Annotated in this window: 101 protein-coding genes, 4 tRNA genes, 1 other RNA gene and 1 pseudogene (2 of these 107 cut by a window edge); 55 read left to right on the forward strand and 52 right to left on the reverse strand. The window is 74.5% G+C overall.

Annotated elements, in window-relative coordinates:
* The 6 genes from O2W18_RS01030 to O2W18_RS01055 form a co-directional block, all read left to right on the forward strand.
* Positions 1-779, forward strand: the 3' portion of a protein-coding gene (locus O2W18_RS01030) for a glycosyltransferase (RefSeq protein ID WP_269185729.1). 136 nt of this gene lie to the left of the window's left edge; 779 of the gene's 915 nt are visible here — the last part of the coding sequence; the start codon falls outside the window, past its left edge; the stop codon is at positions 777-779.
* A gap of 5 nt (positions 780-784) precedes the next feature.
* Entirely contained in the window at positions 785-2,089 is a 1,305-nt protein-coding gene (locus O2W18_RS01035; protein WP_269186726.1) for a wax ester/triacylglycerol synthase domain-containing protein, read from the forward strand.
* 50 nt (positions 2,090-2,139) lie between these two features.
* Entirely contained in the window at positions 2,140-2,634 is a 495-nt protein-coding gene (locus tag O2W18_RS01040; RefSeq protein ID WP_269185730.1) for an acyltransferase, read from the forward strand.
* A complete protein-coding gene (locus O2W18_RS01045; protein ID WP_269185731.1) occupies positions 2,631-3,626 on the forward strand; it encodes a glycosyltransferase family 2 protein in 996 nt (331 codons plus the stop codon). Before O2W18_RS01040 ends, O2W18_RS01045 begins: the two co-directional genes overlap by 4 nt.
* Positions 3,623-4,810 carry a glycosyltransferase gene (locus O2W18_RS01050; RefSeq protein WP_269185732.1) on the forward strand — a complete coding sequence of 396 codons (1,188 nt, stop codon included), beginning with the start codon at positions 3,623-3,625 and terminating at the stop codon, positions 4,808-4,810. Before O2W18_RS01045 ends, O2W18_RS01050 begins: the two co-directional genes overlap by 4 nt.
* A 255-nt stretch (positions 4,811-5,065) precedes the next feature.
* A complete protein-coding gene (locus O2W18_RS01055) occupies positions 5,066-6,520 on the forward strand; it encodes a lipopolysaccharide biosynthesis protein (RefSeq protein WP_269185733.1) in 1,455 nt (484 codons plus the stop codon).
* Between the two features lie 75 nt (positions 6,521-6,595).
* Here the strand turns inward: O2W18_RS01055 and O2W18_RS01060 are convergent, their stop codons facing one another.
* Together O2W18_RS01060 and O2W18_RS01065 are read right to left on the reverse strand one after the other, a co-directional pair.
* Positions 6,596-7,873: a hypothetical protein gene (locus O2W18_RS01060; protein ID WP_269185734.1), complete on the reverse strand. Its 1,278-nt coding sequence runs from the start codon at positions 7,871-7,873 to the stop codon at positions 6,596-6,598.
* A 313-nt stretch (positions 7,874-8,186) separates the two neighbouring features.
* The gene (locus O2W18_RS01065; protein WP_269185735.1) at positions 8,187-9,893 is read right to left on the reverse strand and encodes a right-handed parallel beta-helix repeat-containing protein; all 1,707 of its coding nucleotides are present in this window, start codon (positions 9,891-9,893) and stop codon (positions 8,187-8,189) included.
* Between the two features lie 235 nt (positions 9,894-10,128).
* Here O2W18_RS01065 and O2W18_RS01070 point away from each other — a divergent pair, with 235 nt between their 5' ends.
* Positions 10,129-10,983 (forward strand): glycosyltransferase family 2 protein, encoded by an 855-nt coding sequence (locus O2W18_RS01070; protein ID WP_269185736.1) that lies wholly within the window; start codon positions 10,129-10,131, stop codon positions 10,981-10,983.
* 58 nt (positions 10,984-11,041) lie between these two features.
* Here the strand turns inward: O2W18_RS01070 and O2W18_RS01075 are convergent, their stop codons facing one another.
* Positions 11,042-11,971, reverse strand: coding sequence for an SGNH/GDSL hydrolase family protein (locus tag O2W18_RS01075; protein WP_269185737.1), 930 nt, complete (start codon positions 11,969-11,971; stop codon positions 11,042-11,044).
* A 375-nt stretch (positions 11,972-12,346) separates the two neighbouring features.
* On the opposite strand from O2W18_RS01075, the gene O2W18_RS01080 reads away from it, so the two are divergent.
* Positions 12,347-13,867 carry a sugar transferase gene (locus tag O2W18_RS01080; RefSeq protein ID WP_269185738.1) on the forward strand — a complete coding sequence of 507 codons (1,521 nt, stop codon included), beginning with the start codon at positions 12,347-12,349 and terminating at the stop codon, positions 13,865-13,867.
* 10 nt (positions 13,868-13,877) lie between these two features.
* Here the strand turns inward: O2W18_RS01080 and O2W18_RS01085 are convergent, their stop codons facing one another.
* Positions 13,878-14,975, reverse strand: coding sequence for an LCP family protein (locus O2W18_RS01085; RefSeq protein ID WP_269185739.1), 1,098 nt, complete (start codon positions 14,973-14,975; stop codon positions 13,878-13,880).
* Between the two features lie 241 nt (positions 14,976-15,216).
* On the opposite strand from O2W18_RS01085, the gene O2W18_RS01090 reads away from it, so the two are divergent.
* The gene (locus O2W18_RS01090; protein ID WP_269185740.1) at positions 15,217-16,536 is read left to right on the forward strand and encodes a UDP-glucose dehydrogenase family protein; all 1,320 of its coding nucleotides are present in this window, start codon (positions 15,217-15,219) and stop codon (positions 16,534-16,536) included.
* A gap of 8 nt (positions 16,537-16,544) precedes the next feature.
* Here the strand turns inward: O2W18_RS01090 and O2W18_RS01095 are convergent, their stop codons facing one another.
* Positions 16,545-17,687, reverse strand: coding sequence for an acyltransferase family protein (locus tag O2W18_RS01095; protein ID WP_269185741.1), 1,143 nt, complete (start codon positions 17,685-17,687; stop codon positions 16,545-16,547).
* A 198-nt stretch (positions 17,688-17,885) separates the two neighbouring features.
* Between O2W18_RS01095 and O2W18_RS01100 the strand changes: the two genes are divergently transcribed.
* The 5 genes from O2W18_RS01100 to O2W18_RS01120 are packed head-to-tail and all read left to right on the forward strand — an operon-like array spanning position 17,886 to position 23,604.
* Positions 17,886-19,364 carry a hypothetical protein gene (locus tag O2W18_RS01100; protein WP_269185742.1) on the forward strand — a complete coding sequence of 493 codons (1,479 nt, stop codon included), beginning with the start codon at positions 17,886-17,888 and terminating at the stop codon, positions 19,362-19,364.
* A gap of 2 nt (positions 19,365-19,366) precedes the next feature.
* Complete coding sequence (locus tag O2W18_RS01105; protein ID WP_269185743.1) at positions 19,367-20,704, forward strand: lipopolysaccharide biosynthesis protein; 1,338 nt, start codon at positions 19,367-19,369, stop codon at positions 20,702-20,704.
* Positions 20,701-22,023 (forward strand): oligosaccharide repeat unit polymerase, encoded by a 1,323-nt coding sequence (locus O2W18_RS01110; protein WP_269185744.1) that lies wholly within the window; start codon positions 20,701-20,703, stop codon positions 22,021-22,023. The genes O2W18_RS01105 and O2W18_RS01110 overlap by 4 nt, the downstream gene beginning before the upstream one ends.
* A complete protein-coding gene (locus O2W18_RS01115; protein ID WP_269185745.1) occupies positions 22,023-23,108 on the forward strand; it encodes a glycosyltransferase family 4 protein in 1,086 nt (361 codons plus the stop codon). The genes O2W18_RS01110 and O2W18_RS01115 overlap by 1 nt, the downstream gene beginning before the upstream one ends.
* The gene (locus tag O2W18_RS01120; RefSeq protein ID WP_269185746.1) at positions 23,098-23,604 is read left to right on the forward strand and encodes a hypothetical protein; all 507 of its coding nucleotides are present in this window, start codon (positions 23,098-23,100) and stop codon (positions 23,602-23,604) included. Before O2W18_RS01115 ends, O2W18_RS01120 begins: the two co-directional genes overlap by 11 nt.
* Positions 23,605-23,613: 9 nt before the next feature.
* On the opposite strand, the gene O2W18_RS01125 is transcribed toward O2W18_RS01120, so the two are convergent.
* Together O2W18_RS01125 and O2W18_RS01130 are read right to left on the reverse strand one after the other, a co-directional pair.
* The gene (locus O2W18_RS01125; protein ID WP_269185747.1) at positions 23,614-25,035 is read right to left on the reverse strand and encodes a glycosyl hydrolase family 28-related protein; all 1,422 of its coding nucleotides are present in this window, start codon (positions 25,033-25,035) and stop codon (positions 23,614-23,616) included.
* Positions 25,032-26,141 carry a glycosyltransferase family 4 protein gene (locus O2W18_RS01130; RefSeq protein WP_269185748.1) on the reverse strand — a complete coding sequence of 370 codons (1,110 nt, stop codon included), beginning with the start codon at positions 26,139-26,141 and terminating at the stop codon, positions 25,032-25,034. Before O2W18_RS01130 ends, O2W18_RS01125 begins: the two co-directional genes overlap by 4 nt.
* 351 nt (positions 26,142-26,492) lie before the next feature.
* On the opposite strand from O2W18_RS01130, the gene O2W18_RS01135 reads away from it, so the two are divergent.
* The 3 genes from O2W18_RS01135 to O2W18_RS01145 all read left to right on the forward strand — a co-directional run bounded on the left by O2W18_RS01135 (position 26,493) and on the right by O2W18_RS01145 (position 29,756).
* Positions 26,493-27,995, forward strand: a complete 1,503-nt coding sequence (locus O2W18_RS01135; protein WP_269185749.1) for a sugar transferase — start codon at positions 26,493-26,495, stop codon at positions 27,993-27,995.
* Between the two features lie 74 nt (positions 27,996-28,069).
* Positions 28,070-28,819, forward strand: coding sequence for a 3'(2'),5'-bisphosphate nucleotidase CysQ (locus O2W18_RS01140; RefSeq protein ID WP_269185750.1), 750 nt, complete (start codon positions 28,070-28,072; stop codon positions 28,817-28,819).
* A gap of 64 nt (positions 28,820-28,883) precedes the next feature.
* Positions 28,884-29,756, forward strand: coding sequence for a hypothetical protein (locus tag O2W18_RS01145; RefSeq protein WP_269185751.1), 873 nt, complete (start codon positions 28,884-28,886; stop codon positions 29,754-29,756).
* Positions 29,757-29,786: 30 nt separating this feature from the next.
* On the opposite strand, the gene O2W18_RS01150 is transcribed toward O2W18_RS01145, so the two are convergent.
* Positions 29,787-30,737, reverse strand: a complete 951-nt coding sequence (locus O2W18_RS01150; RefSeq protein WP_269185752.1) for a hypothetical protein — start codon at positions 30,735-30,737, stop codon at positions 29,787-29,789.
* A gap of 1,585 nt (positions 30,738-32,322) precedes the next feature.
* Between O2W18_RS01150 and O2W18_RS01155 the strand changes: the two genes are divergently transcribed.
* Both O2W18_RS01155 and O2W18_RS01160 read left to right on the forward strand, forming a co-directional pair.
* Positions 32,323-32,508: a hypothetical protein gene (locus O2W18_RS01155; RefSeq protein ID WP_269185753.1), complete on the forward strand. Its 186-nt coding sequence runs from the start codon at positions 32,323-32,325 to the stop codon at positions 32,506-32,508.
* 425 nt (positions 32,509-32,933) lie between these two features.
* Positions 32,934-33,821: a glycosyltransferase family 2 protein gene (locus O2W18_RS01160; RefSeq protein WP_269185754.1), complete on the forward strand. Its 888-nt coding sequence runs from the start codon at positions 32,934-32,936 to the stop codon at positions 33,819-33,821.
* A gap of 9 nt (positions 33,822-33,830) precedes the next feature.
* Here O2W18_RS01160 and O2W18_RS01165 read toward each other — a convergent pair whose 3' ends face one another.
* A complete protein-coding gene (locus tag O2W18_RS01165) occupies positions 33,831-34,634 on the reverse strand; it encodes a glycoside hydrolase family 16 protein (protein ID WP_269185755.1) in 804 nt (267 codons plus the stop codon).
* 743 nt (positions 34,635-35,377) lie between these two features.
* Here O2W18_RS01165 and O2W18_RS01170 point away from each other — a divergent pair.
* Entirely contained in the window at positions 35,378-35,572 is a 195-nt protein-coding gene (locus O2W18_RS01170) for a hypothetical protein (protein ID WP_269185756.1), read from the forward strand.
* A 52-nt stretch (positions 35,573-35,624) separates the two neighbouring features.
* Here the strand turns inward: O2W18_RS01170 and O2W18_RS01175 are convergent, their stop codons facing one another.
* The gene (locus O2W18_RS01175; RefSeq protein WP_269185757.1) at positions 35,625-38,582 is read right to left on the reverse strand and encodes an acetoacetate--CoA ligase; all 2,958 of its coding nucleotides are present in this window, start codon (positions 38,580-38,582) and stop codon (positions 35,625-35,627) included.
* Positions 38,579-39,262 (reverse strand): 4'-phosphopantetheinyl transferase family protein, encoded by a 684-nt coding sequence (locus O2W18_RS01180; protein WP_269185758.1) that lies wholly within the window; start codon positions 39,260-39,262, stop codon positions 38,579-38,581. The genes O2W18_RS01175 and O2W18_RS01180 overlap by 4 nt, the downstream gene beginning before the upstream one ends.
* Positions 39,263-39,645: 383 nt before the next feature.
* Between O2W18_RS01180 and O2W18_RS01185 the strand changes: the two genes are divergently transcribed.
* The 3 genes from O2W18_RS01185 to O2W18_RS01195 all read left to right on the forward strand — a co-directional run bounded on the left by O2W18_RS01185 (position 39,646) and on the right by O2W18_RS01195 (position 44,185).
* Positions 39,646-42,186, forward strand: a complete 2,541-nt coding sequence (locus tag O2W18_RS01185) for an AMP-binding protein (RefSeq protein WP_269185759.1) — start codon at positions 39,646-39,648, stop codon at positions 42,184-42,186.
* A gap of 248 nt (positions 42,187-42,434) precedes the next feature.
* The gene (locus O2W18_RS01190; protein WP_269185760.1) at positions 42,435-43,118 is read left to right on the forward strand and encodes a glycoside hydrolase family 16 protein; all 684 of its coding nucleotides are present in this window, start codon (positions 42,435-42,437) and stop codon (positions 43,116-43,118) included.
* Between the two features lie 125 nt (positions 43,119-43,243).
* Entirely contained in the window at positions 43,244-44,185 is a 942-nt protein-coding gene (locus tag O2W18_RS01195; RefSeq protein ID WP_269185761.1) for an endonuclease/exonuclease/phosphatase family protein, read from the forward strand.
* A gap of 102 nt (positions 44,186-44,287) precedes the next feature.
* Here O2W18_RS01195 and O2W18_RS01200 read toward each other — a convergent pair whose 3' ends face one another.
* From O2W18_RS01200 to O2W18_RS01255, 12 genes are all read right to left on the reverse strand, one after another.
* On the reverse strand, positions 44,288-46,129 hold the full coding sequence (locus O2W18_RS01200) for a hypothetical protein (protein ID WP_269185762.1): 1,842 nt from the start codon (positions 46,127-46,129) through the stop codon (positions 44,288-44,290).
* Entirely contained in the window at positions 46,126-46,521 is a 396-nt protein-coding gene (locus O2W18_RS01205) for a hypothetical protein (RefSeq protein WP_269185763.1), read from the reverse strand. The genes O2W18_RS01200 and O2W18_RS01205 overlap by 4 nt, the downstream gene beginning before the upstream one ends.
* Positions 46,518-47,108: an acyltransferase gene (locus O2W18_RS01210; protein ID WP_269185764.1), complete on the reverse strand. Its 591-nt coding sequence runs from the start codon at positions 47,106-47,108 to the stop codon at positions 46,518-46,520. Before O2W18_RS01210 ends, O2W18_RS01205 begins: the two co-directional genes overlap by 4 nt.
* Entirely contained in the window at positions 47,105-48,532 is a 1,428-nt protein-coding gene (locus O2W18_RS01215; protein WP_269185765.1) for a lipopolysaccharide biosynthesis protein, read from the reverse strand. Before O2W18_RS01215 ends, O2W18_RS01210 begins: the two co-directional genes overlap by 4 nt.
* A complete protein-coding gene (locus tag O2W18_RS01220) occupies positions 48,529-51,102 on the reverse strand; it encodes a glycosyltransferase (RefSeq protein WP_269185766.1) in 2,574 nt (857 codons plus the stop codon). Before O2W18_RS01220 ends, O2W18_RS01215 begins: the two co-directional genes overlap by 4 nt.
* Complete coding sequence (locus tag O2W18_RS01225) at positions 51,099-51,920, reverse strand: polysaccharide deacetylase family protein (protein ID WP_269185767.1); 822 nt, start codon at positions 51,918-51,920, stop codon at positions 51,099-51,101. Before O2W18_RS01225 ends, O2W18_RS01220 begins: the two co-directional genes overlap by 4 nt.
* Positions 51,917-52,960, reverse strand: coding sequence for a glycosyltransferase family 2 protein (locus O2W18_RS01230; RefSeq protein ID WP_269185768.1), 1,044 nt, complete (start codon positions 52,958-52,960; stop codon positions 51,917-51,919). The genes O2W18_RS01225 and O2W18_RS01230 overlap by 4 nt, the downstream gene beginning before the upstream one ends.
* Positions 52,957-53,826, reverse strand: a complete 870-nt coding sequence (locus O2W18_RS01235) for a glycosyltransferase family 2 protein (protein WP_269185769.1) — start codon at positions 53,824-53,826, stop codon at positions 52,957-52,959. Before O2W18_RS01235 ends, O2W18_RS01230 begins: the two co-directional genes overlap by 4 nt.
* A 533-nt stretch (positions 53,827-54,359) precedes the next feature.
* On the reverse strand, positions 54,360-55,412 hold the full coding sequence (gene cysC, locus O2W18_RS01240; RefSeq protein WP_269185770.1) for an adenylyl-sulfate kinase: 1,053 nt from the start codon (positions 55,410-55,412) through the stop codon (positions 54,360-54,362).
* A gap of 55 nt (positions 55,413-55,467) precedes the next feature.
* A complete protein-coding gene (locus tag O2W18_RS01245; RefSeq protein WP_269185771.1) occupies positions 55,468-55,647 on the reverse strand; it encodes a hypothetical protein in 180 nt (59 codons plus the stop codon).
* A gap of 185 nt (positions 55,648-55,832) precedes the next feature.
* Positions 55,833-55,976, reverse strand: coding sequence for a hypothetical protein (locus tag O2W18_RS01250; protein ID WP_269185772.1), 144 nt, complete (start codon positions 55,974-55,976; stop codon positions 55,833-55,835).
* A 65-nt stretch (positions 55,977-56,041) separates the two neighbouring features.
* On the reverse strand, positions 56,042-57,127 hold the full coding sequence (locus O2W18_RS01255) for a glycosyltransferase (protein WP_269185773.1): 1,086 nt from the start codon (positions 57,125-57,127) through the stop codon (positions 56,042-56,044).
* Positions 57,128-57,288: 161 nt separating this feature from the next.
* On the opposite strand from O2W18_RS01255, the gene O2W18_RS01260 reads away from it, so the two are divergent.
* Positions 57,289-58,173 (forward strand): ATP-grasp fold amidoligase family protein, encoded by an 885-nt coding sequence (locus O2W18_RS01260; protein WP_269185774.1) that lies wholly within the window; start codon positions 57,289-57,291, stop codon positions 58,171-58,173.
* Here O2W18_RS01260 and O2W18_RS01265 read toward each other — a convergent pair.
* The 3 genes from O2W18_RS01265 to O2W18_RS01275 all read right to left on the reverse strand — a co-directional run bounded on the left by O2W18_RS01265 (position 58,138) and on the right by O2W18_RS01275 (position 60,060).
* Complete coding sequence (locus tag O2W18_RS01265) at positions 58,138-59,187, reverse strand: PHP domain-containing protein (protein ID WP_269185775.1); 1,050 nt, start codon at positions 59,185-59,187, stop codon at positions 58,138-58,140. The two genes, O2W18_RS01260 and O2W18_RS01265, sit on opposite strands and share 36 nt — an antisense overlap.
* Positions 59,188-59,196: 9 nt before the next feature.
* Positions 59,197-59,745, reverse strand: a complete 549-nt coding sequence (locus O2W18_RS01270; RefSeq protein ID WP_269185776.1) for a DoxX family protein — start codon at positions 59,743-59,745, stop codon at positions 59,197-59,199.
* Positions 59,746-59,877: 132 nt separating this feature from the next.
* Positions 59,878-60,060, reverse strand: a complete 183-nt coding sequence (locus O2W18_RS01275) for a hypothetical protein (RefSeq protein WP_269185777.1) — start codon at positions 60,058-60,060, stop codon at positions 59,878-59,880.
* A gap of 214 nt (positions 60,061-60,274) precedes the next feature.
* Here O2W18_RS01275 and O2W18_RS01280 point away from each other — a divergent pair, with 214 nt between their 5' ends.
* Positions 60,275-60,883: a hypothetical protein gene (locus tag O2W18_RS01280; RefSeq protein WP_269185778.1), complete on the forward strand. Its 609-nt coding sequence runs from the start codon at positions 60,275-60,277 to the stop codon at positions 60,881-60,883.
* On the opposite strand, the gene O2W18_RS01285 is transcribed toward O2W18_RS01280, so the two are convergent.
* The 4 genes from O2W18_RS01285 to O2W18_RS01300 all read right to left on the reverse strand — a co-directional run bounded on the left by O2W18_RS01285 (position 60,874) and on the right by O2W18_RS01300 (position 63,635).
* A complete protein-coding gene (locus tag O2W18_RS01285) occupies positions 60,874-61,410 on the reverse strand; it encodes a hypothetical protein (protein ID WP_269185779.1) in 537 nt (178 codons plus the stop codon). The two genes, O2W18_RS01280 and O2W18_RS01285, sit on opposite strands and share 10 nt — an antisense overlap.
* Before the next feature lie 356 nt (positions 61,411-61,766).
* Positions 61,767-62,306, reverse strand: a complete 540-nt coding sequence (locus O2W18_RS01290; protein WP_269185780.1) for a DUF6318 family protein — start codon at positions 62,304-62,306, stop codon at positions 61,767-61,769.
* 239 nt (positions 62,307-62,545) lie between these two features.
* Positions 62,546-63,091 (reverse strand): phosphatase PAP2 family protein, encoded by a 546-nt coding sequence (locus O2W18_RS01295; RefSeq protein WP_269185781.1) that lies wholly within the window; start codon positions 63,089-63,091, stop codon positions 62,546-62,548.
* A gap of 13 nt (positions 63,092-63,104) precedes the next feature.
* Positions 63,105-63,635, reverse strand: coding sequence for a CGNR zinc finger domain-containing protein (locus O2W18_RS01300; protein WP_269185782.1), 531 nt, complete (start codon positions 63,633-63,635; stop codon positions 63,105-63,107).
* A gap of 105 nt (positions 63,636-63,740) precedes the next feature.
* Between O2W18_RS01300 and O2W18_RS01305 the strand changes: the two genes are divergently transcribed.
* The 3 genes from O2W18_RS01305 (at position 63,741) to O2W18_RS01315 (ending at position 65,222) form a co-directional block, all read left to right on the forward strand.
* Entirely contained in the window at positions 63,741-64,949 is a 1,209-nt protein-coding gene (locus O2W18_RS01305; protein ID WP_269185783.1) for an MFS transporter, read from the forward strand.
* An 88-nt stretch (positions 64,950-65,037) separates the two neighbouring features.
* Positions 65,038-65,126 (forward strand) — tRNA-Ser (locus tag O2W18_RS01310).
* 23 nt (positions 65,127-65,149) lie between these two features.
* Positions 65,150-65,222, forward strand: a tRNA-Arg gene (locus tag O2W18_RS01315).
* A 71-nt stretch (positions 65,223-65,293) separates the two neighbouring features.
* Here the strand turns inward: O2W18_RS01315 and O2W18_RS01320 are convergent.
* On the reverse strand, positions 65,294-65,962 hold the full coding sequence (locus O2W18_RS01320; RefSeq protein ID WP_269185784.1) for a biliverdin-producing heme oxygenase: 669 nt from the start codon (positions 65,960-65,962) through the stop codon (positions 65,294-65,296).
* A gap of 160 nt (positions 65,963-66,122) precedes the next feature.
* Positions 66,123-66,542, reverse strand: coding sequence for a PaaI family thioesterase (locus O2W18_RS01325; RefSeq protein ID WP_269185785.1), 420 nt, complete (start codon positions 66,540-66,542; stop codon positions 66,123-66,125).
* A 294-nt stretch (positions 66,543-66,836) separates the two neighbouring features.
* Between O2W18_RS01325 and O2W18_RS01330 the strand changes: the two genes are divergently transcribed.
* Complete coding sequence (locus tag O2W18_RS01330) at positions 66,837-69,512, forward strand: penicillin-binding protein (RefSeq protein WP_269185786.1); 2,676 nt, start codon at positions 66,837-66,839, stop codon at positions 69,510-69,512.
* Between the two features lie 332 nt (positions 69,513-69,844).
* On the opposite strand, the gene O2W18_RS01335 is transcribed toward O2W18_RS01330, so the two are convergent.
* Together O2W18_RS01335 and O2W18_RS01340 are read right to left on the reverse strand one after the other, a co-directional pair.
* Positions 69,845-70,756, reverse strand: coding sequence for a universal stress protein (locus O2W18_RS01335; protein ID WP_269185787.1), 912 nt, complete (start codon positions 70,754-70,756; stop codon positions 69,845-69,847).
* A gap of 96 nt (positions 70,757-70,852) precedes the next feature.
* Positions 70,853-72,178 (reverse strand): alpha-hydroxy-acid oxidizing protein, encoded by a 1,326-nt coding sequence (locus O2W18_RS01340; protein ID WP_269185788.1) that lies wholly within the window; start codon positions 72,176-72,178, stop codon positions 70,853-70,855.
* Between the two features lie 233 nt (positions 72,179-72,411).
* Between O2W18_RS01340 and O2W18_RS01345 the strand changes: the two genes are divergently transcribed.
* The 9 genes from O2W18_RS01345 (at position 72,412) to O2W18_RS01385 (ending at position 82,030) form a co-directional block, all read left to right on the forward strand.
* On the forward strand, positions 72,412-73,614 hold the full coding sequence (locus O2W18_RS01345) for a hypothetical protein (RefSeq protein ID WP_269185789.1): 1,203 nt from the start codon (positions 72,412-72,414) through the stop codon (positions 73,612-73,614).
* A gap of 59 nt (positions 73,615-73,673) precedes the next feature.
* Positions 73,674-74,189 (forward strand): MarR family winged helix-turn-helix transcriptional regulator, encoded by a 516-nt coding sequence (locus tag O2W18_RS01350; RefSeq protein WP_269159590.1) that lies wholly within the window; start codon positions 73,674-73,676, stop codon positions 74,187-74,189.
* Between the two features lie 110 nt (positions 74,190-74,299).
* The gene (locus O2W18_RS01355; protein WP_269185790.1) at positions 74,300-75,799 is read left to right on the forward strand and encodes an HAD-IIIA family hydrolase; all 1,500 of its coding nucleotides are present in this window, start codon (positions 74,300-74,302) and stop codon (positions 75,797-75,799) included.
* On the forward strand, positions 75,796-76,797 hold the full coding sequence (locus O2W18_RS01360; protein ID WP_269185792.1) for a glycosyltransferase family 9 protein: 1,002 nt from the start codon (positions 75,796-75,798) through the stop codon (positions 76,795-76,797). Before O2W18_RS01355 ends, O2W18_RS01360 begins: the two co-directional genes overlap by 4 nt.
* Complete coding sequence (locus O2W18_RS01365) at positions 76,794-77,759, forward strand: glycosyltransferase (RefSeq protein WP_269185793.1); 966 nt, start codon at positions 76,794-76,796, stop codon at positions 77,757-77,759. Before O2W18_RS01360 ends, O2W18_RS01365 begins: the two co-directional genes overlap by 4 nt.
* Positions 77,756-78,964, forward strand: a complete 1,209-nt coding sequence (locus O2W18_RS01370) for a glycosyltransferase (RefSeq protein ID WP_269185794.1) — start codon at positions 77,756-77,758, stop codon at positions 78,962-78,964. The genes O2W18_RS01365 and O2W18_RS01370 overlap by 4 nt, the downstream gene beginning before the upstream one ends.
* A gap of 23 nt (positions 78,965-78,987) precedes the next feature.
* Positions 78,988-79,656 carry a D-sedoheptulose-7-phosphate isomerase gene (locus O2W18_RS01375; RefSeq protein WP_269185795.1) on the forward strand — a complete coding sequence of 223 codons (669 nt, stop codon included), beginning with the start codon at positions 78,988-78,990 and terminating at the stop codon, positions 79,654-79,656.
* Positions 79,653-81,056 carry a D-glycero-beta-D-manno-heptose 1-phosphate adenylyltransferase gene (gene rfaE2, locus O2W18_RS01380; RefSeq protein WP_269185796.1) on the forward strand — a complete coding sequence of 468 codons (1,404 nt, stop codon included), beginning with the start codon at positions 79,653-79,655 and terminating at the stop codon, positions 81,054-81,056. Before O2W18_RS01375 ends, rfaE2 begins: the two co-directional genes overlap by 4 nt.
* Positions 81,053-82,030, forward strand: a complete 978-nt coding sequence (locus tag O2W18_RS01385) for a glycosyltransferase family 9 protein (RefSeq protein ID WP_269185797.1) — start codon at positions 81,053-81,055, stop codon at positions 82,028-82,030. Before rfaE2 ends, O2W18_RS01385 begins: the two co-directional genes overlap by 4 nt.
* Positions 82,031-82,065: 35 nt before the next feature.
* Here O2W18_RS01385 and O2W18_RS01390 read toward each other — a convergent pair whose 3' ends face one another.
* The 7 genes from O2W18_RS01390 to O2W18_RS01420 form a co-directional block, all read right to left on the reverse strand.
* Positions 82,066-83,727 carry a VWA domain-containing protein gene (locus tag O2W18_RS01390; RefSeq protein WP_269185798.1) on the reverse strand — a complete coding sequence of 554 codons (1,662 nt, stop codon included), beginning with the start codon at positions 83,725-83,727 and terminating at the stop codon, positions 82,066-82,068.
* A gap of 169 nt (positions 83,728-83,896) precedes the next feature.
* Positions 83,897-84,886, reverse strand: coding sequence for a UDP-glucuronic acid decarboxylase family protein (locus tag O2W18_RS01395; protein ID WP_269185799.1), 990 nt, complete (start codon positions 84,884-84,886; stop codon positions 83,897-83,899).
* Between the two features lie 187 nt (positions 84,887-85,073).
* Positions 85,074-86,414 carry an ABC transporter substrate-binding protein gene (locus O2W18_RS01400; protein ID WP_269185800.1) on the reverse strand — a complete coding sequence of 447 codons (1,341 nt, stop codon included), beginning with the start codon at positions 86,412-86,414 and terminating at the stop codon, positions 85,074-85,076.
* A gap of 113 nt (positions 86,415-86,527) precedes the next feature.
* Positions 86,528-87,703 carry a branched-chain amino acid ABC transporter permease gene (locus O2W18_RS01405; RefSeq protein WP_269185801.1) on the reverse strand — a complete coding sequence of 392 codons (1,176 nt, stop codon included), beginning with the start codon at positions 87,701-87,703 and terminating at the stop codon, positions 86,528-86,530.
* Positions 87,704-87,705: 2 nt separating this feature from the next.
* Entirely contained in the window at positions 87,706-88,590 is an 885-nt protein-coding gene (locus tag O2W18_RS01410) for a branched-chain amino acid ABC transporter permease (protein WP_269159602.1), read from the reverse strand.
* Between the two features lie 48 nt (positions 88,591-88,638).
* Complete coding sequence (locus O2W18_RS01415) at positions 88,639-89,409, reverse strand: ABC transporter ATP-binding protein (RefSeq protein WP_269185802.1); 771 nt, start codon at positions 89,407-89,409, stop codon at positions 88,639-88,641.
* Positions 89,402-90,301 carry an ABC transporter ATP-binding protein gene (locus O2W18_RS01420; RefSeq protein ID WP_269185803.1) on the reverse strand — a complete coding sequence of 300 codons (900 nt, stop codon included), beginning with the start codon at positions 90,299-90,301 and terminating at the stop codon, positions 89,402-89,404. The genes O2W18_RS01415 and O2W18_RS01420 overlap by 8 nt, the downstream gene beginning before the upstream one ends.
* Positions 90,302-90,472: 171 nt before the next feature.
* Here O2W18_RS01420 and O2W18_RS01425 point away from each other — a divergent pair, with 171 nt between their 5' ends.
* Entirely contained in the window at positions 90,473-91,678 is a 1,206-nt protein-coding gene (locus O2W18_RS01425) for a PucR family transcriptional regulator (protein ID WP_269185804.1), read from the forward strand.
* Between the two features lie 17 nt (positions 91,679-91,695).
* On the opposite strand, the gene O2W18_RS01430 is transcribed toward O2W18_RS01425, so the two are convergent.
* The 3 genes from O2W18_RS01430 to O2W18_RS01440 are packed head-to-tail and all read right to left on the reverse strand — an operon-like array spanning position 91,696 to position 93,357.
* Positions 91,696-91,929 carry a DUF2630 family protein gene (locus O2W18_RS01430; RefSeq protein WP_269172354.1) on the reverse strand — a complete coding sequence of 78 codons (234 nt, stop codon included), beginning with the start codon at positions 91,927-91,929 and terminating at the stop codon, positions 91,696-91,698.
* A 43-nt stretch (positions 91,930-91,972) separates the two neighbouring features.
* Complete coding sequence (locus O2W18_RS01435) at positions 91,973-92,893, reverse strand: prephenate dehydrogenase (RefSeq protein WP_269185805.1); 921 nt, start codon at positions 92,891-92,893, stop codon at positions 91,973-91,975.
* Positions 92,890-93,357: a PaaI family thioesterase gene (locus O2W18_RS01440; protein WP_269185806.1), complete on the reverse strand. Its 468-nt coding sequence runs from the start codon at positions 93,355-93,357 to the stop codon at positions 92,890-92,892. Before O2W18_RS01440 ends, O2W18_RS01435 begins: the two co-directional genes overlap by 4 nt.
* Positions 93,358-93,369: 12 nt before the next feature.
* Between O2W18_RS01440 and O2W18_RS01445 the strand changes: the two genes are divergently transcribed.
* The 4 genes from O2W18_RS01445 (at position 93,370) to O2W18_RS01460 (ending at position 95,198) form a co-directional block, all read left to right on the forward strand.
* Complete coding sequence (locus O2W18_RS01445) at positions 93,370-93,894, forward strand: tRNA adenosine deaminase-associated protein (RefSeq protein ID WP_269185807.1); 525 nt, start codon at positions 93,370-93,372, stop codon at positions 93,892-93,894.
* Positions 93,891-94,547, forward strand: coding sequence for an HAD-IA family hydrolase (locus tag O2W18_RS01450; protein ID WP_269185808.1), 657 nt, complete (start codon positions 93,891-93,893; stop codon positions 94,545-94,547). The genes O2W18_RS01445 and O2W18_RS01450 overlap by 4 nt, the downstream gene beginning before the upstream one ends.
* 94 nt (positions 94,548-94,641) lie before the next feature.
* On the forward strand, positions 94,642-95,100 hold the full coding sequence (locus O2W18_RS01455) for a nucleoside deaminase (RefSeq protein ID WP_269185809.1): 459 nt from the start codon (positions 94,642-94,644) through the stop codon (positions 95,098-95,100).
* Positions 95,101-95,110: 10 nt separating this feature from the next.
* Positions 95,111-95,198: transfer RNA gene (locus O2W18_RS01460), tRNA-Ser, on the forward strand.
* Between the two features lie 60 nt (positions 95,199-95,258).
* Here O2W18_RS01460 and O2W18_RS01465 read toward each other — a convergent pair.
* Together O2W18_RS01465 and O2W18_RS01470 are read right to left on the reverse strand one after the other, a co-directional pair.
* Positions 95,259-97,094, reverse strand: coding sequence for a serine/threonine-protein kinase (locus O2W18_RS01465; RefSeq protein WP_269185810.1), 1,836 nt, complete (start codon positions 97,092-97,094; stop codon positions 95,259-95,261).
* 34 nt (positions 97,095-97,128) lie between these two features.
* Positions 97,129-97,476, reverse strand: a complete 348-nt coding sequence (locus tag O2W18_RS01470; protein WP_269185811.1) for a hypothetical protein — start codon at positions 97,474-97,476, stop codon at positions 97,129-97,131.
* A 139-nt stretch (positions 97,477-97,615) separates the two neighbouring features.
* Here O2W18_RS01470 and O2W18_RS01475 point away from each other — a divergent pair.
* A tRNA-Ser gene (locus O2W18_RS01475) sits at positions 97,616-97,700 on the forward strand.
* 66 nt (positions 97,701-97,766) lie between these two features.
* Here the strand turns inward: O2W18_RS01475 and O2W18_RS01480 are convergent.
* A pseudogene (locus O2W18_RS01480) lies at positions 97,767-98,612 on the reverse strand (DMT family transporter); the annotation flags it as partial.
* Between the two features lie 58 nt (positions 98,613-98,670).
* On the opposite strand from O2W18_RS01480, the gene ffs reads away from it, so the two are divergent.
* Positions 98,671-98,766, forward strand: an RNA gene (gene ffs, locus O2W18_RS01485) — signal recognition particle sRNA small type.
* 75 nt (positions 98,767-98,841) lie between these two features.
* Positions 98,842-99,510, forward strand: coding sequence for a YceI family protein (locus O2W18_RS01490; protein ID WP_269185812.1), 669 nt, complete (start codon positions 98,842-98,844; stop codon positions 99,508-99,510).
* Positions 99,511-99,521: 11 nt separating this feature from the next.
* On the opposite strand, the gene O2W18_RS01495 is transcribed toward O2W18_RS01490, so the two are convergent.
* The gene (locus O2W18_RS01495) at positions 99,522-100,100 is read right to left on the reverse strand and encodes a dihydrofolate reductase family protein (protein WP_269185813.1); all 579 of its coding nucleotides are present in this window, start codon (positions 100,098-100,100) and stop codon (positions 99,522-99,524) included.
* A gap of 174 nt (positions 100,101-100,274) precedes the next feature.
* Between O2W18_RS01495 and O2W18_RS01500 the strand changes: the two genes are divergently transcribed.
* The gene (locus O2W18_RS01500) at positions 100,275-102,581 is read left to right on the forward strand and encodes a DNA polymerase III subunit gamma and tau (protein WP_269185814.1); all 2,307 of its coding nucleotides are present in this window, start codon (positions 100,275-100,277) and stop codon (positions 102,579-102,581) included.
* 14 nt (positions 102,582-102,595) lie between these two features.
* On the opposite strand, the gene O2W18_RS01505 is transcribed toward O2W18_RS01500, so the two are convergent.
* From O2W18_RS01505 to O2W18_RS01515, 3 genes are all read right to left on the reverse strand, one after another.
* A complete protein-coding gene (locus O2W18_RS01505; RefSeq protein ID WP_269185815.1) occupies positions 102,596-103,780 on the reverse strand; it encodes a cation:proton antiporter in 1,185 nt (394 codons plus the stop codon).
* Positions 103,780-104,262 carry a cation:proton antiporter regulatory subunit gene (locus O2W18_RS01510; RefSeq protein ID WP_269185816.1) on the reverse strand — a complete coding sequence of 161 codons (483 nt, stop codon included), beginning with the start codon at positions 104,260-104,262 and terminating at the stop codon, positions 103,780-103,782. The genes O2W18_RS01505 and O2W18_RS01510 overlap by 1 nt, the downstream gene beginning before the upstream one ends.
* Before the next feature lie 74 nt (positions 104,263-104,336).
* On the reverse strand, positions 104,337-105,587 hold the full coding sequence (locus O2W18_RS01515) for an MFS transporter (protein WP_269185817.1): 1,251 nt from the start codon (positions 105,585-105,587) through the stop codon (positions 104,337-104,339).
* A 97-nt stretch (positions 105,588-105,684) separates the two neighbouring features.
* Between O2W18_RS01515 and O2W18_RS01520 the strand changes: the two genes are divergently transcribed.
* The 5 genes from O2W18_RS01520 to O2W18_RS01540 all read left to right on the forward strand — a co-directional run bounded on the left by O2W18_RS01520 (position 105,685) and on the right by O2W18_RS01540 (position 109,597).
* Positions 105,685-106,020: a YbaB/EbfC family nucleoid-associated protein gene (locus O2W18_RS01520; RefSeq protein WP_269185818.1), complete on the forward strand. Its 336-nt coding sequence runs from the start codon at positions 105,685-105,687 to the stop codon at positions 106,018-106,020.
* A gap of 43 nt (positions 106,021-106,063) precedes the next feature.
* Positions 106,064-106,663, forward strand: coding sequence for a recombination mediator RecR (gene recR / locus O2W18_RS01525; protein WP_269159620.1), 600 nt, complete (start codon positions 106,064-106,066; stop codon positions 106,661-106,663).
* 327 nt (positions 106,664-106,990) lie between these two features.
* Entirely contained in the window at positions 106,991-108,082 is a 1,092-nt protein-coding gene (locus O2W18_RS01530) for a methionine ABC transporter ATP-binding protein (RefSeq protein ID WP_269185819.1), read from the forward strand.
* Complete coding sequence (locus tag O2W18_RS01535; protein WP_269172337.1) at positions 108,079-108,738, forward strand: methionine ABC transporter permease; 660 nt, start codon at positions 108,079-108,081, stop codon at positions 108,736-108,738. Before O2W18_RS01530 ends, O2W18_RS01535 begins: the two co-directional genes overlap by 4 nt.
* A gap of 37 nt (positions 108,739-108,775) precedes the next feature.
* Positions 108,776-109,597 (forward strand): MetQ/NlpA family ABC transporter substrate-binding protein, encoded by an 822-nt coding sequence (locus O2W18_RS01540; protein ID WP_269185820.1) that lies wholly within the window; start codon positions 108,776-108,778, stop codon positions 109,595-109,597.
* A gap of 15 nt (positions 109,598-109,612) precedes the next feature.
* Here the strand turns inward: O2W18_RS01540 and O2W18_RS01545 are convergent, their stop codons facing one another.
* Positions 109,613-109,966 (reverse strand): Rieske (2Fe-2S) protein, encoded by a 354-nt coding sequence (locus O2W18_RS01545; protein ID WP_269185821.1) that lies wholly within the window; start codon positions 109,964-109,966, stop codon positions 109,613-109,615.
* 128 nt (positions 109,967-110,094) lie between these two features.
* Here O2W18_RS01545 and O2W18_RS01550 point away from each other — a divergent pair, with 128 nt between their 5' ends.
* The 3 genes from O2W18_RS01550 to O2W18_RS01560 all read left to right on the forward strand — a co-directional run.
* Entirely contained in the window at positions 110,095-110,853 is a 759-nt protein-coding gene (locus O2W18_RS01550) for a VOC family protein (protein WP_269185822.1), read from the forward strand.
* 107 nt (positions 110,854-110,960) lie between these two features.
* Entirely contained in the window at positions 110,961-113,075 is a 2,115-nt protein-coding gene (locus O2W18_RS01555; RefSeq protein ID WP_269185823.1) for a TPM domain-containing protein, read from the forward strand.
* Between the two features lie 181 nt (positions 113,076-113,256).
* On the forward strand, positions 113,257-114,462 hold the 5' portion of the coding sequence (locus O2W18_RS01560) for an ABC transporter substrate-binding protein (protein WP_269185824.1). The gene runs 435 nt beyond the window's last position; 1,206 of the gene's 1,641 nt are visible here — the first part of the coding sequence; the start codon lies at positions 113,257-113,259; the stop codon falls past the right edge of the window.

The following is a 114,462-nucleotide window of genomic DNA, read 5'->3' on the forward strand; positions in this document are numbered from 1 at the left end:
CGGCCTCCGAGACGCCGCGGACGATGGAGGTCGCCGCCGAGGCGGGCTTCCGTGCGGTGCGGGTCGACCGGCCGGGACTGTCCGTTGCCCGCAACGCCGGGATCGCCGCGGCGACCAGCGAGCTCATCGCCTTCACCGACGACGACTGCATCGTCCGCGACAGGTGGGTGGACGCGTTGGCCGAACGGTTCCGGGACCCGCGGGTCGGTGTCGTGACCGGACGGATGCTCGACGCCGACGCACCCGCGGGGAGCGCTCCCGTGGTCTCCCCGCGCCAGGCCCGCCGCACCGTCGACGGCCTGGACCTGGGCCACGGGGCCAACATGGCGTTCCGCCGTTCCGCCGTGCTGGAGCTGGGTGGGTTCGACGACTTCCTCGGTGCCGGGACCGAGCTGGCCGGTGCGGAGGACCTGGACATGTTCTGCCGGTTGCTGCGCGCGGGCTGGCACGGCGCGTTCGAGCCGCGCAGCGAGATCCACCACGCCCACACCCGCGACGACGCCGACTATGTCCGGCTGATGCACGGCTACGCCAGGGGCGCTGGCGCCTCCCTGGCCAAGATGATCCGGGTCGACCGGTCGGCGGGGGCGGACATGGCGATCGTGCAGGGCCGCAGGGTGGCCCGTCGGCTGCTGCTGGGGTCCTCGCGGCGTGGTGGTCGCCGCGTCGCGCTGGCGCACGCCACCGGCCTGGCCGCCGGCTTCCGGACCGGGATGGCGCTCCCGCTCGCCGACGAGACGTTCGCCGAGCCCGGCGCCGCACGGTCGGGCGCGGCGTGACCACGATGCAGCAGGAGAACGTCGTCCAGCCGTTGGGCCCGGTCGAGGAGCGGTTCCTCCGCACGCTGCCGGGCCGACCCCAGCACATGACCAGCTGCGTCTACGTCCTCGACGGGGCCGGGCTGCGTGACGCGCAGGGGCGGCTGGACTTCCCCGCCCTCCGCCGGCACCTGGTGTGGTGGGGCGGCGGCGCCCCCTACCGGTCCACCCGCCTGGCTCCCTCCCTGCTGGGGCTGACGCCGCCGGCGTGGGTGTCCTCGGCCGGGCGGGGCCTCGAGTCGGCGGTTCGGCTGTGGCCGAGGCCGTGCGCGGTCGCCGACCTGGCGGACGTGGTGGCCGAGTGTCACCTGACACCGGTGGACCTGCGCGTCGCGCCCTGGCTCTGGACCGTCGTGGACGACCCCGCCGGCCCCGTCGGGATCGTCTTCCAGGCGCACCATGCCTGGGCCGACGGCATGCTGTCGCTCCAAATGCTGTCCGGCTCCATGACGGCCGTCCCCGGGTCGCTACAGGCCCCGCCGGTGTCGCTCCCGTCCGGCCGGCCCCTCGGCGCCGTCGGCGTCGCGGTCGAGCTGCTCCGCCGCTGGTGGGCCGACCAGCCGACCTGGCGGGCCGCCGCCCGTTCGTGGTCGGCGCGACCCCTGGGTGCCCGGGTCCGCCGCGTCCTCGGCCGTCAGCGCTGGGCCCTGGCCCAGCTGCTCGACCGACGTCGTCCGCCCACCGGGCCGGTGTCCGCCGCGCTGGCCTTCCGCTGGCGGGAGCTGCCGCTCAGCACGGTCTCGCGCCTGGCCCGGGAGAACGGCGGGAACGTCAACGAGCTGATCGCCGCGGCGACGGCGCACGCGCTGGTCACCGTCGGGCAGGCCGATGCCTCCGGTGGCGCGCCCTGGGTGCTGGTCCCCATGTCGGCGCGCGCGGGCGGGGAGGACCTGGCGGCCAACCGGGTCCGCGTGGTCCCCGTACGGGTCGACGTCGCACGGGGCCTGTCCGAAGCCGTCAGCGGTGTCCGGGCACAACTGCGCGACGAAGCGCCCGCGGGTGCGGGCGACAGCGCCGTCCGGGTGCACGCGACGACCATGCTGGGCCCGCGGGACGAGCAGCACCTCGGCTCGGCCCGGGTCGAGCAGTGGGCCCTGATGCCCTCGCCCGGTGAGGACGAGGACTTCGCCGTCATCGGCTTCGTGCGGCGCCGCACCGTCGTGGTCTCCGTCGCCGTCCGCGACCCCGGGGTGGCCGAGGCCTTCGCCGATGCGGTCGCCGACGTCCTGTCCGGCCGCGTCCCCACCACGACCGGAGGTCCGCCCCGGTGAACCCCAGATGGTCGCGATTGCTGTCCTCGGCGCGCGATGTCGGCATCGTCGTGCATGTCGCGCGGCTGCTGCACTACTACGGCTACAGCCACGTCTCGCAGCGCCGGGCGGTGACCTTCGGTCCCGACGTCGCGCTCGCGCCCAACGTCTCCTTCCGCAACGGCGCCAACATCACCGTCGGCGCCGGATCGCACATCGGGGAGCGCTGCCTGCTGTGGGCCGGGGAGCGCGCGACGATCTCGCTGGGTGAGAAGGCGCTGCTGGGGCCGGAGGTCTTCATCACGGTGGCGAACTACCAGATGCGGCCCGGGGTGCCGGTGATGGACCAGCCGCGGGACGAGGCGGACGTCGAGGTGGGCGCCGGGGCCTGGTTGGGCGCCCGGGTCATGGTTCTGCCGGGCGTGCGCATCGGCGAGGGCGCGGTCGTCGGGGCTGGTTCGGTGGTCACCCGGGACGTCCCGGCCAACAGCATCGCCGTGGGGTCCCCGGCCCGGGTGGTCGGCACCCGCGACGCCTCGGTCTCCCGCACCCCGGACGCGGCGTGACCGCCGCTGCCCGGGCGCCCGGCCGCGTCGTCACCGTTTCGGTGGTCGTGGTGTCGTACGAGAGCGCGGCGGACCTCCCGGCCTGCCTCGACAGCATCGACGCCTCCGCGAGCGCCATGGTCCGCCCGCAGGTGGTCGTCGTGGACAACGCGTCCAGCGACGGGTCGGCGGAGCTGGTCGAGAGCCGCTACCCCGAGGTGCGGCTCGTCCGCGCCCCGGGGAACCTGGGCTTCGCCCGGGCGGTGAACCTCGGTGCGGCGGCCGCCGACGGCGAGTTCGTCCTCCTGCTGAACCCCGATGCCACCCTGCGTCCCGGCGCGCTCGAGGCGCTGGTCTCCTTCGCCCTGGACCGTCCGGAGCACGGCCTGTACGGCGGGCGGGTGGTCCTACCGGACGGAACGAACGACCCCAGCTCCTGCTGGGGTGAGATGTCGTTGTGGAGCCTCGCGTGTTTCGCCACGGGGCTGTCCACGCTGCTGGCGCGCAACCGGTGGTTCGACCCGGAGTCGCTCGGTCGCTGGGAGCGGGACAGCGTGCGGGAGGTCCCGGTGATCACCGGTTGCCTGTTGCTCGTCCAGCGTGCCGAGTGGGAGGCGCTCGGCGGCATGGACGAGACGTTCTGGCTCTACGGGGAGGACGCCGACCTGTCTCGCTCGGCACGACGGAAGGGGTTGCGCCCGGTGGTGGTCCCGGAGGCCGAGATCTGGCACACCAAGGGCGCCTCCTCGGCGGGGAGCAGCAAGATGCCGCTGGTGATGGCCGGGCGGGCGACGCTCATCCGCCGGCGTTGGAGGCGGCCGGCTCAGGCCCTGGGGCTGGCCCTCCTCACCGCTGGAGCGGCACTGCGGGCCGCCATCGGCCGGCTGACCGGGCGCGGTGCAGGGGACTGGCTGCGCGTCTGGGAGACACGGGCGCTGTGGCGGCGGGGGTACCCCGACGCACGCCGGCTCGTGGCAGCCGGCCCGGCCGCCGACCAGGGGAGCGGGCAGTGACGGTCGACCGGGACGCGGACGACGGAACGGCTGTCGCCGGGGAGGCCGAGGACTTCGTCTTCACTTTCGCCTTCGACACCTGGGGCGACGCGGTGGCCCGCGGCATGAGCCGACCACCGGAGCGACTGGTCACCACCATGATGGGGCACCCGCGGGTGCGCCGGCTGCTGGTCACCAACCCGTTGCGCAGTGCGCCGGTCCGGGCACTCCGGACGGTGCTCCGGTTCGGCGAGCCGCCTTTTCCGGCCAGCGACCGGCACACGCTGCTGACCCCGCTGCGGCTGCGCCGTGAGGACCCGACGGACGTCCCGCGGCTGGTGGCGACCTACCGGCACTACGACCGGGTCCTGGGGAGCGCGGCCGCGGCGCGGGGGCTCGTCGACCCGGTGCTGATCACCACCAACCCGTTCGTGGCCGCCTTCGCCCCGGCGGAGTGGGCACGGCGAGTGGTCTTCTACGCGCGCGACGACTGGTCCCAGCTGCCGGCCCGGCGCCGCTGGTGGCCCGGCTACCGCGCGGCCTACCGCGAGATCGCCGTGAACGGTCGGTCGATCATGGCTGTGTCGCCGCAGATCATCGAGAGGATCAGCCCCTCCGGGCCGTCCCTCGTGGTGCCGAACGGGATCGACGCGGGGGAGTGGCAGGGGCCGACGCCGGCTGCCCCCGACTGGTTCACCGCCGTCCCGGGGCCCCGCGCCGTGTACGCCGGCACCCTGGACTCGCGGATCGACGTGGCGGGGCTCCAGCGGATGATGGAGGCGCACCCGGAGCTGCAGCTCTTCCTGATCGGGCACGTTCCCGACCCGGCGCTGCTCGAGCCGCTGGTGCGGTCGCCGCGGGTGCACGTGACCGGTCTGGTGGACCGGGCGGGCATCGTCTCCGTGCTCCGCAACGCCGATGTCTGCCTGATCGCCCACCGCCGGACGCGGCTCACCGAGGCGATGTCCCCGCTGAAGCTCTACGAGTACCTCGCGGCGGGGTGCCCGGTGCTCACGCCGGCGCTGGGTCCGGTCCAGGACATCAGCCCGCACGTCCTGCTCACCGAGGACGTGGCCGGCTTCGCCGACCGACTCCCCGAGGCGCTCGCGCGCGGCCGGATGGACGAGGAGCAGCGGCAGTCCTTCGTGGCAGCCAACGCATGGACGGCGCGGCACGAGCAGATGCTCGACTTCTGCCTGGACTGAGCGTGCCGTCCGACATCGACCGGGCCCTGCGACGACGGGCCGACGACGACCTGCGAGCTGCGGATGGGCCGCGACCAGATCCGGCATGGCGGAGGAGGAGGTGGAGTCGTGCGACCAGGGTGGCGTAGGGCCTCCACCCGTGTGGCCACCGACCAACCGGGCCACGCGGTGTCTGTGGAGGACGTGCCCGAACCGGACGGGGCGGGCACCGGTGGCCCGGCATCCTCCGATCGACCTCCATCGGTGGGTCGGGCCATGCGCAGCGGCGCGGTCTGGACGGCGCTGAGCCGGGTCTCGATGCAGGTGCTGCAGCTGGCGGCCTCCGTCGTCCTGGCCCGACTGCTGCTGCCGGAGGACTTCGGCCTGGCTGCGGTGGTGACCACCCTCGCCGGGTTCGTCACGGTGTTCGCCGACTTCGGCCTCTCGACGGCGATCGTCCAACGAGAGACGATCAACGAGCGGATCCTCGCCACCGCCTTCTGGCTCAACGTCGGGCTGAACGTCGTCCTGGCGGTCATCGCCTGCCTGGTGGCCGCTCCGGTGGCCGGCTTCTTCGACATGCCGGAGCTGGAGAACCTGATCTACCTGGCCAGCCCCTCACTGCTGCTGGCCTTGACGACCGTCCAGATGGGCCTGCTGCGCCGTCGGTTCGACTTCCGCCGGCTGGGATTGAACGCGCTCCTCAAGACCGTGGTCACCGTCGCGGTCTCCGTCGGGGGCGCCTTCGCCGGCCTCGGGCCCGCGGCGCTCATCCTGGGACCGGTCGTGGCCACGGGGGTGGCGACCGCCCAGCTCTGGTGGTTCGTCCGGTGGCGGCCTGCGCACGGACCGGACCGGGAGAGCCTGCGCCAGCTCTGGTCGTACTCCCGCGGCCTGCTCGGATTCATGTTCGTCAACTACTGGACCCGCAACGCGGACAACCTCCTCGTCGGCAAGGTCCTGGGAGCCGCTCCGCTGGGGTTCTACGGCCGGGCCTTCAACCTGATGATGATCCCGATCATCCAGATGAACGCGATCCTGTCGACGGTCCTGACCTCCGGACTGAGCCGGGTGCAGAAGGACCAGGCCCAGCTGGGCCGGGTGTGGCTGACCAGCCTGAAGCTGTCCTGGCTGGTCGGTGCCCCCATGTCGGTCGGGCTGGCGGCGTGCGCCCCGGCGTTGGTGGAGACCCTGTTCGGCTCTCGGTGGATGCCGATGGTCCCCGTCCTCGTCCTGCTCTCCCTCGGCGGACCCGCTCAGCTGATCGGCTCGAACACCGGCCCCCTCTTCGAGTCGGTCGGCCGCACGGGCCTGCACTTCAAGCTCGGCCTGGTCAGCAGCGTGCTGGCGATCGTGGCGATCGCATGCGGGTTGCCGTTCGGCATCGTCGGTGTCGCGGCCGCCATCCTCATCAAGGACTGGATCGTCATCTGGGTGATCCTGTTCCCCGCACTCCGGATGGCGGGTCTGCGCATCGGGCAGCTGTTCCGCGCCCTGGCGGTCCCGGCCGGCGCGACGGCCACGATGGCGGGGCTGGTCCTGCTCACCGCGGTGCTCGTCGATCCGCTGGGCGCCCTGCCGACGCTGGCCCTGCAGGTCACCGTGGGCGCGGTGACGTACGCCGTCATCATCCTGCTGGCCGACCGGCGTTTCCTCGCCGAGGTCCGGGGAGGGGCGCCTGCACGGTCCTCGGAGCCCACCCCGGCGGCGCCCGTGTCCGAGCCGTTGTGACCGGCGCGTCGGCGAGCACGGGGGGATCGAGCACACGGGGGCCGGTCGACCGCCGACCGGTCCCGCAGGGGCCGCTCAGGTCCAGATGGTCCTGAGGTACTCGTCGGTCGGAGGGGGGCACAGTGCGTCCCACTCCTGCGCGGTGTACCGCCCGAGTGCCGGATCGACGTTCCAGCTCCCGCCGCCCGACATGATCGTGGACCGCGTCGACGGGTGGATGCGGGTGGTCGGGTCCACGCTCCCCCAGATCGCCGAGCTGTAGATGCCGCCCACGATCAGGTTGTCCTCGCGGGCGTGCAGCCGTCGCGCCGCCCCGCCACCGTTGATGGCTGCCGTCGAGGTGAACGGGCTGGTACCCGGCGGTCGGGGATAGCGGACGGCGGCGGTGGTCTCCGCGTCGAGGAGCAAGGTGTGCGTGAGGCTCAGGAAGTGCGTGATGGGACCGGTCGTCCCGTAGTAGTCGTTGATGAGCTCCTCGGTGGCCCGGATCTCGCTCTCCTCGTCGCTCCCGGCGAAGCCCCCGATCTGCAGTGCCGCGTTGTTCGAGCCCCAGAAGGCGCAGTCCTCGAAGGTCATGGCCCAGTAGAGGGAGGCGCCGTAGAGCTGCCACGAGTCGTTGTGCCCGTAGCCGGCAGTCTGTTCGCCGTCCGCGTCGTACTCGTCGACGGGCAGGTACTGCGGTGCGGTGTAGCAGCCGACGACCAGGCAGTCGTGGATCCAGCCGTTGCCGTCCGCCGGGCCGGCCGGCCCCGGGTAGCCCGAGCCCGTACCGGCCGGGTCGAGGTCGCCGACGCTGGGCTCCGGGACGACGACCTCGTAGGAGTCGCAGCGCGTCGTGGGCTGCCCGGTGGGGGCATCGGTGTCGGGGTCGGTGCCGCCGAGCCCGACCACCCGGTACGAGGCGAGCCTGGTCCACGCCAGCGCACTGTTGGTGCAGCCGGTCATCATAAAGTCCCCACCGGTCAGGCCGGCCAGGCACACTCCCTGGACCTCCTGGATCCGGACGTTCCCGGCCATGTCGACCGTCCCGAACCCGTCGCGCGGCCGGACGAGCACCCGACGGGCCCACCGGTCGCTCCCGGCGCGCGTCATGACCGGTGCGCGATCGTCGCTGGACTCCCGGCCCCGGAGCGTCCCGGGACGGATCTGCACCGCGGCGCCCTGCTCTACCTGCTCGGGGCTGAAGGAGTCGATGGCGGACGCGATCGCCGCCCAGGTGCAGTCCACCTCGACGACGTTCGGGATGTCCTTGGCGTGGTACCACGGGGTGTCGTCGGGCCAGTGGGTGCCGTTGGGCCCGTAGGAGGCCACCCGCGCCGGCTGCGGAGAGCCGTCCGCCGGGCGTGCGGGCACCGGCGGGGTCGTCTCCGGCGGGGGAGGGGTGGGGCGGGGGGAGCGGCTCGCCTCGCTCGGACTGCCGGCTTCGCAGGCGGCCAGCACCAGCCCGGCAGCTCCCCACAGGAAGTGCCTGCGCGGGAAACGCCCCGTGCGTTCCCGTGGCAGCGCTGTTTCGTCGGACACCCGAGGCCTCCCCGGAGGCGTTGTGCTGGCTGGTGCGGAGGAGACCCGCGATCCGCCCCACCCTACGTGCAGGGGGCCGGTCGCCAGTCGTGCGTCATCGGGACGCAGGCCTGGCGCCGGCCTCCCTGGTCGGCCTGGCGTGCGCTCAGCCGCCCACGCTGACGAGGGTCGGCGTGCTCCGCACCGGCTCGCCGACGGCCGGAGCAGCCTCGGCCAGCACGGGGTAGCTGCCGTCGGGGATCCGGCGGGTGTTGACCTCGAGCGTCCAGGTCCGCCCGCCGTCGAGGGTCGCACCCGGGGAGCTGATCCGGTACGAGGCCCCCGGGACGCTGAACGTCACCGCCGTCGCGGTGCCGCCGCCGATGGTCGCCGTCAGCACGACGGTGTCGGTGCGCGGCCTCGTCTCGGCGTCGACCTCGATGGTCAGCGGGGCGTCGGTCGACGGGGCGTCGGTTGACGGGGCGTCGGTTGACGGGGCGTCGGTTGACGGGGCGTCGGTTGACGGGGCGTCGGTCGGCGGGAGCAGAGGGGTGTCCGAGGGGGTATCCGGGGAGGCCGGCGGGGGCGCGATCGGCGACGGCTGCCCGGTGGCGGGGGCGGTGCCCGGCTCGTCGGCTCCCACGGTGCTCGCGGAGAACGGCTGCCCGTCGAAGTCGAGGGCGGTGCCCAGGCCTGCCGGGTAGGTGACCGGGACCGGCGTCACGCTCGTCGTCGGGCGCTGCGTCTCGGGCACGTGCAGGTCGACGGTGGGCTGGTCGACGAAGGCGGGGACGCCCTGCCGGTTGCCGTCCCGGCCCAACGCGTCAGGTGCGGCGCAGAGGCCCAAGTTCCACGTGCCGACGATCGAGTTCGTCATCGGGGTGTCACAGGCGGACAGGAACCCGAAGTAGTTCCGGTCGTTGACCAGACCGGGGATCGCGCCGATGCGGACGCTGCCGGTGGCGAAGGTGTTGTTGCGAACGGTCACGTTCCGGGCGATCTCCAGGCGGAGGTCGATGGCCGTGCCGTAGCGGCAGGCCTCACTCTGCACACGGCAGCCCATGACGAAGTTCGACTCGATCAGCACGTTGTCGATCCCCTGGCCGCGGCCGCCGGAGAAGATGAAGCTGGCGTTGTCGCAGTCGTGGATCGTGTTCTGCCGGATCACGACGTCCCGTGCGTCGAACAGCTGGATGCAGTCGGCGTGCAGCGGGCCGCCGAGCTGGTCGAAGGACCGGATGGTGTTGCCCTGGACGAGGATGTCGCTGCCGTCCTTGATCTGGACGCCGTCGATGCTGCTGCCGTTCTCGATGACGGAGTCCAGCAGGCGGGAGCCGTTCGCGCGCAGGAACACGCCCGCGCCGTCGACGTGCAGGTCACGCAGGGTCGCCCCGGTGGCCGTGGGGTGGACGTACAGGGTGTCCGTCACGCGCAGCCCCTCGATCCGCACGCCCGGGGCCTTGACCTGGAGCCCGGCGACGTCGACGGTCTGGCCGGCGGCGGGTCGCACGATCACCGGGTCCTCCTGGGAGGCGGCCGTGGCGGTGGCCTCGATCGTCAGCTCGGGGTAGCTGCCCGCGGCGAGCGTCACGACGTCGCCCGGATCGGCCTGGAGCAGACCGGATGCCGCCGAGCACGGCGCGGCGGCGGAGCACTCGGCGCCGGAGCCGATCGGGCTCACGGTCCGTTCCTGACCGGTCGGCTCCTGGAGGCCGACGGCCTCGGACACGGTGGTGATCTCGGCGCCGTCGGGAGAGGGGGCCGCCGAGGGTGCCGGCGTGGCTGAGGGCAGCAACGAGTACACCGCGCCCAGGACGAGGACCGCCATGGCGACCACCATCACCGTGGTGCGTGCGGCGCGGTGCAGTGTCATTCGGATCCTCCTGGGACCACCGGGTCGGCGGGTGCGGTGACGCGAGCCCGGACGGGCGACCGTGTCATGATCAGTACGTGTTCGCGTCCAGGCGCCGACGATGGCGGACGACGGTGACGGGGACGTGTCGAACAGGGAATTCGTGGATGACGCCCCGTGAGCGGACTGTAGTTCGACGGTCCCTTTCCGTCACGTGCGGTGCGACGGGCGTGACGGCTGTGACGGGAGTGGTCGGATGATCAGCGTGGTGGTCCCCGCGCACGACGAGGCGGCTCTGATCGGCCGCGGACTCCGCAGGTTGCTCGCGGATGCGCGAGACGGCGAGTTCGATGTGGTCGTGGTGGCCAACGGCTGTTCCGACGACACCGCAGCCGTCGCTCGTGCCGTCGGTGGTCCGGTGCGGGTGGTGGAGACGCCTCGCGGTGGCAAGATCCACGCGCTCAACCTGGGCGATCAGCATGCGCGGGGCTTCCCGCGCCTGTACATCGATGCCGACGTCGAGGTCAGCACCGCCACCGCTCGTGCCGTGGCCGAGGCCCTCCGCCGCGGTCCTGCACTGGCTGCCGGCGCCCGGCCACGGCCGCGAGGGGACCGGTCACCCCGACTCGTCCGCTGGAACTACGAGGCCTGGACCCGTCTGCCGGTGCTGAACCGGGCGTACGTGGGCTCGGGCCTGTACGCCGTCTCCGCCGAGGGGCACCGGCGGATCAGCCCGTTCCCGGACATCGTCGCCGACGACGAGTACGTCCGCCGCAGCTTCCGGGAGTCCGAGCGCATCGGTGTGCCCGAGGAGTTCGACATCCACCTGCCGCTCAGCGTCTCGGCCTACGTACGTCGCGCGGTGCGGGTGCGTCGCGGCAACGTCGACCTCATGACGACGGCCGGGAACGTGTCGCCGGACGAGGCGCCCCGGGGGCTGCGGCCGGCACTCGGGCTGCTCGCGGATCCGCGGTCCTGGCACCGGGTGGCCTCGTTCATCGTCCTGAACTCGCTGGTCCGCGTCGCCGGGCGGTTCTTCACCGGCGCGCGGGACACCTGGTACCGCGACGAGAGCGTGCGCCGGGCCGCCGGGCCGGAGTCGGCCGGCTGAGGTCGGTCACCTCCGTCCGCACCCCGCCGGTGCGGCCCCGGTGACCGGGCACTCCCTCTCAGGGGGCGAGCGCGTCCATCTGCTGGGTTCCCGCGGCGGCGTCCCAGACGGCCTCGGCCAGCTCTGCCTGGCCGGTGGTGGACGGGTGGAAGGCGTCGACGTCCGAGAGGTCGTCCGGCTCCGGCAGCCAGTCGTGCACCGCACCGGCGTCGTAGACGCAGTTGTCGACGGCGGCGCAGGCCGCCGCCAGCTGTTCGTTGAGCTGGTCGACGCGCTCCTGGACCGCGGCCACCCGCTCGCCGTCCGCCTCTGGTGACCCGGACGCGCTGCCGGTCAGACTCCGGCACACGCGCGTGGCGGCCCACGCGTCCCGGGCCTGGGAATCGCCCCGGAAGCTGGCGTAGATGGACGCGACACCGGGCACCGACGCCAGCACCGTCACGGCGCCGGGAGCGCGTTCGCCGACCGTCTGCAGGACCTGGTCGATGGCGGCCCGGAACTCCTCCGGAGACGTCATGGCGGCCACGCTCCCCGTGCAGACGTCGTTGGAGCCGACGAGGACGGTGACCAGGCCCTCCCCGTCGGTCGGCACGATGCGCTGGGCCTGGCCGGCGAGGTCGGCTGCCATGGCCCCGGGGCGGGCGAAGTTCGAGGTCGGCACGTCGGTGACGCCCCATGCCTCGGCGAGACGGGCCCGGATGCTGTCAACCGCAGGATCCTCGCCGGTCACCCAGGAGGCCTCGGGGCAGGCTGTCGCCTCACCGCAGGCGCCGAACCCGACGGAGATGGAGTCCCCGAGGGCCAGGAGGACCGGCGCGGAGCCGTCGGAGGGGGTGGTGCCCTCGTCCGCGGGGCCGCCGCTCTGCCCGGGTGCGGCCGTGCTGCCGGCGGTGTCGTCCTGGTTCCCGTCGTCCCCGCTGGAGGTACAGCCGCTGATCAGCAGGAGGACGGCCAGACCGCTGGTGGAGACTGCTGTCCGGAGGCGCACCCGGCCATGCTGACACATCATCGTGGGGCATCACGGGGACCGAGTCCCAGATCACGCCGTCCGGGCCGCTCGCCGCTGACCTGGCCCAGGTCGGGCAGCTGACCGGGACCGAGCCGGAGCCCATGCCCCGCCGACCTGGGTGGATCGCGATCCTGCGCGGCATTCGGAACGCTTTGTGGTGTGCCCCTCGCGGACAGCAATGCCCACTCCGAGTTCGTTGCGTGGAGCGTGCTAAGTCCCGCTCAACTCTCCCGGGAGGAGGAGGACCCCCTTAGGTTCTCCCTACCCGTTGCACGACGCCGTCTCCGGGCCACTCGACCCCACGTCGAGAACCGACCTGCTGCACGCGTTGTCCCAACGGGGGGGAATCGGAGCATGACCCTGCTCGAAAGCGGCCAGCGCGCCGCCACCGACGGCCGTCCGAACGCCGATCGTCGCAGGGCATGGTCGATCGCCCGACTCCGCGGTGAGGGCACGGCAGCCCGTCGTGCCTGGAAGCCCGCGTACGTCCGGCGGGTGGTGATCGGGGACGTCGTCTGTGCGTTGGCGGCCGCTCTGGTCGGCTACCTCGTCCGGTTCGGCCCCGGCGTCAGCGGCTTCCCGGCCCAGCAGGCCTCGCGCTGGATGGTCGCCCTCCTCCCGCTGGTCTGGATCGGGGCGATGCTGGTCGGGCGGGCTTACGAGCAGCGTTTCCTCTGGGTCGGTCCCGAGGAGTTCCGGCGGGTCTTCTTCGCCGCCGTCCTGCTGCTGGCCGGGGTGGGGACGTTCAGCTGGGCCTTCCGACTCGAGATCGCGCGTGGCTTCGTGGTCGTCGCCCTGCCGCTCGCCGCTCTGCTGACGCTCCTGCAGCGCTACGCCCAGCGGACCTGGCTGCACCGGCGCCGCGCACAGGGCGACCTCCTCCAGACGGCTCTCATCGTCGGGCATCGCAGTGGTGTGGTGGCGCTGCACGAGCAGATCGACCGGGAGGCTTATCACGGCTACCGGGTCATCGGTTGCTGTCTCCCGCCAGCCCCCGCCGGTGCCGAGCAAGTGGTCTTCGATGGAATCCCGGTGCTCGGCACCCTCGACGAGGTCGTGGACGTGGTGCGCGAGTACGAGGTCGACACCGTCGCCTTGCTGCCGTCTCCCGAACTCGACGGGCCAGCGCTGCGTCGGCTCGGGTGGGACCTGGAGAAGACCAGTGCCGAGCTCCTGCTCGCGCCCGCGGTGACCGAGATCGCCGGCCCGAGGGTGCGCATCCGGCCGGTCTGCGGTCTGCCGCTGCTGCACCTGGAGCGACCGGAGCTGCGCGGCGTGCGCAGGCTCACCAAGGAGAGCTTCGACCGCTCCGCTGCAGTGGTCGGACTCCTGCTCATGGCACCGCTGCTGGCCATGATCGCCGTGGTGGTCGCTGCGACGAGTCGCGGTGGCGTCTTCTACCGGCAGGAGCGGGTCGGCCGGGATGGCCAGACCTTCGGGATGTTGAAGTTCCGGAGCATGGTGGCCGGTGCCGATCGGATGGTCGAGACGCTCGAGGGCAGCAGCGACGGCAACGGCGTGCTGTTCAAGATGAGGGGCGATCCGCGCGTCACCCGGATCGGCGCGGTGCTGCGCCGCTACTCCCTCGACGAGCTGCCTCAGCTGATCAACGTGGTGCGGGGCGACATGTCGTTGGTCGGTCCCCGGCCGCCGCTCCCCACCGAGGTCGAGCGGTACGGCTTCGACATGCACCGGCGGTTCCTCGTCAAGCCGGGCATCACCGGTCTCTGGCAGGTCAGCGGCCGCTCCGACCTGTCCTGGGACGACTCGGTGCGCATCGACGTCCGCTACGTGGAGAACTGGTCACTGGCCTTCGACTTCATGATCCTCTGGAAGACCGTGGGTGCCGTCTTCCGGGGCTCCGGCGCGTACTGATCCCTGTCCGTCAGCGGGGGACGTCCTGCAGCGCTTCGTCGGTGAACTCTTCGGCGTTCTGCCCCAGCGAGTCGGTCCGCAGGTAGCCCCACATGCGCTCCCCGGTGGTCTGGTCCAGGTAGACGACGCTGGCCGCGCCCTCGGTTCCGGTGCCGAGCACCGGCGCGGTGAAGAACGCGACGTCGGCCGGGGTGAGGTCGCGCAGCGAGTAGGCCAGGGACAGCAGGTCGCCGTTGCCGAGGGCGTCGTCGACGGCGACCGCGTCCGTGACCGCCAGCAGCGTCGCATCGAGCTTGCCCGGCGAGGTGAAGACCTCCTGGCTGAACAGCTTGGTGAACATCGCCCGCAGGTAGTTCTGCTGCCGCTTCACCCGGTCGAAGTCGCCGCCGGGGAGGTCGTACCGCTGGCCGACGTACCAGCGGGCCTGGTCGCCGTTCAGGTGGTTGAGCCCCGCGGTGAAGGTGTACGGCCCGTTGCTCGTCGTCTCCGAGACCTCGACGTCGACGCCACCGAGGTCGTCGGTCACCTGGATCAGCCCGGCGAAGTCGATCGCCGCGTAGTGGTCGATCCGGACGCCGGTCAGTTGCTCGATCGTCTGGACGAGCAGCGTGGGGCCGCCGAGGGCGTAGGCGGCATTGACCTTGTTCCTGCCGTGCCCGGGGACGTCCACCCAGGAGTCACGGGGGATGGAGACGACCTGGACACGTTCCCGGTCGCCGGTGAAACGGGCCAGCATGATCGCGTCGGAGCGGGCATCGGGCAGCTCACCGGGGGCGATCTCGGCGCGGGTGTCGGAGCCCACCAGCAGGAAGGTGACCGGGTCGGCGGCGGTCTCGGGCTGGTCGACCGGTGAGGCGGCAGCGGGGCGTGCGTCGTCCTCGAGCGCGGCGAAGACGTCGCCGACCCGGTCGACGTTGCTGCCGTACCGGTTGCTGATCAACCACAGGCCGCCGCCGATGACGAGGGCGGCCACCAGTCCGAGCACGCCGAGGCTGATCAGCGTGCGCCGCACCCGCCGGGGGGCGGGCTCGACCCCCTCGGTGGTCGTGCAGTCCGACTGGTCTGGTCCGCCAGCGGGAGGCTCGTCGCCCGGTGCCCGGTCGCTCATGTGCAGCCTCCTCTGTGTTCCCGGCCCGGACCGTAACCGCAGAGTGATCACGGGAACCCGGCTCGATGGGCCGCATCACCCGGGCGAGGGGCTGTGGGGCGGCGGATCCGTGACCTTCCTCCCATCGGGCGACTGGTCCGCCGCTCTGGGTCACGACGGCTGGCGTCCGGTCGCGTCCGTTGTCTACGGTTCGCGGGGGCTGGGCGCGTCGGGTGTCCGCCGGTAGGGGAGTGACACGCGCATGAAGATCTCGGTCATCGGTTGTGGGTACCTGGGTGCGGTGCACGCGGCCTCGATGGCCGAGCTCGGGCACGACGTCGTCGGCATCGACGTCGACCAGCCCAAGATCGACGCGCTGCAGCGGGCCAAGGCGCCGTTCTACGAGCCCGGCTTCGAGGAGCTGCTCGGCACCTCCCTGGCATCCGGGCGTCTCCGGTTCAGCACCGACATGGCTGACGCCGCCGACGCCGTCGTCCACTTCGTCTGCGTGGGCACCCCGCAGAAGCGCGGGGAGTACGCCGCCGATCTGCGCTTCGTCGAGTCGGCCGTCGAGGGGCTGCTGGCCGCGCTCAAGCCCGGTGACCTGGTCGCCGGCAAGTCGACGGTGCCGGTCGGTACGGCGGCCCGGCTGGCGGAGCTGGTGTCCGACAAGGTCCCGGGGGCGATGCTCGCCTGGAACCCGGAGTTCCTGCGGGAGGGGTTCGCCGTGCAGGACACGCTGCACCCGGACCGGCTGGTCTACGGCCTGCCCGCCGGGCCCGAGGGTGAGACGGCGCGGGCGATGCTGGACGAGGTCTATGCCTCGATCGTGGCGGCGGGGACTCCGCAGGTGGTGACCGACTACGCGACGGCGGAGATGGTGAAGACGGCGGCGAACTCGTTCCTGGCCACGAAGATCTCCTTCATCAACGCGATGGCCGAGCTGTGCGAGGCCACCGGCGCCGACGTCAAGCAGTTGGCCGACGCCATCGGCCATGACGACCGGATCGGCCGCAAGTTCCTCAACGCCGGTCTGGGGTTCGGTGGTGGGTGTCTGCCCAAGGACATCCGGGCGTTCATGGCCCGGGCCGGGGAGCTGGGTGCGGATCAGGCGCTGACGTTCCTGCGCGAGGTGGACAACATCAACATGCGTCGGCGGATCCGGATGGTGGAGCTGGCCCGCGAGGTCTGTGACGGGTCGCTGGTGGGCAAGCGGGTGGCGGTGCTGGGTGCGGCGTTCAAGCCCAACAGCGATGACATCCGGGACTCCCCGGCGCTCAACGTCGCCGCGCAGCTGCAGTTGCAGGGTGCGGCGGTGCGGGTGACCGACCCGGCGGCCGGGGACAACATCCGGCGCAGCTGGCCGCAGTTGGACGCCGTGGACACCCCCGAGGAGGCCGCCGACCGTGCCGATGCGGTCCTGGTGCTGACCGAGTGGCAGCAGTACCGGGACCTGGACCCGGTCTCCTTCGGGAAGATCGTGGGGCAGAAGCGGATGCTCGACGGCCGCAACGCCCTGGACCGTGACCGCTGGGTCGCGGCGGGCTGGACCTACCGGGCACTGGGCCGCCGCGCCGGCTGACCCGGCGTCTACCGGCGGGCGTCGGCCCGGTCGCGCGGCGGGGTCGCCGCCCGTCGGCGGTGCGCGCCCACGCGGCGGGCGGGAGCCGGAGCACTGGGTCCGGTGGGCCGCGGGCCGAGAGCCGGCGGCAGGTCGAACAGCCAGTTCGCCCACGGGCGGTCGGCCGTGAACGTCGCGACGGCGAACGGGATGCCGACGCCGGCCAGGATCGCCAGCGTGGCGATGACGTACGGCTGGTCGACCCCGACCCGCACGAGCACGACCCGCACCCCGGCGACGACCAGCACGTGGGCCAGGTAGATCGGCAGGGTGCGGCGGCCGATCGCGGCCAGCAGGTCGCGCAGCGGCGGCACCCGGGTCACGAGCACCGAGACGGCGAGCAGCGCGATCGTCCCGGCGACCGCAGCGCCCAGGCTCAGCGCCCGCTCGGCCAGGCCGACCTCGGCCGGCAGCGTCGACGGGACGACGTCGGCCTGCAGCAGCACCCCGAGCGAGGCGGCGCCCAGCAGCCCGGCCGCCGTCCAGGCCCAGAGCGGGGCCTGCATCCAGGTGCCCAGCCGGGCCAGTCCGACGACGGACCCGGCCGCCGCGAACGCCAGCAGCGAGAGCCCGGTCAGCCCGAACAGGGTCGGGTTCCAGCCCCAGGTGAGCAGGCACACCAGCAGCAGCGCACCGCCGCCCAGCAGCCGGCGGGCCGGGCCCTGCCACGGCCGCAGCACCGCCAGCAGGACCGCCGTCACGATCAGGAACGGCAGGAACCACAGGTGGGCGAACGGCTCCCACACCCGCCAGACCGCCCCGGGCTCCCGCGGCACGTTCTTGACGTCGTTGGTCGCCAGCTCGGCGACGCTCTGCACCAGGTACCAGAGCAGGTAGAGCCAGAGCATCAGCGTGGCCCGCTCGCGGACGTAGCCGGCCGCCCCGCGCGTGACCACCGCCCGGGGCACGAACAGCCCGAGCAGGAACGCCAGGGCCGGCATCCGGAACAGGTAGAGCGCGGAGTTGACCACCTCGAGCGGGTGGTCGGTGGGGATCAGGCCGGCGTTCAGCATGCCGTCGATCGAGTGGTTGGCCGCCACCCCGATGATCGCCACGGCCCGCGCGACGTCGATCGCCGCCACCCGCTGCGGGCGGGCGGGGGCCTCGGTCACGCGGCAGAGCCTAGGTGTGGATCTTCCTCTGTCCACCCGGGGTGTGTGGATGTATCCGCAGGTCAGCGGCTCGTTCCCTGCTGTCCACCCGGCGTTCACCCGGAGGGATGACGCGATCCGGCGCCATCAGCCGAGCCCTATCATCTGGACGCTGTTGCGGGCGGACTCCGCCGATGGCACGAGGGAGGACGCACGCACATGAGCAGCTCGACGGGCCGGCCGGCCGGCACTGACCCAGGCGACGCAGACACCCGGGCCGACACCTGGCCCGGGCCGGCTGCACCGCTGGCCTGGCTGGCCCGGCTGGCGCTCGTCGGCGCCCTCCTCGGTGGGCTGCTCGGCCTCCTGGTCGGGGTCTCCGCCGAGGAGGAGGTCACCGCCTCCGCCACCTTCGAGGTCGTGCCCGACGCCCAGGTGCTCAGCGGCCCGCTGCCGACCACGACGCAGACCGGTGCCGACGACTCCCTGGTCGCCGGCCAGCTCGAGGCGCTCGACGCGCTCCGGCTGAGCCAGGAGCCGCAGCCGGACGGCGCGGTCACCGTCTCGGTCGCCCAGGTCGGCACCTCCGACGTCCTGCGGATCAGCGCCACCGCCCCCACCGCCGAGGAAGCGGAGCAGGCCGTGACGGCGCTGCTCGACGGCTACGTCGTCGCCCGCCAGGAGGCTGCCGGGACGGCGGTCACCGCGGCGCTGGCCGCGGTGCAGCAGCGGCTGGACGCCCTCGGCGAGCCGGGCGCGGTGAACAGCCCCGTGGCCCAGGAGGTCGAGCGGCTGCTCGCCCAGCAGAGCCAGCTCCAGGGCGCCGCCACCCGGATCCCCGACCTGGTGCCGGTGCTCCGCGCCCCCACCCTGGACGAGGAGACCGGCGCACCGGCCGCGCTGCTGTCCACCGTGCTGGGCACCGTGCTCGGTGCCGTGCTGCTGCTGGCCGCCGGGGCCGTGTGGCGGGCGACCTCCGACCGGCTGTTCGACGCCCGGCTGCTCGTGGCGGCCGGGGTGCCCGTGCTGCTGCCGCGGCTGCCCGCCGGGCGGGTGCGCCACCGCAGCGCACAGGTGCCGGCCCAGCTGCCCCGGGCCGGCGCGCTCTCCGCGGCCCGGCTGCTCGCCCCGCAGGTGCTCGACGCCGGCGGCCGCAGCCTCGTCGTGGTCGGCGCGGACGAGCGGGCCGGGGCCGCCGAGGTCGCCTGGGAGCTGGCCTGGGCGATCTCCTCCACCGGCGCCCCCGTGGTGCTGGTGACCACCGCGGCGCACGCGCACAGCAGCCGCCCGACCGGGTCGGCGGAGTTCCCCGGCGAGCGGGTGCTCACGCCGCTGCTGACCGTCGTCGCCCTCCCGCCGCACGACGGCGACGCGGTGCTCGCCGCGACCGTCGCCCGGCACACCGCGACCGGCCGGCAGGTGCTGCTGCACGCCCCGGCGCTCACCTCCGTCGCCCGGTTCGACGAGACCGCCCGGCACGCCGAGCGGGCCGTCGTCGTCGTGGGGGAGGGGGTCTCCTCGCTGGAGGACGCGCTGGCCGCGGTCCGGGACGTTGCGTCGTCGGGCCCGGCGCTGCAGGGCGTCGTCGTCACCACCACCGGGCGGCACCTGGCGCGCGAGCGGCCCCAGCCGTCCTCCCCGCGGGCTGCGGAGGAGACGACGTCCCCTCGGCAGGAGCCCGTCGCCAGCGAGGCCTGACCGTGGCGGTCCAGGCGGGGGAGCAGACCCAGGAGGTCCGCCGGAGCTTCGGCCTGCGCATGGTCGTGGCCGTGCTCGGGCTGGTCGCCACCTTCCTGACATCGGTGCTCGCGGTCCGCACCCTCGACGCCCGGGCGGCCACCGGGTTCCTGGCCGTGCTCGGCGCCCTGATGCTCGGGCCGATGGTCGGCCGGCTGGGCCTCGGGCAGCACGCCATCCGGGCGATCGCCGCGGCCGCGACACCGGCCGAGGTGGCCGCCCAGGTGCTCGCCCACCTGCGCGCGGTCGCGCTGCTGAGCGTGGTCACCGCACCGGTGGTCGCCTGGGTCGCCACCGCCGTCGTCCGGGACGACCGGGCGCTGGTCGTCGCGCTGGTCGCTGCGCTGATCGTGCTGGAGACCCTGCGGCTCACCATCAGCGACGTGTACGCCGCGGTCGGCCGGATCCGCTGGTCGGTCGCGGCCACCCACCACAGTCGCTCGGTGCTCGCCCTGCTCGCCATGGTCGCCGTCGTCCTGGTCCAGGGCGGCCGGACGACGCTGGTGGAGCTGTTGACCGTCTACGCCGCGACGTCGGTGGTGCTGCTGGCGGTGATGCTGCTCCGGCTGCCGCTGCGGGCCCGGGTGCGCGGCGCCCGCTGGTGGTCGCCGATGGCCGCCGCCGTCGCGGGCGGGGCCTGGCTGTTCACCGTCGAGCTCGGCGCCTTCCTGGTCGGCCGCGGCGACGTCTGGCTGGCCGGCTGGGCCTTCCCCGGCGAGCAGGCGCTGCTCTACTCGACCGCCAGCGTGCTCGCCATGCAGGTGACGGTGCTCGAGGGGCTGGCCAACATCGCGATCACCCCGGTGGCCGCCCGGCTGGAGGCCCAGGGGCGGCGGGACCGGGTGCTGGCGCTGCTGTCGGCGGCGGCCACCGTGTCGAGCGCGGTGACCGTGGTGCTGGTCGCCGCGGCCTGGCTGCTCGCTCCGCAGGTGCTCACGCTCTACGGCCCGGGCCTGGACGACGCCGCCCCGTACCTCTCCGTGCTCGCCACCGGCGGCCTGGGCATGGCCGTCTTCGGCTCCTGCGCGGTGCTGCTCGTGGTCACCGGCCACGGCCGCACCGCCGCCCGCGCCGTCGGGGTGGCGCTGCTGGTGGTCGTGCCCGCCGCCGTGCTCGCTGCGCAGCTGGGCGGCCCGCTGGCGCTGGCTCTCACCAGCGCCGCGGCGACCGTCGTGCTGTTCGGCTCCTACGCGGTCGTCTGCCGCCGGGCCTTCGGGACGGCGCCGCTGCCGGGGCTGCAGCTGCGCCACAGCCTGCGGGTGCTGGCCGGCCGCGAGCCCGACCACGTGGGCGCACGGTGAGCACCCGGATCACCGCCGTCCGGCCCCGGGCGGCGGACCTCGGCGGCCGGCCCGGGGGCGTGTGGTGGCTCTCCCCGATCGCGCTCATCGGCCTGGTCGCGCTGCCCGCCACCTGGCTGAGCCTGGCCATCGCCGACGAGCGGTACCGGGCGCTGTGGGGAACCCCGAAGGCGGTCAACCTGGAGTGGACGCTGTGGTTCACCGCCGGCCTGCTCCTGTTCCTGGGCGGCGCGCTGCTGCCGGGGCTGCGCGGCGTCCGCCGGGTGCCGGGCTGGCCGGCGCTGTCGGCCGGTGACCTGCGCGTCCTCGACCGGGCGGCCACGGTGCTGTTCTGGCTGACCATGCTCGGCTACCTGGCCTACGGCATCAACGCCGTCCGGGTGGGGCTGGACCCGGTGGTGCTGGTGACCGCGCTGATCGACCAGGAGCTCTACGGCCTCGGCATCCGCGACCAGCTGGGCACCGTGCCCGGGCTGACCACGATGACCCAGTTCGGCGTCGCCTTCGTCGTGCTGACCGGTGTGCTGCTGCTGGCGCAGGGGCGCCGGCCGCAGCACCTGCGCCGGCTGGCGGTGGTCGCCTTCCTGGCGCTGCTGCGCGCCTTCTTCGTCACCGAGCGGCTGGCCCTGCTCGAGCTGCTCGTGCCGCTGCTGGTGCTGGTGGTCGCCGGGATGTCGCGGACCAGCCGGGGCACCCGGCGGGCCGCGTTCCTGCCGGCGCTGCTGGCGCCGGTGGTGGTCGTGGTCTTCGCCGCCTTCGAGTACTCGCGCAGCTGGGTGTTCTACGCCGCGCAGGGCGGCCAGTCCTTCCCCGTCTTCGTGGTGGAGCGCTTCGCGGGCTACTACGTCACCGCCTACAACAACGGCGTGATCCGGCTGCTGCACCAGGAGCAGGCCGGGCTGCCCTACGACCTGTGGTCGGCGTTCTGGACGGCGCCGGGCATCGGCAGCCTCAACCTGTTCCGGTCGCTCACCGGCGTCGACCCCGAACCGGCGTACACCCTGGCCCTCACCCAGTTCGGCAACCCCGAGTTCAACAACTACGGCGCCGTGGCCAGCCCGTTCGTCGACCTGGGCATCGCCGGCGGGCTGCTGTTCTTCCTCGGCGCCGGGCTGCTCACCGGCACCCTGCACCGCGCCCTGCGCGAGGGCCGGATCTGGGGCCTGCTGCTCTATCCGCTGTTCGTGCTCACCATGCTGGAGCTGCCGCGCTACTTCTACCTCGGCCAGGGCCGGGCCACCCCGGGGCTGGTCGCCCTGGTGGTGGTGGCGCTGCTGGTCAACCGCGGCCGGCGCCGCCGCGCCGGAGCCGTGCGCTGATGGCCCGCCCGCTGCGCTACCTGCTGATCGGCACGCACGTCCCGCCGTCGGGCGAGGGCGGGGGGATGGTCCGCTACGTCGTCCAGCTGGCCCGCGGGCTGGCCGCCCGGGACGACGTGGAGCTGCACGTGCTGGCCGGCGCCGGTGCGCAGGGGGCCTTCACCCACCTGGTCGACCGCGACCGGGTGCACACCCTGCCCGGCCGCGGCCCGCTGGTCTCCGCCGTGGAGCGGCTGGCCGGCGCGCGGGTCGGCGGCCGGATGGACGTCGTGCACGGCACCAAGCACCTGCTGCCCCGCGGGGTGGCCGGCGTCGGCGTGCTCACCGTGCACGACATGCTGGCCCTGGACCGCCCGCACGACTTCGGCCGGGCCAAGCGCTGGCTGGTCCGCCCCCCGTACCTGGCCTCGCTGCGGGCCGCCGACGCCCTGGTCTGCGTCAGCGCCGCCACCCGGGAGCGGCTGGTCAGCTACCTGCCGTCCACCGCCCCGCGCACGTCCGTGGTGCACCACCCCGATGGCTCCTCGCTCACCGACGTCGCCGCCGAGACCGTGCCCGAGCTGGCCGGCCGGCCGTTCGCGCTGGTCGTCGGCGACCCCTCACCGCGGAAGAACGTCGGCCTGGTCGTCGACGCCTGGGCGCAGGTGCGCGCCGCCGTCCCCGACGCCGTGCTCGTGGTGGTCGGCCCGGACAGCTGGGGGCCCACCGACCGCGGCCGGGCCTTCGCCGAGCTGGCCGCCGACGGCGCGGTGGCCGCGCTGGGCCACGTCCCCGACGCCCGGCTGCGGTGGCTCTACGAGCGCGCCCGGGTGGTGCTGTGCCCCAGCCTCGCCGAGGGCTTCGGGCTGCCCGCCGCGGAGGCGCTCGGGCTGGGGGCACCGGTGCTGACGTCGGAGGACCCGGCGCTCGCCGAGGCCTCCCCGGCCGGTGCCCAGCGGCTGCCCGGGCGCCGTCCCGAGGTGTGGGCCGCCGCGATGGTGGAGCACCTGGGCCGGCCCCGGCCGCCGGTGCTGCTCCGGCCGGCCCGTCGGAGCTGGGACGACGTCGTCGAGGAGACCCTGGAGGCGGTGCGCCGTGCCCGCTGACGTGCGCGCCATCCTCTCCACCCCGGTGTTCGGCGAGGTGCTGGGCGTGCTGCACGTCGCCGGCCCCGCCGAGCTGGCGACGGCCCGGGCGGTTGCCGCCGCGCAGACCACGGCCGGTTGGCGCACCGGCGTGCTGGCGCCCGACGCACTGCCGGAGGCGCCGCTGGACGACGTCGACGTGGTGGTGCTCTGGGGCCGTCGCGCCGCCGCCGGGCGGGACGTCGTCGCCGGCCGCCGGGCGACCGTCGTCGTCCTCGACGCCCGGGACGTGCGGGCGGTGCTGACCTCGCCGCTGCACTGGGCCCGCGAGCTGCGCCGGACGGCGCGCACCAACCTGTTGCTGGTGCCCGCCGGTCTGGCCGAGCGCTACACCCGCTGGGCGCCGCCGGTGCCGCTGGCGCACCGCCCCGAGGGGCTGCCGGAGCCCGACGCGGTCACCGTGCTGTCCGCGTGGACGGCGCGGGCGCACGCCTTCGGGGCCCGGCCTCCCGGCTGAGCCGGCGGCTCACCAGCCGCGGTGCTCGGGGACGGGGAAGCCGTCGTCCGAGACGTCGAACAGCCGCACCGCGGGGGACGCGTTGGTGTGGAACGGCCGCGACGGGCCGCCGGTGAGCGAGATCCCGGAGAAGGTGACCCGCTGGACGCCCGCGCCCGGGTCGGCGAGCACCCCGAGCTCCCAGCTGGCGCCGGCCCGGGTGCCGCTGACCGCGAGGTCGCGGATCGTCACGTCGGCGGTCGTGGTGCCGCTGTTGCCGGCGTAGACCAGCACCGCGCCGTGGTCCTTGGCCGAGTTGGTGTTGGCGCCGGTCACCGTGCCGCGGCTGATCCGCACCCGGCGGGAGGGGAACGTGTAGTACGGGTCGCCCTCGCTGCCGACGTAGACCGCGGCGGCGTCGGTGTCCCGGACAGCCACGTCGGTGTAGGTGATGTCGTCCCCGCCGACCACGGAGATGCCCCGGCCCCACGTCGTCCCGTTCACCTGCGGGGAGGTGATCTCCACCCGCGCGCACGGCACCCCGTCGGCCCGGTAGGAGACCACGGCGACCCCGTCGTCCCCGGTGGCGGTGGTCACCGGGGAGACGACCCGGCCGTCGTGCGCGCCGCCGGTCACGTGCACGCCGTCGGCGCGGCTGCCGACGACCGTCACCCGGTCCAGCAGGAAGTGCCCGGAGCCGTTGCCGACGTAGAAGCCGGCCGCCGCCGCACCCCGGACGTGCACGTCGCGCAGCACCACCCCGTCGGCGGAGACGCGGACCTTCATCTGCTCGTAGGCGTGGAAGCGCTCGGTGGAGGTGGCGAGGGCGAACGTCACCCCCTCGACGACCACGCGGTCGGCGTCGACGTGGAACGCCGAGCGGGTCTCCTGGGTGGCGGTGACGGTCGCGCCCCGGCCGAGGACGGTGAGCCCGGGCGTGCGGACCCGGAGGACGTCGGAGTGCAGGTAGGTCGCGCCCGCGCGCAGCCGCAGGATGCTCCCGGTGGGCACGCTGTCCAGCGCCTGCTGCAGCGCGGCGGTGTCGTCGGTGACGCCGTCGCCGACCGCGCCGAACCGCTCGACCGGGATGTCGCCGCGGGCCCCGGCGACCACGACGGGTCCCGTGGCGCCGGTTGCGGCGGTGCCGGACGCGCTCGGGCCCGAGGCAGTGGTCGCCGAGCCGGCCGCGGTGGGTGACGGGGGTGCGGACCCGGTGCCGGGTGGGGTGGTCGCGCCGGGCCCCGGCCGGGCCGGGGCGCTCGGGTCGGTGACGGTGGCCGGGCCGGCCGGGGGGACGGCGGCGGGTGCGGCGCCGGCCGGCTCGTCGGTGAGGGCGCTGGGCAGCGGTTCCGCCAGCACCGTCGACCCCGTGGACCCGACCGCGCACAGCGCGAGCAGCGCACTCGCCAGCAGTGCCCGGGACACCGGCCGGCGGGCCCGCGAGGGGCTCATCGGGACCCGGCCAGGTCGAGCAGGTGCTCGGCGACGGCGGCCTGGGAGGTGGCCGCGGCGTACCGGGTGGTCGCCACCGACCGGCCCGTCTCGGCCTCGCGGGACGCGGCGGCCGGGTCGAGCAGCCGGGCGGTCAGCGCGGCGGTGAACGCCTCGATCTCGAACGCCGGGACGGCGGCACCCGCGCCGCCGAGGGACGCCGCGATGCCGGCGACGTCGAAGGCCACCACGCTGCGCTGACCGGCCATCGCCTCCATCGCCACCAGCGGCAGCCCGGCCTCCCAGCGGGAGGGGACGGCGACGACGTCGGCGGCGGCGTACCACTCGGCCAGCCGCTCCCCGGGGGCGAAGCGGACCGAGCCGTCGGCCTGGGCGCGCAGCGCGGCCTCGTCCGGGCCGGCGCCGACGAGCACCAGCTGGGCGTCCGGCACAGCACGTCGCACGCCGGGCCAGGCGGCGAGCAGCATGTCCTGGCCCTTCTGCCGGGCCAGCCGCCCGACGCAGACCACGGTGGGCGCCGCGGGCAGCCCGAGTGCGGCGCGGGCGGCCGCCCGGTCCTGCGGGGCCCACAGCTCGGGCTCGACGCCGTTGGGCACCACCACCGACCGCCCGGTCAGGCCGGCGGCCCGCCCGGTCGCCAGCTCCGCCTCGCTCACACAGAGCGTCAGGCCGGTCCAGCGCTGCGCGAACCGCTCCCAGCCGCGGGATGCCGTCTGCACCGGCCCGGTGACCGCCTCGAACGACCAGGCGTGCGGCTGGAAGACCGTCGGTCGTCGGCCCCGCACCGCCAGCCGCCCGGCCAGCCCGGCCTTGGCGCTGTGCAGGTGCACCACCTGGGGGTCCGTGGCCGCCACGACCCGGCGCAGCGCCGCCGCCTCGCCGGGCACGGCCGGGCCGGGGGAGCGGCTCGCCCGCCACGGCACCAGCTCGGCCCCGGCGGCCCGGACGGTCTCGGCCAGCCAGCCCTCGTCCGGGCAGGCCACCAGCACCTCCCAGCCGCGGCGACGCTGGTCGGTGACCAGCCCGGCGACCACCCGCGCCACCCCCGCCTCGACCGGCTGGCTGACGTGCAGGACGCGCAACGTCGGGTTCTCGGATCCGCCCACGAGGGCAGCATGGGGCCCCCGGTGACGCGCTGGCCGGAAGACACCACGGACGTCCAGAAGGTGACCGAACTCACGAGGCTGACGGCAGGTGTACGGCAGGAAACGGCGGTATGGAGCCCCCTGCGCGTCGTCACTCTGCGCGAGTGATCACCAGGTGATCGGTTCGATCGGGTGTGGTGCACGCCACGGCCGCCGATCCGGGGGTGTCCCGGCCTCTCGTCCGGGGCTAGGCGACCCGAGCGGCCGGACCGTACGTTCCCCCGGGTCGGTCGGCGGGGTCTCCTCCCGACCGGCCGACGGCGACCAGTTGCCGCGCTGACCAGGGAACCAACGACGTACAGGAGCCGGACCTTGTTGCTGCTGGACGCGCCCGACGAGCTCGTCGAGCCCCGGACGGAGGTCGTCGCCCGCCGGCGTTTCTGGTCCGTGGCGCGCCTCCGCGGTGAGGGCACCGCGGCCCGCCGGGCCTGGCGGAAGACGTACGTGCGCCGGATCCTGCTGGGCGACGCCCTGGTCGCCGTGCTGGCCGCCCTGGTCGGTCGGCTGCTGCCCGAGCAGGGGCCGCTCGCCGCGCACGGCGCCCCCTGGCCGGTCGTCGTGCTGCCGCTGGTCTGGGTGGCCGCGATGGTGGTCGGCCGCAGCTACGAGGAGCGCTTCCTCTGGGTCGGCCCGGAGGAGTTCCGCCGGGTGTTCTTCGCCGCCGCCCTGCTGCTGGCGTCGGTGGGCACGGTCTCCTGGGCGTTCAAGCTCGAGGTCGCCCGCAGCTTCGTCGTGGTCGCGCTGCCCCTGGCCACCGTGCTCGGCCTGCTGCAGCGCTACGCCCAGCGCGCCTGGCTGCACCACCAGCGCACGCACGGCCGGTTCCAGCAGACCGCGATCCTGGTCGGCCACCGCAACGGCGCCGCCGAGCTGCACGCCCAGCTGGTCCGCCAGGCCCGGCACGGCCTCCGGGTGATCGGCGTCTGCTTGCCGTCGGCCGAACCCGCCGGGACCGTCTTCGACGGGTTGCCGGTGCTGGGCGGCTTCACCGACATCGCCGACGTCGTCCGCCGGTACGAGGTGGACACCGTCGCCGTGCTGCCCTCCCCGGAGCTGGACGGCGCCGCCCTGCGCCGCCTGGGCTGGGACCTCGAGACCACCGAGGCCGAGCTGCTGATCGCCCCGGCGGTGACCGAGTTCGCCGGCCCCCGGGTGGGCATCCGGCCGGTCAACGGGCTGCCGCTGATGCACCTGGAGCGGCCGGAGTTCCGCGGGCTGCGCCGCGTCACCAAGGACGTCTTCGACCGGTCGGTCGCGCTGGCCGCCGTCGTGCTGCTGCTGCCGGTGCTGCTGGTGCTGGCCGTGGCGGTCAAGAGCACGAGCCGGGGCCCGGTGTTCTTCCGGCACGAGCGGATCGGCCGCGCCGGCCAGCCCTTCCACGTGCTGAAGTTCCGCAGCATGGTGCCCGACGCCGACCAGCGGATGGCGGCGCTGATGGCGCGGAACGAGGGCAACGCCGTCCAGTTCAAGATGAAGCGCGACCCGCGGGTCACCCGGGTGGGCGCCGTCATGCGGCGCTGGTCGCTGGACGAGCTCCCGCAGCTGCTCAACGTCGTCGGCGGCACCATGTCGCTGGTCGGCCCGCGGCCGCACGTGACCCGCGAGGTCGAGCAGTACGGCTTCGACATGCGGCGCCGCCTGCTCGTCAAGCCCGGCATCACCGGCCTGTGGCAGGTCAGCGGCCGGTCGGACCTGTCGTGGGACGACTCGGTGCGGATCGACGTCCGGTACGTGGAGAACTGGTCGCTCGCCCTGGACCTGATGATCCTGGGCAAGACCCTCGGTGCCGTGGTCCGCGGCTCCGGGGCCTACTGACGGACCCTCCGCGGCGGCGCCGGGGTGCGGGGCCGGAGGATGGCTCCTCACCCCCGCCCGGACGGAGACCGACGTTGACCGGCACCGATCACGACCTCGCCCGCACGCTGGCCACCCAGGCCGGCGAGCTGCTGCTCACCGTGCGCGGCCGGGACTTCGCCGACGCCGCGGCGCGCAAGGCCGCCGGCGACGGGGAGTCCCACCGCTGGCTGGCCGAGCAGCTCGGCGCGTTGCGCCCCGGGGACGCCGTCCTGTCCGAGGAAGCCGCCGACGACGCCCGTCGGCTCACCGCCGACCGGGTCTGGATCGTCGACCCGCTCGACGGCACCCGGGAGTTCTCCGAGCTGGAGCGCACCGACTGGGCGGTGCACGTCGCGCTCTGGGAGCGGGGCGAGCTGGTCGCCGGGGCCGTCGCGCTGCCGGCCGAGGGCACCACGCTGGGCACCTCCGCCGTCGGCCCGCCGCCGGCCCGCCCGGACGGCCCCCTGCGCCTGGCGGTGAGCCGCAGCCGCCCGCCGGCCCTGGTCGCCGACCTCGTCGCGCAGCTCGCGGCGGAGCCGGTGGCCATGGGGTCGGCCGGGGTCAAGGCGATGTCCGTCGTCCGCGGGGACACCGACGCCTACGTGCACGGCGGCGGTCAGTACGAGTGGGACTCCGCCGCACCCGTCGCGGTGGCCCGGGCCGCCGGGCTGCACACCAGCCGGCTCGACGGCTCCCCGCTGCAGTACAACCGGCCCGACCCCTACCTGCCCGACCTGCTCATCTGCCGGCCCGAGCTCGCCGGGCAGCTGCTGGCCGCCCTGGCTGCGGACGCCCGGGGCTGAACTCTCCGGAATCGGCAGCCGTGACCCGGTCAAGCACCGGTGCGGACCTGCCGATCACGAGGACATGCCGTGGTGGGGGTGGGTGCTCGTCGGGTGGACGACGCTCGCGATCGTCGTCGCCGTGCCCCTGGGCATGGCCCTGCGGATCGCCGAGCAGCGTTCACGGGGGCAGGACCCCTCGCTGGCCAGTGCCCGTCCCGCCGTCCGGGCCCGCCCACGGCGACGCCGGCTGCCCGTGCCGCCGCTGTCCGCCGCGCTCATCGGTGTGGGGCTCAGCCTGCAGGCCGTCGGCCTCGGGCTGCGGATCGCCGGCAACGACCGCGGCGCCGCCCGCTACCTGTCCATGGACGCCCCGCTGTCCATCCCACGGATGTGGGTCACCGCCCTGCTCGCCACGGCCGCCGTGGCCGCCTTCGTCGGCGCCGCCCGCGCCACCGAGCGCCGGCCGTGGTGGCTGGGCGTCGGTGTCGTCGCGGCCCTGGTCGCGCAGGTCAAGGGCGGCGGGACCGTCCACGTCGAGGCGCTGCGGACCGCCGGTCTGGCCGGCCGGCCGGTGCTGGCCACCGCTGTCAGCGCCGTCCTGGCCGCACTGACCCTCAGCGTGCTGTGGTGGCTCAGCCGCACCGAGCGGCGCGACCGCCGGCGGGTGATGACCGCCTTCGCCGTCTACGCCGGGGCCGCCGTCGTCCTGTCCGGCGTCTCCTCCGTCGTCGGGTCGGCGTCCGGTGCGTTCCCGTGGGCTGCCGTCGCGACGTTCGTCGAGGAGAGCGGTGAGGTCGTCGGCGCGGTGGCCGTGCTCACCGCCGTCCTCGTCGGGGTCGCACCCCGGCTCGTGCTCCCGGCCGACTGGGCGCTGCGCCGCCGCGCCGACGCCGAGACGGTCGACGCCCCCGGTGCGCTGCCCTCGTTCGGCCCGGGGACCGGCTTCCAGCGCTGATCGGCTCCCGGCGACCAGCCGTCGTACGGCTCAGCTGCCCGCGGCGATGGCCTCGTCGAAGAACGCGATGATCTCGTCGGTGTCGTCGAAGTGGCTGTCCGAACCGTGCTCGCCGGTGACCTCGACGTGGTCGACCTCGGCGGCCGCGCCCTCGACGAGGTCGACCCAGGCCAGCGCATTGGTGGTCTGGTCGATCGAGGTGTCCTCGGGCGAGGAACGGACAAGCGCCCGGGTGCCCGCGTAGGCCGAGGGGGGTTGCTGGATCGGGTCGAACGCTGAGCTGTTGCGCAGGAACGACTCCTGGTCCGTCGCGTCGAAGGCCGCGAACAGTGCCGCGGACGCCTGGGTGGTGAAGTCGTCGTGGATGGTCAGGTACACCTGTGACCAGTCCAGCAGGGGTGCGCTCAGGAAGGCGCCGCGGATGTCGGGCAGCGTGTTCCGGTGCAGGGCCACGGCCGAGATGCCGCCGCCCATGGAGAAGCCCATCAGCACCGTCCCGGAGGTGTCCCAGACCCGGCCCACGTACTCGCGGGCGCGCTGCATCCGGGCCTGCCCCTCGGCGTTGCCGAACGTGGCCCCGTAGTCGGGGGAGACGACGACGTAACCGGCCTCCAGCATGGCGTCGCGCATGGGGCTGACGTGCCCCTGCTCCAGCCAGGTGGTGGGGTCGTCGGTGTATCCGTGCGCCGCCATCACCACCGGGACGGCGCCGACCGCGGTCGACATCAGGCTGTCCGGGACGTACAGGGTGGTGGGCCCGCCCGCCCCGGCGGCCGTCCGGTCCTCGGTCTGGACGACGTACTTCCGCGCTGGGGCACCCCCGCTCGTGGTGAACGCCGTCGGGTCGGCGACCTGGTCGGGGATCGTGCGGCTGCCGGCGGGGCTGGCGTCGTCACTGGGGGCGCCGCAGGCCGTGCCCATGATCGGGGCGAGGGCGAACAACGCGGTCAAGCCGAGGAAGTCCCTCCGGCTCACGGTCATGCGAACTCCTTCTCGGGTCCTGCGGCGGTCGCGATCGTCCCGCATCTGCTCGGGTCCGGTGCGCGGTCCCGGCGGGACGCGTCCGGCACCACGGGCAGTGTGCGACACGGTGCTGTGAGGCTCATGTGATGCGCCGTTCCCGCGCGTCCGGCTACGGACAGTTGATGTCCGGACGGCGTGTCCGGGTTGGCGCGCCTCCAGGGTTGCCTCAGCGTGACGCTGCGCCCAGCCTCATCACTCGGACGGGTGATCGAGAAGCTCCTTCAGGGACTCCCCCGATCACTCGGCGTCACGGCCGAGAGGATGCGCATTGGGTGCGAGCCTGCGTGCAGCGGGGGGAGTGGGCGACTCGTCGTCGCCCGGCCCGTCGACCGCGCTGCTCCGCTCGCTGTTCCTGGCCGTCCTCCTGTTGCTCGGGTTCGTCGGTCTCTCCGTCGCCCTGGCCGGTGTCGCCCGCGCATCCGACGTGGCCGCGGCGACGACGTCCGCCGGCGAAGTGACGGGGTCGGCAGCCCCCGACGGCGCCGTGGCCCCGCCAGTGCCCGTCGCGCCGGAGCCGTCGCTGGAGCCCCTCGTGCCGCCGGCAGAGCCCACCGTGCCGCCGGTCGAGCCGGTCGCACCGCCGGTGGAGCCCACCGTGCCGCCGGTCGAGCCCACCGTGCCGCCGGTCGAGCCGGTCGCACCGCCGGTGGAGCCCACCGTGCCGCCGGTCGAGCCGGTCGCACCGCCGGTGGAGCCCACCGTGCCGCCGGTGGAGCCCACCGTGCCGCCGGTCGAGCCGGTCGCACCGCCGGTGGAGCCCACCGTGCCGCCGGTTGAGCCCACCGTGCCGCCGGTGGAGCCCACCGTGCCGCCGGTCGAGCCGGTCGCACCGCCGGTGGAGCCCGCCGGCCCGGTCCAGACCCCGCCGGTCGTGGATCCGGTCGCCGGTGTCGAGCCGCCCCTGCCGACGCCTGCTCCGGTCGCGCTCCCCGATGCCGTCGTCGGGTCCTCGCCACCGTGTCCGTCGCTCACGGCACCCGACCGGGGAGCCGTCGTGGGTGCCGGGGCCGACTCGGCCGCCAGCCGGGCCGTGCCGCCCGGTCCTTCGCAGACCACGCCCTGCACCCCTCCCATCGACACGCCGGCGACTCCGGCGGAGACCCCGAGCACGGGGACGCCTGCTGGCGCGCCGGCACCGACGACGGGCGTGTCCGTGACCGGGGCGGCCCCGACGTCCCCGGTCGAGGACAGGACGGCAGAGCTGGCGCGGGGACCCGTCGCGACGGCCACCGGGACGGCCGCCGACGTGTGTGATCCCACGCCGGGGTCAGCGCCAGCGCCAGGGTCCGGGACCGAGCGCCCGAGGGCCGACGTGACGCGCGCCGACCCGTGGGCGGACCGGAGTACGGCTGCGGACTCCGGGGCGCCGCGCCGCGCCGCGGCGCACGGTGCGCCAGCGGTCGGGGTGGACGAGCAGCACGTCCAGGCCATCTCGCCCGCCGGTTCCCGGAGACCGCTGTCCGGGTCCGTCCCTGCCCCGGCGTCCAGCCCGACACCTGCGATGCCGCCGGCGCCGACGGCGCCGGCCACCGGTGGCGTCGGCGTGAACAGCGGGACGACCTGCTCGACCGGGCAGCACGGCCACAGTGGCGCGCTGAACGGACTGCCGCTGGTCACCCTCCTCGCCGAGCAGGCGCCGCTCATGGCCGGCTCGCCGGTCGTGCCCGGGTACGACGGCCCCTCGGCGGTGGTCGAGATGACCGACGACCCCAGCGCGCAGCCCGACTGATCGGCTGATCGCACCTGCCGGCGGTTCGCTGCCCTCAGGTGCCGCGGACGGCGCCGCCGATCGACGATCGGGTCCCGGTGCCCCGCGCTCCCGCCGAACCGGGCTCCGGCTGACCCGTCCACGCCGCCCTCGGCCGACGGGGCCGACAGCCGCCGACGACGTCCCACCGACCGGTGGCCCCGCGGGGCCACCGGCTGACCGCGCCGTTGCGGCGCCCCTCACTTCCGCGCGCCTCACGCAGGCGGCGACACCAGCACCGTCTCCGGGCGGGCACAGAAAGGCGATCCATGTCTGTAGCAGCGCACTCACCGACCAGCACCGATGACACCCGCGCCGCAGGTGGGCACGGTGACCGCGCGCAGCGTCTCCTCCTGCGCAGCCGACGCGCGACGGCGGCGCCGAGTGCGGCACCGCCGAGCCTGGACGTGCGGTCCCCGAACGTCGTCCTGCAGCTCCCGCCCGTGGACCCCACCGACCAGGCCGGTGTCACGACGCTCCTCGACGACGGACCGGCCGGGGACGCTCCTGCCGGCACCTCGGCCGCGGCGACCCCACAGCTGCATCCGGCGACGCCGCGGGTCAGCGTGGTGATCCCGACGTACAACGAGGCCAAGAACCTGCCGCACGTCTTCAAGCACCTGCCCGAGGGCCTGCACGAGGTGATCGTGGTCGACGGGCGCAGCGTCGACGACACCATCGCGGTCGCCCACTCGCTGATGCCCGAGGTCAAGATCGTGTTGCAGAACCGGGCCGGCAAGGGCAACGCCATGGCCTGCGGGTTCGCGGCGGTCACCGGCGACATCGTCGTCATGCTCGATGCCGACGGCTCGGCCGATCCGGACGAGATCAGCCGCTTCGTCGCGGCCCTCGTGGACGGCGCTGACTTCGCCAAGGGCAGCCGCTTCGCGCCCGGCGGCGGGAGCAGCGACATCACGCCGCTCCGTGCCTGGGGCAACCGCTGGCTCAACCGGATCGCCAACCTGTTGTTCGGCACCCGCTACACGGATCTCTGCTACGGCTACAACGCGTTCTGGCGGCACTGCCTGGACGCCCTGGAGCTCGACCCGCGGGTCGCGGACCAGGGCGGCAAGCAGTGGGGTGACGGCTTCGAGATCGAGACCATCATCAACACCCGCATCGCGAAGGCCCGGCTGACGATCGCCGAGGTGCCGAGCTACGAGCTGCCCCGTATCCACGGGCAGAGCAACCTGGACACCTGGCGGGACGGCACCCGCGTCCTCGGCGCCCTCGTCGTCGAGCGGATCAGCCGGGCCGGCCGGCGGACCCGGCGGGCGGCCAGGCAGCCGGTGTGACCGGCGGCGTCAGCTCCTCGCCCAGATCGACACCCAGTCGACCTGGAGAGAGGTGACGGCGGGGTCGCCCACGCCACAACCGAAGGCGGCGCCGCCGCCCTGGCAGCCGCCCGGCTGGACCTGGATGGCCAGGTTCATCGGGGTGCTGGAGACGCCGGGGTGGTCGGTCGACCCCCAGGCCTGGCCGTCGAGGGTGTAGACGACCTTCCCGGGCGTCCACTCCACGCCGATCGTGTGCCACTGCGTGAAGTCCGCCTCCACCTGCTGGCCGATCATCGTGTTGTTGCTGCCGTAGTGCACGGTCCCGGTGGTGGCACTGCGGTCGCCGCCCGCGTCCTCGGCGAAGTCGATCTCCGGAGGCCACGAGTTGTCGGCCGGCCACAGCAGTGCCGCGTACTTCATCTCGTCGCCCGCATCGACGCGGAAGCGCATCTCCACCTTGCCGTACTGGATCGTGGTCCGGTTGGCCAGGCCGCCGGCCACCCACTCGCCGTTCTGCTGGGTCTGGGTCAGCGTGAGGTTGCCCCCGCCGACGGCCACGTGCGAGGGATCCCAACGCCCATACGGGGAGCCGCCCGGCTGGCCGGAGTACAGCTTCCACTGGCTCCCGAGGGACGAACCGTTGAACTCGTCGACGAAGACCTGGCGCCAGCCGGCCAGGTCGCCCTTCGGCGCAGCGGTGCCGCCGCCGGTCGTGGCAGCGGGGGCCGTGGCCACCGGCGTGCTGGCCGGCGCCTGCGCCGGGCCGGCAGGCGCGGTCTCCGGCGCGGGAGGCGGAGGGGTGGTCGCCGGCTGCGGCAGGGGCGTGGTCACCGCCGACGGCGTCGGGCTGGCGGGCGGCGCCGTGGCCGGCTCTACCGGCGTCGACGGGGCGGGGGGGACGGCGGTCGGGCGGAGGGGCGGGACGTGCGCGCCGCGATCGGAGCCGGTCTGCGCCGAGTCGGCTCGGGCGTCGTGAGAGGCAGGGGCCGACCACACCCCCGCCGGGATGCTGCCGAGGGCGCACAGCGACGTCGCCACCCAGGCCACGGCGGACAGCCGCATGTACCGCCGCCTCGTGACGAAGCGGCGTCGCTTGAGTACTCGGCGTGTCATGGCGCGGAGTAAACATGTCGACAAATCGCTCGCGCCAGGCTCTGCACGACAGCAGCAGCACCGGCCACTACAGTCCCATTCGTCACACGGGTCGGGCATCTCTCCGCGCGTCGACGCAGAGGCAGGATGATCGGCCACCGGTCGAGCATCGGGACACGGCCTCGGGTTGCGATGTCCTCGTGCAGGGTGCCCATGGTGGAGGTGGGGCGTCCGTGAACGGTGGGACGAATCGGTCAGGACGCCCGCGTGTCCAGGTCCCGGTGGCTGTCGTCGCTGCGTCAGGGTGTGGCCGCGTCGATCGACGCGGTGGACCGTGGGCGACGGCGTGAGCACGACCGGCGCTCGTCGAAGTCACGGGTGACGAGAGAGTGGTGTGGCGTGCACGCAAGTGGCGAGGCGACGGCCCCAGGGGTCGTGGCTCCCGATGGTCATGGTCCGGTCTCGGCTCCCGAGGTGGTCCGGTGAGCGCGCTGGACGCGGCTCGCCGCCCGCGGATCGACGCTGCTCCCGTCCCGCCGCGGGCCGCGCCCCGCGCGAGGACGTGCAGCTGCGGACACCAGTCGACAGCCCACCAGCACTACCGCAAGGGCACCGACTGTGCACTGTGCGGCTGCGCCAAGTACCGCGGGCCGTTCCGGCTCTTCTCCCGCGGCTGACCCCGTCAGCTCCAGTCGCTCGGTCCCCCCGGTACCTGCCGGACCGAGCGACTCAGCGCGCGGCCGCCGCCAGCGCCGAGTCCAGGGCGGCCGCCAGAGCCGGGCTGCGCTCGCTGCTGAGCAGCACGTGGTGCGAACCCGGGACGTCCACCACCGTGAGGTCCGGGGCCTGCCGACGCCAGGCGTAGAGCAGGTTGGCGATCACCGGCACCCGGAACCGCGCGCGGAAGTAGGTGACCGGCCCCGCGTAGGGGCCCCACGCGTAGGCGTTGAACACCCGGTGGGCCGCCGCGAAGGTCTGGCGCTCCTCGCTCGGCGGCTCGGTGCGACCCAGGCGGCGGCGCAGCACCCCGGCCACCGAGTCCTCCACCATCCCCGGCACCAGGAGGGCCACCCACCAGGCGAGCGTCCGCAGTCCCTTCGAGAACCGGGACAGCTGCTCGAACGGTGGCTCGGTGTCGAGCAGGCCCAGGAAGGTCACCGAACGGCCCTCCGCAGCCAACTGCCGCGCCATCTCGTAGGCCACCAGTCCGCCGAAGGAGTAGCCGGCCAGCCGGACGTCCCCCTCGGGCAGGGCGCGCTGGACCTTCGCCACCAGCGAGGAGGCGATCTCGGTGATCGTGACGCCCTTCCGCATGGCGATCTGCGGGTCGGACGTCAGGCCGTGGACGGGCGCCGGCGTCCGCAGGGCGTCGACCATCGCGCGGTAGATGTCGACGTCGCCGAGGTAGCCGTGCACCAGGAGCAACGGCGCCACCCCCCGCTCCCCGGGACGCAGCACCTCCAGCAGGGAGGCCTGGGCCGGGTCCGCGGTCATCGAGCGGGTGATGCCGGCGATCGACGGTTGGGCCAGGAAGTCCTCGAGCAGCAGTGGTCGGTGCAGCTCGAGGCGCAACCGGCGCAGCAGGGTCATCGTCTGCCGTGAGGTGCCACCCGCGTCGAAGAAGTCGGCGTGGTCGGGCACCGGAGCGCCCAGCACCTCGCCGAACACCCGGGCGACGACGGAGCGGACGTCATCGCCCGTCGCGGTCGCGGTCGCGGCCGCCTCGGCGTGGTGCGCGGCGGCCGCGGCGATGCCCGCCAGCGAGCCGGGGTTCTTCAGCGCTGACACGTTCCGGACGGGTTCCCCGTCGAGCACGGCCCGCGCGGCGCTCTCGGAACGCTTGCCGCTGTGGGTCAGGGGGATCTCGTCGACCGGCAGGACCAGCGACGGGACGTGCGCGGCGGACCCCTCACGACGCAGCGTGCTGCGGAGCTGTCGGGCCAGGTCGTCGTCGAAGACGACGCCCGGCCGGAGCACCACGAGCAGGGCGAGACGGCTGCTGCCGGGTGCCTCCGGGTCGCGCGTCTCCACCGCGATCGCGTCGGCGACGCCGGCCACCTCCCGCACGATGCTGTAGATCTCGGACGGTCCGATCCGGACGCCGTTGATGTTGAGGACCCCGTCGGACCGGCCGTACAGGCGCGAGGACCCGTCCGGCGCGATCTCGATGCGGTCGCCGTGGGTCCACCTGCCGGGGTGCTGGGCGAAGTAGGCAGCACGGAAGCGTTCGCCGTCCGGGTCCTGGAGGAAGCGGACGGGACGTGAGGGGAACGGGTTGCTGCACACGAGCTCGCCGACCTCCCCCGTGACGAGGTGACCGTCCTCGCCCAGGGCACCGACGTCGAGGCCCAGGCTCAGGGACTGACAGCGTCCCCGTTGCACCGGCACCTCGGGATGGCCGAGCACGAAACAGCCGACGATGTCGGTGCCGCCGGACAGGGAGACCACCGGCACCGGCCCCACGTGCTCGGTGATCCACTCGAACTGCCACGGGTGCAGGACCGCGCCCGTCGACAGGACTGCACGCAGGTGGCTCAGGTCGACGGCGTCCCTGGGCGACCAGCCCTCGTCCTGGCACAGCTGCAGGTAGGCCGGGCTGGTGCCGAAGACGGTGATCCCGTGGCGAGCGGCGAGTGTCCACAGTGTCTCGGGCCCGGTGACCGGACCGTCGTAGAGCACCACGTGGGCGCCGACCGACAGCGCGGACAGCTGCCAGTTCCACATCATCCAAGCCGTGGTGGTGTGGAAGTACAGGGTGTCCGAGGGGCGCAGGTCCAGGTGCAGACGGTGCTCCTTCTCGTGCTCCAGGAGCGAGCCACCGGCGCCGTGCACCATCGCCTTGGGCGGCCCCGTCGTCCCGGACGAGAAGAGCACCCACAGCGGTGCGTCGAACGGCTGCCGTGGCCACGTGGGTCCCGGGTCGTCGGCGGGGACGTCAGCGAGGAGGTCGGTCAGTCGGCTGACCTGCGGGCCGGGCAGCCGGGGGAGCGGGAGGTCGTCCAGCAGGACCACGTGCCGGACCGTGGGCAGTTGGGCCAGGAGCTCGGTGAGGAGCTGGTCGGCGGCGGCCCCGCCGCCGCCCAGCGCCGTGCGGTCGATCAGCGCGGTGGTCGCGTCCAGCTGCCCGAACCGGCCCAGCAGCGTGCTGACGCCCATGTCCGGGGTGGCGGTCGACAGCGCCGCCCCGAGCCCGGAGACCGCGAGGGCGGCGACCGCCGTCCGCGCGTGGTTGGCGGCGATCGCGAGCACGGTGTCCCCGGCCGCGACCCCCGCGCGGGCCAGGGCACGGGAGGCCCGGCGGGTGGCCGTGCGCAGCTCTTCCCGGGACAGCCGCTCCGCCGAGCCGTCCGCGTGCACGGAGGTCAGAGCAGGAGCGTCGTCGTCCACGCCGGGCCGCCGGCGCAACACGTTCTCGGTGTAGTTCAGTCGGACATCCGGGAAGAACCGCGCCGTCTGGACGTCGTCGCTGGTGCTGACCAGGTCCGCGGACCCCTCCCAGACGAGGTCCGCCCAGTCGAGGAACACGCGCCAGAAGTCCCGGTACGAGGCCACCGACCAGGCGTGCAGCTCGGTGGCGGTGGGCAGTGACCGCCCGGCTGCTTCCTCACATCGGCTGCGGAGGTCGGCGAGCTGCGGCGGCAGCGTCTCCTCGGGGGACTGGTCCGGCGCGGCATCGAGCGCGGTCATCCTGCACCTCCGGGGGGGAGTGGTAAGGGGATCAGCGGTGCAGCGTCGGGGGCCGTGGCGGTCGCGACGCTCGCCACGTGACCGGCCCGCACCTGGATCGGCGTGAGCTGCAGTCCGCCCACCCGGCCACGGTCGGCGACCGGCGTCACGACGTGGACGGGGAGCCGGTCGAGGCCGGTCCCCCACGCCTTCAGCACCGCCTCCTTGTGGGTCCAGGCACGGGTGGTGGCGCGGAGCCGATCGCGCTCGGGCAGCGCGGCGAGGAGAGCGAGTTCCGCGTCGGCCAACCACCCCTCGTCCACGGCGGCACGGGCTTCGTCGTCACGGTGGCGCTGCACGTCGACCCCGACTGCGCCGCCGGCGGACACCGCCAGCAGGGCCACTGCGCCGCTGGCGGAGCAGGAGCAGTGCAGGCCGGCGCCGGGCACGAACGGCCGACCGCGGTCGAGGTGCAGCGGGACGTCGGCCGGCGCGGTGCCCAGCAGGTCGCCGAGCACCCGGCGCAGACCGGCGCGGACCAGGACCCGGCGCCGGAGGACGGCGGGAGAGCCACGCCCGGCCCGCAGGCGCTCGGCATCGCTGAGGCAGGCGCCCTCGCCCGCGACGTCCCAGCGGGCGTCGTCCAGGTCCAGTGACCGGACGACGAGAGACGTGCGGCGACCGGCAGCCCCGGACGTCACCGCCTCGTCCGTCGTCCTCGTCACCATCCCTCTGCCCTCACGTGTCGAGCCCCTCACGTGTCGACGTCTGCCCGTGGGTCTTCGCCGTCAAGCTAGGAAACGGTTCACCGCCTGCCAAGTACGTTCGTCGCGGTTCGGGCCGCACCACCTGGACGGAGGACGCGTCGTCGCGCCCTGCGAGCGAGCGCCCCCGAGTGGGGGACGCGGCGACCGGGCGGGGCCGTGGCGATCCGGTCCGGACACGAACGGGTGAACTGGACCGCTGCGGGACGGCCGGGCAGATTAGCGTGCACACGGCCCAGCTCCAGAGGAAAGGCGTTCTCATGTCGGCCATCGCGTCCGGTCGGACGTCTGCACCCCGACCTCCCGCGACGTCGGGGAACGTGCTGCAGGCCCTGGCTGCCGTGGTCGCCGAGCGCGGGGCGGCGACGGCGGTCAGCGGCCCGGGCACCCGGATCTCCTTCGCGGAGCTGGGGGAACGCGCGGCCGCGGCCGCGGGACGGCTGTCGGCCCTCGTACCGCGGGACGCCGCGGCCAGCGCGCCGATCGCCGTGCTCGGCACGCCGAGCCCCGAGCTGGTCGTCGCCGCGTTCGGCGCCGTGCTCACCGGCCGGCCGCTCGTCCTCCTGGACTCGCAGCTGCCCCCCGGCCGGATCCGGCAGATCCAGGAGGCGGCTGGTGCCGCGGTGTGCGTGGTGGAGAGCCGTCTCGCCCAACGGGCCGAAGCGGTCGAGGGGTGCTGGGTCACCGCCGACCTCGATGAGGTCATCGCCCCGCCCGGACCGGACGACGACCGGCCCGGTGCGATCGCGGTGGCGCCCGACAGCCCCGCCACGATCGTCTTCACCTCCGGGTCGACCGGCCGGCCGAAGGGCGTGGTGCACAGCCACGGGATGATCCTCACCGAGGCGGCCATCACGGCGCGCTGCACCGGCTTGACGGTGGAGGACCGGCTCGGGCTCGTGCTGACGCCGGCCTTCTCCCTCGGGGAGCACGCGCTCTTCGCCGCGGTGCTCACCGGGGTCGGGCTGCACGTCTACGACCCGCGCGACCGGGGTCTGCGCGGCCTGCCCGCCTGGCTGCGCGACGAGCAGGTGAGCGTCCTCTCCATGACGCCGTCACTGCTGCGCGCCTTGTGTGGCTGCATGCCGGCCGCCCGGCCGCTCCCGGACCTCCGGCTGGTGCTGACGGCCGGGGAGGCGCTGCAGGGACGCGATGTGCTCTCCGCACGGGAGCGACTCGGACGGGTCACCGTGGTCAACCACCTCGGCTCCTCGGAGACCGGGCAGCTGACCTTCGGAGCCCTCGGCCCAGCCGACGAGGTGCCCACCGGTGTGGTCCCCGCCGGGCTCGTCGTGGAGGAGAAGGAGATCCGCGTCCTCGGTGAGGACGGCGCCGTCCGGCCGGTCGGCGAGGTCGGCCTGCTGGAGGTGCGCGGGCAGTACCTCGGCCGCTACCTCCAGGACGTGCCGGACGACCCGTTCGGCCGCACCGACGACGGACGGTCCACGTTCCGGATGGGTGACCGAGGGCGCTACGACCACGGCGGCGGCCTGCACCAGCTCGGCCGGGTCGACGACGCGGTCAAGGTCAACGGGTACCTGGTCGAGCCGGTCGAGGTCGAGGCCGCGCTGCGCGGGCTGGAGGGCGTGGCCGACGCCGCGGTGGTCGCCGTCGCCGACCACACCGGCACCGGCGTGCACCTCGTCGGTTACGTCGCGCCGGGCAGCGAGCAGCGCACCCCCTCACCGGCGCAGCTGCGCCGGGGGCTGACGGGGCTGCTGCCGAGCTGGATGCTGCCGGCCGAGCTGGTGCTGCTGCCGGAGTTGCCGCGCAACGAGCGCGGCAAGGTCGACCGCGCTGCGCTCCCGACCCCGGTCCGGCCCGATCCCGAGCCGCCGGTGGGCCGGGAGGAGAAGGCCGTCGCCGCGCTGTTCGAGCTCGTGCTGCACCGCACCGACGTCGGCCGGGACGAGTCCTTCACCGGGCTGGGCGGGGACTCCCTCTGTGTGGAGGAGCTGCTCGCCCGTCTGAGCGAGGAGCACGGGGTCACCCTGACGTCGGCCGACGTCGCCGAGCACCCCACCGTGCGGCAACTGGCCGAGGTCGTGGCCCGGCAGCGCGGGGCCGGCCGCAGCGACGCACGGACCCCGGCGCGGCGGCAGCACGGCAGCGTCGTCGTGCTGCGACGCGCGGGCTCCCGACCGCCGGTGCTCTGCTTCTCCGGTGCCGGGGCCGGCGGCCAGGTGTTCCTGCCCCTGACCGAGTCCCTCGGCGCCGACCAACCGGTCTACGCCTTCCAGCCGCACGGGCTCGAGGAGTGGTCCGTCCCGGACCTGACCGTGGGCATGGCGGTCCACCGGCACCTGCGCCGAGTCCGCGCGATCCAGCCGGCGGGGCCCTACCGCCTGGTGGGGCACTCGATGGGCGGGCTGATCGCCCTCGAGGTGGCCCGCCGGCTGGCAGCGGGCGGTGCGCAGGTGGCCTCGGTGTCCATGGTCGACACCGTGCTCCCCCAGAGCGTGGTCGACGCGGCCTGGTGCTCCGAGGGCGACGGCTCAGCAGGTCGTCCCACCGTGGCGCCGTTGCCCGGCGACGACAAGTACGGTCCGCCGCCGACGCGGCGCGAGCTGTGGCGCCGGCGTGGGCTCGCCGTCGTCGCCGGGGCGCTGCCCCCGTCCGCCGCCCGCTCGGAGGGGCTGCTCGAGCTCGGCGTCCGCACCTCCCTCATGCACCGACCACAGCCGTGGGACGGCCGGGTGCACGTGTACGTGAGTCATCTCAACGAGGCGAGCCTCGTGGCCTGGCGCCACCTGCTGACCGGGGACGTCAGGCTGGTGACCCTGCACGGCGAGCACAACTCCCTGCTCCGGCCGCCGCACGTCCAGGAGATCGCCCAGGCCGTCGAGGAGACACCGCTCTGATCCCCGTACCGGTCCGTCGCGGGGGGAGGTCGCCGCAGCTGGAGCCGGACCCGTCCTCGCCGGACGGTTACGCTCGGCTGACCATGTCCTCTCCATGCCCCGCGGCTCGTGCGTCGACGGCTGTGCCGGTCCGTCGTCGTGCCGTCGGTGCGAGGAGGACCGGCCGAGGGATCGGCTTCGGTGCGCTGCTGCTGGCGTTGTGCGCCTGTACGGGCGTCACCCAGGCCACCGCGGAGGTGCCCACCGCGGTGAACGACGCGACCCCGCCCCCCGTCCCGACCGCCGCGGAGCGGCTCGGTTGGCAGCAGTTCGACGGGGACGAGTTCGACGGCTCCCAGCTCGACAGCTCCAGCTGGCGGCTCTACGGCGGCACCGGGTCGAGCGGCGTGGGCCTGCGTGACCCCCGCGCCGTCTCGGTCGACGACGGGCAGCTGGTGGTCACCGCCCGCGGCGACGTGTCCGGTGGGCTGGCGTGGTACGCCCCGCCCGCCACGACCTACGGCAGGTGGGAGTTCCGGGCCCGGGTGGAGGAGGGCACCGGCTACGCACCGGCCATCCTGCTGTGGCCGGACTCCGACCGCTGGCCGGTCGACGGTGAGATCGACGTGATGGAGATCGTCGAGGGCGATCGGCAGACCAACCACACGACCGTGCACCACGGCGCCGACGACCAGCGCATCGAGGGCATCGTCACCGGCGACTTCACCCAGTGGCACACCTACGCCGTCGACTGGCAGCCGACGGCCATCACGGTCTACCTCGACGGCGAGGAGATCTACCGCACCACCGACCCGGCGGCCATCCCGCACGGGCCCATGCACCTGGCCATCCAGCTCGACGTCGGTCCCCAGGGGAACTGGATCCCCGCACCGGATGCGACCACCCCGGACTCGGTGAGCCTCTACGTCGACTGGGTTCGGCTCTACGCTTGACGACCGACAGCGCCACATCCGACAGCGCCGGCCCCGGGAGTCGCGGACCGGCGCACGGTGCGTCCGAGAGCGGTGAGCTCCCCTCGGCGCGTCGGCGCCGTCGTCTGCTGCACCGGTGGGCCGGCGTGCTCGGTGCACTGCTCGGTGTCGCTGCGCTCCTCGGCCTGGCGGCACACTCCCAGCCCTCGGGCAGCAACTGGCTGGTCGCCGTCAGCGCCTTCTCCACACACCTGTTGTCGCTGGGTCCGCTGGCCGTCGTGCTCCTCGTGCTGGCGCACCTCCGGGTGGCGGCCCTCGCGGCCGCCGTGGTGACCGCGTTCGCCGTCGCCGTCCTGGCGCCCACGTACGCGGGCGGGCCGGCGGCCGACGATGGACCGGAGCTCACCGTGCTCACGGCCAACACCCGGTTGGGAGAGGCCGATCCGGAGGGCATCGTGTCCGTGGTCCGCAGCTCCTCGGTCGACGTCCTGCTGCTCCAGGAGCTGTCTCCCGGGCTGCGGGACGGTCTCGCAGACGCGGGTCTCGACCAGCTGCTGCCGCACACCGTCGTCGAACCGCTCCCGGGTGCAGCGGGGATCGGGCTCTGGAGCCGGTACCCGCTCGCCGACGAGCAGGGGAGCCGGCTGACGTTCCCGTGGGTCTCGGCGCGGGTGCTCCTGGGCGACGGGCTGCCCAGCCCCACCGTGGTGGCGTTCCACGCGGCCGGCCCCTGGCCGCAGCCGGCCGACGACTGGGTGCGGGACATGGCCAAGCTCCCGGGCCTGCTCGACGAGGTGGCGGCCGACGCCGAGCCCCACGGATCGACGGTGCTGGTCGGGGGCGACTTCAACGCGACCTGGGGCAACGCACAGTTCCGCGCCCTGCTCGGGGACGGCTACCGTGACTCCGCCGAGCAGCTCGGGCGGCAGTGGACGGCGACCTTCCCGTCGGGGTACGGCGTCCCGCCGCTGATCGGCATCGACCACCTGCTGGTCCGCAACGCCGGTGCCCGAGAGCTCGACACCGTGGAGATCCCGGGGTCGGACCACCTGGGCCTCGTCGTCCGGGTGGCTTTGCCGCCCGGCTGACCGCCCCCGCCGCCCGGCTCACCGCCCCCGCCGCCGGGCGGCTCGCTCGGTGCCTGCTGGGTCAGCTACGGCCCGCAGCGCCGTCCGTGCAGGCGGCGCCCGTCACTGCGGCGTCCCGGTGTACTGGAAGATCACGGCGTCTGCGGTCTCGTGCACCGTCGTCCACCCGGGTGCGGTGGCGAGCTCCTGCTCGAGTGCCTGCAGGGACCCGTCCGGCAGCAGCCCGTAGTACTGGGCGTACTCCATCATGCTGGTGCTGAGCACGAGGTAGGGACGGTCGCCCTGGGTGGCCATGAACTCCTCCACCACGGCCAGGTTCGCCTCGTCGAGCATTCGCCCGCCCAGACCGGCGAAGGCGATGAGGTCGGGGTCGCCACCGGACGAGGGGACGCCGAAGTCGTTGTAGTTGCCCGAGAGCCGCCCCGGGGCGTTCTGCGCCCCCACGACGATCATGCGGCCCTCCTCGCCGTTCTCGTAGAGCCACTGGGAGGCCTGCACCTCGTTCCGGGGGAAGGTCGACCACGCCAGCGTGCCGTGCAGGCCCTGGATGCTCGCGAGCGCGGCGCCGAAGAGGAGGACGGCGAGCACGGGCATCACCAGGCGCCGCCAGCGCAGGCGGAGCGCGGCCTGGGCGATCAGGAAGGCCGTGAACGGCAGCGAGAACAGGTACACGCGGTAGATGGCCTCACCGCCGTAGCTCTGCCCGGCGAGGACGAGGAAGGGCGCGAAGGCGAACGCCGCCGGCAGCAGCACCCGTCCTGGCCTGCGCCACGACGCCACGACGGCGGCCGCACCCAGGAGCCACACGCTCAGAGCGAGCAGTGAGGAGACCCGGCTGGTGAACACCTGTCCGGCCGTGCCGGTCGTCGTCGTCACGACCCCGCCGGCGTTCTCCCAGAACCTCAGGCTGTCCAGCAGGCCGTACGCGCTGTTGATGAGGGCCAGCCGCGGGGCGAGGTAGCCCAGGGCGATGACGATGCACCCCACCACCGCCCAGCGCGGGCGGACCGCCCCGAGCATCGTCACCAGCACCAGCCCGGCGATGAGGATGTAGGGGCTCAACTGGTGGGAGATCGTGATGGCGAAGGTGATCAGGTAGAGCCCGGCCAGCGCGACGCCCCGTGCCCTGCGTGAGACCTCCGGCACGGGATCCGCGCCGCGGACCGACCAGGCCTTGAGCCGGCGGAGCGCCCGGGGACCGCGTCGCCACTCCGTGGGAGTCCGCCGCAGCCACGTCACGACGACCAGGAGGAAACCGAGCCCCAGCTGGAAGGCGAGGGCCTGGGGGGACAGGTACGAGGTCCCGACCCAGAGGGTGGCGTGGAACAGGAACACGGTGAGGAAGGCGACCCGGCGGTCCGGCGACAGCTGCCGGGCGATGGCGTAGAGGGGGAGGGAGGCGAGCAGGCTGAAGAACAGCGGCGCCCACGCTGCGAGGGCGAGGACGCTGACGCCGGTCAGGTCGGCCAGCGCCGCCACCCCGGTGAACAGGGCAGGCCACTGGTGGTAGATGTCGCGCGGGTCGGTCACCCCCGGTCCCTGGCTGAAGAACTCGACGACGCCGATGTGCTTGTACGTCCATGCGTACTCGGGCATGGCGTAGAGCAGGGGCACAGAGGCGTTCACGACGAGCGCCAGGGCCACGATCCCGGCGGTCAGGGCCAGGGCGCGGCGCCGGTCGGCCAGCTCCCAGACGAACGAGGCGCACACCAGCCCCAGACCGATGGAGAACAGCGGGCCGACGAGGCCCAGGAGGCCGTAGTCGGAGCGGAGCGTGGTGTCGACCTGGGTCAGGCTGGCGGCCCACGACGCGACGCCCGCCAGCAGCAGGAGGAGCGGACCCCACCGCCGGACGAGGGACAGCCGGCTGCTCTCCGCCGGGCCGTCCGGCAGTGCGGCCGCGCCGGTGTCGAGCGGTCTGCCTCCCGACAGGGTGCGGGTCACCGGGTCACCCGCCGGCCGCGGACCAGGGCGACGACACAGGACACGGTCGTCGCGGCTGCGAGCACGAGCAGGACGAGGGTGGGTGACCAGTCGTTCAGCCAGGCGGACACGGCCGTACCGATGGCCCACGCCGCCAGGGAGAGCACGTTGGTCAGTGCCCACGAGGTGGAGGGCCGGCTCACCGGGAGGTGCGCCATGACGGCCGCGCCCGGACCGGCGCAGACGAAGGCGAGCACGGCCAGCAGGGCCAGCCAGGAGGGTGCGTCGAGCAGGACGGTCGTGCTCGACAGCACTGCGGTCGCCAGTCCCGTCCAGGTGATCAGTGAACGGGTGGACCGGTCACTGACCAGGGGTCCGCTCCCGTCCTCGTGCACGAGGTGTGCCGTGCTCATGCGGACGCCCTCCGCTCGCGTGGATCCGGTACGGCCAGGTCGCGGACCCGACGGGCGGGCACGCCGGCGTACACCCCGTTGGGCGCGCAGTCGGAGGTGACCACGGCGCCTGCGGCCACGACCACGTCGTCGCCGACGGTCACACCCGGCAGGATCGTGGCGCGTGCGCCGATCCACACACGGTCGCCGATGCGCACGGGCAGGCCGGTGGCCTCGGGGACCCAGCCGCCGCCGGGCGCCCGGTGGTCGGACGTGATGAGCAGGACCTCCATGCCGATCGAGCAGTTCCGGCCGATCTCGACCGGGGCGACGGCCTCGATGTAGCAGCCCAGGTTGAGGTAGGTGTGCGGGCCGATCCGCACGTTCCGCGGATCGCCTTCCACGCGCAGCAGCGGGCTGATCACGTAGGAGTCGACCGCCATGCCGGCGGCGCGGTAGAGCCCACGGCGGAGCACCTTGGGCACGATGAAGGACGCCACGATGCGGTTGAGCCACAGGTTGCGGACGAAGACCCGACAGTCGAGGCGCAGCGACGCCAGCAGGAGGCGCAGCGCTGAGGGCGAGGGCTCGGGGACCAGGTGGGTCACGGGGCGCTCTCTCGGGACGAGGCCGGCGGGGTCCCGGCAGGGTCTCCCTCGCCGGCGGCTGAGCCACCGCCGTCTGCGACCGGGGTGGCGGCAGGGGTGGCGACCGGGGCGGCGACCGGGACGGCGACCGGGACGGCGACGTGGCCCTGGTCGACGAGGGCCCGGTGGAAGCGCAACGCGGTGGGCAGCATGGCGAGCGCGGTGACGGCCTCGCAGGCGAGGTAGAGCGCGGCGAGCCCGTTGACGCCGAGGTCGGGCAGCCAGACCAGCGCGACCCCGAGGAACACGGCGGTCTTGACCGCGAGGGACGCCACCAGCGGGGTCAGCTTCTTCCGGGCCAGGCTCATCGCGGTGAAGAGGATGAAGCCGGCGCTGAAGGGGAACGCCAGTGCGATGAGCCGCAGCGTCGTCGCGCCCTCGTCGGCGTAGTCGGACCCGAGCAGCGACAGGAGGAGCGGTGCGCCGAGCACGACCACCACGCAGGCCGAGACGCTGACCAGCGCAGTGAGCCGGAAGGAGCGGCGCATGAGTCGCTCGAAGGTGCTCGCGTCGCCGGCGTACTCGACGACGAAGGCCATGGCGATGCTCCACACCAGGGTGCCGAACGAGACGCCGATGAACCACGGGATGTAGAAGTAGGCGGCGGCCTCGCTGCCCAGCTGCGAGGCAACGAGCACCGGTGGCAGGAGCGACACGCAGCTGCCCAGTGCGCTGGCCGCGTAGTCGCCGGCGACGAAGCCGCGCATCGACCGCCAGTCCAGCTCCGCCGAGGTGGTGGCCTTCGCCTCGTGTCGCGGCACGAGGCGGCGGAACACGTAGGTGTTGACCACGGCCACGGCCACGAACGTCGGCACCACGAGTGCGCCGAGCGCACCCCACCGGGTCGAGATCGGGACCAGTGCGAACAGCATGCCCACCCGCAGCGCACCCGCCAGCAGGTTCTCCAGGGGGACCCACACCGCGGCGCCCAGCGAGGTCAGCGCGCCGTCCTGGACGAGGAACAAGGCGTAGCAGAGGGTGCCGGCCACGAAGAACGCCCCCACGAGCCACCCCTCGCCGAGGATCTCGCGGCCGAACCCGAGGGCGACGAACACCAGGGCGGCGACCAACGCCGCCGCCAGGGCCAGTCCGTAGGCGCGAGCGATGAACGTGCCGGTCGTGCGGCCTGCACCGGGCACGAAGCGGAGGAGGACGCTGATGATGTTGAGCTGCGCGAGGCCGGCGAGGAAGGTGATCGCCGACAACGCCGAGGATGCCTGCCCGACGGCCGTCGGTGGCAGCACCCGGGCGGCGACGATCCAGAAGACCAGGCCGAGCACGCCGGTGAACACCGTGGAGGTCATCAGCGCCAGCGCGTTGATCTCCAGGGCGCGGCGCTTCTTCGGGGCGGCGTGTGCAGAGCGCCGCGTCGGTGCCCCGGTCACGACCGACCCGTGCGCTGGGCGCTGAGGTAGGCGCCGGGTCCGGCCAGCATGCCCCGGACCCGCAGCCGGCCGAGCTCCGGCGGCAGGCCCTCCAGCAGAGTGGTCACGCCAGGGGCCCGGCGACCCAGCCGGCCGCGCAGCACGGTCAGGGCGGCGTGTGCCAACCCGATGAGATGCCGCCTGTCCCGGACGACCAGGGCAGTCAGCAGGGCGGTGAAGCCGGTGCCGTACCCCGACATCTGGCGGGCGAGCTCGGCGTCGGTGCGGCGGTGCACGTGGCTGGTGACCGCGGCCGGCTCGTACCCGAGCGACCGCCCGGCGAACAGCATCCGCACGACCATGTCGACGTCCTCGCCGCCGTGGCTGGGAGTGCCGGTGCCGAGCGCCGTGTCGAACGGCCCCTCGGCGCCCAGCGCCGAGGCGCGGAAGGCCATGTTGGCACCCATGAACGTCCCGAGCTGGTAGAGGGAGTGCGAGCGGGCGGTGCCCGAGGCCCGCCGGACCACGACCCGGTACCGGGCCGGGTCGAGGACACCGGCACCCGGGCGCTCCAGGTGGAACGTCTCCCGCTCGAGGACCTTCGCAGTCCCGCCGCTGTGCCGTTCGAAGACCTCCTGCGCAGGGGTCTCCAGCTCGCTGGGCAGGACCAGGCCGCCGACGCCGTCCAGTCCCGGCTCGACGGCGAAGCGTTCGGCCAGTGCGCGGGTCCAGCCGGGTGCGGCCTGGACGTCGTCGTCGGTGAAGGCGATCACCTCACCCCGTGCCTCGGCGACACCGCGATTGCGTGCGGCGGAGATCCCCGGCACCGGCTCGCGGAGCAGGCGCACCCGCGGATCAGCGAGCTGGGGGACGCTGGTGCGGACGTCGGAGCTGTCGCCCGTGCGGCGGTTGTCGACGACGAGCACCTCGACCGGTGGCAGGTCCTGGTGCAGCAGCGAGTCCAGGCAGCTGGCGAGCCCCTCGGGGCGGGCCACCATCGTCGGGATCACCACCGAGACGCTGGGCAGGGCGGACTCCGGCCGCGGCGTCCGCGGCGGCGCGGGCGCCTGGGCCAGGGCAGCCTCGCGGGTGGTGCGGTCCAAGGCCGCGGGCAGCGGGAGGGTCAGCAACGCGACCGGTCGGGAGTCGCGCCACACCACGAACAGGACGGCGCCGTGGCGCGCTGCGTCGGCTGCGTCCAGGCCGCGCTCCGGTGAGGCGGCGTCCAGGTCCCAGTGGACGATCGCGGTGGGCTGCCAGTCGGCGTCCCCCGTGACGGCGGTGGTACCTGCGTCCGCCGTCCGCCGGTCCGACCGGCGCTGCCGCAGGTAGGCGACCGGTCCGCGCTTCATGCCGGCCCGGTTGGCGGCGAGCAGCTCCCCGGGGAAGTCCTCCGCCAGCCCGGACACCCGCAGGCTCGAGGAGCTGGTCATGTCGCGCAGTGCCCGACGGGAGAGCAGGGCGAGCCGCACCAGCACCAGCGGGTGGTCGACGATCAGGGAGGTGTAGAACGCCGTCAGCCCGGTGCCGTACCCCTCCATCTGCTTGCGCAGGCCCGCGAGGTCGCGGCGGTGGAAGTGGCGGGTGACCGCGCTCGGCCGGTACAGCGTGCTCCCGCCCGCACGCAGCAGGTCCGTGAACACGCGGGTGTCCTCCGCACCATGGGTCAGGGTGCCTGCCCCGAGCGCGGCGTCGAAGCCCACCCGCCGCAACGAGGCCGTCCGGAAGGCCATGTTGGCGCCGACCCCGAACGGGGGCAGCGGGTACAGCGGGCTCTGGCGGTCGTCGCTGCCGCGGCCGAAGTCGGCGGGCGTGAAGCCGCGGCCCTTGCTGTGGCCACCGAACTGCTCGAACCACACCTGCGCCCGTGTGGCGAGCTCGGCGGGGACGACGAGACCGGAGACGGCGTCCGCGTCCGGTCGCTCGGCCATCGCCCGGGAGAGCTCGGACAGCCACATCGGGTCGGCGATCTCGTCGTCGTCGATCCAGGCGACGACCTCGCCGTCGAGCTGCTGGCCGAGCGCGTGGTTGCGGGCGCGGGAGAGCCCGGCCCGCGGCTCCACCGTGTACCGGATGTCGAGGCGGTCACCGAAGCCGGCGACGACGTCCCGGGTGGCCGAGGTGACCGGCGCGTTGTCGACCACCAGGACCTCGAAGTCGGGGTGGTCCTGCCGGGTGAGGCTCTCCAGGCACGTGGCCAGGGCATCAGGGCGCTCACGGGTGCAGATGACCACGCTCATCCGGGTGGCCGCGGTCAGGTGGTGGGCGTGCCGGACGGCGAAGCCCTCTGAGGGAGCCCGGCGGCGGCGGACCTCGTCCGCCCACCGTGCGTCCAGCAGCGCCTGGACGTCGACGGCCGACAGGCCCGCAGCGGGCAGCGGGACGACCTCCCACCCCAGCGGTTCGCCCTCGAGCCGGACGAGCAGCCAGGCCTCGTCGGCCGTGCTGCCGTCGGCGGTGCGTCGGGAGAGCGCCGGGGCCGGCCGGGACAGGTCGACGTCCAGCACGTGCGCTGCGAGGTCTCCGGCCGGCGTGGTGCAGCTCTCCACCACGGTCATGTCGAACCGCTCCGTCCCCGAGGTCGCGCTCATGTCAACTGGCGGTGCAGCACCTGCAGCGAAGCCCGACGAGCCAGCCGCCACGCCGGCGCTGCCACGCGCTTGACGTGCGGGGTCAACCCGGGCTCCCCGTCGCGGACGAGGGCGGCGAAGGCATCTCCCGTGACGCCCGGCCGAACGTGCAGGCGGGGAACACGGTACGGATCGTCACGGGATGAGGCGATCCTCCGGCCCACGATGCACCCGTTCGAGTAACCGGCCCTGCGCACAGCCGCAGCGACGTGCCGACTGGAGTAGCCGTGTGGATAGCAGAACGAGGTGACCGGCAGGCCCAGCGCGTCCTCGATCTGCTGCTTGCTGTCGACGATCTCGCGATGCAGTTCCGGGCGGGGCAGCACGTCCATCGTCCGGTGGTTGACCGAGTGGCTGCCGATCTCGACGCCGAGGGCGGCGACCTCGGCCAGCTCGGACCAGCTCAGCCGGGAGCCGTGCGGGTCATCGGGGGCCAGGCGGAGGCCGACGTCCGCCGTCGGGACGTACATGGTGGCCCGGGCTCCGGTCCGTTGCAGCACCTCGACGGCGTTCCGGAAGTCCAGCAACCCGTCGTCGAACGTCACGGCGAGCACCCGCGCCGCGGGATCGGCGGCGCGCAGGGCGAGGGCCTCGGTGAGGCCGACGAGCTGCCAGCCGTCCGCGGCGAGGGCCGAGAGCTGGTCCTCGAGCTCACCGGCGGGCACCTGGTGCTCGTTCGGGTCGGCCACGGCGGTCGGGGGGACGGAGTGGTACATCAGGACCGGCATCCGCCAGCTGGCCCGCGCGCCGGGGTGGTCGCCGGCGTCCAGGGTGCTCATGTACCGGTCCTCCGCTGCTCTGCATCGGGACGCGCACCGGTCGACGGCTCGGCCTGTGGCGCGGACGCCAGGGGTCGGCGTGCGCCCTTCCGCCCCGGGTCGTTGCCAGGGCCGGCGCGCAGGGCCGACGTGGCGGCCACCGAGAGGTAGCCGAGAGCGGCCGAGGCGACACCGAGCACGGTGGCGCCGGCTCGGGCGAGCCCCCCGAGGTCGCCGCGCAGCACGGCGAGCAGGTGGTGGGCGACCCCCCGGGTCAGCACGGTGCGCACGAAGGAGTGCTCCTCCGCGAGGGTTCCCCGGTCGGCGCCGGACAGCGTCGCCATGACGCGCTTGCCGGCCCCCTCCGACCAGGTCCGGCGCAGGAAGAACGAGAACGTGCGGCGATCCCGGGGGACCTCGTGCCAGATGACGGCGCCGGGCACGAAGCGCCACCGAGCGCCTGCACCGGCTCGGGCGTTCATGCGCAGGCACAGCTCGGTGTCCTCGGGTTGCGAGGCGTGGCCGACCTTGCCGAAGTCGGTGGCGAACCCCCCCGCCGCGAGGAAGGAGTCGCGGCGGACGGCCATGTTGCCGCCCCAGACGTTCCGCACGTCGGTGTCCTCGGAGCGCGGCGCCGTGCCGCCGACGGCCCACGAGAACTCCTCGGGGAACCACCGCGGGGGGCCACCGGGCCACCGGGCCTCGACGGCGCCGCCGAGACCGACCGCACCCGGAGCGCTCCGGTGGGCCCGGACCAGGTTCTCGATCCAGTCGGGCATGGCGACCTCGTCGTCGTCCAGGAAGACGACGAGGTCCCCCTCGGCCGACTCAGCGCCGGTGTTGCGGCCGCCAGAGGCTCCCCGGGCGTACCGGTTGGCCTCCACGCGGACATCCCGGGGGCCGAGTGCCCGGCGGAGACGTTCGAGCAGGAGGTCGTTGTGGTCGACGACCACCCGGACCTCGCACGGGTGCGTCTGGTCGAGCGCCGACTCCACGGCCCGGACGATCTCCTCCCACCGTTCCTCGGTGAAGCACGGGATCACGACGGAGACGCGGGTCATGCAACGTCCCCGCGCGAGTCGGCGAGCTCTGCGCGTGAGGTGGGGAGGAACCCGGCGATCGTGGTGGCCCCCGGCACGCGGCGCTGCCGCGCGACGTCGTACGGCACGACGGGTGTCGCCTTCGGCTGCAGGGTCAGCGCACGCGTCCGGTCGACCCGGGTCTGCCGGCCGATGCCGTTGACCCGTTCGACGAGCAGTGCCCGGAGCACCCGGAAACCGTCGCGCCAGGTGTTGAGGTTGCTCTGGCCGTGGATGCGCTCGAACTCGTAGCTCGGCACCTCGGTGATCGCGAGCCGGGCCTTGGCCACGCGGGTGTTGATGATCGTCTCGATCTCGAAGCCGTCGCCCCACAACTTCCCGCTGCGGCCGACGTCGGAGGCGTCGAGCTGGAGAACCGGCAGGCAGTGCGCCCAGAAGGCGTTGTAGCCGTAGCAGAGGTCGGTGTACGCCGTCCCGAACAGCACGTTGACGGCACGGTTGAGCCACCGGTTGCCCCAGGCCCGCGTGGTGGTGATGTCGGCACTCCCGCCACCTGCGGCGAATCGGGTGCCCTTGGCGAAGTCGGCCCCGCCCACGAGCGCGTCCACGTAGTCGCCGATCTCGCGGGGGTCTGCAGACCCGTCGGCGTCGAGCATGACGACGATGTCCCCGGTGACCGCAGCGAAACCACAGGCCAGGGCGTTGCCCTTGCCCCTGCGGTTCTGCAGCACGATCTTCGTGCCGGAGCGCAGGGCCCGGGCCACCTCGACGGTGTCGTCCACGCTGCGCCCGTCGACCACGATGACCTCATGGAGGTCGTCGGGGAGCAAGGCGAACACGGCCGGCAGGTTCTTGGCCTCGTTGTAGGTCGGGATGACGACGCTCACCCGGGGGCCAGAGGTCGCGCGGGTGGGCGGTCCAGCAGGTCCAGCAGGTCCAGCAGGTTCAGAGCTCATGGGCCGGTCCTCTCGGTGCTTGAGACGGGCCCGGTTTCGCCACTGCTCACCGCCGGGCGAAGGCGACCAAGATGTGCCCGGCGGGTCATCGCTACCCGTAGTTCCTGTTCACGTGCGTGGCTGACGTCCGACCGTGAGGCAGCTCGCCGGTGCGGTGACCACCGAGCGGCACGACGGAGTGGACGTCGCCCCCCGTGCACCCCCTCGCTCGACTGCGACGTGACAGGGAGTCACCTCCGACCGCCCCAGGAGTGTGGCGCGAAGCGGCCGGGGATGTCCACCGGCAGTCAGCCCGTGCCAGAGCTGAGCGTCACGCGTATGGGTGAACGGAGCAGACACTCCGAGGTTTTCTCACTCTCTGTGCCTGAGAACTCGCTGTGGCGCTGGTTGGACGCGGAGGTGCACGCGGTCGCCGAGCACCAGCCGGAGGGCGGGGTGCACTCGGTCCCCGGCGACGTGGACGGTCACAGCGAGTTCTGTCCACCCCGACGGGAGTCGGTCAGGTGTGCGACCACCATCCGGGCGCTCGCGTCGGGGGTGAGATCACGGGTGTCGATGGTCAGCTCGGCGTCCGTCGGCTCCTCGTAGGGGTCGCTGATCCCCGTGAAGCCGGTGATCTCCCCGCGCCGCGCCTTGGCGTAGAGCCCCTTGCGGTCGCGCGCCTCGCACTCGGCCAGCGGGGTGGCGACGTGGACCAGCACGAACGAGCCCGGCCCGGCCTGCTCCTCCACCAGCCGGCGGGCGTCGGCGCGGGTGGCCGCGTAGGGCGCGATCGGTGCGCACACCGCCAGCCCGCCGTGCTTGGCGATCTGCGCGGCCACCCAGCCGATCCGGCGCACGTTGGTGTCCCGGTCGGCCTGGGAGAAGCCGAGCCCGGCCGACAGGTGGGTGCGCACCACGTCGCCGTCCAGCAAGGTCACCGTCCGGCCGGCCTCCATGAGCAGCTCCACCAGGCGCCCGGCGATCGTCGACTTCCCGGCGCCGGAGAGCCCGGTGAACATGACCACCCGGCCGCCGGTGTGCAGCGGCGCCGGGTCCGTCCGGTCGCCCAGCAGCTGCGCGCCGTAGGCGGCGGCGACCTCGGCCCAGGCGGCCTCCGGTGCCGCGGCGGTCACCGGCACGGGGACGACGACGAGCTCACGCCCCTCGGCCCACGGCGCCCAGGCCGCCGACGCCCGCGACAGCGCGGCCGAATCGGGCGAGGTGCCGGCCGCCGGGATCAGCACCAGCAACCGGTCGGGCAGGTCCGTGCTCTCTGCCGGAGGTCCGCCGACCCAGGCCTGCGGCGCCGGCCAGCCCCGCCGTGCCAGCTCGGCACGGACGGCGGACGGCGCCCGCCAGCGCGGGATCTCCCGGACGGTCAGCCCACGGTCGTCCCGGGTGGCGACCAGCACGCCCTCGGCGTCCTCCAGCTCGGCGGCCGGGGGCACGGCGGGCGCGCCGGGCACGAGGTCGAAGCCGTACCGCGCGAGCGCGGCGAGCTCGGTGTCGGTCAGTCGGGCCCGCGTCTGTGCCATGCACGGAGTCTGGCAAGCGCCGGGTCACCGGCCCGGACCCGGCCGGGTCCGGACGTCACATGCCGGCGCGGACGACCCCGCAGCGGCAGGCGTAGAGGGAGGCGCCGCTGAACGGGTCGTCCCCGGTGCGGCGGTAGTGGTGCAGGTGCACCGGCAACGGCCGCCGGCGGGCCGGGCGGAGCACCGAACGCAGCACGGCGACAGGCGCGGGCGGCGGCGATGCGAGGAAGCGCACAGGGCGAGTGTGGAGCCCCTCGGCCCGCCACGGAAGAGCCCGGGCACCAACAGCAGATGAACTGCGTCACCCCGAGGAGGCGCCCGGACGGGTGGTCGACGGGCGGGCGGTCACCGAGCGTGGTCCGCGTCCGGGCCCGGTCACCGCCGCTGCGCCCGGTCGGCCGGACGCAGCGGCGGGTGAGGTCAGCGGGGGTCAGGCCCGGCTGGGTCGCGCGCGGTGCGCTCGTCGGCGGCCCGCTGGGCGGCGAACCCGGACTGGAGGGAGTCGGCGAGCGCGAGAGCGGAGTCAGCGGGACCGGCGACCGGAGCGTGTGCAGTACGCGTCATGGCAGAAAGCTAGGGCGCGGCTGTGGTGCGGGGACGGCGACACACGGTCGGCGTCCGTTGCGAGTTCATGACGGGTGCACACCCGTCACATCGGGCAGCCGGGCGCCGAGCGCGGCGTCCAGCCAGGCATCCGTCCGCCGGTCCCAGGTGCGTTCGGCGGCCCAGTGCGCCCGCTCGGCGGCCCAGTTCACCGGCTCGTCGGCGGCCGCCACCATCGCCGCGGCCATCTCCGCCGCGCCGTCGACGACGTAGCTGTGCGGCGGTGCGTCGCTGGAGTGCTCCAGGTGGCCGGCGCTCGCCACCACCGGGACGCCCCGGGCGCAGTAGTCGTAGGTCTTCATCGACGACTGGCCCAGCGCCCGGTCGGCCACGTCGGGGAGCAGGGCGACGGCCGCGGCGTCGAGCACCGCGGGCAGCTCCGCGCGGGCGATCGGCCCGGCGTACCGGAACCGGCCACCGGTCTCCTGTTCCAGCGCCAGGAAGCGCTCGGCCGCGGCGCTCGCGCGCAGCGGGAAGACCAGCTGCCCGTGGACGGTCAGCGTCCACTCCGGCAGCAGGGTGAGCACCGCGCGGACCAGGTCGACGTCGAACCGCTCGGCGACGCTCCCGACGTAGACCGCGTGCCGCGCCCGCCGCTCGACCGACCGGGGCGCTTCCAGCAGTGCCGCATCCGTGCCGTTGGGGACGACGATCGGGATGCGGCCCGGGAACAGGTCGGCGAGCACCTGGTTCACCACGATCACCTCGTCGGCCTCGTCGGCGATCCGGCGGAGCTGGTCGGGGAGGCCGCGGGCCTGGGGGAGCAGCCGGGCCCAGTCGTCGGTGCAGTCGAACACCACCCGGCCGCCGATCGAGCGGGCCGCCCGCCACTCCCAGGGCAGCATGAACACCGTCAGGGCCACACCCCAGGAGGAGCGGCGCAGGAAGCGGCCCAGCAGCGCGGCGTCGACCCGCTCGGCCACCGGCCCCCGCAGCCCGGGCAGCACCGTCGAGCGCTCGGAGACGGTGATCCCCGGTGCCACCTCGGCGAACCTGCCGGCCGGCAGGTGCCGCCACCAGTTGCCGGGGTCGCTGCGCACCCGCCGCCAGTCGGCCGGCGCCTGGACGAACCGGGTCGGTACCCCGCGACGGGCCAGCTCGGTGGCGATCATGTGCTCCCGCCGGACGGCCGGGTGCCACGGGTCCTTGGCGACGAAACCGACGCCGGTGGTCAGATCGGGGAAGGGCGTCGAGCTCAGCGTGGGGCCCCAGACGTGGTCACCGCTCGACCCTAGGAGCCCGGCGCGGTGGCCGCTGCGCCAGACTCCCGGCCGTGGCAGCCGGGTGGGGAGTGCAGCGGGTGTCCCCGGCCGTCGTCCGCCGGCTGCCGCTGCCGGCCAAGCGCGCCGTGCTGTACCGGCAGGCCCACGGGCGCCGCCCGGCCCGCCCGCCGCAGACGTTCACCGAGAAGGTGAACTGGCGGGTGGTGCACGACCGGCGGCCGCTCATCGGGCAGCTGGGCGACAAGCTGGCGATGCGGCAGTTCGCCACCGCGACGCTCCCGGGCCTGAGCGTCCCCCGGGTGCTGTGGGCGGGGGTGGACGTCGCCGCCCTCGCCGAGGTGGACCTGCCCGAACGCTGGGTGCTCAAGCCGAACCACGGCACCATGCGCGTGCACCTGGGCACCGGGCGCCCGGACGTCGACCAGCTGCACCGGGTCACCGCGGGGTGGCTGGACGAGCCGCTGTACCGGGACCGCGGCGAGTGGGTCTACCGCCGGGCGCGGCGGCTGCTGCTGGTCGAGGAGTTCCTCGGCTCGGCCGAGGAGGTGCCGGCCGACCACAAGTTGTTCGTCTTCGACGGTCGGCTGCGCCTGATCCAGGTGGACACCGGGCGGTTCGGTGCGCACCGGCGGCGGCTGTACACCCCGGACTGGACGCCGGTCGACGTCGACGAGGCGGTCGCCCCCGGTCCGGTGACCCCACCGCCTGCCTCGCTGGCGCGGATGACCGAGGTGGCCGAGGCGCTGGGGGCGCCGTTCGACTTCGTCCGGGTCGACCTGTACGACGTCGGCGGCCGGGTCTGGTTCGGTGAGCTCACCCCCTACCCCGGCGGCGGGCTCGACCGCTTCGACCCTGCGCTGGACGTGCTGCTGGGCTCGATGTGGCGGCTGCCGCCGCGCTCAGCCGTTCGTGCGGGCCAGCAGCTCCGCCGCTGAGCCGGTGTTGATCACGCGGTCGGCCGGTACGCCGCACTCCACCGCCCGGGCACAACCGGCGTCCTGCCAGTCCAGCTGGCCGGGGGCGTGCGCGTCGGTGTCGATGGCGAAGTCGCAGCCCAGCTCCACGGCGCGGCTGAGCAGCCGCCGGGGCGGGTCGAGGCGCTCGGGCCGGGAGTTGATCTCCACCGCCGTCCCGTGCTCGACGCAGGCGCGGAAGACGGCGTCGGCGTCGAACTCGCTCTCCGGCCGGGGTCGCTGGGTGCCGTTGCGCTGCCTGCGGCCGATGACCAGCCGCCCGGTGACGTGCCCGAGGACGTCGGTGTGCGGGTTGGCGACCGCGGCCAGCATCCGCTCGGTCATCTGGGCGCGGGGTGCGCGCAGCTCGGAGTGCACGCTCGCGACGACGACGTCCAGCCGACCCAGCAGTTCGTCGGTCTGGTCCAGGGACCCGTCGGCGAGGATGTCGCACTCGATGCCGGTGAGGATGCGGAAGGGCACCAGCTCCTCGTTGAGCGCGGCGACCACGTCCAGCTGTTGTTCCAGCCGCTCGGGGGTGAGCCCGTTGGCGACGGTGAGCCGCGGGGAGTGGTCGGTGAGGGCGAGGTACTCGTGGCCGATGCCGACCGCCGCCTCGGCCATGTCCCGGATGGGGCTGCCGCCGTCGGACCAGTCGGAGTGGGCGTGCAGGTCGCCCTTGAGCGCGGCCCGCAGCGCCGCGGCGTCGTCGGCCAGCGGGGTCAGCTCGGCGTGGGCCGCCTCGAGCGTGGCCAGGTAGGCCGGGAGCTCACCCCGGTGCGCCTCGACGACGACGGCCGCGGTCTTGTCGCCGATGCCCTTGAGGTCGGTGAGCGTCTTCGTCGCGACCCGCCGGTCGAGTTCCGCGTCGTCCAGGGCGGCGACGACGGTGGCCGCCGTCCGGAAGGCCTGCACCCGGTACGACGGCTCGCGGGCGCGTTCCAGGAGGAAGGCGATCCTCCGGAGCGCGCCCGCGGGTGTCAGTGCCGTGCTCATGAGGTCAGCTCAGTGCGTGAGCTTCTTCGCCTGCTTGGTGGCCCGCTTCTGTGCCTTGGCGGCGCGCTTCGAGGCCTTCGTGTAGCTGGCCTCCGCAGCGGCGGCGGCGACACCGGCGGTGCGCTTGGCGCGCCAGCCCACCGACGGCTTGCCCTCGGTGTCGACGGCGGCGATGAGCAGGCCGCCCATGATGCCGACGTTCTTGACGAAGTTGCTGGTCTGCCCGAAGCGCTCCTTGGGGTCCTCGTGCTCCCAGAAGCGGTGGCCGGCCAGCGTGGTGGGCACCAGCGAGGTGGCCAGCGCGAGGGCCGAGAAGCGCGGGAACCGGCCGAGGGCCAGCAGCGAGCCGGCACCCACGTGCACGCCGGCGTTGATCTTGACCCACTGCTCGACGTCGCGAGGGACCTCGACGGGGAGCTGCTTGTCAGCGATCTCGGTGATCTGTTCGACGATCGGTGCTGCACCGGGCACGCGCGACTGCGGGTTCCGGAGGGTGTTGATCCCCCCGTAGATGAACGTGGCGGCGAGCATCGGCCGGGCGATCCGGCGGACCAACATCTGTGACCTCTTCCCATCGGTGACGTCAGCGGTGCGGTGCCCTGGTCGAGGCCGGGGAAACCGCTGCATCGGAACCGTAGTGAGAAGTGGCGATCACCGCCGGGCGAGTGGTCGCTGCAGGAGGAGCCGGGGTCAGCGGCTGGGCACCGGGCTGCGCGCGCCGAGGAGGTCGGCGACCGTCAGGTCGGCGGGCAGGCCCACCAGGTGGTCGGTGAACGGGGCACGCTCATCGGCCATGCGGACGCACCCGCCGATGACGAGTGCGACGACTCCGGACACGGCGGCCCACGACAGGGCGACGACAGCGACGATCACAGGTACTTCGTACTGGGCGGAGCCCGTGGTCGGGCCGGTGTCCGCACGGCAGAACCTGACCAAGCTCGGGGATCGTCGTTGGGGGATCGCGCACGGACGGCGCCTGTCGGTCGCCGGGACGGGACGGGTGGGTCGGGAGGATGGCGCTGTGACGGGAGAGGTGCCGGGACCGCATCCGTCACCTCCAGACGCACCCCCTCACCCGGCCCGCTGGGTGCTGGGGCCGGCGGCGGTCGGGGCGCTGCTGTTCGCCGCCGGGCTGCTGGTCGAGGTGCGCTGTGCGGTCGACCGGTGCCCGGCCGCCGGGTGGTCCCGGCTCTTGGCGCTGGACGCTCCGTGGGCGCTGCCCCGGCTGTTCACGGCCGCGGTGTTCCTCGCGGTCGGGTTGACGGCCGCGCTCGCCGTCGCCGGGTCGGCGGCGCGGGTGCGGTGGTGGTGGGCGGCGGTCCTGGGCCTCGGCGTCGCGCTGGGGACGGCGAAGGCGGCCAGCGCCTCCTCGGTGGTGGAGCAGAGCGGTGGCAGGTTCACCACGCTGGTCGTGGGCGTGCTGCTGTCGGCGGTCGGTCTTCCGCTGCTGTGGCGGGCCGGACGGCGCTGGGCGGTGCACGGCGCGACCCCGGTGACCCTGGCGTTGACCGGTTGCGCGGTCGCGGTGCTGGGCCTGGACCAGGTGACCGCGGTGGTCAGGTCGGCGTCGAGCTCTCCGGTGGCCCTGGCGGTGGCGACCTGCCTGGAGGAAGGCGGGGAGGCGGTCGCCGCCCTGCTGCTCCTGGCTGCGACGTCGGCCTGGCGACCTTCCCGGCGCGGGGGCCGTCAGTCGTAGGGGTTGGTGAGCACCGAGCGGGCCTGCCGGACGGTGAAGGTGGTCGGTGCGCCGTCGGTGGTCGTGGTCCCGGGGACGTCGGCGCTGACCCCACCGTCGACCGAGTAGGTCGCACCCCAGGTGGTGGTGAGGGAGGCGGCGTAGGTGCCCGAGGAGTACTCGTGGGTGATCGTCTGGTCGGGGTACGCGGCGCCGGGGTCGGTGGTGGTCAGGGTCGTCCCGTCGCCGGTGCGCCAGGTGTAGCTGACCGCGTTGGCGGTGATCAGGACGTCGAACCCGCGGATGTCCACCGTGAAGGTCTGGGTCGTCGGGCTGTCGGTGAAGAAGATGACCGGCAGGCCGACCAGCGCCTCGCCCGGTGGCTGCTGGCGAGTGGTCAGCTGGGGGAGCGGGAGGGTCTGGAAATAGCGGAAGACCTCCGCCGGCGACGGCGCCGGATTCAGATCCGTGACATCGACACAGGCGTTCGCGACGGTCCCCCAAGGGCCGTAACCCGTACCGGGAGCGTTGTTGGGTTCCGGTAACACGCCGTCGACTGCAAGTCCATCAGCCTGAGCCAGCCGTTGCCTTTGGATGACGTAAACGCTGGTGAGACGCCCTGGACTGGTGGGGCAATCAATCTCCGCGCCAGTACACCCACCGAGGTCTGGGTCATCCAGCTGGCACGGAGTTCGCAATCTCCACTGGTAAAGAAGGGGCCCTGGGGTTGTGTTCGAGGCGATGTAGAGCCCATCGGTCGGTCCGGTGACGTCGACAGCGGATATGGAGACAGCGCCGCCTGTGAGCTCCGTGCTGGTGCATCCAATGTTCCGGCATGGTGCAGCGGCTGCCGAAGACGTTGTTAGAAAGGTAGCCGCAACAATGACTGCTGCGGCTAGCGTCCCTAGTTGACGTCCCACTGTGCCAAGATCCACGTGCTGTCGGTCGAAGACCAAGTCAGAATGGCTCCGCTGGTCAGTGACTCTGCAGGGGCGCTAAGGTCGTCGATTCGCGATCCACCTGGCTCTTCGACGTTTAAAGCCGCCTGGTTGATGGAGAACGCACCTTCAACTCGGAGGTCGCGGACTTCTCCGAAGGAGGCGCGGCTGACGATGACTTCGCCACCCTCGTACGTGTACCCAGCGGCCTTGTCTTCGCGAATGTTGGCGATTAGCGAGTCGCATAGTGAGCAGTCTTGGCTGAACTGGTCCAAGTAAGTGGGGTCCATCGACGACTGTGCGGCGTTGTAAAGGTCCATGAAATAGCGGATGAAAACCTCGGCGCCGGCGGGGGTCTGTTCGCGGGCTGCGGGGGGCATGGGGAGATCAGGTGGGCCAAGGGGTGGGAGCGCCTCGCTGGTCTCGCTCGACGAGGGGGCCGCATCGGGCAGGGTCTCGTTCGCCGATTCTCCTCGTGAGCAGGCGCCGAGCACGGCGATCGCCACGGCCGCTGCCACAGCTGCCCGAACCGGCCGCATGCGCCGTCCTCCCTGCTCCACCCGACTGAGGTCGTGAGGAGAGTACGCAGGTCAGCGGCTCGCCGCGTCGCCCGAAAGGTCGAACTGTGGACGCTTGTGCTCTGGTGCACCAGTGCAGCCAGAGCACAAGCACCACCAGGTGCAGCATGCGGCCCGCCGGCTGTGCTGGCCGGTGGAGGTGGCCCGGCCGCGACCGTGGGCGCCGGCTACGTGCCGGCCGGCTGCTCCCGGCGCGTGCGTCCCCAGCGCTGACCGGCCAGCGCGACCCCCCAGCCGAACGCCATCCCGGCGACCACGTCCCCCGGGTAGTGCACGCCCACGTGCACCCGGGACCACCCCACTCCGAGCGCCAGGGGCGCGATCAACGCCCCGGTCACCGGGCTCTCCAGCGCGACCCCCGTCGTGAAGGCCGCCGCCGACGCGGAGTGCCCGCTCGGGAAGGACGACGTGTGCGGCGCCCGCCGCAGGGCCCGTTCGACCTGCACGGTCGCCAACTCCGGCCGGACCCGGCGGAACACCCGCTTGACGACGGCGTTCACCAGCACGCTCGACACGGCCATGGAACCCAGTCCGCGCAGCGCAGCCCGGCGCAGCTGGCCGGGCTGCAGCGCGAGGACGGCGCCGATCAGTGCCCAGAGCTTGCCGTGGTCTGCCGTGACCGTCAGCCGGCGCAGCCACCGGTCGGCCGGCGTCGTCGGCAGTCGGCCGATGCGCTCGAACAGCGTCGCGTCCCAGTGGCGGGGATGGAGCACCGGGCGTCGTCCCTCAGCTGCGCTGGCGGGCGCGGTACGCGGCGACCGTGGAGCGGCTCGCGCAGGTGTTCGAGCAGTACCGCCGGCTGGCGTTGCGCGAGGTGTCGACGTAGACGTGACCGCAGCCCTCGGCCGAACAGACGCCCAGGCGCTGCCAGCCGTGTTGCACCACCACCTGGGACAGGCCCATCGCCACGGTCGTGGTCAGCTGCTCGACCACGCCGGCGTCGGGGCGGGCGTAGTGCAGGTGCAGCTCGCCGTCGTGGTCGGTGGCGTACGGCTTCGGCGAGGCCAGTGCCAGCAGGGCGTTCAGCCGGGCCATCACCTCAGGTTCGCTGTCGGCCTCGGCGACGTCGCGCACCAGCGAGGACGTCTGCCCGACTGCGGTGGCCTCGGTGGCCCCCAGCTCCAGCGCCGTCCCGGTGGTGAACCACTCGTGGTGGGCGTCGAGGAAGACCTGCACCCAGTCCGGGTCGTCGCGGTCGGCGTTGGCCAGGTCGATGGCCAGTTCGACGGCGTTCGACCCGTAGGTGTCGTAGTCCATTTGACTCCCTACTCGTTGGTCCGTAGCCTTCGGCACCTGTAGGGGGTCAACAGTGTCTGACCACCTACAGATTCCCTTCTCGCACGCCTCGAAGTGAGCTCAGTCATGCGTTCGTACCTCGCCGTGTGGCGGCTGCCGTCCGCCCCGGTGCTCCTGCTCGCCGGGTTCGCCGGACGGCTGCCCTCCTCCATGGTGCCGCTCGCGCTGCTGCTCATGGTGCAGGAGCAGACCGGCTCCTATGCGATCGCCGGCGGGGTCTCCGCCATGTACGGCGTCGCCACCGCGGTGATGGCCCCGGTGCTGGGCAGGCTGGCCGATCGGCGCAGCCCTCGCCACGTGCTGCTCGCCCAGTCGGCGGCCTACCCGCTGCTGCTGACGCTCATGGCCGCCGCCGTCCTGGGTGGTGCATCGCTGCCCTGGGTGTTCGCGGCCGCGGCCGCCGTCGGTGCCAGCACTCCGCTCGTCTCGGGCACGGTCCGGGCGCTCTGGTCGAGGGTCGATGCCCGCGTCCGCCCCACGGCCTACGCGCTGGACGCGACCGCCACCGAGCTGGTGTTCGTCGCCGGCCCCACGCTGGTCGCGGCGCTGACGTTCCTGACCCGGCCGGCGGTGGCCCTCGGCGTGGCGGGTGTGCTCGGCGTCCTCGGCGCGCTGGGGGTCGCGACGAGTGCGCCGATGCGCGCCTGGCGGCCGGTGGTCGCGGAGCGTCGCCGGCTGCTGTCGACCGTGACCGCGCCGGGCATGCCACGCATCCTGCTGAGCGGGACCGCACTGATGTTCGGCGTCGGCGGGCTCGAGGTGGCGGTGCCGGCGTTCGCCGACGACGCCGGCTCGCCCGGCATGTCCGGCCTGCTGCTCGCCGTCTGGGCGCTGGGCTCGGCCGGGGGTGGCCTCTGGTTCGGCGCCCGCGTGGTCAGCGCCTCGCTGCCCCGCCAGTACCGCTGGTGCCTGCTGGGCGTGACGATCGGCCTGGCGCCGCTGGCGGCCATCTCCGACCCGTGGGTGCTGGGCGCCCTGCTCTTCCTGGGCGGGACGGCGATCGCGCCGACCCTCACCGTGCAGAGCTCGCTCGTCGGGTCGATCGCGCCCGCGTCGGCGGTCACCGAGGCGTTCACCTGGCTGTCGACCGTGACCTTCGGGGCGTCGGCGATCGGAGCGGCGGTCGGGGGTGCGCTGATCGAGAGCTCGGCCGGCGTGGCCGGTTCCCTGCTGATGGCCACCGGTGCTGCGGCGGTGGCCGTGGCGGTGACGCTCGTGCCCGGACGTCGTCCTGACCTGCCCATCCCGCCGCGGCGGGACGTCGTCCCGGCCTGATCGGCGGCGGCTCCCGACCCCGGTTGGGAGCCGCCCACACGCGCTGGTAGCCTTTCCCCTCGGTGGTTCCGGGGCAACCCGGTCCCCGGGAGGCTTCGCCTAGTCCGGTCTATGGCGCCGCACTGCTAATGCGGTTTGGGTTAATCCCCATCCCGGGTTCAAATCCCGGAGCCTCCGCGCGACAACTGAACACGCACCACGCGCCCGTAGCTCAACGGATAGAGCATCTGACTACGGATCAGAAGGTTAGGGGTTCGAGTCCCTTCGGGCGCACGTCTGGTTGAGACAGCACCACGGCCCCGCACTCCTGGCGAGTGCGGGGCCGCAGTGTGTTCTGGGGTGGTTCAGGCCGGGGTGACCCCGCCGTGCCGCCCGCCGAGGTCGGCGAAGACGTCGGCGTTGAGCCGAAAGGCCAGCGACACCTCGGCGATCACCCGGTCCTGCTCCGCCGCACTCCACGGTGCGGCGTCGAGCGCGGCCCGGTAGGCGTCCTTGAACGGCTTGGGCTTGGGGATCCGGTCGAACACGTAGAACCGCAGCCCGTCCCGCTCCAGGCCGAAGGTGCGGCCGACCAGCCGGCGGATGATCTGCCCGCCGGACAGGTCGCCGAGGTAGCGCAGGTAGTGGTGGGCCACCAGCCCGGCCGGCCAGTCGAAGGCCACCTCCCGCAACCGGGCCACGTACCGCTCGGTGGCCGGCAGGATCGCCAGCTGGCGCCGCCACCCCGGCCCCAGCAGGAAGGTGAGGTCCGCTTCCAGCGCGGGCAGCCGGACCAGCCCCGGGTGCAGGAACGGACGCACCTCGGGGGAGTCGGCCTGAGCCTCGGCCGCCTCCTCCAGCACCGCGTAGACCGCGTGGGTCTGGCCGAGGAGGTCGGCGTAGGCGGTGCGGGGGAGCTCGCCGGCGAGCAGTGCGGTGACGAACCCGGAACCCTCCGCCGCGGTGTGGTCGGCCTGGGTCGCCTCCTTGAGCCGGGCGGCGAACCCGGGGGTGGCGGCGAGGGTGCTGGTCATCGGTGGGTCTCTCCGGTCGTCGTCACGGGGTGGAGCCGGCGGGGGCAGTGGCGGGGGCCTGGTCGGTGCGCGTCCGTCGGCGTCGACGTGGCGTCCACCATGCCGCGAGGACCGCCCGGAGCACCAGCACGGACGTCGTCCAGCTGTTCGTGCAGCCGGCTCAGCGGGGGCGCAGCACCGTCTTGGTCACCTGGCCGGCGGCGACCAGCGCCCCGTCGACGCTCGCCTCGGCGCGGAGGAACGCCACCGACCGGCCCAGCCGCAGCAGCGTGCCGGTCAGCCGCACCTCTGCGCCCGGCTGCACCGCGCGCAGCAGCGAGCTCGTCGCGTCGTGGGTCACCGCGTTCTCGCCCGGCCCGAGGTGGGGGAGCAGGTGGACGTAGGCGGCGACGTCCAGCAGGGCCGCCACCAGCCCGCCGTGCAGCACCCCGCCGTTGTTCAAGGCCGGGGCCCCGACCGGGAGCACCAGGCCGGCCGCAGGATCGGCCGGGTCGGCCAGCCGCAGGCCGAGCCAGGCGTGCAGCGGGACGTCGAGCACGCCCTGGACCCGTTCGGTCAGCAGCTCCTGCGCAGCGGTCACCCCAGCGACCGTACGGCTCGGTTCGGGCGCTCTGCCCCGTCCGGGCGGCTGCGTGGCGAACATGACGATCGCGTTGAGAAGTGCCCGGGACGTGCATGGACCGGTGATCCCGGAGCACGGTGGAGAACAACCCACCGTGGCCGATGGGCAGGAGTCGGCTGCGCACGTCAGGAAGAGGTGCAGGTCATCGCCGGAGGAGGAGGTCGGCCCCCGGGTGGCCAGCCCTGGCTCTTACCGGCCGCCGAGCCTGTCGCCCCCCGGCGGCGCGGCCGCGGTGTCGTCCTGCTCCGCCTGGTGATCGCCCTCGTGCTCGCGGGCGGGTTGGTCGCCGGGGTCGTCGCACCCTGGATCGGTGGGGCCAGCGCGCTGGCCCAGCGGGGCGCCGCCCTCCTCCGCCCCCTGGAGACCGCCGCCGTCGACACCCGGCTGCCCGGGAACACGCGTGTCCTCGCCGCGGACGGCTCGCTGATCACCGAGTTCTACACGCACAACCGGCACCCCCTCACCGGCGAGCAGATCGCCCCGGTGATGAAGGACGCGCTGATCGCCATCGAGGACGCCCGGTTCCGTGACCACCCGGGCGTGGACTCCCGCGGGCTGCTGCGTGCCCTGGCGCGCAACATCGCCGCCGGCGAGGTCGCCGAGGGCGGCTCGACGATCACCCAGCAGCTGGTCAAGCAGTTGCGGCTGCAGACGGCCGAGGACGCCGACGGCCGGGCCGCGGCCACGGCCGACACCGTCGGGCGCAAGCTGCGGGAGGCGCAGATCGCCCTGGCGGTGGAGGAGCAGTACACCAAGGAGGAGATCCTCACCCGCTACCTGAACACCGTCTACTTCGGGAACGGTGCCTACGGGGTCGCCGCCGCCGCGCAGCGCTACTTCGCCACCACCGCCGACCAGCTGACCCCCGCCCAGGCCGCGATGCTGGCCGGGGTGGTCCGCAGCCCGGCCTACTACGACCCGGTGACCGCTCCGGAGCCGACGAAGCAGCGCCGGGACCTCGTCCTGCGCCGGATGGCCGAGGTCGGCCTGCTCGACCAGGCCGCCGCTGACGCCGCCCGGGCCGAGCCGATCGGCGTCGTCGACGGGGGCAGTGCCCCCAACGGGTGCACCGAGGCGACCATCGGCGGCTTCTTCTGCGGACACCTGCTGAAGGTGCTCGCCGAGCAGTACGGCCTGACCGGCGAGCAGCTGCAGGCCGGTGGGCTGACCGTGCGCACCACGCTGGACCCGGCGCTGCAGCGAGCCGGGGACGCGGCCGTGGTGCAGACCCTGGCGCTGGAGGACCCGCGCGCCGCCGTCTACGTGAACGTCGAGCCCGGCACCGGCCGGGTGCTGGCCATGTCGGTCAACCGCCGGTACGGGCTCGACCCGGCCGACCCCGCGCAGACCACGTTCGACCTCCCGGCCGCCGCCGGTCAGGGCGCCGGTTCGACCTACAAGGTGTTCACCGCTGCGGCTGCGCTGGAGCAGGGCTTCGGGCTGGACTTCGAACTGCGGACGCCGGACCCCTACGTCTCCAGCGTGTACCGCGACGGGGACGGCCCCTACGACGTCGAGAACGCCGGCAACTACCCGCGCCGGCTCGACATGGAGCAGGCCCTCTACCGCTCCTCGAACACCTACTTCCTCGCCCTCGAGGACGCCCTGGGCAGCATCGAGGGGCCGGTCCGGGTGGCCCAGCGGCTGGGGTTGTCCAGCCTGGACCCGATCGCCGACCAGGTGATCGCGGAGAACCGGGGCTCGTTCACCTTCGGCGCCGAGCCGACCAGCCCGCTTGCCCTGGCCAACGCCTACGCCACCCTCGCCGCCCGCGGCACGCACTGCCAGCCGCGGCTCGTCGAGGCCGTCCTCGACCGGGCCGGCGAGCCGCTGACCGGGCCGGACGGCCAGCCGCTGGTCGGTGCACCCCAGTGCACCCCGGAGGTGATCGCGCCGGGGATCGCCGACACGCTCAACCACGCGCTGCGCAAGGACGTCGAGCCGGGCCACCCGGGGCAGACCGGTCGCCGGGCCCACGTCCCCGGCCACCAGATCGCCGGCAAGACGGGGACCAGTCAGGGCAACTACTCGGTCACCTTCGTCGGCTACACCCCGCAGTTCGCGGCGAGCGTGATGGTCTACGACCCGGTGCGCAACCAGGACGTCGGCGGGTTCGGTGGCGGGAAGGCGGCCACCATCTGGCACGACGCCCTGGCGCCGGTGCTCACCGGCCGGCCGGTCGCGGCCTTCCCGCCGCCGGACCCGCAGTACGTGCGCAGCGAGCGCGCCACCGTGCCGGGCGGGTGCGTGGGCGCCTGGGCGGACGGGTGCACTGGGCTGCTGGCCGAGCGCGGCTTCCAGGTCGTCCGCGTGGTCGTGGACGGCTCCCGGCCCGCCGGCCGGGTGGTCGGCCTGACCCCGTCGGGCGGTCGGTCCGTCCCGCCGGGTGGTCAGGTCAGGATGTTCGTCAGCAACGGTGCCGACTACGCGCCGCCCCCGCCACCGCCGCCGGTGCGCACCCCTGCACCCCGTCCCGAGCCGACGCCGGAGCCGGCTCCCGCACCGGTGCCCAGCCCGGCACCGGAACCGAGCCCTGAGCCGGCTCCGGAGCCGTCACCCGTGCCGGAGCCCTCTCCTGGACCGGAACAGACCCCTGCTCCCGAGCCGACCCCGGACCTGGCTCCCGTGCCTGAGCCGGAGCCCGCTCCTGAGCCGGCGCCTGGGCCAGAGTCGGCGCCTCAGCCGGAGGCTGGCCCTCAGCCGGAGCCCGCCCCGGAGCCTGCGCCCCAGCCGGAGGCTGGCCCTCAGCCGGAGCCTGCGCCCCAGCCGGAGCCTGCGCCCCAGCCGGAGCCTGCGCCCCAGCCGGAGCCTGCGCCCCAGCCGGAGCCCGCCCCGGAGCCTGCGCCCCAGCCGGAGGCTGCCCCTCAGCCGGAGCCCGCTCCGGATGCTGCACCTCAGCCAGAGCCAGAGCCGGAGCCGGAGCCGTAGCCCGTGCGTTCCAGGCTCCGCCAGAGCCCGCGCCTCAGTCGGAGCCTGCGGCCCAGCCGTGGCCTGTACCTCAGGCCGGAGCGCGCGGCTGAGCCGTGGCCTGCACCTCAGGCCCAAGCCCGCGCCCGCTCCGGAACCCGTGCCCCAGCCACAGCCCGCGCCTCAGCCGGAGCGGTGGCCGAGCCGACCCAGCTGATGGCGGGGCGGCGTGTGGTGGGCGGAGGGCCGGTCCTGACGGTCTGGCCGCGTTGGTCGGTCTCTCCAGCAGTGGAGAGCCACTCGTAGCCGGCTCCCCCGCCCGCAGCAACTGTGACCCACGGCACAATCGAACGTCAAGAGGGTGACGGCGAGCCTCCATCGCCACGCGGCACCACGAGTACCGGCACGGTGGCGGCACGCAGGATCTTCGTCGCCGTCGAGCCGAGGAACACCCGTCCCGCCGGCCCGAGGCGCGAGGACCCGATGACCAGCACGTCGCCGGGCACCCAGGTCACGGCGGCCACCGCCCCCGCCCAGCCGGCGCCGCGGCCCTGCACGGTCTCCGGGACGGGGCCGGGCGCGGGCCAGTCCGCCACGACGTCGTCCAGCGAGCCCTGCACCTGACCGGCCCACTCCTCGCTGACCACCTGCTCCAGCGGCAGTCCGGTCTCCGAGGGCAGCAGGGCGGCGCGTTCGGGAACGAAGGTCGCCAGCCGGATCGGCACGCCCCAGCGGCCGGCGAGGATTCGGGTGGCCGCGAGTGCGTCGGCGGAGCGGGCTGCGTCGGCCCAGGTGCAGGTGAGCCGGGTGGGCTCCGCCGGCGCCGACCACGCCCGCGGGGCGAGCGCCAGGGGCACCGGCGAGCTGTGCAGCAGCGGCTCGGCGACCGAGCCCGCCGCGAACCGGCCCTCCGGCGCCTCGGTCGCGGCGCCGAGCACCAGGACCCGCGCCCGGTACCGGTGGGCCGCCTCCACCAGCCCTGCGGGCACCGAGGACGCCGGGACGACGGCGGTGCGGACGTCCTCGACGCCGGCCTCCCGCAGGGCGGTGAGCGCCTCCGCGTGGCGGGTGGCGGTCAGGGCGGCCCGCCACTGCCGGTACTCGTGGTCCAGTCGGGAGGTGGTCCCGGGCGGCGGGTCCAGCGGCACGACCGTCGTCACGACGACCGGGGAGCCCTCCGCACCGGCCAGCCCGGCGGCCAGCCGCAGCGCGGCGTCGTCCCCGCCGCTGTGCTCGGCGGCCTCCAGACCCAGCAGGACGGTCATCGGGCGCCGGGCTGCGGGGAGACGATCACGATCCGCACTGTGCCCCGCGCGCGCCGCCCTGACCACCCCGGGCGGTAATCTCGTCCCCGGCGTGGGTCAGGGACGGCGACGCAGGACCTCCCGGGAGAGCTGGTCGACGGCGGTGTGCCCGGTGAGCCCCAGGGTCAGGTCGAACTCGCCGAGCACGTCCTCGACCACCTGCCGGACGCCGTCCTCGCCGGCCACCCCCAGGCCCCACGCGTAGGGCCGCCCCAGCAGCACCGCCCGGGCGCCCAGGGCGACGGCCACCAGCACGTCGGCGCCGCTGCGCACCCCGCTGTCGAACAGCACCGGCACCCGGTCGGCGACGGCGTCCACGACGTCGGGCAGGGCGTCCAGCGCGGCGATCGAGCGATCGACCTGCCGCCCGCCGTGGGTGCTGACCACCACCCCGTCGACGCCCTCCTCGACCGCCCGCCGGGCGTCGTCGGGGTGCAGCACGCCCTTGAGCACGATCGGCAGCCGGGTGCGCTCACGCAGCCAGGCCAGGTCGGCCCAGGTGATCGAGGGCCGGGAGTAGATGCCGAGGAACACCTCCACGGCCGCCCGGGGGAGGGGCGAACGCAGCGCCTCGCGCATCGGCATGCCGGTGGCGCGCGACCAGGCGCGCGACATGCCCAGCAGCGCTCGGACGGCGGCGGCGTTCGGCCGCGGCTGGGGGTTCCGCTGCGGTGGTGCGGGCGGGGGGGCGCTCTGCGCGCCGGCCGCTGCGGCCCGCTCCTCGACCAGGCGACGGAACACCGGGTCGGAGGTGTACTGCGCGATGCCCTTGCCCAGCGCGAACGGCAGGTGGCCGAGGTCCAGGTCGCGCGGGCGCCAGCCGAGCATCGTGGTGTCCAGCGTGACGACGACGGCGTCGCAGCCGGTGGCCTCCGCGCGACCCAGCAGGCTCTCCACCAGCTCGTCGGAGGTCGACCAGTACAGCTGCATCCACCGCGGGCTGTCGCCCATCGCCGCTGCGGTGGTCTCCATCGGCACCGAGGCCTGGTTGGAGAAGACCATCGGCACCCCGACCGCCGCCGCGGCGCGGGCGACGGCGAGGTCGCCCTCCGGGTGCACCAGCTCGAGCGCACCCACCGGGCCGAGCAGAACCGGGGCGGGGAGCCGGCGTCCGAACAGCTCGACCGAGGTGTCGCGGCGGCTGACGTCGCGCAGCACCCGGGGCACCACCGACCAGTGGTCGAACGCCGTCCGGTCGGCGCGCTGGGTGGCCTCGTCGCCGGCGCCGCCGGCGACGTAGCCGTAGGCCCGGGCGTCCAGCCGGCGCTTCGCCTCCCGGGCCAGCGCCCGGTAGACGGTGGGCACCCGAGGGTGCCTGCCGTAGACGCCCGCCCGGTAGACCACGTCCTGCCGCCGCCGCCCGGTCCCTGCCGCTGAGGTCATCGGTCCACCGTAGTGACCGAGGTCTCCCCACTGGCCCCGGGACCGCCACCGGTGAGAGCAGGTGTCCTGGACGGTCGACACGCCCGTGGCGACACGCAGTGGGACGGAAGTGACGGGTGTGGCGAACCCGCAGCAGGTCAGGGCCACGGGGCATGGTGGAGGCAGTTGCTGGGCAGGACGACTGCACGTCGCAGAGCTGCCGTCCGCCGGGCGCTGGAGAACGGGGGACCACCGTGCCGCTGACGCGCCCGGCCGCCCGTCCGGCGCTGGCCGCCGGCCTCGCCCTCGGTGCGCTCCTGGTCGCCGGGGTCGCCGGGGTCGCCGCAGCTGGTCCGGCCGCCGCGCTGGAGGACCCACGGCGCCCGGCCGCGACGGTCACCCACGGCCCCAGCTGCGGCCCGGGCGTGGTCCGGGTCCAGGTCACCAACGGCACCGAGCCGCACCGGGTCGCCCTGGTCTTCGACGGGGTCGAGCAGCAGGACGTCGCCGACCTCGCACCTGGCCAGCAGGCCGAGCTGATCAGCGAGGACGTCGACTGGGGCGTCACCGTCGAGGTGTCGGTGACGGTCGCGGACCCGGACGGGACGGTGGAGCAGCCGCTGCACTTCCAGACCTACACCCGGCCCAGCGAGGAGGACTGCGCGGCGGTCATGCCGCCGCCCACCCCGGTGACCCCGACGCCGGATCCGTCGACGCCCGCGCCGGTCCCGCCGACGCCGACCGACACCCCGGTGCCGTCGACGCCACCTCCGTCGAGCTCTCCTCCTTCGACCGCCGAGCCATCGACCGCCGAGCCCTGGACCCCCGAGCCCTCGACCCCCGAGCGGTCCAGCACGGCGCCCCCTCCCGTGGCGTCCAGCCCGACGCCGTCCCCCGTGCCGTCCAGCACGACTCCGTGGCCCCGGGCCCCGTCCCCGCCGCTGCCCACCGTGTCGGACCGCAGCACGTCGGCACCGACGACCTCCAGCGGTGAGCCTGCGAGCACGTCCACGACGGAGCCCGACGCCGGGTCCGGCGGCCCGTCCCGTCCGGACGGTGACACGAGCTGGTCGCCGGTGGCGTCGGTGTCGCCGGGCGGGGTGGTGACCGTGCGGGCCAGCGGCTTCCTGCCCGGAGAGCCGGTCGGCGTCCGCCTGGCCGGCGACGGGGAGCTGCTCAGCACCGTCACCGCGGCGGCCGACGGCAGCGTCGAGGCGGTCGTCCAGATCCCGCGCGGTGTCGCGCTGGGCGCGGCCACGCTCGAGTTCGTCGGCGGCGAGTCCGCGGCGACCGCCGAGGTCGACCTGGAGGTGGCCGCCCGGGCTGCGCCGGTGACCGAGCAGACCGGTTCACCGGTGGTGCTCGCCGCCGGTCTGGCCCTGCTCACCGCGGCCGGGTCGATCGGGCTGGTGGGTGTGCGCCGGTCGCGGAGCGGGCACTCCGGGGGCCGACGGTGAGCGGACAGTCCGGCGGACGCCACCGGGACGAGCACTGCGAAGGAGACGTGGAGCCACCGATGGACCAGCCCGCGGACCGGCTGCACGACGGCGCACCACCCCGGGGGGTGCCCCGGGACGTGCGGGGCCTGGCCGCCGCCGGACCGAGCGCGCCGGAGACCTGGCTGCGGATCGTCCAGGTGCACGACCGGATCACCCGACGGGTCGACTCGGCGCTGCACCGGCAGCACGGGTTGTCGCTCACCGGCTTCGAGGTGCTGCGCCGGGTGGCCGAGTCCCCGGCGGAGCACGCCTCGATGGGCGACCTGGCCGAGGCGGTCGGCCTCTCCCGGCCGGGGATCACCAGCACCGTCAACCGACTCGTCGAGGACGGGCTGGTCACCCGCGAGCGGCTGGACGGCGACCGGCGGCTGCTGCACGCCCGGCTGACCGACACCGGCCGGGACCGCGTCCGCGCGGCCATGTCCACCCACGACGACCTGGTGGCCCACCTGCTGACGATGCTCGGTGACGACGCCGCCGTGGTCACCGATGCGCTCGCCCGGGTGTCCTCCGCCACCCGCCGGCCGCGCTGAAGGGGGACCCGCCGTCCACTGCCCGCCGGTCCGGCCCGGCTGCGGTGTACGCCCGGACAACTTCAAGCCCGTAGTGTTTCGGAGACGATCTTCCGGGCACGATTCCGGGCATGTCCGGTGCCCTCTGCAACTGCACGGTCGTCGTGCCGACGATCGGACGGCCGTCGCTGGGCGTCCTCCTCGACGCCCTGGCCGATGCCACCGGCCCACGTCCGGCGGAGATCGTGCTGGTCGACGACCGGCCCAGCGGTGAACCGCTGCACCCGGAGCGCCCCGGACTGCCCCCGGTCCGGGTGGTGCGCACCGGCGGCGGCGGGCCGGCGGTGGCTCGCAACCTGGGCTGGCGCACCGCGCGCACCGAGTGGATCGCCTTCCTGGACGACGACGTCGTCCCCGACCACGACTGGTACGCCCGGCTCGCCGACGACCTCGCTGCCCTGCCCGCCGACGCGGCCGGCACCCAGGGCCGGGTGCGGGTCCCGCTGCCGACCGACCGCCGGCCCACCGACTGGGAGCGCGGCACCGCCGGGCTGGCCACCAGCAGCTGGATCACCGCCGACCTGGCCTACCGCCGGTCCGCACTGGCCGCGGTCGGCGGGTTCGACGAGCGCTTCCCCCGGGCCTTCCGGGAGGACTCCGACCTGGCGCTGCGGGTGATGGACACCGGGTCGGCGCTGACCCGCGGCGAGCGGTGGATCACGCACCCGGTCCGGCCGACCGACCGCTGGGTGTCCGCCCGGGTGCAGGCCGGCAACGCCGACGACGTCCTCATGCGCCGGCTGCACGGGCCGACCTGGCGAGCGCGCGCGGACGCCGCCGTCGGCCGCCGTCCCCGCCACCTCGCCGTCACGGCGACGGCGATGGCCGCCCTCGGCCTGGCCGCTGCGGGACGGCCGCGCGCCGCGGCGCTCGCGGCCCTGGGCTGGGCCGCCGGCACCGCCGAGTTCGCCTGGGCGCGGATCGCCCCCGGGCCGCGGGACCGCGCCGAGGTCACCACCATGCTCGCCACCAGCGCGCTGATCCCGCCGCTGGCCAGCTGGCACTTCCTGCGCGGCGCGGTGCAGCACCGCACGGTGACGCCGTGGCGCGGCCTGCCCGACCTGGTGCTCTTCGACCGCGACGGCACGCTGGTGCACGATGTGCCCTACAACGGCGACCCGGCCGAGGTGCGCCCGGTCGACGGCGCCCGCGAGGTGCTGGACGCGCTCCGTGCGCGGGGCGTCCGGACCGGTCTGGTCACCAACCAGTCCGGGGTGGGCCGGGGGCTGATCACCCGGGCGCAGGCCGATGCGGTCAACGCCCGCGTCGCCGAGCTGCTCGGCCCCTTCGACACCGTCCAGGTGTGCCCGCACGCACCCGAGGACGGCTGCGACTGCCGCAAGCCGGCTCCCGGCATGGTCAAGGCCGCGTGCGCCGAGCTCGACGTCGACCCCTCCCGCGTCGTGGTCATCGGTGACATCGGTGCCGATGTCGAGGCCGCCACCGCGGCCGGCGCCGCGGCGATCCTGGTGCCGACAACGGTCACCCGCCCCGCCGAGGTCACCGCCGCGGCACACCGGGCGCCCACCCTGGTCGACGCGGTCGAGGACGTGCTGGCAGGCGCCTGGTGACGGGCACCGTCCTGGTCGCCCGGCTGGACAACGCCGGCGACGTGCTGCTGCAGGGCCCGCTGGTGCGGGCCGTGGCCGCCGACGCCGACCGGGTGGTCTTCCTGGCCAGCCCGCAGGGCACGGCGGCGGCCGAACTGCTGCCCGGCGTGGACGAGGTGCTGACCTGGCACTGCCCGTGGATCGACGGCTCGCCGCAGCCCGTGGACGCCGAGGACATCGCCGCTCTTGCCGACCGGGTCCGCGCCCTCGGCGTCGACGAGGCCGTGGTGAGCACGAGCTTCCACCAGTCGCCGCTGCCGCTCGCCCTGGTGCTGCGCACGGCCGGGGTGCGGCGGATCTCCGCGATCAGCGTCGACTACCCCGGTTCGCTGCTCGACGTCCGGCACCGGGTGGACGACGACCTGCCGGAGCCGGAGCGGGCCCTCTCGCTGGCCCGCGCCGCCGGCTTCGAGCTGCCGGCCGGGGACGACGGGCTGCTCGCCGTCCGCCGTCCGCTGCCGGCGACCGGCCGGGAGCCGGGCTACGTCGTCCTGCACCCCGGCGCCTCGGTGCCCGCGCGGGCCTGGCCGGCCGAACGCTGCGCGGAGGCGGTCGAGGCGCTCACCGACGCCGGCTGGCGGGTGCTGGTCACCGGCGGGCCGGGGGAGCGGGCACTCACCGCGGCCGTCGCCGGCCGGCGCGGCACCGACCTCGGCGGGGCCACCACGCTGGCCGAGATGGCCGCGCTGCTCGACGGTGCGGCCGCCGTCGTCGTCGGCAACACGGGCCCGGCGCACCTGGCCGCCGCCGTCGGCACACCCGTCGTCTCCCTCTTCTCCCCGGTCGTGCCGGCCGTGCGGTGGGCGCCCTACGGCGTGCCCACCGTGCTGCTCGGCGACCAGTCCGCCCCCTGCCGCGACACCCGGGCCCGCGAGTGCCCGGTGCCCGGTCATCCCTGTCTGACGTCGGTGAGCCCAGCCGACGTCGTCGCCGCCGTCGACAAGGTGGTCGCCCCATGAACGTCCTGCTCTGGCACGTGCACGGCTCCTGGACGACGTCGTTCGTCCAGGGCGCCCACGACTACCTGCTCCCCGTGACCCCCGATCGCGGCCCCGACGGTCTCGGCCGCGCCCGCACCTGGGAGTGGCCGGCGTCGGCCCGCGAGGTCACCCCCGACCAGCTGCGCGACGAGGACGTCGACGTCGTCGTGCTGCAGCGCACCCGCGACCTCGAGCTGGTCCGGGAGTGGCTCGGTCGCGAGCCCGGGCGCGACCTCCCGGCCGTCTTCCTCGAGCACAACGCCCCCGACGGTGCGGTGCCGAACACCCGGCACCCGCTGGCCGACCAGCGCGAGATCCCGATCGCCCACGTGACCCACTTCAACCAGCTCTTCTACGACAACGGCAGCGCCCCGACGACCGTCATCGAGCACGGCATCGTCGACCCGGGCGAGCGGTACACCGGCGAGCTGGCCCGCGCCGGCGTGGTGGTCAACGAGCCGGTCCGCCGCGGCCGGTACACCGGCGGCGACCTGCTGCCCCTGCTGTCCGCGGCGGCGCCGCTGGACGTGTTCGGGATGGGGCTGGCCGGGCTGCACGAGCGCTACGGGCTGGACCCCGACCGGGTGGGCCTGTTCGACGACCCGCCGCAGGCCGCCATGCACGACGAGCTCGCCCGCCGCCGGGTCTACGTGCACCCGGTGCGCTGGACCTCCCTGGGGCTGTCCCTGCTGGAGGCGATGCACCTGGGCATGCCGGTCGTCGGGCTGGCCACCACCGAGGCCGTCGAGGCGGTGCCGGCCGACGCCGGGGTGCTCTCCACCCGGCCCGAGCGGCTGGCCGAGGGGGTCCGGCACTTCGTCGCCGAGCCGGACGCCGCCCGGCTGGCCGGCAAGGCCGCCCGCGCCGCGGCGCTGGAGCGGTACGGGTTGGACCGGTTCCTGGCCGACTGGGACACGCTGCTGAGCGAGGTGACCCGATGAGGATCGACCTGGTGAGCGAGCACGCCTCGCCGCTGGCCGCGATCGGCGGCGTCGACGCCGGTGGGCAGAACGTGCACGTGGCGGCGCTCGCCGCCGGCCTGGCCCAGCGCGGGCACCAGGTCACCGTGCACACCCGCCGGGACGACGCCGGGCTGCCCGACCGGGTGACGACGGCCGACGGCTACGACGTCGCGCACGTCGCCGCCGGGCCGGCCCGGGTCGTGCCCAAGGACGAGCTGCTCCAGCACATGGCCACCTTCGCCGACGTGCTGCGCGCCGAGTGGTCGCAGACCCGGCCCGACGTCGTGCACGCGCACTTCTGGATGAGCGGCCTCGCCTCGGTGCAGGCCGCTTCGGGCCTGGGCATCCCGGTGCTGCAGACCTTCCACGCCCTCGGCTCGGTCAAGCGCCGGCACCAGGGCGACGCCGACACCTCCCCCGAGCAGCGGATCGACCTGGAACGCGGGCTGTGCGCCGACGTCGACCACGTGGTCGCCACCTGCAGCGACGAAGTGTTCGAGCTGCGCCGGCTCGGGCTCTCCAGCGACCGGGTGTCGATCGTGCCGTGCGGGGTGGACACCGACGTCTTCACCCCGCGCGGCCCGGTCGCCCCGCACGCCGGCCGCCCGCGGCTGCTCGTGCTGGGTCGGCTGGTCGAGCGCAAGGGCCAGGAGGACGCCGTCCGGGCGCTCACCGCGGTCCCCGACGCGGAGCTGGTCGTCGTGGGCGGCCCGCCGACCGACGAGCTCGACACCGACCCGGAGGTCGGCCGGCTGCGGGCGATCGCCGCCGACCTGGGCGTCGCCGACCGGCTGGTCTTCACCGGCGCGGTGTCCCGGGCCGACGTGCCCGGCTGGATCCGCTCGGCCGACGTCGTCCTGGCGGTGCCCTGGTACGAGCCCTTCGGCATCACCCCGCTGGAGGCGATGGCCTGCGGCCGGCCGGTCGTGGCCACCGCCGTCGGCGGGCTGGTCGACACCGTTGCCGACGGCGTGACCGGCGACCTCGTCCCACCCCGTGACCCCGAGGCCCTCGGGCGGGCGCTGGCCGCCCTGCTCGCCGACGACGAGCGGCGGGTCGCCTACGGCGCCGCCGGGGTCACCCGGGCCCGGACCCGCTACCGCTGGTCCCGGGTCGTCGCCGACACCGACGCCGTGTACCGGCAGGTGGTCTCGGCCCGGACCCCGGTGGAGGCCGCCCGATGAACCCCCGCGCTGGAAGGACCGCCATGAGCACCGCCCCCTCCACCGACCGCGAGGTCGTCTCGCCCGACACGTGCACGCACCTCACCGGGCGCGACCACGTCGCCTCGCTCAGCACCGCGCTGCGCGGCCTCGACGAGCAGGTCGAGACGCTGGACCGCTGGGGCCGGTTGCTCGCCGACGTGCTGACCGGGCCGTCCCGCGGCCGGCTGCTGGCCGCTGGGAACGGCGGCAGCGCGGCGCAGGCACAGCACCTCACCGCCGAGCTGGTCGGCCGCTACCGCGCCGACCGCCCGCCGTTCTCCGCGATCTGCCTGACCGCGGAGACCTCGTCGCTGACGGCGATCGCCAACGACTACCCGGCCGACGAGCTGTTCGCCCGGCAGGTCGAGGCACACGGCCGGGACGGCGACGTGCTGGTGCTGCTGTCGACCAGCGGCCGCAGCCCCAATGCAGTCGCCGCGGCACGCCGGGCCCGCGAGTGCGGGATCACCGTGCTGGCGATGACCGGGCCCGCGCCCAACCCGCTGGCCGCCGTCGCCGACGAGACGGTCGCCGTCGACTCGCCGTGGACGGCGACGGTGCAGGAGTGCCACCTCGTCGCGCTGCACCTGCTGTGCGCCGCCTTCGACGCCGCCGTGCTCGCCGACTCACCCCGGATCTCCACCCGCAACCACGTCGAGGTGGTCTCGTGACCCGCGCGCCCTCCCGGCCGATCGTCGTGGTCGGTGACGCCCTGCTGGACGTCGACCTGGTCGGGACGGCGTCCCGGCTGACCCCCGACGCCCCGGTGCCGGTGGTCGAGGACGTCGAGACCCGCGAACGCCCGGGCGGGGCCGCGTTGGCCGCCGTGCTGGCCGCGCGGTCCGCCGGTGGCCGGGAGGTCGTGCTGATCACCCCGCTCGCCGACGACGAGGGCGCCGCCCGGCTGCGGGCCCTGCTCGACGGCCGGGTCCGGCTGATCGAGATCCCGGCCAGCAGCACCACCCCGGTCAAGCAGCGGATCCGGGTCGGTGACCACTCCGTCGCCCGGCTGGACAGCGGGGGAGCGGTCGCCACCTTCGGCGCGCTGCCGGCCGCCGCCGCGACGGCGATCGGGGACGCCGCCGCCGTGCTGGTCGCCGACTACGGCCGCGGCACGACGTCGGCCCCCGACGTGCGGGCCGCGCTCTCCGCCGCCTCGGGCCCGGTGGTCTGGGACCCGCACCCCCGCGGCGCGGAGCCGGTGCCCTCGGCCCGGCTCGTCACCCCCAATGGCGCCGAGGCGGCCCGGGCGGCCGGTCTGGACGTGACCGGCGAGGGGCTCGCCGCGGTCGGCGCCCGGGCGCAGGCGCTCATCGCGCACTGGGGGGTCGGCGCCGTCGCGATCACCCTCGGTGCCCGCGGCGCCCTGCTCTCCTACGGTGAGGGCGCGCCGATGGTCGTCCCCGCCACCCCGGTCACCGGCGGGGACCCGTGCGGCGCCGGTGACGCCTTCGCCGCCGCGGTCACCGTGGCCCTGGCCGGTGGCGCGGTCACCGGTGAGGCGGTCACCGCCGCGGTGGCCGCAGCCGGGACGTTCGTCGCCCGCGGCGGGGCGACCGCCTGGGACGCGGAACCGGCCGTCGCGGACCCCGCCCCCGACACCGACGCGCCCGGCCCGGCGCCCCGGCTGGCGGCGGTGCTGGACCGGGTGCGCGCGGCCGGCGGCACCGTCGTGGCGACCGGGGGCTGCTTCGACCTGCTGCACGCCGGGCACGTCGCCACGCTGCAGGCCGCCCGCGGGCTCGGCGACTGCCTGGTGGTCTGCATCAACTCCGACGACTCGGTGCGCCGGCTCAAGGGCCCGACGCGCCCGCTGGTCACCGCCGCCGACCGGGCGCGGGTGCTGGAGGCGCTGGAGTTCGTGGACGCCGTCGTCGTCTTCGACGAGGACACCCCGGCGCAGGTGCTCGAGCACGTGCGCCCGGACGTCTGGGCCAAGGGCGGTGACTACGCCGGCGCGGACCTCCCGGAGGCCGCGGTGCTGCAGACGTGGGGAGGGCAGGCCGTCGTCCTGCCCTACCTGGACGGCCACTCGACCACCGCCCTGGTCGAGCGCTCCCGCGTCTGGTGACCGCCCCCGCAGCCCACCAGAATGGCCATTTTGGTGGTGGGGAGGACGGCCGGGAGACGGCGGTCGTGCTGCGGCCGCTGGGGCTGGGGGACCTGCTCACCGGGGTGCCGGCGATCCGGGGCATCCGGGCCGCGGTGCCCGACCACCGGCTGGTGCTGGCCACCACCCGGGCGCTGGAGCCGCTGGCCGCGCTGATCGACGCCGTCGACGAGGTGGTCCCGGCCGTCGAGCTGGAGCCGCTGGACTGGGCCGGCCCGCCGCCGGAGCTCGCCGTCGACCTGCACGGCAAGGGCCCGGCCTCGCACGTCGTCGTGGCCGGTCTGCGCCCGCAGCGGCTGCTCACCTTCGACAGCCCCGGCTACCCCGGGCCCACCTGGCACGCCGACGAGCACGAGGTGCGCCGCTGGTGCCGGCTGGTCTCCGAGGGGCTGGGCGCCGACTGCGACCCGGACGCCCTGGACCTCGCCGTCCCGGACGTCGATCCGCCGGTGCGCGACGTCGCGCTCGTGCACCCGGGAGCGGCGTTCCCGGGCCGGCGCTGGCCGGCAGCGCGGTTCGCCGCCGTCGCCCGGCACCTGGCTGCCGCGGGGCTCGAGGTCGCGATCACCGGCGGCCCGGCCGAGCGGGAGCTGGCCCTCGCCGTGGCCGCGCAGGCCGGCCTGGGCCCGGAGGCCGTGCTGGCCGGCCGGACGACGTCCCTGGAGCTCGCCGCCGTGGTCGCCGCCGCCCGGGTGGTGGTCTGCGGGGACACCGGGGTGGCCCACCTGGCGACCGCCTACCGCCGTCCGTCCGTGGTGCTCTTCGGCCCGGTGTCACCGGCGCTGTGGGGGCCGCCGCCCCGCGCGCAGCACGTCGTCTGCTGGCACGGCGACGGCACGGGCGACCCCTGGGGGACGAGGCTGGACCCCGCCCTCGCCCGGATCACCGTCGACGAGGTCACCGCAGCCGTCGACGCCCTCCTCGCCCGCACCTGAGCCCCGACCCCGTTCCGAGGAGGCCGGGGTCTTCTTCAGCCGCGGCGGCGGATGGCGTCGAACAACACGCCCTGCAGGTCCTCGGGGTCCAGCGCCTGGTAGGCCGCACCGCCGGTCGCCTCGCCGATCTGCTCCAGCGCCTCGAGGTCGGCGTCGGGGCCGAGCGCGATCCCGATGACCTTCACCGGCCGCTGCGGGTCGGCCTCGGCGCGCAGGGTGTCCAGCAGGGCGGGCAGCTCGATGGCCGCCGCGTCGTCGTCGTCCGTCCCGTCGGTGATCAGCACGACGCTGTTCACCGCGTCCGGGTCGTAGGCCTCCCGGGCGGCGCGGACGGCGGCGAGGGTCGTGTCGTACAGCCCGGTGCCGCCGGGGGCGAGCAGGCTCGGCAGCGTGTCGAGCTGCTCGTCGACCAGCTCCCGGTGCGTCTGGCCGCCGACGTCGGCGCCGAGGGTGCGCAGCGGGGCCAGCTCGACCCAGTCACGCTCACCGTCGAGCTGGTAGGCGAAGCCCCAGACGCCGCCGGAGTAGGAGTCCGGCAGCAGGGTGAGCGCGCTCTTGGTGGCGTCCCGGGCGAGCGTGGCGCGGGTGCCGTCGCCGGCCGGGGCGTTCATGGAGGTGGAGACGTCGATGACGGTCAGCAGCCGGGACGGGGTGGCCAGGCTGGACAGCCGGCCGAGCAGGGCCTGGACCGCGGCGGCGTCCAGCTCCAGCGGCTCCGGGGCCTGCTCCTGCACACCGGTGCCGGGGCCGGCGCCCTCGGGAGCGGTGCCGGCGGCGTCGCGGAAGCCGGCCGCCCGGGCCTGCTCGCCGGCCGAGGCGGCGGTCAGCGCGTCGACCACGGCGTCCACGGCCGCGGAGTCCTCCTCGGCTGAGGGCAGTCGCAGCACCGGGTAGTCCAGGGACGGGGAGCCCTCGCTCGGGTAGATCGCGACGAGGGAGTCGGAGCCGGCGGCGCGGTTGGCGGCCAGCACCTCCTGCTCGCTGACCGGCACCAGCGGTGCGTCGGCCGCGTTCTCCGTGCCGGTGGCCAGCGCGTCCGCGACGGTGGGCACGTCGCCCCGCCCGGCGGCCAGCACGGCCTCGACCACGGCGTTGTCGGCCTCCTCCCCGCCGCCGAGCGACTGCCGGACGGCGGCCAGCACGGACAGCCCCTCGGCGCTGGCGGCCAGGTCGGGCACGGCCAGCGCTCGACCGGTGGTCAGGGCCTCGCCCCAGCTGGGTGCGTTGCTGGCCCAGCCCAGCTGGTCGGCGGCAGCCCGGCTGGTGGCCAGCACCAGCGGTGAGGTGGCCAGCGACCCGGCCACCTCGAGCTCCGCGCTGCTGGCGCGGGCGGCCCACAGCGAGGAGTCGGGCACCCACACCTGGGGGAGTGCGTCGGCGCCGAGGGAGCCCAGGGCGGCGAGCGTCTGCAGCGGCTCGGTGGCCTCGACGTCGGCCACGGCGCACGCGTCGCCGCTGAGCGGCAACGGCTCGGCCAGCAGCTCCCGGACCAGCGTGCCGAGCTCCGGGGCCACGGTCACGCGGACCGTCTCGGGCTCGTCGCAACCGGCGGCCTCCGCCGTCCCGGCGTCCGGGCCGGTGGCCCACCAGGCGACGCCGGCGATCAGCGCCAGGGCGACCACGACCGCGAGCCCGGTGAGCAGGGCTGGTCGGCTGGCCGTCCCGGAACGGGCGGGAGTACGGGCGTGCCGCCCCATCTGGGTTCTCCGTCGTCTCTGGTCCTGTGCAGGTGCCCTGCGGACGCCGCGGGCCGACGCGGGCATCGCGTCGTCCCGGCACTCTACCCAGTTTCGGCCGACCGACGGTCGGCGTCCGAGCCCTCAGCGTTCGGTGGATCACGCTCCGTCGCGGGCCCGACGGGGTCGCTCAGCCGGCCTGGGCCGCGGCACCGCGCTGGGCGGCGAACCACGCCACCGTGCGCCGGAGGCCCTCCTCGGAGGGCACGCTGGGGTGCCAGCCGAGCACCTCGGCGGCCAGGGCGGTGTCCGGCCGGCGCACCTTGGGGTCGTCCACGGGGAGGTCGATGAAACCGACCTCGGACTCCGACCCGGTGAGCCGGACGATCCAGCGGGCCAGCTCCAGCATCGAGAGTTCGTCGGGGTTGCCGATGTTCATCGGGCCGGTGGCGGAGCTGTGGGCCAGCGCCAGGATGCCGCGCACCGTGTCGTCCACGTAGCAGATGGACCGGGTCTGGGAGCCGTCACCGGCCACGGTCAGCGGCTGCCCGGACAGCGCCTGGCCGACGAAGGCGGGGATGGCCCGGCCGTCGTCGGCGCGCATCCGGGGACCGTAGGTGTTGAAGATCCGCACGATCGCGGTGTCGATGCCCTGGGAGGTGCGGTAGGCGGTGGTGAGCGCCTCGCTGAACCGCTTGGCCTCGTCGTAGACCCCGCGCGGGCCCACCGGGTTGACGTTGCCCCAGTAGTCCTCGCGCTGGGGGTGCTGGAGGGGGTCGCCGTAGACCTCCGACGTGGAGGCCAGCAGGTACCGGGCGCCCTTCTCCTTGGCCAGGCCCAGCGTGTGCAGCGTGCCCAGGCTGCCGACCTTGAGGGTCTCGATCGGCATCTTCAGGTAGTCCAGCGGGCTGGCCGGTGAGGCGAAGTGCAGCACCAGGTCGACCGGCCCCGGCACGTGCACGTAGTCGGTGACGTCGCAGCGGACCAGCCGGAAGCCGGGGTGCTCCATCAGGTGCAGCACGTTCTGCGGGGAGCCGGTCAGGAAGTTGTCCAGGCAGACCACCTCGACGCCTCGGTCGAGCAGCTGCTCGCACAGGTGCGAGCCCAGGAACCCGGCACCGCCGGTCACCACCGCCCGGCGGATGTCCCGCGTGCTCCGCACCGCTCCCTGCACCGCCATCTGCCGCTCCTGTTCTGCCGAGCCCACGCCGTGCCCGGCGGGTCCCCGCGCCCCTACCCGGAGATCAACTCGGCGACACTTCGCCGCCGAAGCATCCTGGTGCCGGACGGCCGACGGGCCGCCGGCCTCCCGTGGGGGAGACCGACGGCCCGTCGGTGAGGACCCGTCCGCCGGACGGGGTCCTCGATCAGTCCATCACCGACTCCTCGTTCGGGATGCCGTTCTCCGGGACCTCGGCCGGCTCACCGTCGAAGTCCTCGATCGGGGCGTCGCCGATGTCGGTCAGCTGCACCGGCTCGACCTGCTCGGTGGTGTCACCGGTGATCCGGCTGATCGACATGCCGGCGGTGCCCATGTGGCTGTCCTCGGAGTAGCGGAACGGTGCGAGCACCGGCCCCTCCCAGTCGCCGCCGGCGGTCTCGATGGCCTCGATCAGGCCGTCACGCGTCGGGTTCTGGCCGGCCGCCTGCAGGGCCTGGACCGTGGTGTAGGCCTGCGACATGCCGTAGATCCGGTAGTTGGTCAGCTCACCGTCACCGCCGCACTCGTCCCAGATCCGCTGGAACTCCTGCACCCACGGGTTGTCCGGCTCGTCGACCGTCGGCAGGTAGTCGGTGGTCAGTGCACCGTCGAGCAGGCTGGCGTCGCTCACCTGGCCCTGCGAGAAGTTGTTCAGCAGGGAGCCGACCAGCGTCGGGTCCGACCCCACGTTGGAGTAGAACCACTGCGGGTCGTAGCCCAGCTGCAGGGCGGTGAGCTGGGACAGCGCGGTGTAGCTGGGCACGTTGAAGCCGACGACGAAGTCGGCTCCGGCTGCCTGGAGGGCGGCGATCTGCGGACCGACGTTGGTGTTGCCCGGCGTGTAGCGCTCGGCGGCCACGATCTGGTCGTCGATGTACTCCCGGATGCCGGCCTCGCCGTCCTCGCCGAAGTCGTCGTCCTGGAGGAAGAGCCCGACCTTCGCGTCCGGGAAGTTCTCGGCGATGTACTCACCGATGATCTTGCCCTCGCTCATGTAGTCGGTCTGCCAGCCGAACGTGTACGGGTTGGTCTGCGGGTCCTCGCCCCACAGCAGCGAACCGGAGGAGACGAACAGGTCGGGCACGCCCTCGCTGTTCAGGAAGTCCAGGACGGCGCTGTGCGTGGGGGTGCCGAGGCCGCCGACGATGGCGAAGACCTCGTCCTCGAGGACCAGCTGGTTGACCACCTGGCTGGTGTTCGTCGGGTTGTAGGCGTCGTCCCGGTAGATGTACTCGATCGTCCGGCCGTTCACCCCGCCCTCGTTGTTGAGGCAGTCGAAGTACGCCTGCGCACCGGTCGGGATCTCGCTGTAGCCGGGCGCGGCCACCCCGGTGAGGGGGAAGTGGGCGCCGAGCTTGATCGAGTCCTCGGTGATGCCGATGTCGGAGGCCTCGTTGGCGCTGGCGTCGCCACCGCCACCGCCACCGCCGCCGTCCCCGCCGCCGTCATCGCTCCCGCCGCAGGCGGCGAGGGTGGAGGCGGCGGTGGCTGCGGCGATGACGGTCATGAGACGTCGAGAGGATCTGGACAACGGTTCTCCTCTGGTGCTGCCCGGGCTTCGTTGCCCGGGGGTGTGTGGGGGGTCGTGGGGCCGGGATCGGCGGTTCGGTCTGGTCGTCCTCACCCCCTGCTCGGCTGGGCGGCCGACCGCTTCGCCTGGCGGGTGAGCCAGCGCATGCGGAGGGTGCCGACGAAGCCGGCGGGGGCGAAGATCATCGCCACGATGAGCACCACGCCGTAGACGAACGGGGCCAGCTGGGCGGCCTCGGTGTTGTCCAGGCCCCAGCCGGCACCCAGGTCGGTGACGAAGGGGGGCAGGAAGACCAGCAGCGCCGAGCCGAGCAGCGCGCCGAGCAGGCTGCCCAGCCCGCCGATCACGATCGCCGTCAGCAGGGCCAGGGAGAGGACCAGCGTGAAGCCGCTGGGGGCGGCCAGCCGGACGACGAGGGCCAGCACGCCGCCGGCCAGCCCGGCGGCCGCTGCGCTCACCACGAAGGCGAGCACTCGCCACGCGCCGAGGTTGATCCCGGCGAGCTCGGCGGCGACCTCCTGGTCGCGCACCGCCCGCCAGGTGCGGCCGATCCGGCTGCGGATCAGGTTGGCCAGCAGGAAGTAGGTGATCAGCAGGCAGATGGCGCCGAGGTAGGCCAGCCACTTGGTGTTGGTCGCCGAGTTGCCCGAGACGGCGCTGATGAAGGACTCGAACGCCTCCGGGGCTCGGGGGGCCCGCACCCGCATGCCCTGCTCGCCGCCGAGGACGTCGTGGAAGTAGATCGCCAGGCCGGGCAGGCCGACGGCCAGGGCGAGCGTGGCGCCGGCCAGGTAGGGGCCGTGCAGCCGGGCCGCCGCCACCCCGACCAGGGCGCCGACGGCGGTGGCCGTCACGATCGCGGCCAGCAGGATCAGCGGCAGCGGCAGCGGCTCGTCGGCGGAGAGGAACAGCGCGGTGGTGTACGCGCCCACTGCCATCAGGGCGCCGTGGCCCAGCGAGATCTGGCCGTTCATCCCGGTCAGCACGGTCAGCCCGCCGGCCGCGATGGCGTAGTAGGTCAGCGTGGCCAGCTGGGAGTTGGTGAACGGGTCGGTGATCTCCAGCAGCACCACCGCGCCCACGGCCGCGAGCAGCAGCACCAGCAGGTGCCGCAGCAGCGTCGAGGAGGGGAGGAGGCTGCGCCGCCGGGTGGCGGTGGGCTGGTCGGCTCCGGCGGTCGCCTCGGTGGGGGCCTCCTCGGCGGCCTTGCCGCCGGCCCTGGTGCCCTCGGCGGTCGTGTTCGTGGGGCTCTGCAGGTCGCTCATCGTCATGCCCTCCGGGCCGTGCTGCTGGCGAAGAGGCCACCGGGCCGCACGAGCAGCACGACCATGAGGATGACCAGGGCGGCGACGTTGACCAGGGCGCTGCCCCGCTCGACGTAGCCGCTGACGTAGCTGAGGGCCAGGCCCAGGATCAGCCCGCCGACGATGGCGCCGATGGGGGAGTCCAGGCCACCGAGCACGGCGGCGACGAAGCCGAAGACGATCAAGCTGTCCATGTAGGCGGGGTAGACGAACTCCCCGCCGGCGATGAGCAGCCCGGCCAGCGACCCGACGACGGCGGCCAGCGCCCAGCCGAGGGTGAGCATCCGGCCGACCCGCACGCCGAGCAGTCGGGCGACCTCCTGACCGAACGCCGAGGCGCGCATGGCCAGGCCGATCCGGGTGAACCGGAAGAGCACCACCAGCAGCGCCATGGTGACCAGCACCGCCGCGATCACCCAGACGCTGTTCGGGGTGAGGGCGATCCGGTTGTCGCCGACCTGGAAGCCCTCCAGGCCGAACGGGGTCGGGAAGGACTGGAACGCCGAGCCGAAGACGATCGCGATCGCGGCCTGGATGGCCACGAAGAGGCCCAGGGTCACGATGACCGCGTTGAGCTCCGGCCCGCCTTCGACGGGCCGGATGACGACCCGCTCGATGATGGCCCCCAGCAGCAGCCCGGAGAGCAGGGCGACGATCAGCGCCACCCAGTAGGACTGCCCGGCCTGGATCAGCGCGAGGGCGATGAACGTCGTCGCCGCCGCCATCGAGCCCTGCGCGAAGTTCACGATCCGGGTGGACCGCCAGATCAGCACCAGGGCGAGGGCGAAGGCCGAGTAGACCATTCCCTCGGTCAGCCCGGTGAGGGTGACGTTCACGAAGTACTGCACGGAGGAGGTGCCTTCCTGGCGGTGCGGAGAGGACTCGGGGAGGGTGGGTCAGAAGCCCAGGTAGGCGTGCCGGAGGTCCTCGTCGGCCATCAGGGTGCGGGCGGAGTCGGTGACGACCACCCGGCCGAGGTTGAGGACGACGCCGACGTCGGCCACCGACAGCGCGCTCCGGGCGTTCTGCTCGACCAGCAGGACCGACAGCCCCTCGCTGTCGACCAGCCGGCGGAGCAGGCCGAAGATCTGCGCCACGATCCGGGGGGCCAGGCCCAGCGACGGCTCGTCGAGCAGCAGGATCCGCGGTTGGGCCAGCAGCGCCCGCCCGATCACGAGCATCTGGCGCTCACCACCGGAGAGGACGTGCGCCGGCTGGTCGCGGCGCTCGGCGATCCGGGGGAACAGGTCGTAGATGCGGTCGTACTCGCTCTTCTCGACCTTGCCGCGGAACAGCGCCCCGACCCGCAGGTTCTCGTGCACGGTGAGCTCGGCGATCACGCCGCGCCCCTCCGGCACGTGGGCCATGCCCCGGCCGACCATCGACTCGACGGAGGCGGTGGTGATGTCCTCCCCGGCGAGGGTGACCCGCCCCGAGGTGGCCCGGACCAGCCCGCTGACGGTGCGCAGCAGGGTGGTCTTGCCGGCGCCGTTGGCACCGAGGACGGCGGTGATCCGGCCGGCGTCGGCGGTCAGCGAGACCCCGTCCAGTGCCCGGACCGCCCCGTAGGAGGAGCTGAGGTCCTCGATCTGCAGCAGGGCGGGGGCGGTGGCGGTGTCCCCGCCGGTCGCGACCGCGGTGCTGCCGTGCGCGCGGGTGTCAGGCATGGTGCCGCCCTCCGTCGGTGGGGGTCGTGCCGGCCGCGTCCTCCTCGGCGGTCACCTCGTCGCCGAGGTAGGCCTCGGTGACGGCGGGGTCGGCCTGCACCTCGGCCGGGGTGCCGGCAGCGATCTGCCGCCCGGAGTCCAGGACGGTGATCCGGTCGCAGACCCGCATGACCAGGTCCATGTGGTGCTCCACCAGGAGCACGCTCATCCGGCCGGAGAGCGTGCGGATGAGCTCGCCGAGCTCGTGCATCTCGTCCTCGGCGAGACCGCTGGCGGGCTCGTCGAGCAGCAGCAGGTCCGGTGCGGAGACCAGGGCGCGGGCCAGTGCGACCCGCTTCTGCACCGGGTAGGGCAGCCCGCCGGGGTAGCGGCCGGCGTGCTGCTGGGCACCCAGGTCGCTCAGTGCGGTCATGGCGCGGGCGCGCAGCTCCCGCTCGTCACGGTCCGAGCGCGGCAGGGCGAGCAGGGCGGAGCCGAAGCCGGCGCGGGCGTGCCGGTGGGCGCCGATCATGACGTTCTCCAGCACGGTCATGCCGGGGAAGAGGCCCACGCCCTGCAGGGTTCGGGCGATGCCCAGGCCGGCCAGCTGGTGCGGCTTCAGCCGGCGGAGTGGCGCTCCACGCCAGGTCATCTCACCGGCCGTGGGGCGCACGATCCCGCAGGCGACGTTGAACAGCGTCGTCTTGCCCGCGCCGTTCGGGCCGATGAGCCCGTGCACCTGGCCGGGCTCGACCACCAGCGAGACCTCGGAGAGCGCGACCACGCCGCCGAAGGCGACGGTGATGCCGGTCATCTCCAGGCTGGCGGAAGGGGCGCGGTCGGTGTCCGGGGCAGCCGTGCGGTCGATCGCAGTGCTGCCTGCAGTCGGGGTCGGCTGCGCCAACGGGCCCACGGCTCCTTTGCCTCGGGTGCCCCGTCCGCCGGGCATGGCGCGGCGAACGAGTGCCGGATGATCCGACCACCCGAGGGTGCGGTGCGGTGAGTGCCGTCACAATGGGCGCGGAGCACAGCGATCACTCCGGTTGCTTGTGCAGTGTGCCGTGTGTCACAGAAGGGGGGCGGGGTGCAACCGTTCCGACCCGAGGTCTCCGCGCGGCTGGCCCAGCTCGCCCCGCCGTTGCTCGGTCAGCTCGACGAGATGACCTCCCGGATGATCAGCATCCTGGAGCGCACCGAGGGTGCGTACACCGAGCAGGGGCCCGTCGTCCGGGCCGAGCTGTTCGAGTCCGGCCGGACGAACCTGGAGCGCGCGGTGCGCACCCTGATGGGCGACGCCGACGACGGCGGGCGCGCAGCGCTGGCCGCGGCCCGCGAGGTCGGCCGCCGCCGGGCGATCCAGGGCGTGCCGCTGGAGACGGTGCTGCGCGCCTACCGGCTGGGCGGGCAGGTCACCTGGGAGGCGTTGCGGGCCACGGCCCGGGCCGCCGAGGCCCCCGGCGACAGCGACGTCCTGCTCGAGGTGGCGGGGTCGGTCTGGCACGTCAACGACGTGCAGTGCGCAGCGCTGGCCGAGGCGTACCGGACCGAGGAGCGCCGCCTGGCCGGCATCGACGACCAGGCCCGGCAGCAGGTGCTGGACGGGCTGCTGGGTGGCCGCGGGGGAGACCCGGTGTTCGTCCGGACGGCCTCGGAGCTGCTGGCCCTGCCGCTGGACGGCCGGCTGGTGTGTGCCGTCGCGCCCCCGGACGAGTCGGGGGGGCCGAACCTCGCGGACCCCGGCGCCCGGCTGCTGAAGCGGGGTGTCCGGTCGGTGTGGGGCTGGCGCTCCGGTGCCCAGGTCGGGGTCGTGGCCCTGGGCACCCGCCAGGTCGGCGACGTGGTGACCTGGCTGGCGGAGCTGGCCGCCGGCCCGGTGGGCGTCTCGGCCGTGGTGGACGGTGCCTCGGCGGTCGCCTCCGCCTGGCGGCTCGCCGACACCGCGGCACGCACGCTGCCCGCGGGCCAGCCGCGGGTGGTCACGATCGACGACCGGTTGCCCGAGGCGCTGCTCAGCAGCTCACCGGAGATCACCCGCCGGCTCGTGGAGCAGTCGCTGGGCCGGCTGCTCGACCTGCCCCCCGACGAACGCGACGTGCTGCTGGACACGCTGACCGCGGTGCTGGCCTCCGACGGGTCACCGACCCGGGCCGCCGACCAGCTGTACTGCCACCGCAACACGGTCATGCACCGGCTGCGCCGGATCGAGCAGGTCACCGGCCGCTCGGTGGCCGACCCCCGGTCCCGGCTGCTCTGGCAGCTGGCCCTGCTGGGGGCCGACCACCACCGCTGACGGGCCGGGGGCCACCGCTATTGGAGGTAGTTCTCGACCTGCGGTTCCGGGCGTGGCTGGGCCTCGTCGGGGTCCTCGCCGTACTGCCGCTTGGCGTCCCGCTGGCGCAGGAGGTCCCACAGCTGGTCGCGGTCCTCCTCGATCTGCCGCAGGCGGGCGCGCTGCTCGTCGGTATGCTCGCTGGCATTGCGGAGCGTGTGCTCCTCCTCGACCAGCGCCTCGATCCGGCTGCGGATGTCCTTGTCGTCCATGGCGGTCACCTTGCCCGGTCCGGGCGTCTCCCACGCGTGCGGATCACGGCCGATCCGGCACCCAGCCCTCGACGAACGCCGCCAGCCGCCGGGTGACCGCCCCTCCGGCCCGGCCCAGCGCGAGCAGCGCGGCCCGGTCCAGCGGGACCCGGACCGTCCGGCGCCCGGCGTCGGCGACCCGCACCGAGTGCCCGTCGGCGACCAGCTCCGGCCAGGGGCGGCCCAGCTGGGCCCGGATCCGGTCCAGCGCCGCAGCCGTCGGCCCGGCGTTGCCGGTCACCAGTGCGGTCACGAACGCCGGGTCGCTGGCGATCACCCGGGTGGCGTCCCGGAAGCTGCCGGCCGCCAGGGAGAGGGCGAGCGGGCCGGCCTGCCCGGCGGCGGCGGCCACCGCCGCGGCCAGCAGGTGCGGGACAGCGCTGATGGCCGCGACCGCGTCGTCGTGCTCCGCGGCGGTCACCGGGACCACCTCGGCGCCGACGGCCAGCGCGATCTCGGCGACCCGCAGCCAGCGCCGCAGGTCGGTGTCCGCCTCCAGGCACAGCGCCCACCGGGCGCCGGTGAACAGCGTGGGGTCGACGGCGGCGGGCCCGGAGCGTTCCGTGCCGCACATCGGGTGCCCGCCGACGTACCGGTCCCCGTGGGCGGCACCCAGCTCGGCCAGCACCGGCGCCTTCACCGAGCCGAGGTCGGTGACCGTCGCCCCGGGGTCGATCCGCAGCCCGGTGAGCGCCGTGCCCATCGCCGGGAGCGGGACGGCGAGCACGACCACACCGGTCAGCTCCTGGCGGATCGTCACGCCGGTGTCCTCCGCCGCCTGCCGGGCGGCCGGGTCGACGTCCCAGCCGGAGACCGGCCGGCCGGCCGCGACGAGCGCCGCGGCCAGGGAGCCGCCCAGCTGCCCGAGGCCGACCACGGACACCGGCGGTGCCGGCATCGTCGGGACGGGGAAGGAGCCGGTCACGGCGCCGCCTCGCCGGTCTCCCACGGCGTGCCCAGCCGGAAGACCCGGGCCAGGGCGGTGGCGACCGGCCGGCCGTCCACGGTGGCCGCGTCGATCCGGTAGACGGCGGTGCGGCCGGTCCGGTGCAGCTCGACCCCCTCGGCGACCAGGTGGTCGCCGGACCGGCCGGCGGAGAGGAACTCGGTGTGCACGTCCTGGGCGACGGCGATCGTGCCGTGGCTGTTGCTCACCGCGGCGTGCACCACGTCCAGCAGCGCCATCGTGGCACCGCCGTGGGCGGTGCCGACCGCGTTGAGCAGGCTCGGGCCCACGGTCATCGATGCGCGGGCGTAGCCGGGCCGGACCTCCTCCAGCTCGATGCCCAGGTGGGCGGCGAGCGGATCGGCGGCGAGGGCGGCGAACAGCGCGGGGGCGACGGCGGTGACCTCGACCGGCGCGCTGTCGTCGGGGAGGGCGTCGGCCATGATCTACAGGCTATGGCCCTCCCATCCGACTCCGGCACCTCGCTGCAGGAGAGCTTCGCCGTCCGGGTCAGCTCGGCCGCCGGCCGCTGGCAGTGCGAGCTCCTCGCCGCTGATGCCGACGACGAGCTGCCGGCCCTGGAACGGGCCCTCGGCGAACCGGGCACCGCCGGCTGGCCGGGCCCGCTCGTCCTCGTCGTCGACAGCCGTCTCTACTTCGTCGTGCTGCGGCACGGACCGGGCGGCATGGTCCGGGCGCTGATCTCCGACGCGACCTTCCAGGAGCACCTGCTCGCGGCCGAGGTGGTGGAGCGCTACGGCATACCGGTCGAGACCGGCACCACGATCGACGACGCCTTCGATGCCGACGAGCAGGGCCGGCCCGGCGGTGACCTCGACGTCCTGGCCGACGCCGGCCTCCCGGCCGAGGAGCTGAGCCGGCTGCTGGACTCCGACGAGCTGTGGGCCGACGAGGTGGTGTTGGTGATCGCCGAACGGCTGGGCTTCGCCGACGAGCTCCGTGCGGTCGCGGCGTCGTGACCGCACGGGACCTCGGCCACGTCCGTGCCGTCGTCTTCGACCTGGGCGGCGTGCTCACCGAGAGCCCGCTGACCGCCTTCGCTGCCTACGAACAGGAGGCGGAGCTGCCCGCCGGGTTCATCGTCGGCCTGAACAGCACCGACCCGGACACCAACGCCTGGGCCCGCTACGAGCGCCGGGAGCTCGACGAGCAGGGGTTCCGGCGGGCCTTCGAGGCCGAGGCCGCCGCCGCGGGGCACCAGCTGGACGCCGGCCGGGTGCTCGCCGCGCTGGCGGGGGAGCTGCGCCCGGCGATGGTCACGGCGGTGCGGCGGCTGCGGGCGGCGGGGCTGCCGCTGGCGCTGCTGTCGAACAACGTCGCCCCGATGCAGCGCACCGGCCGGCTGGGCGAGCTGCTGGGGCTGTTCGACGCCGTCGTCGAGTCGTCGGTCGAGGGGGTGCGCAAGCCCGAGCCGGCGATCTACCCCCTCGCGGTGCAGCGCCTGTCGAAGGCGGTCGGCCGGGAGCTCGCGCCGTCCGACTGCGCCTACCTGGACGACCTCGGCATCAACCTGAAGCCGGCCCGCGCGCTGGGCATGCACACGATCAAGGTCGTCGACCCCGCCGCCGCGCTCGCCGAGCTGTCGGCGCTCACCGGCCTGGACCTGGCATGACCTCGCCGCACAGTTGTGCTCTGGCTGTACTGGTGCGCCAGAGCACTACTCGCGGCGAGGCACACCTGTCCGCCCGTCCGTGGTTGGGCCGGCGGTGACCGACGACGAGGCGATGCTCCGGGCGCTGGAGCTCGCGGCCGCCGCACAGGAGTGGGGTGACACGCCGATCGGCGCCGTCGTCCTCGGTCCCGACGGGACGGTGCTGGCCGAGGCGGCCAACGAGCGGGAGAAGCGGGGCGACCCGACCGCGCACGCCGAGGTGCTGGCCCTGCGCGCCGCGGCGGCGGTGCACGGTGACGGCTGGCGGCTGACCGGGGCGAGCCTGGTGGTCACGCTGGAGCCCTGCACGATGTGCGCCGGGGCGAGCGTGCTGGCCCGGGTGGCGCGGGTGGTCTACGGCGCCGACGACCCGAAGGCGGGGGCGGCCGGTTCGTTGTGGGACGTCGTCCGTGACCGGCGGCTCAACCACCGCCCCGAGGTCACCGGCGGTGTCCGCGCCGAGGAGTCCGGCGCGTTGCTACGTGCGTTCTTCCGCTCGAAGCGGGGCCTGTAGTCTGTCCGACGGTGGCGTGTCCGAGCGGCCGAAGGAGCACGCCTCGAAAGCGTGTGAGGTGCAAGCCTCCGTGGGTTCAAATCCCACCGCCACCGCCATGTCAGTCGAGAACGGCGGCGCCCCGCACGGGGCGCCGCCGTTCTGGCGTCCGGGGTCCGTCAGACCGGGACGTCGTAGTCGATGAGCAGCCGGCCGTCGTCCCCGCGGACCAGGGTGATCTCGTGCTGCTCGGCGCTGACGCTGCCGTCGCGCTCGGTGAAGGTGACCGGCATGGACGCGAGGAGCGACCCGTCCTGCGCCGACACCGGCCCCCGGCTGACGCTCCGGAAGCGGTCCCAGAAGGCCAGGTAGGCCGACCTGCTGCCGATCTCCGCGCGCAGCCGGGGGCCGGTGCGCTCCCAGGCAGCCCCCGGGTCACCGGGCAGGAGTGCGTAGTAGCTGGTGACCGCCTGCACGACCTCGGCCGCGGAGCCCGGTGCCGGGCCTGCGGGCGTCGGCGTCGGGGTGGGGGCCTGGGTGGGCGTGGAGGTCGGGGTGGGGGTCGGGGTGGGCGCTGCTGGCGGCGGGGTCACCGACGGGGTCGGGGCGGCGGAGGTCGGCGACGGGGTCTCCGACGTGACCACCGGCTCGTCCTCGGTGGGCGGCGCCGGGTCGCTGGACGACGGTGCCGACGGCGAGCTGTCGGCCTCGGCCGCCGGGGCCCGGTCGTCGTCCCGGGCCCCGAACCAGACCGCGCCCAGCGTGCCGGACAGGGCGAGGAGCACGATCGCGACGGCGGCGACCAGCCGGGACCGGCGCCGGCGCCCCGGTGCGGGTGCGCCCGAGGGTGACTGGTCGGCCGCAGACGGCGCGCCGGCCGCCGCGGCACCCGGGGGTGTGGCACCGGCGACCGGTGGCCGGTCGGTGCTCTCCGGCTGGTCGCCCGTGCCCGGTCGGTCGCCCGTCTCCGGGGACGGCGGGTCGTCGACCGGGGGCGCCGGCCGGGCGGCGGCCACCCCGGCGGCGGCCGGCCCAGCGGCAGTCCCGGTCGTGGCGGGGGAGTCGGTGCCGGCGGGTGTGCCTGGCGCGCCGGCGGGCTCCGCACCGGGCACCGCGCGCAGGTCGGCCAGCGTGGGCAGCAGCGGCGTGCGCGCGGCGAGCACCTCGGTGACGTCGCCGTCCCGGCCGGCAGCCAGCTTCGCCAGCTGGTCGCGCGCCTGGGACATCGTCGGCCGCTTCGCCGGGTCGTTGGCCAGCATCCGCATCAGCGGCCGGGTGAGCGGCCCGGCGTTCCGCGGCCGGGCCACGTTGCCCCCGGCGACCCGGTGGAGCATCTCCAGCGGGTTCTCCGTCATCCCGAACGGCGGCGTCCCCTCCAGGCAGGCGTGCAGCGTGGCGCCGAGGGAGAAGACGTCGCTGGCCTCCCGCGGTTCCTGCCCGCGGGCGACCTCGGGGGCCAGGTAGGCCGGCGTCCCCTTCACCACGCCGGTCTGGGTGAGCGAGACGTCGCCGCGAGCACGGGAGATGCCGAAGTCGGTGATCTTCACGAGGCCGGCGCTGCGCTGTCCCTCGCCGATCAGGATGTTCCCCGGCTTCACGTCCCGGTGGACGACCCCGGCGGCGTGCGTGGCCACCAGCGCATCGGCGACCTGCGCGCCGATCAGGGCCACCTGCTGGACGGGCAGCGTGCCCCGTTCGGCGAGCACGCTCGCCAGGCTCCGGGAGGGCAGGTGCTCCATCACCAGCCACGGCGTCCCGCCGTCGTCGACCATGTCGTAGACCGCGATGGCGTGCGGATGGGTCAGCCGGGCGGCGATCCGACCCTCGCGCATGGCCGCCTCGCGGTGCCCGGCGGTCGCCTCCGGGTCGCTGCCGACCGGGATGAGCACCTGCTTCACCGCGACGTCGCGGCCCAGCAGCTCGTCGCGGGCCAGCCAGACCGCGCCCATGGCCCCGCCGCCGAGTCGGGACCGCAGCAGGTAGCGCCCGGCCACCCGGACGCCCGGCGCCGTCACCCCAGCCCTGCCCGCACGTCGGCCGCGCCGCGGGTCAGGCGGAGACGGGGGCCCCGTACCGGCGCGCGTACTCCGTCTGGGCCCCCTCGGGCAGCGCGTCGTAGAGGTCGCCCAGTTGGTCGACCGAGCTCTGCGGGAGCTCGTCGAACAGCTGCCGCCAGCTCGGCGGCTCGTCGTGGCTGCGGGTCAGCAGCAGCTCCCACGCCCGGGTCTGCCGCTCACGCTGCGCCCGCCCGGCGACCAGGCCGGAGAGGTACTGGTCCTTGGCGGCGTCCTTCTCGGCGCGGGTGGCGTCGGGAGGGAGGTTGCTGGGGTCGGTCTCCTCCAGCGCGGTGACGATCGCCGCGACCACGTCGGGGCGCACCTGCTCGGCGCTGCTCATGTCGGTCCTCCCGGTGTCCGGTTCCGTGCGGCGGTCGCCGTCCCGTAGATCACTCAACCACTTTCCGGCCCCGCAGGCTGCTCGGGTGGAGGGGAGCGGCTGACTGCCGCGGACCCGCCCGGTACAGTGGCCCCGCACTGGAGGATTCGCCTAGTGGCCTATGGCGCTCGCTTGGAAAGCGGGTTGGGTGCAAGCCCTCGGGAGTTCGAATCTCCCATCCTCCGCAGGTAGAGCGCCGTCACGGCGCCGAGCATCAGCGCTCCCCCGGCCAGCGCGGTCGGGGTGAGCCGCTCCCCGAGCACCACGGCCGCCAGCGCGGTCGCGGTCAGCGGCTCCAGCAGGGTCACGATCGAGGCGACCGCGGCCGGCACGGCCCGGACCCCGGTGAAGAACAGCCCGTAGGCGAGCGCGGTCGGCACCAGCCCCAGGTAGACCAGCAGCGCCAGCCCCAGCGGGTCGGCGGTGAGGTCGAGCCCGGCGGCCAGCGCCACCGGGGTGAGCGCCACGGCCCCCACGGCGAAGCCGACCGTCGTCGTCGGCACGCCCGCCGGTGCGCCGGCCGACAGCAGCACGACCGCGGCGTAGGCGACCGCGCAGCCGATCGCGGCCAGTGCGCCCAGCAGGACGGCGTCCCCGCCGTCGCCGCCCGCCGAGACGCCCACGAGGAGCACCAGCCCGGCCAGGGCCACGACGAGGGCGACGCCGGTCGCCCGGTCCGGGCGGCCGTGCCCGAGTGCGGCGGCACCGACGGCCACCAGCAGCGGGGCCAGGCCGAGTGCGACCAGCGTCGCGATGCTCACCCCGGCCGTGGCCACGGCGGCGAAGTAGGCGCTCTGGTAGACCGCCAGCCCGGCGCCGACGCCGGCCAGCCGCCAGCGCAGCGAGCGCGACCAGGGGACCGGTGGGGCGGCGGGCCTGGCGGAGGTCCGCCGCGCGAGCAGGTGCACGGCGAGCAGGGCGAGCGCGCCGACGGCCATCCGGTGCCAGGCGACGTCGAGCGGGTCCAGGTCGGTGCGGTCGGCGACCAGGTCGCCGGTGATGCCCGAGGTCCCCCAGCACAGCGCGGCCAGGACGACGAGCACGAAGCCGCGGGTGGACGGCGCAGGCGGGACGGGCTGAGGGGTGCGCCCGGTCATGCGGCGGGAGCGTACGGGGAGGGCGGCTCCGGCATCGGCGGCGTCCTCTACAGTGGACGGCGACCCCTCGTGCGGCGTCACCCTGTGAACCTCCCCAGGGCCGGAAGGCAGCAAGGATAAGCGGGCTCTGACGGGTGTGCGGGGGGTCCTTTCTCTCTCCCGGGCGATTCTCAGGCTGCTCCCAGGTTCGTGCGCTCTGATGCACCCACCTTCGAGCGGAGGAGTGGCCGTGCCCAGTCGTCGTACCTGGTGGATCACCGGCGGGGCCGTGGCGGTGGTCGCCGCAGGGGCTCTCGGCGGGCCGTTGATCTACGCCGCTCTCGCGGAGGACGCGCCCCCGGCCGAGACGGTGCAGGCTCAGCCGCAGGAGGTCGAGCTCGCCGCGGACACCGACGGCACCTGGACCATCGCCCCCGACTCCACCGCGGGCTACCGCGTCGACGAGGTGCTCAACGGCGCCGACGTCACCGTGGCCGGCACGACCGACCAGGTCACCGGCACCGTCGTCGTCTCCGGTGGGGACCTCGCCGACGCCGACGTGGCCGTCGACGTCGCCTCGATCAGCACCGACAGCGGCCGCCGCGACTCGTACTTCCGGGACAACGTGATGGACGTCGCCGGGAACCCCACCGCGGTCTTCTCCGTCACCGAGGTGGCCGACCTCCCCGAGCTCAGCGGCACGCCGGTCACCGTGCCGGTGACCGGCGAGCTGACCCTGGCCGGCACGACGCAGCCGGTGACCACCGAGCTCTCCGTCGTCCGCACCGCCGACGGCGTGGACGTCTCGGGTGCGGTGCCGGTGAGCTTCGCCGACTACGGCATCGAGCCGCCGGACCTGGGCTTCGTCAGCGTCGAGGACTCCGGTTCCGTCGAGTTCTTCCTGCGCCTGACCATGTAGGTCAGCGGCCGTCACCGGGGGGTGGGGCGGTAGACCAGTTCCTGGGTGCGGCCGTCGAGGGTCCGGCTCTCGAGCAGTTCGAGGTCGACGTCACCCGCGCCCGCGAGGACCGGGCTGGTCCCGGTCCGTCCGGAGATGACCGGGAAGACGGTCACCTGCAGACGGTCGACCAGGCCGGCGGCCAGCAGCGCCCAGTTCAGCGACAGGCTGGCCTGCGAGCGCAGCGGCACGTCCGACGCCTCCTTGAGCCGGATGACGGTGTCCACGGCGTCCCCCCGCACGATGGTCGCGTCCGGCCAGCCCAGGGTGTCCTGCAACGTGGCGGAGACCACCGTCGCGGGCATCCGCAGCATTCGGACGTTCCACTCGTCGAGCGTGAGGGGATCGTCACCCGTGATCATGACCTGGGCGTTCTCCCGGAACGTGGTGGCTCCGAAGACCATGCGCTGGTCGGTGTCGAACAGGCCGGCGCGGTGCGCGAGCAGCTCGGGGCCCTGCTTGCCCCAGTAGCCGCCCCAGTCGGCACCCTCGGCGTAGGAGCCGTAGCCGTCGAGGGTGGAGAAGACGTCCCAGGTGTAGAGCGCGGTCATGTCGGTTCCTCGGGTGGGAGTGATCGTGGCGTGTTCGGCTGGGGGACCGGACGGGCGCACCGGACTCATCGGTCGGGGGACCGCCGGGTCTCGATCGACGACCGAGAGCTGACCTGACGGCGCGCTGCGTCGACAGCACGGCGGAGCGTCGGTGCGGCCACGTAACCTCGCGGCGTGGCTCTGGCGCTCTACCGCAAGTACCGTCCGGCGACCTTCGCCGAGGTGGTCGGGCAGGAGCACGTCACCGCACCGCTGGTGAACGCCGTGGACGGCGGGCGGATCAACCACGCCTACCTGTTCAGCGGGCCGCGGGGCTGCGGGAAGACGTCGTCGGCGCGGATCCTGGCCCGCTCGCTGAACTGCGAGCAGGGGCCGACCTCCACCCCCTGCGGCGTCTGCGGCTCGTGCGTCGCGCTGGCCCCCGACGGCCCCGGCTCGATCGACGTCATGGAGATCGACGCGGCCAGCCACGGTGGTGTCGACGACGCCCGCGACCTGCGCGAGAAGGCGTTCTTCGCCCCGGTGCACAGCCGCTACAAGGTCTACATCGTCGACGAGGCGCACATGGTCAGCTCGCAGGGCTTCAACGCCCTGCTCAAGGTGGTCGAGGAGCCGCCGGAGTTCCTGGTCTTCGTCTTCGCCACCACCGAGCCGGAGAAGGTCCTCCCGACGATCCGCTCGCGCACCCACCACTACCCGTTCCGGCTGGTGCCGCCCAGCACGCTGCGCGCCCTGCTGGAGAAGACGTGCGCGGCCGAGGGCGTCACCGTGGAGCCGACGGTGTTCCCGCTGGTGGTCCGGGCCGGCGGCGGTTCGGTGCGCGACTCGCTGTCGATCCTCGACCAGCTGCTGGCCGGCGCCGGCCCCGAGGGGGTCACCTACCGGTCGGCCGTTGGCCTGCTCGGCGTCACCGACGAGGCGCTGCTCGACGAGGCCGTCGATGCGCTGGCCGCCTCCGACGCGCCGGGCGTCTTCCAGGCCGTCGACCGCGTGGTCGAGGCCGGCCACGACCCCCGCCGGTTCGCCACCGACCTGCTGGACCGGCTGCGCGACCTGATCGTGCTGGACGCCGTGCCCGAGGCCGGCGGCAACGGCCTGCTCGACAGCCCGCCCGACCGGATCGACGTGATGAGCCGGCAGGCCCAGGCGCTGGGCTCGGCCACGCTCTCCCGGCTGGCGGACACCGTGCACGAGGGCCTCACCGAGATGCGCGGGACGACGGCCCCCCGGCTGCTCCTGGAGCTCGTCTGCGCCCGGATGCTGCTGCCCGGGGTCGACGGCTCGGCCGCCGCCACCCTGCAGCGGCTGGAGCGGCTGGAGCGCCGGATGTCGATCGCCGGCGAGCACGCCGGCCGCCCGGAGGCCGCCGCCCCGGCGCCGGTGCGCGAGGCCGCCCGCCCGGCCCCGGTCCAGGCACCGCCGCCCGCGGTCCGCACCCCGGCGGCCCCGCAGGCTCCGGCCCCGCAGGCGCCGGCCCCGCAGGCGCCGGCCCCGCAGGCTCCGGCCCCGCAGGCTCCGGCCCCGCAGGCTCAGGCCCCGGTGGCGGAGCCGGTGGCGCCGCCCGCCGCTGCGCCGACGAGCCGGCCGGCCTACGTCCGTCCCTCGCAGGCCCGTTCCGCGCCGGCCGCCCCCACCCCGGCCCCGGCCTCCCCGCCGGCCCCGGAGGGCGACGACGGCTGGCCGGTGACCGCCCGTCCGGGCGGACCCGCCCCGGCGCCTGCGGCTGCCCAGCCGCCCGCCGCCGACCCCCCGCGGCCCCGGTCGGAGAGCGCGCCGGCGTCCGAGGTGCCGCTGCCGCCCGAGCCCACCGACGACGAGGACTGGCCGCAGCCGGCCCGCCCGGCGGCGGAACCGCACCGCGCCGCCGCGCCGGCCACGGAGGCCGCTCCGGCACCCCGGGCCGCAGCGGAGTCCGCGCCGGCGCCACGCGGCGGCGAGCCCACGCCGCTGGTGTCGGCCACGCCGGCCGAACCCGCCGGCGACGACGCTGCGCTGACCACCGCCGACGTCCGGCGCATCTGGCCGGAGCTGCTCAAGGTGGTGCGCGGGCACAAGCGCACCACCGAGGCGCTGCTCAAGAGCGCCCAGGTCCACGACCTGACCAACGGGGTGCTCACCCTGGCGGCCACCTCGCCGGCGCTGGCCAAGATGCTGGGCGACGACCTGAACAAGGACGTCATCCGGCAGTCGCTGCAGGAGCTGCTCGGCGTCCGCTGGAAGGTGCAGGCCGTCGTCGACGGGGGGCCGGGTCAGCCCGGGGCCGCCGGCGGTGGCTCGGGGGGCGGGGCGCCGGTGTCACCGGAGGCGGCGCGGGCCGCCGTGCAGGCCGCGGAGTCCGCCGAGGCCGACGAGCTGATGGCCGAGCGGGCCGCCGACGCGGCCTCCGGCGACACCGCGGACTCCGCACCGGCGCTGGACCCCGAGGCCGCCGCGCTCCAGCTGCTGCGCACCCAGCTCGGCGCACGACCGATCGACAGCTGACCGGCGCACCGTTCCTACGGCGAGGGCCGGGGCGGCGCGGAACGCTGGGCGAGCCGGCGCACCCACGGGTCGACCAGTCGCGGCGCCAGCGGCCCGAGCACGGCCAGGATCAGCACGTAGGCGGCGACCGTCGAGCCGAAGGCCGCCGGCACGCTGCCCAGCACCAGGCCGGCGATGATGATCGAGAACTCGCCGCGCGCGACCAGGGCCGCCCCGGCGCGCACCCGGCCGGGCGGCCCGACGCCGGCCCGGCGCCCGGCGACCCACCCGGTGCCGAACTTGGTCACGATGCCGACCGCGGCCAGCGCCGCTGCGGGCAGCAGCGCGCCGGGCAGCTGGGAGGGGTCGGTGGACAGCCCGAAGAAGACGAAGAAGACCGCGGCGAACAGGTCGCGCAGCGGGGCGAGCACGTCCCCGATCCGCTCGGCGACCTCGCCGGAGAGGGCGATGCCGAGCAGGAACGCGCCCACCGCCGCCGAGACGTGCACCGCCTCGGCGGCACCGGCGACCAGCAGCGCCAGGCCGAGCACGCGCAGCAGCAGGATCTCGTTGGACCGCGCCCCGACGAACCGGGTCACCGTGGTGCCGTGGCGCACTGCGACGGCCAGCACGGCCGCGAGGGTGGCCAGGGCGACGCTGACCGACAGCAGGGCGTCACCGGTGGTGGTGGCCGCGACGACGCCGGTGAGCACCGGGAGGTAGGCGGCCATCGCCAGGTCCTCGATGACCAGGACGCCGAGCACGGCCGGGGTCTCCCGGTTGCCGAGCCGGCCGAGGTCGGTCAGCAGCTTGGAGACGATCCCCGACGAGCTGATCGCGGTGACGCCGAACAGGGCCAGCGCGGCGGTGGGCCCCCAGCCCAGGAACAACGCCAGCGCGGCCCCGGGCAGGCCGTTGAGCAGCAGGTCGACGACCCCGACCGGCGCCTGACGGCGCAGGTTCTCGACCAGGTCACCGGCGGTGTACTCGAGCCCGAGGACGAGCAGCAGGAGCACGATGCCGACCTCGGCACCGGTGGAGAAGAAGCCCTCGGGGGCGTCCAGTGGCAGCAGCCCGCCGGTGCCGAACGCCAGCCCGGCGAGCAGGTAGAGCGGGATGGGGGACAAACCGATCCGGCCGGCCAGCGAGCCGAGCAGCCCCAGCCCGAAGAGGACGGCGCCCAGCTCCAGCAGCAGGATCGCGGTGTGCCCCAGGTCCATCAGCGCGGGTTGAGCAGGTCACCGACCGCTGCGACGCCGTCCGAGGTGCCGACCACGACCAGCCGGTCCTCGGCCTGGAACCGGAAGTCGGGAGTGGGTGAGGCGATCATCTCCTCACCCCGGACGACCGCGACGACGGAGGCGCCGGTGCGGGTCCGGATGGCCGCGTCACCCAGGGTGGCGGCGACGTAGGGGGAGCCGGGCTCGATCGGCACGCCCTCGGTGGCCAGGCTCTCCACCTGCTCACGCAGCCGGGACAACCGCTCGGTGATCCGCGGGGCACCCAGCAGCTCGGCGACGACCTCGCTCTCCTCCGCGGTCAGCTCGATCGTGGCCGCCGTCGCGTCGGGGTCCCGCTCGTCGTAGAGGACGACGTGCCGGGCCCCGTTGCGCTGGGAGATGACCCCGACCCGCCGGCCCTGCGCGGTCACCAGGTCGTGCCGGAGCCCGATCCCGGGCAGTCGTGTCTCCTCGACGTCCATCGGCGTCCGTGCTCCTGTCTCGTCGTGGGCGCAGGCGAGGTCCCCGCGTCCGCTCATCGTGCCCCGCCGGGTGGTCAGCCGGCCGCGGTCCTTGGTCCCCGGTCCAGTGCCCGGAAGCGGGCCAGCGCGGCGACCGAGGCCACCGGGCCGGCGGCGAGCAGCAGCAGAGTCCACTGCCAGGTGACGAGGTCGGCCAGGTAGGGGAGCGCGCTGATCGTCACCGTGGTGAGCAGGAAACCGGTCGCGGTCTGCACGGTGAGGGCGGTGCCGACCCAGCGGCGGTCGGAGACCTCGCTGAGCAGGGTGGAGAACATCGCCGAGTCGGCGATGACGCTGGCCCCCCAGACGCAGACGAAGACGGCGAGGACGGCGGTCGGCCAGGACCAGGCCCACGGGGACAGCAGGCAGCACACGCCGCTGGTGGCCACCGCGACGGTGGCGACCGGGGCCCGACCCCACCGGCGGGCGAGCCAGCCGGCCAGCACGCAGCCGGCCGCGCCGCAGATCCCGAACGCGATCAGGGCCAGCAGGGCGATCCGGGCGGCCGGCAGGGCGGGATCGTGGACGTCGCGGGACGCGGTGATCCACACCGCGGCCCAGGTCCAGAGCGCGTAGAGCTCCCACATGTGCCCGAGGTAGGCGAGGTTCACCAGCCGCGGCCGGGCCGAGCGGAAGCCGTCGAAGGCCTGCGCGGCCCGCGGGCGGCTGCCCACCGACAGGTGCGGCCCGGCGCGCAACAGGCCGAGCGCCAGCAGGGCCGCGGCCCCGCCGCTCGCCGCCGCGGCGACCAGCACGGTCCGCCACGAGTCGCCGAGCACGCCGACCAGCAGCTGGGGCAGCAGCGAGCCCAGGGTGAGCGCGCCGACCAGCACGCCGAGCGCCAGCCCCCGCCCGCGGGCGCCGAACCACGAGGCCATCAGCTTCATGCCGATCGGGTAGACCAGCGCGAGGCCCATCCCGGTCAGGAAGCGGAGCGCGACGCCGAGCAGCGGCCCCTCGGCCAGGACGGCGACGCCGAGGGTGCACGCGGCGGCGGCCCCGGCCCCGGTGGCGAGCAGCCGCTCGGGGCGCACCCGGTCGGCCAGCCCGGTCGTCGCCGAGACGAGCGCACCCACCACGAAGCCCAGCTGCACGGCGACGGTGAGCCCGACCCCTCCGGCGGTGCCCAGCTCCCAGTCGCGGCGCAGCACGGGCAGCACGGCGGAGGCGGAGAACCACACGGCCAGGGCCAGCACCTGGGTCAGCGCGATGAGCGCGAGCTGCGACCACGGCCCGGTGCGTGCCCCGCCCACGGTGCTGCGGACCTGCACGCCGTCGCCCGTCACGGGGCGACCCTGCCACCGAGCCCGGGCGCGCCCCAAGTCGGCTCGCGTGGAGCGGTGCGTGCGGCGGACTGTCGGTGCCAGCACCTACGCTCGGACCATGCGACCCGGTGGCCAGCCCGACATGCAGCAGATCATGAAGCAGGCGCAGCAGATGCAGCAGCAGCTCGCTGCCGCGCAGGAGGAGCTGTCCCGTGCGGAGGTGACCGGTTCGGCCGGCGGCGAGCTGGTCACGGTGACGATGACCGGCAGCGGTGAGGTCAGCGCCGTCACGATCGCGCCGGCCGCCGTCGACCCCGACGACGTCGAGACCCTGCAGGACCTGGTGGTCGCGGCCTTCCGTGACGCCCAGCGCGCCGTCGGCGAGCTCACCGCCTCCACGATGGGCCCGCTGACCGGCGGTCTCGGTGGCGGACTGGGTCTCCCCGGCCTCTGATCCACCCGGGTGCGCACACCGCCACCCGCAGCGAAGGAGAACCGTGTACGAGGGCGCTGTCCAGGACCTCATCGACGAGCTCGGGCGGCTGCCCGGCGTCGGTCCCAAGAGCGCACAGCGCATCGCCTTCCACCTGCTGGCCGCCGAGTCGACCGACGTCGGCCGACTGGTCGCCGCCCTGCAGCGGGTGCAGGCCGAGGTCCGCTTCTGCGTGACCTGTCACAACGTCGCCGAGGCCGAGCAGTGCCGGATCTGCCGTGACCCGCGGCGCACGCTCGACGTCATCTGCGTCGTCGAGGAGCCCAAGGACGTCGTGGCGATCGAGCGGACCCGGGAGTTCAAGGGCCGCTACCACGTGCTCGGCGGCGCGATCAGCCCGATCGAGGGGATCGGCCCCGACGACCTGAAGGTCAAGGAGCTGATGACCCGGCTGATGGACGGCCAGGTCACCGAGCTCATCATCGCCACCGACCCGAACCTCGAGGGCGAGGCGACCGCCGCCTACCTGGCCCGGCTGGTCGGCCCGCTGGGGCTGGCGGTGTCCCGGCTGGCCAGCGGGCTGCCGGTGGGCGGCGACCTCGAGTACGCCGACGAGGTCACCCTGGGCCGGGCGTTCGAGGGCCGCCGCCGCATCGACGCCTGACGCGTACCGACAGAAATGGCCATTTCTGTCGCAGCGGGGGAGACCGTCGGCCGACGGATCTCAGGGCGGGGAGGTGGTTGAGCGATCCATCACAACCCTGGGGTCATGGTTGGCATCCGGAGCGGAGGCAGGCCATCCTCGGGTGGTGGTCGGGCCAGGTTCGTTGACGCGTCGTCGCGCCATCGACCTCATGCGCCTGGCCGGCACGCTCTGTCGGTGAGCCGACACCCCTGACCGGAGGTCCGCGCCGCGCCGTTCGGCGCCGAGCCCGCTGGACCCCGGCAGGACGAGCCGTGCCCGCCGTCCGCTCCACCTGCGAGGACTCCCGTGATCGAGCTGTCCGACGTCCGCAAGGTCTTCCCCGCCCGCCGCACCGCAGGCGAGGTGGTCGCCCTCGACGGCGTGAGCCTGTCCGTCGCCCGCGGTGAGTTCGCCGGTGTGGTGGGCCCCAGCGGCTCGGGCAAGAGCACCCTGGCCCGGCTGGTGAACCTGCTCGAGCGGCCGACCTCGGGCACGGTCACCGTCGACGGCCGGGTGCTCACCGACCTCGACGCCGCCGGGGTCCGCGAGGCCCGCCGCAGCATCGGCATGATCTTCCAGCACTTCAACCTGCTCGACTCCCGTACCGCGGCCGGCAACGTCGAGCACCCGCTGGAGCTGGCTGGCGTCGGCCGCACCGAGCGCCGCCGTCGGGTGGCCGAGCTGCTGGACCTGGTCGGGCTCGCCGACCGGCACGCCTCCCGGCCGGCCCAGCTCTCCGGTGGGCAGAAGCAGCGGGTCGCGATCGCCCGCGCCCTGGCCGCCCGCCCCTCCGTGCTGCTCTGCGACGAGGCGACCTCGGCCCTGGACCCGGCCAGCACCACCGGCGTGCTCGAGCTGCTGCGCCAGGTGCGCGCCGAGCTGGGGCTGACCGTGCTGCTCATCACCCACGAGATGTCCGTCGTCCGTGCGGTCTGTGACAGCGCGGTGCTGATGAGCGACGGCCGGGTGGTCGACGGCGGTCCGCTGACCGAGGTCCTGGCCCGGCCGGACTCCGCACTGGCCGCCCAGCTGGTCCCGGCGCCGGCCGGGCCGGAGACCGGCGACGGTGCGCTGGTGCAGCTCACGGTCACCGACGCCACCCCGCACGGCGCCGTCCTGCAGACCCTCACCGCCGAGCTCGGCCTGTCGGTCGAGGTGGTCGGCGGGTCGGTGGAGACCGTCGCCGGCCGGCGCTTCGGCCGGCTGCTGCTGCGGGTCGAGGGGGACGACGGCCGGCTGGACCCGGCACTGGCGCGACTGCGGGCCGGTGGTGCCCTGGTGGAGCGGACCGCCGCGGGCGACCCGCGCCCCCAGCCGGACGCCGACGACGCACCACCCCGAACCGACCGCGAGCCCGACGTGCAGCGGCTCGCCGACGCCCCGGACGTGCAGCGGTGAACGACTGGTCCCGGATCGCCCCGCAGCTGGTCGACGCCACCGGCGAGACGCTCTACATGGTGGGCGTCGCCACCGCGCTGACCGTGCTGCTCGGCGTGCCCCTCGGCGTGCTGCTCACCATCACGGCGCCCGGGGCGCTCGCCCCGCACCCGCTGGTGAACCGGCTGCTCGGCCTGGTGGTCAACCTCGGCCGCTCGCTGCCCTTCATCATCCTGCTGGTCCTGGTCGCCCCGGTCACCCGCGGCATCGTCGGCACCACCATCGGCTCGACGGCGACGATCGTGCCGTTGACGATCGGCGCCGTCCCGTTCCTGGCCCGGCTGGTCGAGACGAGCCTGCGCGAGGTGGCGCACGGCAAGGTCGAGGCGACGCTGGCCATGGGTGCCCGCCGTCGCGACGTCGTCCGCACGGTGCTGCTGCCCGAGGCGCTGCCGTCGCTGGTCGCCGGCGTCACCGTGACCGTCGTGGCGCTGATCAGCTACTCGGCCATGGCCGGCGCGATCGGCGGCGGCGGGCTGGGCGACTTCGCCATCCGCTACGGCTACCAGCAGTTCCGCACCGACATCACGCTCGCGACCGTCGTCCTGCTGCTCGTGGTGGTGCAGCTCCTGCAGTGGGCCGGCGACCGCTGGGCCCGCCGGCTCGCCACCTCCTGACCGTCCGTCCCTGTTCCACGAGGAGAGAGAACTGATCATGCGTTCGAAGAACCCCCTGGCCGTTGCGGCCGCCGCTGCGACCGCCCTGGTCCTGAGCGCCTGCGGCGGGGGCAGCGCCGAGCTGTCCGCCGAGGACGAGCCGTTGCAGGTCGGCGCCTCGCCGGTCCCGCACGCGGAGATCCTGCGCTACATCGACGACGAGCTGGCCGACGACGCCGGCCTGGACCTGGAGGTCGTCGAGTTCACCGACTACGTCCAGCCCAACGTCGCCCTGGACGACGGGTCGATCGACGCCAACTACTTCCAGACGATCCCCTACCTGGAGGAGCAGGAGGCCAACGCCGGCTACGACTTCACCGCCCTGGAGCCGGTGCACATCGAGCCGCTGGGCATCTACTCCGAGTCGCTGACCGACCTCGCCGCCCTGCCGGACGGCGCGACCGTGGCGATCCCCAACGACCCGACCAACGCCGGTCGGGCACTCCGGTTGCTGGCCGCCAACGACCTGATCACGCTGGCCGACACCGGCGACGCCGCGCCCACCTCGCTGGACATCGAGGGCAACCCGAAGGACCTGCAGATCACCGAGGTCGAGGCGGCCCAGCTGCCCCGGTCGCTCGTCGACGTCGACGCCGCGGTGATCAACGGCAACTACGCGATCGACGCGGACCTGGTGCCGGCCGAGGACGCGCTGGCCCTGGAGGAGGCGGAGGGCAACCCCAACGCCAACCTGCTGGTGGTGCGCGCCGGCACCGAGGACGACGAGCGGATCGGCCAGCTGGAGGAGCTGCTGCACTCCGACGAGGTGCGGACCTTCATCGAGGAGAACTACGAGGGCGCGGTCATCCCCGCCTTCTGAGCCGTACCGGCGGGGTCAGGGCTCGACGACGACGTCCGGACCCCGCCGGACCGCCCGGCGCACCCGTAGCCGGACCACCTGGCCGAGCCGCTTCACCAGCCCGGAGTAGCCCGGCGTCGGCCCGTGCCAGCCGAGGAACCCACGCGGGCCGGAGACCATCTCCCCGGTGGAGAGGTCGTAGCGGGACTGGTGCCACGGGCAGACCAGGCAGCCCTCGGCGTCGACGTGGCCGTCGGCCAGGTCGGCCAGCTGGTGCCGGCACCGGCGGGAGACCGCGGCCAGCCGGTCGCCGGTGTTGGCCACCGCCCACTGTCCGGCGGGGCGCACGGCGCCCGGGGGCAGGTCGGCGGCGGGGACTCGGTCGGGCACGGGAGCTCCTGGTCTCGTGGGGTGCCCGAGCCCCTACCCGCTGCAGCGGCGGGCAGACGTGGCGCGCCGAGCCGGTCGAACCGTCGGTGCCCGGTGGGACGGTCGGCCTCCCGACTCGAGGAGCAGTCATGCCCACTCGCACCACACCCTGGCCGTCCGGCACGCCGTGCTGGGTCGACCTCGGCACCCCCGACCCGGACGCCGCTCGATCGTTCTACGCAGCGGTCCTCGACTGGAGCTACCGCGACCCGGGCCCCGACGCGGGCGGCTACCTGATGTGCCTGCGCGGCGGGCACGAGGCGGCCGGGCTCGGCCCGCAACAGGACGAGGCCGACCCACCCCGCTGGACGACGTACTTCGCCACCGACGACGTCGACGCGACGGCCGCCGCGGTGACGGGGGCCGGCGGCGGGGTGCTCGCCCCGCCGATGGACGTCGGCCCGGCCGGCCGGATGGCGATCGTCGCCGACCCGCAGGGCAGCCCGTTCGGGCTCTGGCAGGCCGGCACCACCACCGGGGTCCAGGTGTTCAACGAACCCGGCGCACTGGTGTGGAACGAGGCCGCCGTCGACGACCCGGCCGCGGCGCAGGAGTTCTACACCGCCGTCTTCGGCTTCGGCTGGGAGGAGGTCCCGGACGCCGGCGGCTACTGCACCTTCGCCACCGGCGACCGCCCGCTGGGTGGGCTGAGCGGCGTGGTCGAGGGGCTGCCTCGGGGCTGGAGCACCTGCTTCGCGGTGGCCGACACCGACGCGGCGGTCCGGGCGGTCGAGTCCGGGGGCGGGAAGGTGCTCATGCCGGCCGAGGACACCCCGTTCGGTCGGTTCGCCGTCGTCACCGACCCGTGGGGAGCGTCGTTCTCGGTCATGGAGCCCACCGAGGAGTGACGTACCGAGGCCAGCGTGGCCACCGCCGTCGACGTCTGCACCGGGCCGGCGGCGGTGGGCGGGCCCTCGGCCACCCCCGGCACAGCGTGATCGGCGACGATGGGCCCATGCGTCTCCTCTCCCGGCTGCTCGTCCCGCTGGCCGTCGGTGTGCCCGCCGTGTTCCTGGGGGCGGCTCCGGCCCTCGCCGTCGAGCCGTTCGTGCCGACCGAACAGCTGGTCGACCAGGCCGACGTCCTGGACGCCGGCGAGGAGGCCGAGGTCGAGTCCGCGCTGCAGGAGCTGGAGGCCGAGGACGGCACCCAGCTCTACGTCGTCTACGTCGACTCCTTCGACGGGCTGGAGCCGGGCACCTGGGTCGACCAGGCCTTCGCCCCGCCGCTGGGTGCCAACGACGTGCTGCTGGCCGTAGCGCTGCCTTCCGAGACGTCTGACGGGCAGGTCGGGTTCCAGTCCGGGTCGGGCACCGGCGTCGCGGATCTGGCGGAGCTGCGCGAGCTGGTGAACACCGCGACCGGGCCGGAGTTGCAGGAAGGCGACTGGGCGGGTGCGGCGGTGTCCCTGGCGGAGGCCCTCCAGGTCGACGAGGCCGGCGCGACGGCCGCAGCCGACGCCGGCGGTGATGGCGGTGGGGGAGCCCTCGCCGTGCTGGTCGGGATCGCCGTCCTCGGCGGTGGCGGGTACGCGCTGGTGAAGAGCCGGAGTCGCAAGAAGAAGCAGGCTGCCGCCGCCCGCGCGGCCGAGGAGCGCGCCGCCGCGGAGGCCGCCGCCCGCGACCCGCACCACGGCACCTCCACCGAGCAGCTGACCTTCCGGGCCAGCCAGGAGCTGCTCGACCTCGACGAGGCGGTCAAGACCTCCGAGCTCGACCTCGCCTACGCCCGCTCGCAGTACGGCGAGCAGTCGGTCGCCGGGTTCCAGGAGGCCCTGGACCGGTCCAAGGCCGAGCTGTCCCAGGCGTTCGCGCTGCGCCAGGAGCTCGACGACGAGATCCCGGAGGACGAGCCGACCCAGCGCCGGATGCTCACCCAGCTGCTGCAGCTCACCGCGTCCGCCGATGCGCGGCTGGCCGAGCAGGCCGAGGCCTATGCGGAGCTGCGTCACCTGCAGGAGTCCGCCCCCGAGGCGCTGGCTGCGCTGACCCCGGCGATCACCGGCGTCCGGGAGCGGATCCCGGCGACCGAGGCGACCCTGCAGGACCTGCAGCAGCGGTACGCGCGGTCGGCCTGGGCGCCGGTCGCCGACAACGTGACCGAGGCGCGCACCCGGACCGAGTTCGCCGAGCAGGCGGTGGCCTCCGGTCGGACCGAGCTCGACCAGGGCCGGCCCGCCGGGGCGGTCCCGGCGATCCGCGCGGCGGAGGACGCGCTGGCGCAGAGCCGGACGCTGCTGGACGCGGTGGGCCGGCTGGCCGAGGAGCTGAGCAGCAGCGGGGCGCGGTTCGACGAGGTGCGGGCCGAGACCGAGCGGGACATCGCCGAGGCCCAGGCGATGCTGGCCCGCGGCGTCGACACCCCGGGCCTGCGGGAGCAGCTGGCCCGCGCCGAGCGTGCGCTGGCCGGCAGCACCGCGGAGCTGCAGCCGCGCGACGGCGCCCTGCCCGACCCGTTGGCCGTGGTCCGGCGGCTGGACGAGGCCGACCTCGCCCTGGAGGCGGCCCTGGAGCCGGCCCGCGACGTCCGGCAGCAGCAGGAGCGGGCGGCAGCCCACCTGCAGCAGGCCATGCACGCCGCCGACTCCTCGGTGACCGTCGCCGGTGACTTCATCGCCACCCGGCGCGGCGCGGTGGGCAGCCCCGCGCGCACCCGCCTCGCCGAGGCCGAACGGCACCTGGACGAGGCCTCCCGGTCCGCCGCGGCCGACCCGATCGCCGCGCTGCGGTCGGCCCAGCGCGCCGACGGACTGGCCCGACAGGCGCTGACCGCTGCCCAGCAGGACGTCGAGCAGTACATGGCCGGCGGCTACGGCGGCCGCCCTGGCTACGGCGCGGGCCCCCGACGGGGGTACGGCGGTGGGGGCTTCGCCGGTGGCGTGGCCGGTGGTGTGGCCGGGGGCATGCTCGGCAGCATCCTGCTGGGGGGGCTCGGCGGGGGCTACGGCGGTGGCTTCGGTGGCGGTGATGGTGGCGGCGACTTCGGCGGTGGCGGTGGCTTCGGTGGCGGCGACTTCGGTGGCGGCGGTGGCTTCGGCGGTGGCGACTTCGGCGGCGGCGGCGACTTCTGACGGCCGGTCACCCACCGTCCGCCGGCTCCCCGCCTGCGGTCACAACACCATCACGCCTCCACCCACCCGTCCCACGTCGTGGGAAGGGTGTGTTAGTCATGCATCTCCCGAAGGCCACCGGCGGCCGTCGCGGCGCACCGTTGCGCCCACGCGCCGCCACCCCATGAGAACGAGGTAGCGGATGAACTCCGTGTCCAGGAGCGGCCGGCGTGCGCTGGTCGCCACAGCGGGCATCACGGCGACGGCCTTGGCGCTGTCGGCGTGCGGCGGCGGCGACGACGGGGACGGCGGCGGTTCCGGCGGCGGCGACTCGCTGATCGTCGGCACCACCGACAAGATCACCACGATCGACCCGGCCGGTTCGTACGACAACGGCTCGTTCGCCGTGATGAACCAGGTCTACCCGTTCCTGATGAACACCCCGCTGGGCAGCCCCGACGTCGAGCCGGACATCGCCGAGTCGGCCGAGTTCACCTCGCCCACCGAGTACACGGTGACGCTGAAGGACGGGCTGACGTTCGCCAACGGCAACGAGCTCACCGCCTCGGACGTCAAGTTCTCCTTCGACCGGATGGTCGCGATCAACGACGAGAACGGCCCGGCGTCGCTGCTCTACAACCTGGACAGCGTCGAGGCCCCGGACGACACCACCGTGGTGTTCAACCTGAAGTCCCCCGACGACCAGGTGTTCCCGCAGATCCTCTCCAGCCCGGCCGGCCCGATCGTCGACGAGGACGTCTTCGCCGCCGACGCGCTGACCACGGACCAGGAGATCGTCGAGGGCAACGCCTTCGCCGGCCCGTACGCGATCACCAACTACGACCAGAACAACCTCGTCTCCTACGAGGCGTTCGACGGCTACCAGGGCCTGCTGGGCGCGCCGGAGACCGAGACGGTCAACGTCCGCTACTACGCCGACTCGTCGAACCTGAAGCTCGACGTCCAGGAGGGCAACGTCGACGTCGCCTTCCGCAGCCTGACGGCGACCGACGTCGAGGACCTGCGCAGCGACGACTCCGTCCAGGTCGTCGACGGTCCGGGCGGGGAGATCCGCTACATCACGTTCAACTTCAACACCCAGCCCTACGGCGCGACGACGCCGGAGGCCGACCCGGCCAAGGCCCTCGCCGTCCGGCAGGCCGCGGCGCACTTGCTCGACCGCGAGGAGCTGGCCGAGCAGGTCTACAAGGGCACCTACACGCCGCTGTACTCCTACGTGCCCGAGGGCCTCACCGGCGCCGTCGAGCCGCTGCTGGAGCAGTACGGCGACGGCTCGGGCGCCCCGGACGTCGAGGCGGCCCGGCAGGTGCTGGAGGCGGCCGGTGTGCAGACGCCGGTGGAGCTCGACCTCCAGTACTCCAACGACCACTACGGCCCGTCCTCGGGT

Origin of the sequence: Modestobacter sp. VKM Ac-2983 (genome assembly GCF_026967885.1) — a bacterium.
GTDB lineage: Bacteria > Actinomycetota > Actinomycetes > Mycobacteriales > Geodermatophilaceae > Modestobacter.

Excerpts from the sequence above, each read along its gene's own strand:
- O2W18_RS01035 (WP_269186726.1), top strand. The coding sequence starts at position 785 with ATGCAGCAGGAGAACGTCGTCCAGCCGTTGGGCCCGGTCGAGGAGCGG.
- O2W18_RS01055 (WP_269185733.1), top strand. The coding sequence starts at position 5,066 with ATGCGCAGCGGCGCGGTCTGGACGGCGCTGAGCCGGGTCTCGATGCAG.
- O2W18_RS01065 (WP_269185735.1), bottom strand. The coding sequence starts at position 9,893 with ATGACACTGCACCGCGCCGCACGCACCACGGTGATGGTGGTCGCCATG.
- O2W18_RS01070 (WP_269185736.1), top strand. The coding sequence starts at position 10,129 with ATGATCAGCGTGGTGGTCCCCGCGCACGACGAGGCGGCTCTGATCGGC.
- O2W18_RS01080 (WP_269185738.1), top strand. The coding sequence starts at position 12,347 with ATGACCCTGCTCGAAAGCGGCCAGCGCGCCGCCACCGACGGCCGTCCG.
- O2W18_RS01085 (WP_269185739.1), bottom strand. The coding sequence starts at position 14,975 with ATGAGCGACCGGGCACCGGGCGACGAGCCTCCCGCTGGCGGACCAGAC.
- O2W18_RS01090 (WP_269185740.1), top strand. The coding sequence starts at position 15,217 with ATGAAGATCTCGGTCATCGGTTGTGGGTACCTGGGTGCGGTGCACGCG.
- O2W18_RS01100 (WP_269185742.1), top strand. The coding sequence starts at position 17,886 with ATGAGCAGCTCGACGGGCCGGCCGGCCGGCACTGACCCAGGCGACGCA.
- O2W18_RS01115 (WP_269185745.1), top strand. The coding sequence starts at position 22,023 with ATGGCCCGCCCGCTGCGCTACCTGCTGATCGGCACGCACGTCCCGCCG.
- O2W18_RS01125 (WP_269185747.1), bottom strand. The coding sequence starts at position 25,035 with ATGAGCCCCTCGCGGGCCCGCCGGCCGGTGTCCCGGGCACTGCTGGCG.
- O2W18_RS01145 (WP_269185751.1), top strand. The coding sequence starts at position 28,884 with ATGCCGTGGTGGGGGTGGGTGCTCGTCGGGTGGACGACGCTCGCGATC.
- O2W18_RS01150 (WP_269185752.1), bottom strand. The coding sequence starts at position 30,737 with ATGACCGTGAGCCGGAGGGACTTCCTCGGCTTGACCGCGTTGTTCGCC.
- O2W18_RS01175 (WP_269185757.1), bottom strand. The coding sequence starts at position 38,582 with ATGACCGCGCTCGATGCCGCGCCGGACCAGTCCCCCGAGGAGACGCTG.
- O2W18_RS01205 (WP_269185763.1), bottom strand. The coding sequence starts at position 46,521 with ATGAGCACGGCACACCTCGTGCACGAGGACGGGAGCGGACCCCTGGTC.
- O2W18_RS01220 (WP_269185766.1), bottom strand. The coding sequence starts at position 51,102 with ATGAGCGCGACCTCGGGGACGGAGCGGTTCGACATGACCGTGGTGGAG.
- O2W18_RS01225 (WP_269185767.1), bottom strand. The coding sequence starts at position 51,920 with ATGAGCACCCTGGACGCCGGCGACCACCCCGGCGCGCGGGCCAGCTGG.
- O2W18_RS01230 (WP_269185768.1), bottom strand. The coding sequence starts at position 52,960 with ATGACCCGCGTCTCCGTCGTGATCCCGTGCTTCACCGAGGAACGGTGG.
- cysC (WP_269185770.1), bottom strand. The coding sequence starts at position 55,412 with ATGGCACAGACGCGGGCCCGACTGACCGACACCGAGCTCGCCGCGCTC.
- O2W18_RS01250 (WP_269185772.1), bottom strand. The coding sequence starts at position 55,976 with ATGACGCGTACTGCACACGCTCCGGTCGCCGGTCCCGCTGACTCCGCT.
- O2W18_RS01255 (WP_269185773.1), bottom strand. The coding sequence starts at position 57,127 with ATGATCGCCACCGAGCTGGCCCGTCGCGGGGTACCGACCCGGTTCGTC.
- O2W18_RS01265 (WP_269185775.1), bottom strand. The coding sequence starts at position 59,187 with ATGAGCACGGCACTGACACCCGCGGGCGCGCTCCGGAGGATCGCCTTC.
- O2W18_RS01270 (WP_269185776.1), bottom strand. The coding sequence starts at position 59,745 with ATGTTGGTCCGCCGGATCGCCCGGCCGATGCTCGCCGCCACGTTCATC.
- O2W18_RS01300 (WP_269185782.1), bottom strand. The coding sequence starts at position 63,635 with ATGGACTACGACACCTACGGGTCGAACGCCGTCGAACTGGCCATCGAC.
- O2W18_RS01305 (WP_269185783.1), top strand. The coding sequence starts at position 63,741 with ATGCGTTCGTACCTCGCCGTGTGGCGGCTGCCGTCCGCCCCGGTGCTC.
- O2W18_RS01320 (WP_269185784.1), bottom strand. The coding sequence starts at position 65,962 with ATGACCAGCACCCTCGCCGCCACCCCCGGGTTCGCCGCCCGGCTCAAG.
- O2W18_RS01335 (WP_269185787.1), bottom strand. The coding sequence starts at position 70,756 with ATGACCGTCCTGCTGGGTCTGGAGGCCGCCGAGCACAGCGGCGGGGAC.
- O2W18_RS01340 (WP_269185788.1), bottom strand. The coding sequence starts at position 72,178 with ATGACCTCAGCGGCAGGGACCGGGCGGCGGCGGCAGGACGTGGTCTAC.
- O2W18_RS01350 (WP_269159590.1), top strand. The coding sequence starts at position 73,674 with ATGGACCAGCCCGCGGACCGGCTGCACGACGGCGCACCACCCCGGGGG.
- O2W18_RS01355 (WP_269185790.1), top strand. The coding sequence starts at position 74,300 with ATGTCCGGTGCCCTCTGCAACTGCACGGTCGTCGTGCCGACGATCGGA.
- O2W18_RS01365 (WP_269185793.1), top strand. The coding sequence starts at position 76,794 with ATGAACGTCCTGCTCTGGCACGTGCACGGCTCCTGGACGACGTCGTTC.
- O2W18_RS01370 (WP_269185794.1), top strand. The coding sequence starts at position 77,756 with ATGAGGATCGACCTGGTGAGCGAGCACGCCTCGCCGCTGGCCGCGATC.
- O2W18_RS01375 (WP_269185795.1), top strand. The coding sequence starts at position 78,988 with ATGAGCACCGCCCCCTCCACCGACCGCGAGGTCGTCTCGCCCGACACG.
- O2W18_RS01390 (WP_269185798.1), bottom strand. The coding sequence starts at position 83,727 with ATGGGGCGGCACGCCCGTACTCCCGCCCGTTCCGGGACGGCCAGCCGA.
- O2W18_RS01395 (WP_269185799.1), bottom strand. The coding sequence starts at position 84,886 with ATGGCGGTGCAGGGAGCGGTGCGGAGCACGCGGGACATCCGCCGGGCG.
- O2W18_RS01400 (WP_269185800.1), bottom strand. The coding sequence starts at position 86,414 with ATGACCGTCATCGCCGCAGCCACCGCCGCCTCCACCCTCGCCGCCTGC.
- O2W18_RS01405 (WP_269185801.1), bottom strand. The coding sequence starts at position 87,703 with ATGAGCGACCTGCAGAGCCCCACGAACACGACCGCCGAGGGCACCAGG.
- O2W18_RS01415 (WP_269185802.1), bottom strand. The coding sequence starts at position 89,409 with ATGCCTGACACCCGCGCGCACGGCAGCACCGCGGTCGCGACCGGCGGG.
- O2W18_RS01430 (WP_269172354.1), bottom strand. The coding sequence starts at position 91,929 with ATGGACGACAAGGACATCCGCAGCCGGATCGAGGCGCTGGTCGAGGAG.
- O2W18_RS01440 (WP_269185806.1), bottom strand. The coding sequence starts at position 93,357 with ATGGCCGACGCCCTCCCCGACGACAGCGCGCCGGTCGAGGTCACCGCC.
- O2W18_RS01445 (WP_269185807.1), top strand. The coding sequence starts at position 93,370 with ATGGCCCTCCCATCCGACTCCGGCACCTCGCTGCAGGAGAGCTTCGCC.
- O2W18_RS01470 (WP_269185811.1), bottom strand. The coding sequence starts at position 97,476 with ATGAGCAGCGCCGAGCAGGTGCGCCCCGACGTGGTCGCGGCGATCGTC.
- O2W18_RS01495 (WP_269185813.1), bottom strand. The coding sequence starts at position 100,100 with ATGACCGCGCTCTACACCTGGGACGTCTTCTCCACCCTCGACGGCTAC.
- O2W18_RS01505 (WP_269185815.1), bottom strand. The coding sequence starts at position 103,780 with ATGGACCTGGGGCACACCGCGATCCTGCTGCTGGAGCTGGGCGCCGTC.
- O2W18_RS01510 (WP_269185816.1), bottom strand. The coding sequence starts at position 104,262 with ATGGACGTCGAGGAGACACGACTGCCCGGGATCGGGCTCCGGCACGAC.
- O2W18_RS01520 (WP_269185818.1), top strand. The coding sequence starts at position 105,685 with ATGCGACCCGGTGGCCAGCCCGACATGCAGCAGATCATGAAGCAGGCG.
- O2W18_RS01540 (WP_269185820.1), top strand. The coding sequence starts at position 108,776 with ATGCGTTCGAAGAACCCCCTGGCCGTTGCGGCCGCCGCTGCGACCGCC.
- O2W18_RS01550 (WP_269185822.1), top strand. The coding sequence starts at position 110,095 with ATGCCCACTCGCACCACACCCTGGCCGTCCGGCACGCCGTGCTGGGTC.
- O2W18_RS01555 (WP_269185823.1), top strand. The coding sequence starts at position 110,961 with ATGCGTCTCCTCTCCCGGCTGCTCGTCCCGCTGGCCGTCGGTGTGCCC.